The organism is Streptomyces sp. NPDC038200 (assembly GCF_055600785.1).
In genome coordinates this window covers 37,447-129,291 of the sequence record NZ_JBVJYH010000024.1, presented here as the reverse complement: position 1 = coordinate 129,291, position 91,845 = coordinate 37,447, and the positions used below count along the sequence as shown (strand labels likewise).

The following is a 91,845-nucleotide window of genomic DNA, read 5'->3' as shown; positions in this document are numbered from 1 at the left end:
ATGTACCCGGCCAAGCTCGCCGAGGGCTCCATCGTCCGCGAGGTCTACGACGGCAAGGAGTACGTCGAGGAGCGCCACCGCCACCGCTACGAGGTCAACAACGCCTACCGCGCGGAACTGGAGAAGAAGGCCGGCATCGTCTTCTCCGGCACCTCCCCCGACGGCAAGCTCGTCGAATACCTCGAATACCGGCGGGACGTCCACCCGTACCTGGTCGCCACGCAGGCGCACCCCGAGCTGCGCTCGCGCCCGACCCGCGCGAACCCGCTCTTCGCCGGTCTCGTGAAGGCGGCCGTCGCCTATGCCACGGCCGACCGCACCGCGCTGAGCGTGCCCTGACCCGCGCGGCCGACGGGCAGGGGCCCGTGTACCGCGCGGCCCGCCCGGTGCCCTCCGCCCGTGGGCGGGGCGGAGGGCGTTCCCGGCGGACCGCGGCGCCGGACCTCAGTTGGCGTTGGCGAACCGCTTGAAGGCGGCCTTGGTGCCGGAGCCGGCGATGCCGTCGACGGGACCGGTGTAGCCCCAGCTGTCCTTCAGGAGCCGCTGGAGCGCCTTGATCGTGCCCTTGCCGACGACGCCGTCGATCGGACCGGTGTAGCCCCAGTACTTCTTCAGGCAGCGCTGGAAGGACTTCCAGCTGGTGGTGCCGAGCTTGCCGTCGACGGCGCCGGAGTAGCCCCAGTACTTCTTCAGCCAGCGCTGGACCTTCTTCGCCTGGGTGGCGTTCAGGCCGAGGTTGTTCACCGCCTGCGGGGTGACCGCCTCGGTGACCGCCGCCGGGTGGGCCGCCCCGGGACGGACCGCCGCGGGTGCGGCGACAGCGGTGCCGGCGGCGAGGCTGCCCGCGGCCAGTGCCACCGTGGTCGCGGCGGCGAGGAACGTCCTGGTGAAGATGTTCGTCTGCATGTGTTTCCCCCTGGTTGACGAGTGCCTCCCGGCACGGCACACAAGCTACGTTCCGTGGCTTGTGCACGTCGTCGACCAGGGAGTTGACACCTGGCTCCACCGGCCGCGGTAGCACCGGGCCGGGCTACCACCTCCGCGGTAGACCGAGGGACGGACGGTCAGCCCCTGCCTCCGCTGAGGTTCCCCCACCGGGGTCCGATCTGCTTCCACTCCTCGTCCCATTCGGCCATCCGCCGGCGGATGAGCCGGCTGCGGCACACCCATCCCGCACCCCAGACCAGCGCACCGGCCGTGGGGGCGACGAGGGCGCCGGTGAGGGCGGACTGGAGGTCGGCCGCCGTACCGATGACGGGAGCGGGCACGACCCGGTCCGCCCGGTTCGCCCACACCGTCACCCGGGTCCCGGCGGCAGCGCCCGGGAGGACCTTCGCCCGGTCGGTGTGCACCGAACCGTCGGCGTCCGTCCAGCGCACGGCCGCCCACACCCGCCCGTCGTCGTAACCGCCGCCGGCGGGCGCGGTCTGCGCGGTGTCATCGGTGAGTACGGCGGACACGGAGCGCACCTGCGCCAGCCGCGCCGCGAACGCCGACTCGGAGATGTGGGCCGCCACCAGGCCCGCGAGGACACCGACGGCCAGCGCCAGCACCCAGGTCGCGAGAACGATCCACGCCTCGACGACATCGCTGTGCCGCCTGAGCGGGTTGCGCCGCCAGCGCCACAGCCGCACCCGGGTGGCCGTTGTGGGAGGTGTCCGTGTCATGGTCACCGCCTCCTCTCGCGCACCGGCGGCCCGAGACCGGGGCGGCAGCCCCCGCGGTGTCCCCGACCCGGTTCCGAGCAAGCGTCACGACTCCATCGTGCACCTCTCCACGCCCGTCGTCCGCCGCAGATCGGGAAGCGGACGGGAAGGGGGCGGGAAGTGGGCGGGAAGCCGACAGGCAGGACAGGGGGACGGGAGGGGGACGGATTCAGCGGATAGGAAGCGTCAGGCGGGATCAGAGGGGATCGGCAGGGGTCAGGGGGTCCGTGGGCATCAGGGGATCAGGAGGGGGTCAACGGGAGGTCGTCGGTGTAGGCGTTCACCGGCTGGGCGATCGGGGCGGCCTCCCTGACGTCCAGCGCGGCTTCCGCGGTCCGGGTGCCCAGGGCGCCCCGGGGGTGCCAGGTTCCGGTCACCGCCAGCCAGGTGTCGGCGGGCGGCGCCTCCGTGCCGTACACGCGCACCTTGACCGTCTGGGAGTCCGCCGCACAGCAGGTGAAGATGATGCGGGTCAGGTACCAGCCGTCGCCGTCGCCGTCCGGGGTGACGAAGCCGGTCAGCCGGACGGTGCGGCCCTCGATGGCCCGGCCGCGGTCCTGCTGGACGCGCTTGGTGAATTCCGTGAGGGTCAGCGGCAGGGGCGAGGTGGCGGGCAACGGGGCGAACCCCTTCTTCTGCACGGCGACCGCCTTGGTGTTCGCGCGGGCCGCGGTGTACGCCCCGAGCGCGGGCGGGGCGTGGAAGAGCAGGCTGAGGGCCGGGAGGAACAGCAGCCAGGCGACGCGTGGGGTGTGGGTGTGGTCGTGACCGTGGGCGTGCTCGTGGGTGTGACCTTGGCCGCCGTCGTGGTCGTAGCCCTGGCCATGGTCGTGCTCGTAACCGTCACCGTGATCGTGTTCGTCACCGTGATCGTCCGCCCGCCCGTGGTGGTCGCGGGCGGCGGCGGGTCGTCGCGCGCCGCGGGTGGCCGCTCCCGCCAGGCCGAGGAGCAGCAGGACCACTCCGGACACGATCAGCAGCGGGCGCAGTCCGGCCTTGACGTAGCGCAGGTAGGTGTCGGTGAAGAGGGCCACGTGCAGCAGGCCGATGCCGGTCAGCGCCAGCAGCAGGGTCTGGACAGGGCGTCTCACAGCAGCGCGCCTCCGATCAGGACGCTCGCGGCCACCGCCACGACGGTGGTCGTCGTGGAGAACCGCCAGGCGAAGGCACGGCCGAAGGTGCCGGCCTGAAGAGCGATCAGTTTCAGGTCGACCATCGGACCCACCACCAGGAACGCGAGCCGGGCGGTGGGCGAGAAGCCGGTGAGGGAGGCGGCGACGAACGCGTCGGCCTCCGAGCAGACGGCCAGCAGCACGGCGAGGCCCGCCAGGAACAGCACCGACAGCCAGGGCGAGCCGGAGAAGGTGTCGAGGACGGAACCGGGCACGGTGACGTTGAAGGTGGCGGCGGCCATGGCCCCGAGCACGAGGAAACCACCGGCGTGCAGGAAGTCGTGCTGGAAGCCGAGCCGGAACTCGGTCCAGCGACTGTGGCCGCTCCGGTGACCGGTGTGCCGGTGGCGGAGCAGGGGGCGCAGCCACTCCTCCTTGCCGAGCCAGAGCCAGAGCCAGCCCATCACCGCCGCCGTGGCGAGGGAGGCGAGCAGCCGGGCGGCGACCATCGCGGGGCTGCCCGGGAAGGCGACGGCGGTGGCCGTCAGCACGACGGGGTTGATCGCCGGCGCGGAGAGCAGGAAGGCGAAGGCGGCGGCCGGTGGTACGCCCCGGCGGATCAGGCTGCTCGCGACGGGGACGGAGGCGCACTCGCAGCCCGGCAGGACCGCGCCGGCGCAACCGGCGACCGGTACGGCGAGGGCCGGCCGCCTGGGCAGCACCCTGGCGAACAGGTCGGCCGGCACGAACGCGTTGATGGCGCCGGACAGGGCGGTGCCGAGGAGCAGGAAGGGGAGCGCCTGGACGGTGATGGCCAGGCAGACGGTGCGCCAGGCCTGGACGGCCGGATGGTCGAGCCACCGGGTGCCGGCCACGAGGAGGACGACCGTGGCGCCGGCCGTGAGCGCGAGGGCCGTGCCGAGCGGCCACGGCCGGATGCGGCGCAGGGGCGGTCCGACGGGTACGGCCGCCGCACCCTCCACCACACCAACCAGTTCATCCGTTTTTTCCATTATCACTCCGGATGTCGGCGTCTGGCCGACGATAAGCGAGGAGGGCGGCCCGGCGGCGCGTACACGCCGCCGCGGCAGCGACTCGGGCGGCACAAAGCGCCCCTTCGGTGGCTCTCGGTGGCTCTTCTCACAATCCGGGCCGAACGGGCCCGAAGGTGACGGGCGCCACATCGCCGGGCGGCCATGTTGTCTACGTTCGGGACCCATGTCGTCCCACCCCTCCCGCACAGCGCGGACCAAGGCCGGCGCCCTGGTGGCCTCGGCAGCGGCCCTCCTCTCCGCACCCCTCCTGCACCCGGCCCCGGCGATGGCCGCACCCGCCCCCGCCCCCGCCAAGGACACCCCGGCGCGCGCCACGGCGGCCGTGCTCGACCTGGACGGCACCGGCCGCACCCCCGTGGTCCACGGTGCGGACAGGGCGTACGACACGGCCAGCATCGTCAAGGTCGACATCCTCGCGTCCCTGCTGCTCCAGGCGCAGGACGCGGGACGGCACCTGACCGCGCGGGAGCGGAAGCTCGCCGAGCCGATGATCCAGCGCAGCGACAACGCGGCGGCCGACGCCCTGTGGCGGCAGATCGGCCGGGCCCCCGGGCTGGCGGCGGCCAACGAACGCCTGGGGCTGACCTCCACGACGGGCGGGCCGGGCGGCAAGTGGGGACTGACCCGGACGACCGCGAGCGACCAGATCCGGCTGCTGCGGGCCGTGTTCGACTCCGGCCGCGCGGCACACAAGGGCTCCGGCGGACTCGACACGAAGTCCCGAAGCTATCTGCGGAACCTGATGACTCACGTCGTACCCGAACAGAGCTGGGGTGTCTCCGCGGCCGGGGGCCCGAGGTCGCCACAGGCGCTGAAGAACGGCTGGCTCCAGCGCACCCGCACGGGCCTGTGGGACGTGAACAGCGTCGGCCGGGTCACCGTCGGCGGTCACCGGTACCTCGTCGCCGTCCTGTCCGACGGCAGCGCCTCCATGACCGACGGCGTGCGCCTGGTGGAGCGGACGGCGCGCGCGGCCGTGGCGTGAGGGGACCGGCGGGCGAGCCGGAGCCGGTGACCGAAACCGGTCCACCGGTGCCTGTGACACGTCTGTGACGGTGGGCGGACAGCTCCATGAAGTCCGGCGAGCACGGTGGTGGAACAAGGGCAAATCGTCCTAAACGGACAGCACCGAGCCGTTCCGCCGGAGGAATCACCATGAGCGCCACGCCTCTCGCCGCGTCGCCCGCCGAAGCCGCCGCCCCCACGCTGGCTCCGCGCGAGTGGGAGACGCTCCGGCACATCGCCGCCGGCCGCACCTATCTGCAGACCGCCCGCCACATGGGTCTGTCCACCCACACCGTGGACGCCTACCTGCGCCGCATCCGGGCCAAGCTCAACATCACCAACACCGCCGAACTGACCCGCGCGGCCATATCCATGGGCCTGTGAGCTTCCCTGTCCTGTGGCAGGTGGCACGTCCTTGCCGACGCCCCGCGCCGCACCGCTGGACGCGGGGGCCGAGCGGCCGGAGGCGATGGCAGGATGCGCGGATGGATCTGATCTTGCGCACGGCGGGCCGGCTGCTCGGGACCGAGCTGTCCGACCCGGTCGACCTGGGCGGCAGCCGCCGCAGCTCCGTGCTGCGCTGCCGGACCGCGACCGGTGGCACCGTCATCGTGAAGGCCTACGCCACAGGACCGGAGGCGCTGCGCTGCTTCTCCTCCGAGGCCGCCGCGCTGTCCCTCGGCTCGGCCGGCCCGGCCCTGCTGGGTGTGGATCCGGCGGTGCCGCTGGTGGTGATGGAGGACCTCGGCGAGGCGCCGTCGCTGGCGGACGTCCTGCTCGGCGACGACCCGAAGGCCGCCCGGGAGGGGCTGCTGGCCTGGGCCCGCGCCCTCGGCCGTCTGGCCGCCGGGTCCGTGGCGAGCCGGGCCGAGTTCGCCCGGCTGACGGCCCGCTTCGGCCGGGGCGGGCCGTCCTGGGCGGACGATCCCTGGCTCGACCGGAGCGCCGCCGCGCTGCCCCCGCTGCTCGCCGAATCGGGCGTCACCGCGCCGCCGGACCTGGCCGAGGAGCTGGCCCGCATCGGCACCGCGGGCGGTGACCGGTACACGGCGTTCACACCGGGCGACACCTGCCCCGACAACAACCTGCTCACCCCGGACGGTCTGCGCCTGATCGACTTCGAGGCGGCCACCTTCCAGTCGGTGTTCCTGACGGCCGCCTACTGCCGGATGCCCTTCTCCACCTGCTGGTGCGTCTTCCGGCTGCCCGCCGACCTGGCGGAGCGGATCGAGCAGACCTACCGCGCCGAGATCGTGCCCGTCCACCCGGCGCTCGCCGAGGACGCGGTGTGGCAGGCCGGGCTGCGCCGGGCGGTCGCCGGATGGACGGTCCACGCCACCGTGCGCCTGCTGCCCCGCGCGGCCGAGGACCGGCCGATGCACCGGACCCGGCGCCCGGTCCCCACGGTGCGCCAGCTGCTGCGGCACCGCTGGGAGGCGGCGAGCGGGCTCACGGAGTTCCCGGCGTTCGCCCGGACGATGGAGCTGCTGCTGCACGGCCCCGCCCGCCACTGGCGGGTCGCCCCGCTGCCGGAGTATCCGGCCTTCCGCGGCTGAGGACCGCGGGAGGGAGCCGATGGCCGGGGAGCAGGGCGCGGCCGGGGCTTTTCGACCGCCGCGGAAGGGGCACGCGGTCGGGGTACGCGACCGACACACGGTCGGGGCACGCGACCGGCACACGGTCGCGGCTCGCGACCTGCCGGAGGGGCGGTACCACGATGACCGAGTACGAACGTTCCCGCACCATGCCCGCACAGCCCGAGCACGTCTTCGACCAGGCGGCCAACGTCTCCCAGCTGGACGCCTGGCTCCCGGACGCCCTGCACGTGGACGTCGAGGACCCACCCGCCGTCACCGTGCACGAGGACCGCTCCGGTCAGGACACGCCCGCGCTGCTGCGCTCCCGGCCCGACCAGATGCGTCTGGAGTGGGGTACGCGCGAGCAGGGCGGCTACACCGGCTGGCTCCAGGTGGCGGGCATCGGCAGCGGGGCCAGCGAGGTGACCGTACACCTGTCCTTCTTCGACGCCGGTCATGACCCGGGCGAGCAGGCGGCCCGCGACGCCCTGGACGGCAGTCTGCGGCGCCTGGAGGAACAGGTGCGGATGCGGGTCGACAACCCGGGCGGCTGACACCTGCCGTGGCGCCCCGGCGAGGACCGCCGCCGAGCCGGACCGCGGCGCCGCCGAGCGGGCACCGCGGGGCCGGCCCGCACGTACCGGCCGCCGGTCAGGTCCCTGACCCCAGCCGCTGGGTCGAGTAGGCGCACTCCGTGTAGATGTAGCCGGACCTGAGCTTGGCGGTGTCCGAGGCCGGGGTCGCGGTGCTGCCGCCCTCGGGTTTGTGCACGAAGTACGTGGTGCCGACGGGGAGGCTGATGGTGCGCTGCGGGTAGTGCTTGCCGCTGTCGGAGCAGGGCTTGAAGCCGGAGATCAGCGTGTCGGCGAGCGTGTACGCCTTGCAGCCGCCGCAGCCCTTCAGCGTGAAGCTGCCGGTCACCGGGCCGGTGTAGAGGACGGTGATGTCGTCCGGGCTGTCGTTCTTGACCGTGACGGCGATCCCGCCGCCGGAGGCCGTGGTGGGCAGCTTCTTGCCGGCCGCGGGGACCGTCCGGGCGACCTCGGCGGCTATCGCGATCTTCTGGGCGCGGGCCCGGTTCTTGTCGTGTTTGTGGTCGGCGGCGAACTGCTGCATGGTCTTCTGCGCCGCGTCGAAGTCACCGTCCTTGTACTGGTCCACACCGCACTCGTAGGCGCCCGCGTCGCCGCTGCGGCCGGCTCGGCTCGCGATCTTCGCGAGTCCGCCGTCCGTGTCACCGGCCGAGCCCGCCAGGTCACCGATCTTGGTGTCGAGCGTGCTCAACCGCTCGACGGCCGCGCAGGGTTCGTCCCCGCCCACGGCCTTCTCCGCCGTCTTCACCGCCGAGTCGACGGCGGGCACCACCTTGGCGGCCGGCCCGGACCGCGGGAAGGTGTCGAGCAGGTCGCCGAAGCGGTTCACCCAGTCCGCCTCGCCGGCCGCGAGGCGCTCGGTGCCGCACTCGTACAGGGAGGTGGCGAGCCGGTCGTCGGGCCACCGGGCCAGCGAGCCGAGCCGTTCCTTCGGCATGGTGCGGGGCACGGTGCGGAGGTATTTCAGCGGCTCCACGGCGTCGCAGTACTCCTGGTGGCCGTAGGCGGCGCCGACCGTCGTGTAGTAGGTCCGCAGGCTGCCGGGGAGTTCGTGGGCCGCGCGGGAGCCGGAGTGGTGCACGGCGATGTCGCGGTAGACCTCCAGGGCCGTCCGGTAGTCCGACACGGCGGCGGTGAACGTCTGCCGGCCGCCCGCGACGACCAGGTCGTCGGCCCGCTCGAGGCGGCCGAGGAGCGCCTGTTCCACGGCTTCGTCGTGGGCGTCCTGGTACCAGAGGGCGCCGCCGGCCGGGACGGCGAGCAGCAGCACGCCCAGCAGCAGCGCGAGGGGGGCTCTGCCCGGCCATGCCAGCCGGGTGCGCAGGCCGGCGAGCCCGCCGTGGACGGCCGCCGCCAGCAGAAGTACGGCGTAGCCGGCGACCGCCGCTCCCGGGACGCCGTCGGCGTCCGCGGGGAGCGCGACGAGCAACAGGGCACCGGTCGCCACCCAGCAGAGGGCCGTCAGCACCCAGCGGCGCAGGAGCGCGTAACCGAGTCCGAGGCCGCTCAGGTTGAGCAGGGCGACCGCGGCGGCCCGCCCGGCGTCCGGCGGCGCGGGCGGCGGGCTCGCCGGCATGGGAGGCGGGCTCGGCGGCATGGGAGGCAGCGGTGGTCCGCCGTACCCCTGGTTCGGACCGTACGGACCTCCGGACATGATGGCTCCCCCCGGTCAACTGCCCCCGCGTGTCTGCGGATCCGCAGTGTACGGGTGCGGGAGCGGAGCCGACAGAGGATCGAACAACCGCCCGGACATACATAATCCTTATTTGCCCTATGCCCTATTTATCCGATTATCCTGGGCGGCTTTGCCGGCGACCGTGCTGTTCACGGAGCGTTCGCGACCGCGGTCCTGGTGGAGTTCCCGCCCGGCGAGCCCGTGGCCCGCCCGGTGCACTGCGGGCACCCCGAACCGTTTCTCGTGCGCGCCGGCCGGGTGCGGGCCCTGGCACCCGGCCGGCCCGGCGCTCCCCTCGGTCTCGGCGACCCGCTGGATGCGGCACCCGTCGCCCGGATCGTGCCGTTCGGTCCGGGCGACCGTCTGCCGCTGTACACGGACGGATTCATCCCTCACCACGGCGACGGGCTGCGGGCTGGGGCCTGCGTGTTCTCTTGCCGTCGATGGCTGACAGCAGCGCCGGCCGAGGCTTCCGCCCATGTGCTCCGAAATGTCCCGAAGAAGGCAGCCCCTCCCCTGTCCGGCCCAATCACGGTGCGCCGGAGGGGCGGGCCGGCGTGACGGGTGTGACCGTGAGGGGAGGGCACCGCACGTTCACGAGGGCGAGGAGAGGACATGGCGAACGGAGTCGGCGAGGGCTGCGCGCAGCTGAGTGCCGTGGCGGACGCCGTGTTGTACGAGGGATATCTGCTCTATCCCTATCGCCGGTCCTCGGCGAAGAACCGGGTCCGCTGGCAGTTCGGGGTGCTGCTGCCCCGCGACTGGGTGGAGCGGGACGGGCCGGTCGCACCGGGCCTCTCCGGCTCCGCCGACTCCTGGTACCAGCAGACCGAGTGCCTGCTCCGGATCCGGCGCGAGGACGCGGCCGTACGGGTGCGGGTGCGCTATCTCCAGTACCAGCACAAGCAGGTGGAGGCGGCCGACGGGAACGGCGGGCACCGGCCCGTGGAGTCGCTGCGGACAGCCGACGGAGCGACCCGGCTGTCGTTCGAGGAGGCCGTGGCCCGGGAGACGGAACTGGTGCTGCCGCTCGCGGAGCTGCTGCGAGGCGGCCGGACCGCCGCCGTGGGCGCACCCGCCGGGACGGAGTACGAGCCGCTGCCCTCCGGAGAGGGACGGACCGTGCGACGGCGCCTGGAGGTGCGGGCCCGGACCACGGTGACGGCCGAGCCGCTCGCGCCGGAGCTGTACCGGCTGCGGGTGCGCACCGAGAACACGGGCGACGCGGCGGACCCGCGGGCCCCTCGGGGTGCGGTACTGGCGCACGCCCTGCTCGCCACCCACACCCTCCTCGCCGGCGACGGCGGGGAGTTCGTGTCCCTCATCGACCCGCCCGCAGCCCTCGCGGAGCATGCGCGCGGCTGCCGCAACGCGTTCACGTTTCCCGTGCTCGGCGGGGCTCCGCCGGCGTCCGCGCACGACGACGGGGCGACGGACACGTATCTGCTCTCCGCGCCGATCATCCTCCCGGACCATCCGCAGGTGGCTCCGGAGAGCCCGGGCGACCTGCACGACGCGGCGGAGATCGACGAGATCCTCACGCTGCGCACGATGCTGCTGACCGACGAGGAGAAGGCCGAGGCGCGGGCCACCGATCCGCGGGCCGCGCGGATCCTCGACCGGGTGGACACCATGCCGCGGGAGGTCTTCTCCCGGCTGCACGGCACCATTCGTTCCCTGACGCCGGTGCCGGCTCCCGCCGCCGGGCGGCCCGCCTGGTGGCAGGAGGGCGGTGACGACGGGCTGTCCCCGGCGACGGACACCGTGCTGGTGGACGGGGTACCGGTGGGCGGCGGCAGCCGGGTGCGGCTGTGTCCGCGCGCCCGGGGCGCCGACGCCCAGGACATGTTCCTGGACGGGCGGACCGCGCAGGTCGCCGGCGTCTTCCACGACGTGGACGGCAGTGTCCGCCTGGCCGTCACGGTGGACGACGATCCCGCCGCCGAACTGCACGGCTGGTACGGCAGGTTCCACTACTTCCGGCCGGACGAGGTCGAGCCGCTCGGGGTCGCGGACGCGCCACCGGGCCCGGTCCCGCCGGCCCGGCCGCGGTCCCCACGGCCCGCGCGCCCGGCCGACCGCCCGGAGAAGGGGAGGTCCGATGCACGCGCTTGACGCGTGGGCGCGGCCACCGGACGGACGGCCCCGACGAAACCCCCGCACCGACCCTCGCGGCCCCGTCGGCCGCGGCCCAGTCCGATGTCCGTGACCGGCTGCAACGGAGGCCTCAGTCATGACCACACAGAGCGGTACCACCGAAGTCAGCGGCGAGCCCGGCAGGGCAGCGGCTCGGGACGGCTTCGACGAGATCACCATCCTCTGGATCTCGGAGGGCATGAGCTGCGACGGCGACACGGTGTCGCTGACCGCGGCGGGCCAGCCGTCCATCGAGGACGTGGTGCTCGGTCTCATCCCGGGCCTGCCGAAGGTGAACCTCGTCAACAAGGTCCTCTCGCCGAGCCTGGGCGGCGAGGACTTCCTCGCCCCCTACCGGGCGGCGGCACGCGGTGAGCTGGAGCCCTTCATCCTCGTCATCGAGGGGTCGATCCCGAACCAGAACATCATCGAGGGCGACGGCTACTGGACCTCCTTCGGCAACGACCCGGAGACCGGTCAGCCGCAGACGCTGAACGAGTGGATCGACCAACTGGCGCCCAGGGCCTGGGCGGTGGTCGCCGCGGGCACCTGCGCGACGTTCGGCGGCATCCACGCCATGGCCGGCAACCCGACCGGCTGCATGGGCCTCGCGGACTACCTGGGCTGGGAGTTCAAGGCACAGTCGGGGCTTCCGGTGGTCAACGTGCCCGGCTGCCCCATCCAGCCGGAGAACTTCATGGAGACCCTGATCTGGGTGCTCCAGCACGCGGCCGGTGCCGCTCCCCCGCCGCCGCTCGACCACATGCTGCGCCCGCAGTGGCTGTTCGGGAAGACCGTCCACGAGGGCTGCGACCGGGCCGCGTACTACGAGCAGGCCGACTTCGCGAAGGACTACAACTCCCCCAAGTGCCAGGTGAAGGTCGGCTGCTGGGGCCCGGTCGTCAACTGCAACGTGCCCAAGCGCGGCTGGATGTCCGGCATCGGCGGCTGCCCCAACGTCGGCGGCATCTGCATCGGCTGCACCATGCCCAGCTTCCCCGACGCCTTCATGCCGTTCATGGACGAACCCCCGGGCGGCACGCTGTCGTCGATGGTGATCCGGCCGTACGGGGCGGTCATCCGCCGGCTGCGCGGCCTGACCAACGACATGGTGAACCACGAGCCCAGGTGGCGCCACAACAAACGGAAGCTGACCAGCGGTTACGACCCGCACTGGCGCGCCTGACGCCGTCCGTCCCCCGCTCCGCAACCCATCCGCCCGACCGCACACCGAGGGGCAGTACCGCAGATGACCACCACCGAGTCCCGCTCCACCGAGCGCAAACCCGCGCAGATCGTCGACATGTCCTGGGATCCGATCACCCGGATCATCGGCAACCTGGGCATCTACACGAAGATCGACTTCGCCAATCGGGAAGTCGTGGAGTGCCACAGCACCTCGTCGCTCTTCCGCGGCTATTCGGTGTTCATGAAGGGCAAGGACCCGCGTGACGCCGGGTTCATCACCTCGCGGATCTGCGGCATCTGCGGCGACAACCACACCACCTGCTCCAACTACGCGCAGCAGATGGCCTACGGTGTGAAGCCGCCGAAGCTGGCCGAGCACATCACCAACCTCGGCGAGGCGGCGGAGTACATCTTCGACCACACGATCTTCCAGGACAACCTGGTCTTCGTGGACTTCTGCGAGGCGATGGTCAAGGCCACCAACCCCGGTGTCCTGGCCCGCGCCGAGCGCACCGCCGCGCCCCGCGGCGACATCCACGGCTACCGGACCATCGCCGACATCATGAAGGCCTTCAACCCCTTCGAGGGCGAGGTCTACAAGGAGGCGCTCAAGGTCAGCCGGATCACCCGGGAGATGTTCTGCCTCATGGAGGGACGGCACGTCCACCCCTCCACGCTGTACCCGGGCGGGGTCGGCACGATGCCGCAGCCGAACACCTTCACCGACTACCTCAGCCGCCTCATGCGCGTCATCGACTTCATCAAGAAGGCGGTGGCGATGAACGACGACGTCTTCGACTTCTTCTACGAGGCCCTGCCCGGCTACGAGGAGGTCGGCAAGCGCCGCATCATGCTGGGCTGCTGGGGGGCCTTCCAGAACCCGGACGTCGTCGACTACCGCTACGCGACGATGAACGAGTGGGGCAGGGCGATGTACGTCACCCCGGGCATCATCGTGGACGGGCAGCTCGTCACCAACAACCTCATCGACATCAACCTCGGCCTGCGCATCATGCTGGGCAGCTCGTTCTACGAGGACTGGGTGAACGAGGAGCCGTTCGTCACCCACGACCCGCTCGGCAACCCGGTCGACATGCGCCACCCGTGGAACCAGACCACCGTCCCGGTGCCGCAGAAACGGGACTTCGAGGGCAACTACAGCTGGGTGATGAGCCCCCGCTGGTACCACCCGGGGACCGGCGAGCACCTGGCCCTCGACACCGGCGGCGGCCCCCTGGCCCGGCTGTGGTCGACCGCGCTGAGCGGCCTGGTCGACACGCCGTACATCAAGACGACGGGCGGCAGCATCCGCATCACCCTGCCCAAGGGCGAGAAGCTGCCGGAGACCACGCTGGAGTGGCGCATCCCGAAGTGGAGCAACACCCTCGAACGCGACCGCGCCCGGCCGTACTTCATCGCCTACGCCGCCGCCATGGCCCTGCAGTTCCTGGACGAGGCGATGGGGATGCTGAGGAACGGCGACACGAAGGTGTACGAGAACTTCGAGGTGCCGGACGAGGCGATCGGCTGCGGCTTCCACGAGGCGGTGCGCGGTGTCCTCTCCCACCACCTGGTGATCCGGGACAAGAAGATCGCCAACTACCATCCGTACCCGCCGACCCCGTGGAACGCCAGCCCGCGGGACATCTACGGCACCCCGGGTCCGTACGAGGACGCCGTCCAGGGCCAGCCGATCTTCGAGGAGAACGGGCCCGACGACTTCAAGGGCGTCGACATCATGCGCACCGTCCGCAGCTTCGACCCCTGTCTGCCCTGCGGCGTCCACATGTACATGGGCAAGGGCAAGACCCTGACCACCGTGCACTCCCCCACCTACGGAGCCAACCATGGCTGACGCTGACGCCGCCGCGCGGCTCGCGGACCCGGCGGTCGAGGCACGGCTCGCCCGGCTCGACGAGGTGCTGGCCGGGCTGGAGGGCACGCCCGGCCCGGCGCTGGAGGCGGTGCGCCTGCTGACCGAGGTCTACGGCGAGGCACTCGCCCGGGTGCTCGACCAGGCGGAGGAACCGCTGTGGCAGCGGTTCGCCGACGACGAACTGCTCGGGCACCTGCTGGTCCTGCACGAGATCCACCCCGAGCCGTCCGAGCGCAGGGCCGCCCGCGCGGTCGAGAAGCTGCGCCCGGCGGTGCGTGAGCGGGGCGGTGACCTGGAGTGGGCCGGCGTCGACGGACAGGTGGCCCGGGTGCGGCTGAGCGGCGGCGGAGGGTGCGGTTCCGGGTGCGGTGGAGGGTCCGCCGACATCGTCGGGGCCGTGCAGGCCGCCGTCCTGGCGGTGGCCCCCGAGCTGGAGTCGGTCGAGGTGGTCACCGCGGAGCGCAGGGCGGCTCCGGCGTTCGTGCCACTGAGCACGATCAAGCGCCGGGCCGTACCCCAGGAGGCGCGGTGACCGTGGACGGGGCACTCGCCCGGGTGATCCGCTCCGCCGCCGGCCGCGCGGCGAGAGCCGAGGCCGAGGTGTGCGAGCTGTGCGCCACCCGGGTGGCCGACGACCACCCGCACCTGTACGACACCGGGGCCGCCGAGGTGCGATGCGTGTGCCGTCCCTGCTCGGTGCTGTTCGCCGACGACGGGGCGGGCGAGGGCCGCTACCGGCTCGTGCCCCGGCGCCGGCTGCGGCTGCCGCCGGTCGACACGGGGGTGCTGGGTGTCCCGGTGGGGCTGGTCTTCTTCGTGCCGCGCTCCGACGGCACGGTCACGGCCCAGGGGCCGAGCCCGGCCGGGGCCATGCGGTGGGAGGTGGACGCGGCGGCCTGGCAGCGGCTGGCCACCATGGTGCCGCAGCTCGCGGCCATGACACCCGATGTGGAGGCGCTGCTGGTGAACACCGTGCGTGGCCTCGACGAACACTGGATCGTGCCGGTCGACGACTGCTACCGGATGGTCGCCCTGGTCCGCGGCGAGTGGCAGGGCCTGTCCGGTGGCGGCCGGGTCTGGACGGTCGTAGAACAGTTTTTCAGGGAACTGACCGAGCGGTCGTGAGGATCCGGAAGGAGATTCGGACATGGGCAGCATCCGAGTGGGCCGTCCCCAGGCCAAGCCCGACACACCCTCCCATGTGCGCGGGCTGCACCAGGGCAACAGGGGCCCCTACAAGCACCAGACCGGACACCACAAGGACGGCAGCTCCGACGCGCGCCGCTCCACCGGTATCCACTGGAAACGGCATGACGCCCTGGTCGAGGGCATGCCGAACATCTCGCCGGGATGAGCCGGGATGAGCAAGCGATGAGAGAGCAGGGAGTGCCGCCATGGAGATGGCCATGAGAAGAAGAAGGCCCGTGCGAGCGGGGATGTCGGGACGCCGGCTGCTCGCGGCCCAGGCCGCGCTGGTCGGCGGCCTCGGCGTGGCCGCGCTCGTCAAGGAGTTCCCGGGCATCGTCCGGGAGCTGCGCATCTACCGGATGACCGGGGGCCTGCGCGCCCACCGCCGGTACCCGTGAGGCCGGTGTGCACGAGCTGTCGATCGCGACCGCGATCGTGGAGCAGGCCGGGGAGATCGCCCGGGCGGACGGCGCCGACCGTGTCACCTCGGTGACCGTCCGGGTCGGGGAGCTGGCGGGTGTGGTGCCGGACGCGCTGCACTTCGCGTTCGAGGTGGCGCGCGACGGTACGGCCCTGGCGGCGGCCCGGCTCCTGGTCGAGCAGGTGCCCGCCCATGCCTGGTGCGGGGAGTGCGCCGAGGAGTTCGCGGTGGGCATGCCCCCGTTCTTCTGGTGCCCGAGCTGCGACCGGCCGTCGCAGGAACTGCGCAGCGGACGCGAACTGGAGATCACCGGCGTCGGCACATGAGCGGCGCGCGCACGTGAGCGGCCCCGCCTTCCCGGCGGGGCCGCTCACGTCGCCGCGGTCCGCCCGCGTTCAGCAGATGCGCGGCAGCTGCTCGCCCAGCGGCAGGTCCAGCACCCGGGTGCCGCCCAGACCGGTGGCGACGACCACCATGCCCGGGTGGTCCGCCACGCACTCCCCGACGAGGGCGGCGCCGGTCCCCTGAGGGTGCGCGCGCATCGCCGCGAGGACGGCCTCGGCGGCCTCCGGGGGCACGAAGGCCACGAGCCGGCCCTCGTTCGCGACGTACAGCGGGTCCAGTCCGAGGAAGCCGCACGCGTTCGCGACCTCGTCCGGGACCGGGAGGGCACGCTCGCGCAGCCGTACGCCGGTGCCGGAGGCGCGGGCGATCTCGTTCAGGGAGGCGCCCAGGCCGCCCCGGGTGGGATCGCGCAGGACGTGGAGGTCGGGGGTGACCGCCAGCATGGCCGCCACCAGGTCCGCCAGGGGCGCGGTGTCGGAGGTGATCTCCACGCCGAACTCCAGGCCCTCCCGCACGCTCATGACGGCCACCCCGTGCAGCCCGATCGGGCCGCTGACGATGACGGCGTCACCCGGCCGGGCGCGCTGCGGGCGGATGTCGACTCCGGGCGGGACGAGACCGACGCCGGCGGTGGTCACGTACACGCCGTCGCCGTGCCCGGACTCCACCACCTTGGTGTCGCCGGTGGCCACGGTGACCCCGGCCGCCTCGGCCGCCGCGCCGACGGCGCGCGCCACGCGCTCCACGACGGCGAGTTCGACGCCCTCCTCCAGGATGAAGGCGGTGGACAGGAACGCGGGCCGGGCCCCGCTCATCGCCAGGTCGTTGACGGTGCCGTTGACGGCGAGGTCGCCGACGCTGCCGCCGGGGAAGAACAGCGGGCGCACGACGTAGGAGTCGGTGGAGAAGGCGAGCCGGGCGCCGCCGAGGTCGAGCACGGCCGAGTCGGTGAGCGCGGCGAGGGTGGGGTTGCCGTACGCGGGGGCGAAGACCTGCTCGATCAGTTCCGCCGAGAGGGCGCCGCCTCCGCCGTGTCCCATGACGACGACCGGCTGGTCGCGCAGGGGGGCGGGGCAGGTCCAGCCGGCGGGGTCCACGGGGGCCGCGTCGGTGGTGACGAGGTCAGCCAACGGGGTTCATCTCCTCCTGCGTGATGCGGGATCCCTGGGCTGCCGGGGTGTTCATCCGGCGGTACAGGTAGTAGGCCGCGCAGGCGCCCTCGCTGGAGACCATGGTGGCGCCGAGCGGGGTGCGCGGGGTGCAGGTCGTGCCGAAGGCCGCGCACTCGGTGGGCTTGATCAGCCCTTGCAGCACCTCGCCCGCCCGGCACACGGCGGGTTCCTCGGTGCGGATGCCGGTGACGTCGAAGCGGTGCTCGGCGTCGTAGGCGCGGAAGGCCTCGGCGAGCCGCCAGCCGCTGTCCGGGATGGGGCCGATGCCCCGCCAGTTGCGGTCCGTGACCTCGAAGACCTCCTCGATCATGCGGACGGCCGCCGGGTTGCCCCGGTCGCGTACGGCGCGGGGATAGGCGTTCTCCACCCGGTGCTCGCCGCGTTCCAGCTGGTGGACGGCGCGGCGGATGCCTTCGAGGATGTCGAGCGGTTCGAAGCCGGTGACGACGATCGGGACGCGATGCCTCTCGGCGAGGTCCGGGTACTCGTCGGTGCCCATCACGCTGCACACGTGCCCGGCCGCGAGGAAGCCCTGTACCCGGCAGGCGGGGGCGGTCATGATGGCGTCGATCGCCGGGGGGACCCGGACGTGGGAGACCAGCAGGCTGAAGTTGGCCAGGCCCAGGCGGCGGGCCTGGTGGACGGCCATGGCGTTGGCGGGGGCGGTCGTCTCGAAGCCGATGGCGAAGAACACGACCTGCCGGTCGGGGTGCTTGCGGGCCAGGTCGACGGCGTCCAGCGGCGAGTAGACGACGCGTACGTCACCGCCCTCGCCCTTGACCCGGAACAGGTCCCGGTCGCTGCCGGGCACCCGCAGCATGTCGCCGAAGGAACAGAAGATCACCTCGGGGCGGGCGGCGATGTCCAGGGCCTTGTCGATGACGTCGAGAGGTGTCACGCACACCGGGCAGCCCGGGCCGTGGATCAACTCGACCTCTTCGGGCAGGAGCTGGTCGATGCCGTGCCGGATGATGGAGTGGGTCTGCCCGCCGCAGACCTCCATCAGGGCCCAGGGACGGGTGACCGTCGCGCGGATCTCGTCCAGCAGCCGCCGGGCCAGATCAGGGTCGTTGAACTCGTCGATGTACTTCACCGGACCTCGCTCCCGCTCTCCTGCCGCGCCGCCTGCTCCCAGGCGTCGCCGAACTCCTCTTCCAGCAGTCCCAGTTGGCCGAACAGCTCCAGCGACGCACGGGCCGACGCCTCGTCCAGGCGCTGCAGCGCGAAGCCGACGTGCACGATGACGTACTCCCCCACCTGGATGTCGGGCAGGTACTCCAGACAGGCCTGTTTGCGTACGCCGCCGAAGTCGATCAGGCCGGTGAGCGGGTCGGCGTCGTGGTCGATGGACACGACCTTGCCGGGCACTGCCAGACACATGGGTCACTCCGTCTCGTGGTTGACTGCAGTTCCCGCGACCATCAGCTGGCCGAGCGCCAGACCGCCGTCGTTCGGGGGGACCTCACCGTGCCGGAGGACCGTGAAGCCGGCCGTGGCGAGCAGTGCGGCGGCTTCCTCCTCCAGCAGGGCGTTGGCGAAGACACCGCCGGTCAGGGCGACGGTGGTGAGGCCGGTCTCGGCGCGGGCCCGGCAGCAGACGTCCGCCACCGCCCGGGCGACGCCGCGGTGGAAGCGGGCGGCCAGGACGGGGACGGGGGTGTGGCGGGCCTGGTCGTCCAGCAGCGCGCGGAGCGCGGGGGCCGGATCGATCTCCCACCCGCCCGCGCGGTCCTGCCGGCCGGGCGGCCGACGGCCCGGGGCTCCGCGCGGGCCCCCGGGGAGCGGGGTGAGGCCGAACGGATAGGCGCCCGCGTCCGCGTCGCTCGCCCGCGTCGCCGCCGCCTCCAGCTCCATCGCCGCCTGTGCCTCGTACCCGGCCCGCTGGCACAGCCCCGCGAGGGAGGACACCGCGTCGAAGAGCCGCCCCATGCTGGAGGTCGGCACACAGGCCAGCTGCCGCGTCAACTGCCGCCGCAGGATGGCCAGTTCCGTCTCGGCGCAGGCCCGGACGCTCGGCAGTTCCGGTGTCCACGGCAGTCCCGCCGCCCACAGCCGGGCCAGTGCCAGCCGGCAGGGGTTGGCCACGCCGGCGTCGCCGCCGGGCAGCGGGGCGGGGCTCAGGCGGGCGAGACGACGGTAGCCGCCGTAGTCGGCGAGCAGGATCTCGCCGCCCCACACCGTGCCGTCGTCGCCGTATCCGGTGCCGTCGAAGGCGACGCCGATCACGGGCGTGCCGCCGTCCAGGCCGTGTTCGGCCATCGCGGCGGCGATGTGGGCGTGGTGGTGCTGGACCAGTACCGGTGCGGGCAGTCCGAGTCGCGTCGCCGTGCCATGGGCCCGGCGCGCGGAGTGGTAGCCGGGGTGGCGGTCGGCGGCCACCAGCCCCGGGGTGACTCCGGTGAGGCGGGTGAGGTGCCGTTCGGCCCGGTCGGCCGCGGCGAGGGTGGCCAGGTCCCCCATGTCGCCGATGTGCGGCCCGAACCATGCCTGCTCGGCGTCCCCGACGCACAGGACGTTCTTCAGGTCGCCGCCGGCGGCGAGCGTGGGCCGGACCGGCAGCGGGAGGCGCACGGGGCGGGGCACGTAGCCGCGGGAGCGCCGCAGGACCTGTTCGGTGCCGTCGGGGCGCACCCGGAGCAGGGAGTCGTCGCAGGGGCAGGCGATGGGACGGTCGTGGCCGAGCCAGGCGTCGGCGAGCCCGGCCAGTCGGGTCAGAGCCTCGGCGTCGTCGGTGACGATGGGCTCGCCGGAGCGGTTTCCGCTGGTCATGACGAGCAGCCGGGGGCCGGGCGGATCGCCGGGCAGCCCGAACAGCAGGGTGTGCACGGGGGTGTAGGGCAGCAGCACGCCGATGTGCGGGCTGCCCGGGCAGACCTGGCCGGCGAGGCGGGGGCCGTCCGTGCGCTCCCGTCGGCGCAGCAGGACGATGGGACGCCGGGCGCTGGTCAGCGCGTTCCGCTCGGCGGCGGACAGGAACGCGATCCGCTCCGCCGTGGGCAGGTCGGCACACATCACGGCGAAGGCCTTGCCGCCCCGTTCCTTGCGGCTGCGCAGGGTGGCGACGGCCCGGTCGTCGGTCGCGTCGCAGGCCAGGTGGTAGCCGCCGACGCCCTTGACGGCGACGATCCGCCCGGCGGCGAGCAGCGCCCGCGCCGTGGCGAGGGCCTCCGCGTCCCGGGCCGGGCGGACGCCGAGACCGGCGGCCGGGGTCAGGGTGAGGCGCGGGCCGCAGTGGGGGCAGGCGACGGGCTGGGCGTGGAACCGCCGGTCGGCCGGGTCGCCGTACTCGCGGGCACAGGCGGGGCACATCGGGAACCCGGCCATGGTGGTGGCCGGCCGGTCGTACGGCATCGCGGTGGCGATGGTGAACCGGGGGCCGCAGTGGGTGCAGGTGACGAAGGGGTGGCGGTGCCTGCGGTCGCCGGGGTCGGTCAGTTCGCGCAGACAGTCGGCGCAGGTGGCGGTGTCGGGTGGGAGCTGGGTGCGTCCGGGGGACCGCTCGGTGCGGCGGATGGCGAAGGGGCCGGTGGCACCGGTGGCGGGGAGGTCCTCGCAGGCGATCCCGGTCACGGTCGCCAGCGGGGGCGGCTGCTCGGTCAGCCGGCCGAGGAACCGGTCGACCTCGTCGGCGGGCCCCTCGACCTCGATGAGCACGCCGTCCGCGGTGTTGCCGACGAACCCGGCCAGCGCGTGCCCGGCGGCCAGGCGGTGCACGTACGGCCGGAAGCCCACGCCCTGCACCGTGCCGCGCACGGTGATCCGGCGGCGGACCGGGCCGGTGGCGGTGGGCGCGGTCACGTGACGGGGGCGGAGGCGTGGTGGTCGTGCCGGTGCGGGTGCGGGGCGAGCGGCGGGCGGTGCGGCGGGGCGCCCTCGCAGGCGGCGAGGACACGGTCGAGCAGGGTGCCGACGCCGGTGCCGGTGCGGGCGCACGACCGTACGATCTCGACGCCGGGGTTGACCTGGTGCACGTGCTCGTGGAACAGGCTCTCGTCGAAGCCGGCGGGCCCGGCGAGGTCGGTCTTGGTGATCACCACCAGGTGCGCGGAGCCGAACGCCGTCGGGTACTTCAGCGGCTTGTCCTCGCCCTCGGTGACCGCCATCAGCACGATCCGCAGGGTCTCCCCGAGGTCGTACGAGGCCGGGCAGACGAGGTTGCCGACGTTCTCCACGAAGAGCACGGAGGTGTCGGCCGGCAGCCAGTCCGTGAGCCGGGCGCGGATCTGGCGGGCCTCCAGATGGCACAGCCCGTCGGTGAGCACCTGCTGGACGGGGGCGCCGGACCGGGCCAGCCGGACGGCGTCGTTCTCGGTGGCCAGGTCCGCGGTGAGCGCGGCCACCGGCACGCCCCGCTCGCCCGCGCGGGCCAGCACCCGGGCGAGGAGTTCGGTCTTGCCGCTGCCCGGGCTGGACAGCAGGTTGACCAGGGTCATGCCCTGCCCGGCGAGCTCGTCGCGCAGGCTCGCGGCCAGGTCGTCGTTCTTCGCCAGGACGGCCTTTTTCACGTCGGACCGGCACATGGGCGCTGCTCCTCGGATGCGGTGGCAAAGCCCGGGCCGCAGCGCGTGCGGCCCGGGGTCTCACCGATCTTCGGCTCCGGCGGGCGCCGTACCGGGCAGCGCAGCCGAGTGGCGGGGCCCGGATTCCATCGGGCGGCCCAACGGGGGCAGGGGCGCGGCGGGGTCGGCGAGGAGAGCGGGGACGAGTGAGTGCAGCGCGTCCACGGCCCGGCCGACGGCTTCCCGCACCGGTGCGCTGAGTCCCGGCAGGAGGTCGTCGTCGCTCGGCAGCACGGCGGGCTCGCAGGCGAGGACGAGGACCCGGGGCAGCGGCTCGTCACCGAGGTGCGTGGCCAGGGCCAGCACCTTCGCCGGGTCCATGCCGTGGGCCTCGGGCGGGACGGTCCCGTCGGGGGGTTCGGCCTCGATCAGGGAGAGGGTGCCGGGGCGGTGCCCGCGCGGGGCCGCGTCGACCAGGACGGCGGTGGCGGGGCCGGACAGCAGGGCGTAGGCGAGGTCCAGGCCGCGGATGCCGTAGTCGTGCACCCGTACCCCGGGCGGCAGCGGGCGGTGTTCCAGGGCGCGGATCACCTCGGGGCCGAAGGCGTCGTCGGCGAGGAAGATGTTGCCGACGCCGGCCACCAGCAGTCGTGGCGTCAACGGAGACCTCCGGCGGCCGGGGCGAGGGGCCGGGGCGAGCCGCCCGGGGTCTTGCGGACGAAGGCCGCGCGCAGGGCGTGGTAGGGGGCCTCGGGGTCGAAGAAGATGGCGTGCATGCGGGCCAGTTCGGCCTCCCGGTGCTGGGCGAGGGGGCGTTCCCGCTCGTCGGCGGCGCGTGCGTCCGCCTTGGCGGCGATCCGCCGGTCCAGGTCCGCGGCGGTGGCGAGGCCGGCGGCCAGCCGCTCCACCTCGGCCGGGAACTCTCCGGGCGCCGCCGGTACCAGCCGGTCCACGAGGCCGAGCCGCTCGGCGGTCGCGGCGCTGACGGGCAGGGCCCGCGTGGTCAGCCGGTCGGCCTCCGCGCGGCCCACGCGGCGGGGCAGCGTGTACGTCCAGTACTCGGAGCCGTACAGGCCCATGCGCCGGTAGTGCGGGTTGAGGACGACGCCCGTGCGGCACCACACCTGGTCGGCGGCGAGGGCGAGCATGGCGCCGCCGGCCGCGGCGTTGCCGGCGAGCGCGGCGACCACCAGCCGGTCGGTGGTGCGCAGCACGGCCTCCACGAGGTCGTCCATGGCGTTGAGGTTGGCCCAGGACTCCTCGGCCGGGTCGGGGGCCGCTTCGACGACGTTGAGGTGGATGCCGTTGGAGAAGAAGTCGCGGGTGCCGCCGAGGACGAGGACACGGGTGGGGCGGGTGAGCGCCTCCTGGTAGGCGGCGAGCAGTCTGCGGCACTGGTCGGTGCTCATCGCGCCGCCCGGGAAGGAGAAGGACAGGAAGCCGACGTCGCCCCGCTGCCGGTACCGGATGTCGGTCCAGGTGCGCCGGCCGGGCGGCAGTTCGAGGGGGGCGGGGACCTCGGGGAGCACGAGACCGGGCTCGTACGAGGCGAGCACCGGGGCCGCCGGCCGGCGGAAGGGCGCGGGGTCGCCGGAGTTCTTGCGCGGGCGGAGTTCCGGGATCCAGACGGCGCCGTCCCGGGTGGCCCGGCAGACGGCGCCCGCGCGCTGGGCCAGCAGTGCGCCGGGACGGCCGCGCAACCGGTCCTCGGGGTGGCCGCCGTGCAGGAACACCTCGCGGCCGAAAAGTTCGTCCAGGACGCCCGGCTGCGAGTCGGCGCCGCGGAGACTCCGCAGGACCGTCTCGGTGTCGTCCCGCTCCCAGTCGATCCGCCGCCGTTCCTGCCGGAAGAAGTCGCGCCAGACGACGGTGACCGACTCGTCGGTCTGCGGGAGGGGCTTGTGGGAGCCTTCGGCGTAACGGCGTACGGCCGCCAGGACGGCGGTGACGGCGGCGTCGGACGCCTCGTTGCGGTAGAGGTCGCTCTTGCCGACGGGCGGCACGGGGAACGGCTCGGCCGCCCAGATCGCGCCCGCGTCCATCGCCGCCTCGGCCTGGAGCACGGTCACGCCCCACTGTTCCGCCCGCCCGGAGATGGCCCAGTCCAGCGAGGACGGGCCGCGGTCGCCCGGCGGGCCGGGGTGCACGACGAGGCAGGTGTGCTCCCGCCAGACGTCCTCGGGCAGGGCCGTCCGGAGCATCGGCGCGACGATCAGTTCCGGGCGCAGCTCGTGCACGGCGGTGCGGACCGGTTCGGGGCCGTGCGTGGCGAGCACGACGTCCACCTGGTGTCCGTGGTCGGACAGTTCGGCGTACAGGCGCTGGGAGAGGCTGTTGAACGCGCTGGCAACGAGCAAAATGTTCATGACACGGCATGGTCGTCGTTCGCCGGGGTGCCGTGAAGAACCGCCGCGGCGTTTCGCCGGCGTCGGTCAGGTCTCTTCCTCCATCCGGATCGCATGGCGCAGATCCTCGAACGCCTGACCCCGCTGGTCGCGGTGCGCCTCCAGCAGGGCGGCGGCGATCGCGTCGAGCTTGCGCTGGATGGCGTGCTCGGCCCGCATCTCGGCGTTCTTCAGCAGGGCGAGCAGCAGCAGGGTGACCGCCGTCATGGACTCGCCGGCGAGCAGCAGCAGTTCCAGCCGCAGATGGGCGACGTGGGCGGCGACGAAGAAACCGACGAGCAGTACGCAGAACAGGAAGAACAGCGGTGAGCTGGTGAAGTTCGAGGCGTACTCGGCGAACTGCTCGAACCGGCCGCGGCGCGGTCCGCCACGCTGGACGGGATTCTTGAAGGTCATGCCCGAGCCTTTCCCCGCGGCGGGGGGGCCACGACCGGGGGCCGACGCCCGGACGTCGTACGGATGCTCCGCGGCGTGCGCCGATCGGGTGTCAGGCGGCGAGGAAGCGCCCCGGGGTGAGGCGGTCGATGAGCTGGTCGAGGTGCAGCTCGGCCACGGGGGCCAGCAGATCGGGGTGGCGGAGCAGAGCCGCGGCGCGGCGGTCGCCCTCGTCGGGGACGAGCAGCCGGCGGAACTCGACCGGCGCGGCCGCGGTGTGCTCGCCCTCGGCGAGTGCGGCGACGGCCAGTCCGGCCAGCTCGTCGTCGGTGAGCAGCGCGGCGGCCCAGCTGGCCACGACCTCGTCCACCCAGGTGCGCCAGGCCCGTTCCTCGGCCGGGTGGTCGTCGGCCGGTTCCGCGCCGGTGATCCAGTCGAGGCGGGCCGCGCCGCCGGGGCCGGCCACGGTGACCAGGCCCGCGTCGATCTCGGTGGGGTAGCGCAGCCACGCGGCGACCGTCACCGCCTGCCGGGCCTGCGCCTCGCACAGCGCGGAGGCCAGCGCGCCGCCGCTCGGCGGGTAGGAGACCGTCAGCCAGCGCGTCGTCGCGGCGATCAGGGGGGACATGTCGGTGGGCAGATCAGTGGGCACAGGGCCGTCCGGGGCTGGGATGGGGTACAGGGGCTCCACGCCACGGTAGCCCGGCGCCCGGCACGGCCGGGAGAGGGATGCGAACCAGGTCATATGTGACCTGACCCACGCCCGGCGTGCCCGGCGCACGGCGGCTGTCCTGCGGGGACGAACGGCTTCACCGGGAAGGACCGTTGCCCCGGCAACCCCGGCCGCGACTCCCCGAGGGGGCGAACAGTGCTATCGCGAGGGACCGTTGCCCGGCGGTCCCGGCGGCCGGGCGGGACGGCTCGCGCTCCGGGCCTCCGCCATGGCCCGCAGCCGTCGCTTGTCGGGCTTGCCGGAGGCCGTCATCGGGATGCGGTCCACCCAGTGGACCACGGCGGGCCGGTGGGCCTCGGCGAGGGCGTCGACCACGAGCCGGCACGCTTCGGCGGCGACCCGGTCGCTGGGCTCCTGCCCCGCCGCGGGCCGGAGGAAGGCGTGGATCTCCTCACCGGTGACGGCGCTCTCCCGGCCCACCACCACGGCCTGGGCCACGGCCGGATGCCGGGCCAGGGCGTCCTCCACCGGCCCGCAGTAGATGTTGTCGCCCGCCACGATGATCATGTCCTTGATCCGGTCGACCAGATAGAGGTAGCCGTCCTCGTCGCGGCGGCCGATGTCACCGGTGCGCAGCCAGCCGTCCCGCAGCGCCCACGCGTCCAGGTCGGGGCGGTGCCAGTAGCCGGCCATCATCGCCGGGGAGCGCATCCACACCTCACCGGGCCGCCCGGGAGGCAGTTCCCGGCCGTCCTCGTCGCGGAGGGACAGCCGCACACCGGGCACCGGCCGCCCGGCGGAGGCCAGCAGACGGGGTTTCCCGCCGAGGGCGGCGGCGTGGTCCGCGGGGGTCAGCCGGCAGATCACCGCCGACTCGTTCGTTCCGTAGCCCTGCCGGAAATCGGTGCCGTACACACGCAGGGCTTCGCGAAGGCGCGCGGGGAGGATCCGCGAACTGCCGTACGACACGGACACCAGCCCGGGGATCCCTCCGGCGGTGGCCGGGTGGTCCAGGAGCCGGTACAGCATCGACGGCAGCAGATAGGTGGTCGCCGGGGCCAGGCGGGCGCAGGCCGCGGCGAACCCGGACGGGTCGAAGGAGTCCAGGATCTCCACCCGTCCGCCGCCGAGCAGGTGCTCCAGGCAGCGCCCGCCCGCGCGCTGGGCCAGGGAGGTCACCGAGACGAAGACCGGCTCGACGCCCTCGTGACGGCGCGTCCAGCCGGCACGCACGCGCAGGGCGGCGAAGGTGGACGCCACGCCCTTCGGAGGGCCGGTCGTGCCGCTGGTGTAGGTGACCCGGGCGATGTCCCCCTCCTGCGCCGCCACCGGCACCGGATCGGCCGGCCGGTCGCGAGCCGCTCGCAGCAGGTCGTCGAGGCCGACGCGGCGTGCTCCCGTCCCGGGCACCGGGGTGTCGGCCACCACCAGCGTCGGCCGGCAGTCGGCCAGGATGTGGGCCAGGTCGTGGGTGGCCGGCTCGATCACCACCTGGGTGAGCCGGGCCCCCAGCACATGTGCGGCCAGCCGGACGAGCAGCGTCTCGGGACGGTTGCCGGTGACACAGGCCAACCCGGCGGCGCGCTCGACGCCCAGTTCGCGCAGCGCCCGGGCGAGCCGCCACACCTCGTCCAGCGCGTGCCCGAAGGTCAGCACCCGGGTTCCGCAGCCGATCGCGGGGCGGTCGGCGTGACGGTGAAAGGCGTCGACGAGATCGGTGGCGTAGGCAGCGGGCACGGGAGACTCCATCGCGGTATCGGCCGGGGCGGCGGCTGCGCCCGGGCGGAACTCCCTCCGCCCCGCGCACACGGCACCCCGCCCCGGGCACCCGACACCCTGGGCCGCGCGCACCCGGTCGATCAAGCCGCTGACGGGGTGATCCGCCCGTCCCGCGCAGCCCGCGCGGGGCGGCTCCGGGGACGGGAGGCACCGGACGCGCGTCATGTCCGGGTGGCGGCCAGGTTGCCGTCCGCGGAGGCCGGGTCGGTGGCCGGGGCGGGCGAGGAGTTGCCCGCTGCGGCGTGAGGCGGTGCCGCAGCCGGACGGCTAGGACGGCACCGAGCCGTCGTCACCCCGGCAGGGGTCGCCCGCACGCGTCGCATCCGGGTCCCGTCGTCGGACCGCCTCGGCGGGCGGACGCTCCCGGAGGGCGCCGTAGCCGATGAAGTAGGCGGGCAGGCGGCGCAGCCAGGGCGAGCCCGCGGCCAGGCCCGCCACGCGCCGGGCCCGCTCCGCGCTGCCCAGGGGCGGCCGGCCCCGCAGGACGGGAGCGATGAAGCGGGCGTGGGCGGCCCGCTGGAGTGCCTGTGTGGCGACCGTGGTGGGGCGGCGGCGGCGCTGCACGGCGCGTACGTCGCGCAGCCGGACGGTCCCGCGGCGCAGCGGGCCGGTCAGATGACGGGCGGTGGCCACGGCGTCCTGCACGGCGAGGTTGATCCCGATGCCGAAGACCGGGGACATGGCGTGCGCGGCGTCGCCGATGCAGAGCAGTCCGGGGCGGTGCCAGCGGCGCAGGCGGTCGAGGTGTACGTCGAGGAGCTTCACGTCGTCCCAGGAGCGCAGGGCGCCGGTGCGGCCGGCGATCCAGGGGGCGGCGTCGGCGTAGGCGGCCAGGAAGCGGTCCAGACCGGCGGCGCGGCGCTCGGCGTCGGTGCCCTTGGGGATGAGCGCGGCGCACTGCCAGTAGTCGCCCCGGTCGATCATCGCGGTCAGGAAGCCCGCTCCGGCGCCGCCGACGAGTCCGCACGGGTCGCCTTCGTACCGCGGCAGGCGGAACCACCAGGCGTCCATCGGGCAGGGGAAGCGGCGCAGTCCCAGTTCCGGCCGGGAACGGGCGAGCGATCCGCGGCCGTCGCAGGCGACGGTGAGCACGGCGCGCAGCTCGCCGGTGCGGCCGTCGGAGGTGCGGTAGCGGACCCCGGTGACCCGCCCGGACTCGACCAGGAAGGAGGTCGCTTCCGTGTTCATCCGCAACTGGAAGGACGGCTCGCGCCGGGCCTCGTCGGCGAGCAGGTTCAGCAGGTCCCACTGGGGCACCATCGCCACGTAGTCGTGGGGGCCGGGGAGCACCGACAGATCCCCGACGGTGACCGTCGAGCGGCCGGGCCCCAGCGGCAGCCGGACGGTGCGGACCCGGCGCTGGGGCAGCCGGGCGAAGCGTTCGGCGAGGCCCAGGTCGTCGAGCAGGTCCAGGGTGGACGGGTGGACCGTGTCACCGCGGAAGTCCCGCAGGAAATCGGCGTGCTTCTCCAGCACGGTCACCGCGATCCCGGCCCGGGCCAGCAGCAGGGCGAGCACCATGCCCGCCGGTCCCCCGCCCACGACACAGCATGTGGTCTTCTCCATGACGGCCCGCCCTTCCGCGGAGCAGTGAGGCGTCAGCAGGAATTCATCAGCCGATGAATAGGATACTCCGATGCGGTGCGCAAAGGCGCGTGTCGCCTCCCCGCAGGGGGGAACTCGTTCCGCCCGTGACGGGGGTCGGACACGCACCGGAAGGCCGGAGAGGTTCCATGACCGCGGACGCCGCACACTACGACGACCAGGGCCGGGTACCGCTGGGCGGCTACGCCGTCCTCGCCTCCGGGTTCGCGACGGGCGTCGGCGCCTTCGCGCTGCTGGCGCGGCGCCGGGGCGTCCGGCTGCCCCGCCAGGTGCCGCCCTGGGACGTGGCGCTGCTCGGCACGGCGACCTACAAGGCGTCGAGGATGCTGACCAGGGACAAGGTCACCAGCTTCCTCCGGGCACCGTTCACCCGCCGCGCGGACGAGGGGGAAGCCGGGGAGGTCATCGACGAGTCCCGGGGCAGCGGGCTGCGGCGCGCCACCGGCGACCTGCTGACCTGCCCCTTCTGCACCGCCGCCTGGACCACCGGCGCCCTCGTGTGCTCCTATGCCGCGGCACCCCGGCTGACCCGGCTGGTGTGCGGCGGCCTCGGCGCGCTGACCGTGGCGGACTGGCTCCAGTACGCCTGGACGTGGACGCAGCGGACGGCCGAGGACTGACCCGCGCGAAGCCGGCACGAGTCGCGCGAACGCCGGCACGAGTCGCGCGAACGCCGGCACGAGCTGCGCGGACGCCGGCACGGGCCATGCGTCGTCGGCCGCCGCGCTCAGCTCGATGTCCAGCACACCGTCGCCCAGGAACAGCTCCGACGCCAGCCGCGGTGGCCGTGCCGGGGACCAGGCGGGCCGTGTTCAGCGGATAGCCCCCGCGACGGGCGGCCGACGCCACCGGGGTCCCGCCCCGTCGCCCGTGACCCGGAGCGGGAGCGGGGTACTCGGTGAGGGCCGCTACGCCCGGGGGGACGGGCGTACCGTCAGCACTTCCTGCGGAAGGGACCGGTCTCATGCGGCACGACGAGATGATCGGAAAGGTGCAGTCGCTGGCCCGGCTGCCCGACCGGGGGACGGCCGAGCGGGCCGCGCACGCGGTGGTGTGCACGCTGTCGGAACGGCTGCCGTCCGGGCTGGCCCGGCACGTGGCCGCCCAGCTGCCGCCGGACATGGCGGCGGTCATGCGGGAGGCGGCCGACACGGCCGCCGCCGCGGACTCCGGTACGGCGGGTGAGCGGTTCGGACTGACCGCGTTCGCCGGACGCATCGCCGCCCGGGCCGGCACCGACGAGGACACGGCCCTGCGGGACGCCGCCGCCGTACTGGAGGTGCTGGACGCCGCGCTGGCCCCGGAACTGACCGAGCGGATGGCGGGGGCGCTGCCGGCGGACATCCGCGAGCTGCTGCCGGTGGGCCGCGCGGACCAGGACATCCGGGGGGCCGGCTGACCACGGGACACGGGCGGACGGGCGCGGTACGCCGCACCGGGCGGCACAGCGTGACCGGGGTGCGCGATGCTGGTTCAATTCTTGAGCAAGCGCGCCCCACAGGGGCAGGCGTGGCGGACCCCCCACCCGGAAACGGTGTTCCATGGCCTTCTTCGCCCTGTCCCGGCAGCAGCCGCTGGTCCTGCTGTCGGTCACCGATCTCGTGTCGGAGTACGAGCGGCTCCAGGACGAGAACGGGCATCTCCAGCGCGCCGTGACCTCCCACGCCGTGATCGACCAAGCCGTCGGTGTCGTCGTCGCCCTCGGGCAGACGCCGCCGGAGGAGGCCTGGCGTGCGCTGCGCGACGTCTCCCAGCGCACGAACGTCAAACTGCGGACCGTCGCCGAGCACATCCTGGACTACGCGCAAGGTGGCACCCTCCCCGAGCCCGAGCGGATCGAGCTGGGGAAGGCGATCGCCCGCTACCGCCGGTGCGGGCGGACGTCGGCGGGGCTCACCGACGGCCCGTCCGCGTCCGCCGGCGGTGCCGCGGACGACGGGCCGTCGGAGTCCGCAGCACCCAGCGGTCCTCGACCCGGTCCAGCCCGTACAGCAGCACGCCGAGGACCGGCAGCAGCAGAACCGCGACGGTGATCACTGGGGGTTCCCCCCTCCCTGCCGGGGACACCGCGGCGAGTGCCCAGGGCCCGGCGGCTCCACCCCGCCGGGTTGTGAATGTCCAGTGAGCGCAGGGTGTCGCGACCGCAGGGCGCCGGGACCGCAGAGTGCCGGGAGCACAGAGTGCCGGGATCGCAGGAGGCGGGGATCGCAGGATGTCGTCGCGGCCCGCCGGCTGAGCGCGGCGGTCGAGCGGGAGGCGCGACCGGCCGCGGGCCGGCACGACGCGCGCCGGGACCCGGGCCCCGACCTGATGCCTCGGGTGCCTGATGCCGTGGATGTACGACGACGTGGGCGCCGCTCCCGGCACGGCCGTCACCCGTACGGTCCCCGCCGGCAGCGGCGGCTTCTCCCCCGCCGTGACCACCGCGACCGCCGCCCCCGCTGCCGGCGCCCGGACCGTCGTCGGCCGGTCGGTCCTCCTCGGGCGGTACCAGCAGTTCGGGCGGGCACAGGCGACGACGGGGTGCCGGGTGGCCGGCGCCCGTGCGGCACGGCGCTCCCACGGGCACGGCGGGGGAAGCCGCGCGCGGATGCGCTGGGCGCGCTGGTCGGACGCCGTGTGCTTACGGTGCTGTGGAGGTGACCGGTCGTCAGCCGGAGTGGCGGAGAGGAGGCGGCAGCGGTGGTGGGCGATGCGCGCCGACGGACGGCCAGGCGGGGCGGCGGGCGCCGGGCCGGGGGCGCGGTGCTGGGCAGCCGGCCGGCGTACACCGTGCGGCTGCCGGGTCCGCCCCGCCGGGAGCCTCCCGTGTCCGCGGCCGAGCGGACGGTGCCGTGGCTCCGGGTCGCGGCGGCCTACGCCTGGCGCCTCATCCTCGTCGGCATCGTCGTCTACGGCGTGTTCAGCGTCCTCGGCAGCTTCCAGCTCATCGCCGTCGCGCTGTTCCTCGCGCTGGTGGTGACGTCCGTGCTGCGTCCGCCGACCGATCTGCTCGACCGGTTCCTGCCCAGGCCGCTGAGCGTGGGGGTGGCCCTCGTGGGCAGCCTCCTGGTGCTGCTGGCCCTGCTCGCGCTGGTGGTCAGCTCGGTGGCGGGCGAATCGGCGCGGCTGACGGGCGAGTTCCGCGGCGGTGTCCACCGTATCGAGGAGTGGCTGCGACGCCCGCCGTTCCGGCTCGGACCGCACGCGCTCTCCGGCCTGCAGCGCGAGGTGACGCAGTATGTCTCCGCGCACCGGGCGTCACTGCTCACCAGCGCGGTCGACGAGCTGGGCCGGGTGGTGGAGCTGGTCACGGGCGGCGCGCTGGCGCTGTTCGCCTCGGTCTTCTTCCTGCATTCCGGCGAACGCCTGTGGGGCTGGGTGCGGGACCAGCTGCTGCCGAGCCGGGCCCGCACGGCGTGGGACCGGGCGGGGCGGGCGGCCTGGCGGACCTTCGCGGGATACACCCGCGGCATCATCATCGTGGCCGCCACCAACGCCGTGCTCGTGGGCGTGGCGCTGTCCGTGCTGCGGGTGCCGCTCGCGCTGCCGCTGACGTTGCTGGAGTTCTTCGCCGCGTTCGTGCCGCTGGTGGGCTCGCCGGTGGCGCTCGGCGTGGCCACGGTCGTCGCGCTCGCGGGGCGGGGTCCGCTGACGGCGGCGGCGGTGCTGGTGCTGATCGTGCTGATCGGCCAGTTGGAGGGGCATGTGCTGCATCCGCTGGTGATGAGCTGGGCGGTCCGGCTGCATCCGCTCGTCGTGGCCGTCTCGGTCATCGCGGGCAGCATCGTCGCGGGGGTGATCGGCGCCGTCGTGGCGGTGCCGCTGGTCTCGGTCGTCTGGGCGGTGCTGCGCGCCCTGCGCGCGCTGCCTCCATGACGGACCGGAGCGACCCGGACCCCTCTCAGCGCAGCGCGGCGGCGACGAGCCCGCGGATCTCCTCCTCCCGGACGCTCCCGCCGTGCACCAGCCGGTCGAAGACCAGCCCGTCCACGCAGGTCAGCAGGGTCACCGTGCGGCCCTCCGGGTCGGCCACCCCCTGCGCGGCGAGGAAGTCGCGCACCACCTGTCGCCCCTTGTTCTCGCGCGGCACGAGGATCTCGCGCAGTGCGGGGTGGTGGGCGCTCTCGACGGCACAGGCGTAGCGGGCGAGGGACCGCCTGCGGGCCTCTCCGGTGAGGCGCGATCGGACCAGCGCTGCGATGCCCGCCGTCAGTTCCCCGGCGGTCCGCGGCACCGGCACGCTCGCGGCCGTCTCCTCCAGCTCCGCCTGGTCGAGGACCACCAGACGCCGGACCAGGGCGGTGAGGAGGGCCTGCCGGGTGCGGTAGTACGCGGACGTGGTGCCCGGCGGCAGCTGGGCCGCCCGGTCCACGGCGCGATGCGTCAGCCCCCGCATGCCGGAGTCGGCGAGCACGGCGATCGCCGTGTCGGCGAGCAGAGTACGTCGGTCTGAGGCCACCCCCTCTTTCTACACCGCCTTCTACATCCGTAGAGGAACGCGGTACGGACACGGTACGGTGCGACGGTACTTCTACAGATGTAGAAGCACCGGGCGAGGGTGCGGAGGGGGCCGGTATGAGTGGTACGGCGGTGGTGGTCGGGGGCGGCATCGGCGGGCTGGCGGCGGCGCTGGGGCTGCGCCGGATCGGCTGGCGGGTCCGGGTGGTGGAGCGGGCCGCCGTCCTCGCCGACGCGGGCGCGGGCATCTCCCTGCACGCCAACGGGCTCCGCGCGCTGGACGCCGTGGGCATCGGCACGGCGGTCCGGGCGGCGGCTCGACCGCAGTACACCGGAGGCACCCGCACCCCCGCGGGCCGGTGGCTGGTACGGATGGACGGCACGCTGCTGGAACGCGCGCTGGGCTCGCCCGTCGTCGGCATCCCGCGCGCCGACCTGCATCGCCTGCTGCGCGCCGCGCTGCCCACGCGGTGCCTGCGCGTCGGCGCGGCCGTGGACACGCTCGACCTGTCCTCCCCGGACCGGGTGGGCGTGCCCGTCGGGGAGGACGTCCTGGCGGCCGACCTGGTCGTCGCGGCGGACGGCGTGCACAGCCGGCTGCGCGGGCTGCTGTTCCCGGACCACCCCGGCCCGGTGTACGGCGGCTCGACGGTGCTGCGGGCCATCACCAGGTGTCCGGTGGAGCTGCGCAGCGACTTCGAGCTGACCTGGGGCGCGGGGGCGGAGTTCGGGCACATCGCCTTCGCCGACGGCCGTGCCGAGTGGCACGCGGTGCTCACCGCGCCGCCCGGTGTCCGCCAGGCCGACCCGCTCGGCACCCTGCGCCACCGCTTCCGCGACTGGCACGACCCGGTTCCCTCGCTGCTGGCCGCCACCCGTCCCGAGGACGTGCTGCACCACGACATCCACGAGCTGGTCACGCCCCTTCCGTCGTTCGCGGTGGGACGGGTGGCGCTCCTCGGGGACGCGGCACACGCCATGACGCCGCATCTCGGCCAGGGCGCCTGCCAGGCCCTGGAGGACGCGGCCACGCTGGCCGCCGCGCTCGCCGGGGAAGCCTCGGTCGACGCGGCGCTGGCCCGGTACGACGCCGAGCGCCGCCCCCGGGCCCAGTCGGTCGCCCGAGCCGCCCGGCAGGCCGGCCGGCTGGGGCAGGGGCTGTCCCATCCGCTGGCCGTCGCGCTGCGCAACACCGGGCTCCGGATCGCTCCGTCCCGGGTGTCGACGCGGGCGATCCTACGGCACGCGGACTGGACGGCCCCCACCCTGGTCCGGCGCCCCTGAGGCGAGCGCCCGACCCGCGCACGAGGCTCGGCGCCCCCCGGGTCCCTCGGCCCGGCCGGCCTCCCGCCACGAGCCGTCGACCGGGGGGCATGGATCGCCGCCGGTGGTGGCACCCGGGACGCCGTGCGAAAGATACGACTGAGCCGGGAGGGAGTACGGCGTGAGCTGTCGGCCGCGGCGCACGCGGCACGCCAGGCCTGCGCGGTACCGGGTAGGGAGCGGGATCTGGCCGTCCAGGCGGTCAAGGCGGCGCTGGCCGCGTGGGTGGCCTGGGCGGTGGCGGGCTGGTGGCTGCGGGCGCCGGCCGCGTTCGTCGCGCCGTGGGTGGCGGTGGTGCTGGTGGAGTCGACCGTGTACCGGTCGATCGCACACGGTCTGCAACAGCTCGCGGCGATCGCGGCCGGCACCGTCACGGCCACCGCGGTGGGACTGCTGCTGCCCAGCCGGACGGCCGCGGTGGCGGTGGTCCTGCCCCTCGCGCTGCTGCTGGGCCAGTGGCGGCGCCTGGGCAGCCAGGGCATCTACGCCGCGACCGGCGCCCTGTTCGTCCTCACCAGCTCTTCCGTCAGCGTCGCCGGCTCCACGGCCCGGCTCGCAGAATCCCTGTTCGGAGCGGTGACCGGCATCGCCGTCAACGCGCTGGTCCGGCCGCCGCTGTATCTGCGCGACGCCCGCACCGTGCTGCGGGACGCGACCGAGGAGGCGCACGACATCCTCCGGGCGGTGGCCGACGGACTGGCCGAAGAACGCTGGGACGCCGACGAGGCCGGCACCTGGCACGAGCGCGCCCTGCGGCTGCAACGGCTGGTGGCACAGGCCCGCTCGGCGGTCGAGTGGAGCCGGGAGAGCCTGCGCGTCAATCCGCGCCGCCGTGCCGGTGCGCTGCCGCACCCCGGCCAGGGGTACGACGACGCGCTCGTGGTCCTGGACTACGCGGCCGTACACACCGCGGAGGTGACCCGCACGATGGTGGAGGCCGCCGCCGAGGACCGCGCGGCGACCCGACCGCACTCCGCGCTCGCCCGGCGGTACGCGGAGTTCCTGTGCCGCACCGCCCACGCGCTGCGGCTCTACAGCCACAGCCGGTTCGACGACGAGTGCGACGACGAACTGCGCGCGGCCGTGGCGGACCTGCGCGGCACGCTCACGGAGCTGCGCCGGGACCTGATCCGCTCCACGACGGACGATCCCGACGAGGTCGCCACCTACGGCGCGCTGCTCGCCCAGGCCCAGCGGCTGGCCGGACAGCTGCTCGCCGCGGGCACCTGAGCGGAGCCCCGCGCCCCGGTCAGCCGACCCTGGCGCTGCCGAGTACCGCCTCCACGTCCCGCGCGATCGCCGGATCGGCCGCGCCGGTGGCGAGCCCGAGCAGGAACGAGGTGCGCTCACCGTGGATCGTCACCACGGTCAGCCGCAGCCGTGCGATGCCGTGCTCGGTCTTGATCCGCAGCGCTGTCGTGTGCGCCGGCTGTCCGTCCACGACGGTGTCGTGCGACTCCTCCAGGCCGGCGGGCAGGTCGGGGAAGAAGAACTCGGCGTTGGAGCGGGCGGCCGAGTCCGTCGCCCGGGCCAGCTCCGCGCGGGGCACGGGCTTTCCGACGGGGCCCGCGAACACGGTGCCGCCGGTGGCGTCGTCCCCGGCGCCCGAGAACTCGCTGATCTGCGAGGAGAACGCGCCGATCAGCTTCTTGTCCGCGGCGGCGTCGTGCTTCCAGCCCTCGGGGAGGGCGTAGGAGAGGCCGGCGCGGCTGTCGTGCACCCGGGGACGGACCGCAAGCGGTCCCGCGTCGCCGCCGCCCACCCACCGGACGACCGCCGCCGCACCCGCCCCGACGAGCAGCAGCGCGACGAGCCCGGCCACCAGCCGTCGCCGGGACCGGGCCGGCGCGGGCTGCGGCGCCTGGCCGGGGCAGGAGTGGGGCGGGTACGTCAGCGGAGCGGGCGTCGGCGTTGTCATGCGCTCAGCTTTCCGGGCCTCCCGGGTGCGGCGCCTGAGTCGCCGTACTCATGTGCCGTGCGCCGAAGGCTCAGATGCGCGCACGCCGAACACGGCGGGACCCACGCTGAGGACGCCGTCGGTCAGCGGCCGACAGCGCACTCCCCCACCCCCACGCAGGGCGCGCTGGGCACCGGGCCCGAGGGTGGTGTCCATCCAGGCGCAGGGCCGGGCGGCGCTGCGGACCTCCAGCTCCACCGGGCCGGCGCCGCAGTCGAGGAAGACCGTCGCGCCGATGTAGGCGTCGATGTCGACCCCGCGCAGCAGGATGTTGCGCCGGGTCCGCAGCAGGTCGGCGGGGTACGGCCGGGGCAGCCGCTCGGCCGCCATGAGGGTGATCGAGGCGTTGCGGTGGGCGGGACGGTTGAAGTAGCGGTCCCCGACGATGCCGAGGCCCGCGCGCACCTCGGCCGTCGGCACCAGTTCGCCGGGCGGCAGGTCGGGCAGACCGTCGCCCGGCCGGCCGGCGAGCCGGTGCACCGGGGAGACCAGCAGCTGGAGAATGTCGACGTGCGGCACACGTCGAGCCTAAAGCGTGTCGAGCCTGAAGCGTGGCGCGGAATGCCCTCGGTCCGCGTCGCCGGTTCCCGGTGGCGGGTGGGAGAGGTCGTCCGAGCCCGGAAGGGGCGCCGGCCGGACTCGACGCGCACCAGGTCCGCCCCGGCGCGGGCTCCGGGACATCCGTCCGGGAGCCCCCCTCACCGCTGGTCACGCGCGGTCCGGTTGGAAGAACGCGAGCATTCTCCGGCCGGCGTCCGGCGACATCAGGACCTCCTGGATGCGTGCGGACTGCCGACCGGCGGCGCTGGTGCGTTCGAACATCTCCCGTTCGTATTCCTCGACGGCGGCGGGGAAGTCGTCCGCGTGCGCGGCCAGCGCGAGGCCGAGCAGGGCACCGTCGAGCAGCGCCATGTTGGCGCCCTGACCCACCGGCGGCATCAGGTGCGCGGCGTCGCCGAGCAGCGTGACGCCTGGCCTCGACGGCCAGGTCAGGCCGACCGGGAGCGTGCGGATCGACCGGGGCAGCACCGTGTCGTCGCAGGCGGCGATCAGCGCGGTGAACCGTGAGTCCCACCCGGTGAACAGGTCGATCAGCCGCGCCCGGGCGGCGGCCGGGTCGCCGAACGGGATTCCGCTGGTCCGCAACCAGTCCTCGGCGGTGCGGAAGCTGAGGTAGACGCGTACGCGGCCGTCGCCGTTGCGCTGCGCCGACAGGGACTGTCCGTTGCCGAGCACCCAGTAGTTGCCGCGTCCCACCATCGCCGCGAGCTCGGGATGCGTGCGGTCGACGTCGGGAATGCCGAGCTCGACGACGTTCTGGCCGGTGTGCGCCGGTCGGGCGTCGGTGAGCAGGGCGCGGACCCGGGAGTCCGCGCCGTCGGCACCGACCAACAGGTCGTACGTCGCGGTCTTGCCGTCGGCGAAGTGCAACAGGCCGTCATCGGCGTGCTCGAACGCGTGCCCCCAACGCACCGCGTGCTCCGGCAGCGAATCCAGCAGCAGGTTACGCAGATCGGCACGGTCGACCTCGGGTCGATCGAGCGGGGCGTCCTCGGGCGTGTCCTCCTGGAGCAGCAGAGTGCCGTCCGGCTCCAGGAGCCGCAGGTCCTGGCCTTCCCGACGGGCGATCGCGCGGAACTCGTCGATCAGGCCGGCCTCGCGCATCGCCCGTTGACCGGTCCCGGCGTGCAGGTCGAGCATGCCGCCCTGACCGCGCGCGTCGCGCGATGGTTCGCGTTCGTACACGACGGCGTCCAAGCCGTTCACGTGCAGCACCCGGGCAAGGGCCAGACCGCCCAAGCCGGCTCCGACGACGGCGATCGCCCCCGAGCCGCACACCTCGCCGGCGCCCTTCCCGGGCGTGGCCGGCCGGTTCACCGGCGGAGCCGGGGTGCGAGCACCGTACGCACGACCTCGGCCACCCTGCTCGCGGCTGGTCCGTCCCCTGCTTCGGGTTCCGGTTCCAGTACGCGCCGCATCTGCAGCAGCAGTTGGTTGGTCGACCGCCACAGCGGGACGAACATGCCGGCGACCGGTCCGACACCCCGGATCGGGCCGCCGGACAGCTCGGTGACCTTCTCGGCGATCGCGACCGTCGTCGGGTCTCGCAGGATCAGGTGCACCTCATCGTCGACCAGCCGGATCTCCATCTGGCGCGCGGCGGCTTCCTCCGGGTTCGCGTCCGTGGTCGTCTCCGGATCAAGTTCGTCGATCTTGGCGGCGACCGCGTCCGCGTCGACCCCGAGTTCGCGCAGCACCCGGGCCGCCATGCTGTTCTCGGCCCGCAGCATCGCTTCCAGCAGGTGATGGCTGCCGACCGGTGCGCCACCGGCCAGCGCGCCGGCGGCGGACACGGTGTCCTCGGTGGCGGGTGTGCCGGCCGGCCAGGGTCCGGCTGCGACGTCCTGCGCTCCCTCCGATGCGGCCATCACCGCGGCGCGGACCTTGCCGATCGGATCGATCCGCTCGGCGAGCACCTTCGCTCCGACGCCCTCGCCTTCCCTGACCAGGGCGAGCAGGATGTGTTCCGTACCGATGTGCTGGTGGTGCAGTTGCTGCGCCTCGCGCAGGGCGAGGTCCAACGTCTTCTTCGCGCTCGGCGCGAACGGGATATGGCCGGTCAGCTCCTCCGTGCCGGGCTCGACCCTCGCGGCGATGTCGGCCTGTGCCGTCTCCTTCCCGTAGCCGAGCCCGTGCAGCACTTTCGCCGCCGTGCTGTCCGGCGCGTCGAGCAGCCCCAACAGGAGGTGCTCCGTGCCGATGTGACGGTGCCTGAGCAGCCTCGCCTCCTCCTGAGCCGTGACGACCGCCTTGCGGGCTTTCACCGTGAACCGTTCGAAAGTCATGTCTCCATCGTCACAACCCTGTCAATACACTGTCATTGACAGGGTCACTGTGGTGAAAGGAGGGTGTGATGGAGACACCGTCGGCCTGGGAGGACCGGCTCGCGCGCTGGCAGAACGAGCTGGAGCTGTTCGAGCAGTTGGACGAGTCGCCCTGGGTCACGCTGGCCAAGGCGGAGGCCGAGACCGGCGTTTCCCGCTCCGCCCTGCGGTCCTGGTACCGCAACGGCGAGATCCGGTCCCGGTTGGTGGACGGCCCGAACGGTCCGCAGCGCCTGGTCCGGTTGGACGCGGTGATCGAGCGCGCCGCCGCGTCACCCCGCATTCAACGCAGGGCGGAACGCGAACTCAGCCTGGAAGCCCAAGTCGCCCTGCTGCGGCACCGGGTCGACCAGCTCGAACTGCGGCTGGCCGCGCTGGAGCGGGAAGGACCGGCGCGGAGGTGACCAGGGCGGTGCCCGGCGTCTTCTGGAACCTCCCCCGCCCTGCCCGCATCTAGCTGTGCGGTGAGGCAGGAGCGGTGGCATCGGGTCCCGCAGGGGTGTCTTCACCAGGGGGATTCTCATGGCGCGGCGGACACTGGCGGTCTCCGCTCTCGGCCTGGTGGTACTGCTGGGGGCCACGGCCTGCGGCACCGACCAGGGCTCGTCCGACGCTCGCCCCGTGGCATGCCGGACGGCCCAGTTGGGCTGGAAGATGACCCGTCTGCCCGGGAAGGAGCAGAACACGCCGGCGGCCACACTCAGCGCCGAGAACAAGGGAGCGAAGTCCTGTGCCTTCGACGGCTACCCGGACATCGACGTGTACGTCGGCAAAGGGGCGTCGGCCGAAGGGAAACCCAGGAAGGGGGCGACGCCGGTCCACCTGGAGCTGAATCCGGGTCACACCGTCGAGTTCCCGCTCTTCTACGAGGCTACGGCCGCTCCGGGTGACGTCTGCGAGGTCTCGGCCGAATACGACCCCAGCATCACCGTGGTGCCCCCGCACACCAAGGACGGTTCCCTCGTCAAGATGACGGATGCGAAGGGGCGTCCGGTGCGAGCGCAGGTGTGTGGCATCGGCATGGAGCTCGGCTCACCGCAACTGCGGTAAGAGCGTGCGCGTTGACGAGCGACACGTGAATTATCGTGTGCACACGTACGACGGCCGTGCGATCATGGCCGCCGCGACCGCTGACCACGGTCGATCGACAGCCGCCGCACGGCGGCACGGGGGAATTCACCTGCGGGTGCGCTGTGCCGCGCCGTGAGCGCGGCACAGGCCATCGGCGGAACATCACGCGTCGGAGTCCGCGACAGCGGTTTGCCGCCTGTCGCGTGGCGGTGGCCTGCCTCTGAACCCTCGTGCCGCCGTCCGGCCTGCCTCAGTAGGAGAAGACAGAAGTGCTCGATACACGCATACGTCTCGGAGCTGTCGCGGCGCTGAGCGCCGTGCTGCTGGGCAACGCCGCGACGGCCCAGGCCGGCACCGCGGCCCCCGCTCCGGGCAGACCGGCACCGAGCGCGTCGCCCCAGCCCACCGAGTCGGTGCCACCGCACAGCACCGGACCCACGCCGACGCTCCCGACCGGTCCCGCGGCCGAGCCCTCGGCCTCCGCCACCCCCTCCGCCACGCCGGTGCCGACCGCCGACGACGACTGGACGGCCCAGGACGCCATCCGCTTCTGGACGCCCGAGCGCATGGCCGCGGCCACCGACCCCTCGGGCCGCACCGCACCGCCGAAGAGCTCGGCGGCGGCCGGGAAGCAGGGGCCCGCCACCGGCATCACCGCCCAGCACTTCCAGGGCATCAAGTCCGTCGGCACGATCTTCAGCACCGGCGCGGGCCTGAAGGGCCACCGCTGTTCGGCCAGTGTCGTGCGCAGCGCGGGGCACAATCTGATCCTCACCGCCGGGCACTGTGTCGGCGCGAAGTCCATGTTCGTACCCAAGTACGACCACACCAAGAGCGCGGCCCAGCAGCCGAACGGCGTCTGGGCGGTCGACAAGTGGTTCCGAGACAAGCGGTACGCCTCGGACAAGAGCAAGAACTCCGACTTGGACTACGCCTTCGCGAGCCTGAAGCCCAACGGCCGCAAGAACGTCCAGGACGTCGTGGGCGCCAACACGCTCGCCCGTACGCCCGGCTATGCCAACAGGGTGACCGTCATCGGCTACCCGAAGATCGCGCACAACCCGCAGGACCAGGCGGTCCGCTGCCCCAACCTCTCCACGACCGCGCTGTCCGGCTACTACCAGATGCAGATCAACTGCGCGGGCATGTGGGGCGGGGTCTCCGGCGGGCCGTGGTTCTCCAAGCTCGACGCCTCCGGCGACACCGGCACGATCATCGGCAACGTGGGCGGCTTCATGCAAGGCGGCCCGGACGTGCCGCAGACCGACCACCGGTACAACGAGATCAGCTACAGCCCGCTGTACGGTGACCGCTTCTTCAAGCTCTACGCCGACGCCCAGAAGGGCCGCAACCCCGACTACGGCCCCTATCGGCAGCCGCGCCTGCCCTACACCATGGGAGCCGGTTCGATCTGGAAGCACGCCAAGCTGATGGCTTCGGGCGACTTCAACGGCAACGGCCACAGCGACATGATCGTGATCTGGAGCGACGGCGAGACCACGCTCTACAACAGTGACGGCAAGGGTCACTTCACCGGCGAGCGGCGGCTGCTCGGCAAGAACGACACCTGGAAGCACGCGGTGACGGTCACCGCGGGCGACTTCACCGGAGCCGACCGGTTCGACCTGCTGGTGCGCTGGACCGACGGTGAGGTGACGCTGTACGGCGACGTCGGCACCAAGGGCCTGAACCGGGCCGGGACCCAGATGATCAAGCCCAACGACCTCTGGAAGGACGCGACCCAGATCGCGGCGGGCCGCTTCGGCTCCTCCCCGTACGTCACCGACCTGATCGTGCGCTGGACCGACGGCGAGGTCACCCTCTACACCGACGTCAGCGCCGGCACCTTCGGCCAGGAGCACAAGCTGAAGGGCAGGAACGACACCTGGCGGGACGCCACCCTGCTCACCGCCGGCGAGTACTCCGGCAGCGCCAAGTGGGACCTCATGGTGCGCTGGGCCGACGGCGAGCTCGACACCTACGTGAACACCAGCACGTCGGGCCTGGGCAACGAACAGCGCATCCTGGACAAGAACGGCCTCTGGAAGCACGACACGGTCATGACGACCGGCGAGTTCACCGGCAACGGCCGTACCGACGACCTCGTCATCCGCTGGTCGGACGGCGAGACCACGATGTACTCGGACACCCGCGCCGCCCGTCTGGGCAGCGAGGGGACACTGGTCCACGCCGCCTGCTGCTGAACCAGGACCGGACACCCGACCCCCTCGGCACGCACAGCGTGCCGAGGGGGTCGCGCACACCGCACCACCGGGCCCGGTGTCCGGCCCGTTTCCGCCAGGTCCTTCCGGCACGCGACCAGTAAGCCGGGGCGCGCGGCGCACTTCGCGCGGGCACGAGCGCTCCACGTGAACTCCGCACGCTCTACCGGTTCCCACGGGCGGCGGAAATGATGAGCGCACCGCACATGGACCAAGCGATCCGCACCCCTGTGCCTCGGCCGGGCGGACATGCGGCGGAAGGAGCCCATGGTGTTACTTCTCATCTCCCCGGACAGCGTCGAGGAAGCCCTCGACTGCGCGAAGGCGGCGGAACACCTCGACATCGTCGACGTCAAGAAGCCCGACGAGGGCTCGCTCGGCGCGAACTTCCCGTGGGTCATCAGAGAGATCCGCGACGCCGTCCCGGGCGGCACACCGGTGTCCGCCACCGTGGGAGACGTCCCGTACAAGCCCGGCACGGTGGCTCAGGCCGCGCTCGGCGCGGTCGTCTCGGGTGCCACGTACATCAAGGTCGGCCTCTACGGATGCACGACGCCCGAGCAGGGCGTCGAGGTCATGCGCGCGGTCGTCCGGGCGGTGAAGGACCACCGCCCCGAAGCGCTCGTCGTCGCCTCGGGGTACGCCGACGCCCACCGGATCGGCTCCGTCAACCCGCTCGCCGTGCCCTACATCGCCGCCCGTTCCGGCGCCGACGCGGCCATGCTCGACACCGCCGTCAAGGACGGGACACGGCTGTTCGACCACGTTCCGCCGGACGTCTGTGCCGAGTTCGTCCGGCTGGCCCACGCGGCCGGCCTGCTCGCCGCCCTCGCGGGCAGTGTCACACAGGCGGACCTCGGTCCGCTGACCCGCATCGGCACGGACATCGTGGGCGTGCGCGGAGCGGTCTGCGAGGGCGGCGACCGCAATGCCGGACGGATTCAGCCGCATCTGGTGGCCGCCTTCCGGGCGGAGATGGACCGGCAGGCCCGGGAGTACGCGGCCGCCGTCCCCGCCGTGAACTGACCCCCGGCATGCCGACCTCCGAGCCCGACCGCGTCCCCGGACGCCGGGGCGCGCGCTTCGCCGTCGTCGACCCGGCCACCGGGGAGACCTTCGACGAGACCCCCGACCAGCAGCCCGACGAACTGGACGCCGTGGTCGACCGGGCCCACCGGGCCTGGCACGGCTGGCGTGCCGACCCCGCCGCCCGCACCTCCGCGCTGCGCGTGGCGGCCGACGCCGTGGAGAGGGCGGGTGACGGCCTCGCCCGCTTGCTCACCCGGGAACAGGGCAAGCCCCTGGCAGAGTCCTACGCGGAGATCGCCCGTACCGCGGCCCGCCTGCGCTACTTCGCCGACCTGACCCCCACTTCCCGGCGGATCACCGACGGCCGGCCCGTGCACAGCGAGATCCGCTGGCGCCCCCTCGGCCCCGTCGCCGCGATCGTGCCATGGAACTTCCCCCTCCAGCTCGCGGCGGCGAAGTTCGCGCCCGCGCTCGCGGCGGGCAACACCGTGGTCCTCAAACCGTCCCCGTTCACTCCCCTGGCCACCCGACTGCTCGGCTCCGTCCTCGCCACCGCCCTGCCCGAGGACGTACTGACCGTCGTCACCGGCCGCGAACCCCTCGGCGCCCGCCTCGCCTCCCACCCGGGCATCCGCCACGTCACCTTCACCGGCTCGGTACCCACCGGGCGGGCCGTCGCCGGAGCGGCGGCGGCCACACTCGCCCGGGTCACCCTGGAACTGGGCGGCAACGACGCCGCCGTCCTGCTGGACGACGTCGAGGTGGACCGGATCGCGGACCGGCTGTTCTGGGCCGCGTTCCGCAACTGCGGACAGGTCTGCATGGCGGTCAAACGCGTCTACGCCCCGGTGCGGCTCCACGCCGAGGTCGTCGAGGCCCTGGCCGAGCGTGCGAAGACCGTCACCGTCGGAGCGGGCCTCGACCCGGACACCCGGCTGGGCCCGGTCAACAACGCCCCCCAGCTGGCCCGGGTCGAGCAGGTCACGAAGCGGGCCCTGGCGGACGGCGCCCGGGCGGCTTCCGGCGGCCACCGGCCGCGCGGGCCCGGCTACTTCTTCGCTCCCACGATCCTCACCGATGTCCCGCCCGGCAGCCCGGTGGTGACCGAGGAACAGTTCGGACCGGTCCTGCCGGTGCTGCCGTACCGGAGCGTCGACGAAGCCGTCGACGCGGCCAACGGCACCGGCTTCGGACTGGGCGGCTCCGTATGGGGCACCGATCTCGACCGGGCCGAGGCGGTGGCCGACCGACTCGAATGCGGCACGGCCTGGATCAACCACCATGCCGAACTGTCCCTCGCCCAGCCCTTCGCAGGCGTCAAGAACAGCGGTGTCGGCGTCGCGGGCGGACCGTGGGGGCTCTACGGCAACCTCCGGCCATTCGTCGTCCACCGCCCGCAGGAGGCATGACGATGAAGTTCCAGGCGGCCGTACTGCGCTCGTACGAGGACCCGTTCACGGTCGAGGAGGTGTCCCTGCGCACGGAACCCGCCGACGGCGAGATCCTGGTCGAGATCGCGGGCTGCGGGATGTGCCGGACGGATCTCGCGGTCCGGCGCTCGGCCGGCCGCAGCCCGCTGCCGGCGGTGCTCGGCCACGAAGGGGCCGGGGTCGTGGTGCGGACGGGCGGCGGCCCGGACATCGCGATCGGCGTCGGTGACCACGTCGTGCTGAGCTTCGACTCCTGCGGACACTGCCGGAACTGCCGCGGCGCGGCCCCCGCCTACTGTGACTCCTTCGCCTCCCTCAACCTCTTCGGAGGACGCAAGGAGGACGTACCGCGGCTCACCGACGCCACCGGGGGAGCGCTGGCCCCCCGGTGGTTCGGCCAGTCCTCGTTCGCCGAGTACGCGCTCGTCCCGGCCCGCAACGCCGTCCGGGTCGACCCCGCACTGCCCGTCGAACTGCTCGGGCCGCTCGGCTGCGGCTTCCTCACCGGCGCCGGAGCCGTGCTGAACACCTTCGGCGCCGGACCGGGCGACACCTTCGCGGTCTTCGGCGCGGGAGCGGTGGGCCTGGCCGCGGTGCTGGCGGCCACCGCCGCCGGCGCGCTGACCGTGGCCGTCGACCGGCATCCCCGGCGGCTGGCCCTGGCGGAACGGTTCGGCGCGATCCCGCTGCCCGCGGGAACGGCCGGACTGCCCGAGCGGATCCGGCGGCTGACCGACGGCGGCGCGCAGTACGCGCTGGACACCACGGCCTCGCCCCCGCTCATCAACGACGCGCTCCGCGCACTGCGCCCCACCGGCAGCCTCGGCCTGGTGGCGCGGCTCCACACCACGCTGCCGCTCGCATCGGGCACGCTGGACCGAGGCCGCAGCATCCGCCACATCTGCGAAGGGGACGCCGTACCCGGACTGCTCATACCCCGGCTGACCGGGCTGTGGCAGGCCGGACGCTTCCCCTTCGACCAGTTGATCCGCACCTACCCGCTGGCCGACATCAACGAGGCCGAACGCGACTGCGACGCGGGCCGCGTGGTCAAACCCGTTCTGCTCCCGGAGGGAAGAAGCCGATGAGCGAGGCATGCGGCACCGCGGACTCACCGCATCCGGCAAGCAGGCACCTCACGGTCCCCACCCCCGCAGACGGAGGAATCATGGCCGGCACGGCGCCACCGCACACGGACGGGGAAGGCGTGGGCGCAGGCGTGGGTCTGACCGCCCTGCTGGTCGCCGCGGCACGTGCGATCGAGACCCACCGCCACGACAGCCTGGCCCAGGACGTCTACGCGGAACACTTCGTGCGCGCCGCCCCGCCGTGCGCGGACTGGCCGGTGCGCATCCAGCAGGTCCCGGACGGGGACGGCAACCCGCTGTGGGGACGCTTCGCCCGCTACTTCGGTCTGCGGACCAGGGTCCTCGACGACTTCCTCCTCCGGTCGGTCCGTACGAGCGCCCGCCAAGTGGTGTTGCTCGGCGCGGGGTTGGACACCCGCGCCTTCCGGCTGGACTGGCCGGCCGACTGCGTGGTCTTCGAGATCGACAGGGCGGGCGTGCTGGCGTTCAAGGACCAGGTGCTGACGGACCTGTCGGCCACCCCGAAGGCTGAGCGCGTGCCCGTTCCGGTCGACCTGCGCGCCGACTGGGCCACCGCACTGACCACCGCCGGTTTCGACCCGGCCGCACCGAGCGCCTGGCTGGCCGAGGGACTGCTCTTCTACCTGCCGAGCCCCGCCGAGACGTACCTCATCGGCACGGTGGACCGGCTGACCACCGAGGGCAGCGCCCTGGCCTACGAGGCCAAGCTGGAGAAGGACCTGCTGGAGTACCGTGACAGCGCGATCTACACGGCGACGCGCGAACACATCGGCATCGACCTGCTCCACCTCTTCGACAAGGGGCCACGGCCGGACTCCGCGGGCGACCTGATGGCCAAGGGCTGGTCCACCTCGGTACACACCCCCTTCGACTTCACCCACCGGCACGGACGCGGCCCTCTCCCCGAGCCGAACGACGCACTGGAGGGAAACCGGTGGGTGTTCGCCCACAAGCCCCGGGCATGACGTCCGCGGCACGCACGGCGACGTCCGCACAGGGCCCGGCATCCGGCGAACCCCCTGGGGGCGAGGTCCCCGCGGTGGAGTGTGTCCGTCGCATCCCTAGCCGGCTTCCGGTTCGGTGCAGGTGAAGTCGTACGGGGCCCAGTCGGCGACCCTGTGGAACCCGAGGCGCTGGTAGAGGGCATTGCTGGTGCGGTTGGCCGCGTTCGTGTACAGCACGACCTCCGTGGCGCCTGCGGCGAGCGCGGCCCTGCTCACCTCGGCGGTCACGGCGGCCGCGTAGCCGCGGCCGCGAAAGTGGGCCGGGGTGTAGACGGGGTCCACCCGGACCATCCCGGCGACCAGCGGATTCACGCCCGCCAGCGAGACGGCGGTGCCGTCCGGGGTCTCCCAGAAGGTGTACCGCTTCTCGGCGAAGCGGGTACCGGCCCAGGAGTCGGCGTCGATGGTGACGGTCTCCCCGAGCTCCGCGGCGAGTTCACGGCACCAGCACATGAGGTGCTCGTGGTCCTGCACGCCGACGATCCGGCCGCGCCCCTGCGGGTGCGGTGCGGGCGGGGTGAGCGCGCCGAGCCGGTAGAGGTGCATGCGGACGCGGAGCACGGGCGTCGCGCCGGTGTGCTTCCGCCAGGCCTCGGCGAAGGCGGTGGCGGTGTCGTGGTCCGCGGTGACGCCGGTGAAGGTGTGCCCGAGGCCGGTCAACCGGGCGGCGAGGGCGTCGGCCCGCTCGGGGGACAGAGGGGTCAGGGTCAGGCGGCGGGACGGGGGGCGGTAGAAGACCGCCTGGACCTCGCCCTCCGACTCCAGCCGGCCGAAGAGGACGGTTCCGGGGGTGTACGCGCCCGGGCTGGTCCTCCATTTCTCCAGTGTGGTGAGCGGAGTGTTGTGCAGGGCGGGGCGCGAACGGAGGAAGCCTCCGGCCCGGGCGAGGAAGTCGTCGATGTCTTCGGTGAGGTGCCAGGCATCCGAGCGCATGCCCCATGATCCCGCACTCACGCGACTCCGGGCAGCCGGTACCCGAGGACGAGTTCCTGGGCGCCGGGCCCGACGAGGCGGGGTCACCGCGGCACGGACAGGGACCCTCCAGGCGTTCACCCCCCGTTCCCCGGTCACCCGGTTCCGGGCGAAGAGGGCTACTTCTGCCGGTGGTTCTGCATGGTCCACTCCCACGTGCCCGTGATCCACTCTCCTGTGGCCGGGGGACGCCGGTCCCCCTCCCCTTCACCGGACCCATGCCACTCGGCGAAGGAGCATGCGCCTGCGCGGATTCAAGCGTGCCCTCACGGCAGTCGTGGCCTCGGCCGCCTTCGCGGGGGCGGGGATCGCGGCGGCTGAGGAGGAAGCCTTTCGGTCGTGACCGTCACGGCCATCGGCGAGGACGGGGGCCTCGTCCGCCCTCCTCTGCTTCTCGTACAGACCCGGATCAAAACGACGGAACAGGAGTCCGACCCCCATGACGTCCCATCGTCGCCCCAAGCAGCCGAGCCGCACGCGCGTGACCGTGCTGACCACCGCAGCAGCCGCCGCTGTCGCCCTGAGCGCGAACGCCGCGGACGCCACGCCCGCTCAGAAGCTCGGCAAGGGCGAGGTCAAGGCGAAGGTCGACACGCTCTACGAGCAGGCGGAGCAGGCCACGGAGAAGTACAACGGGGCCGACGAGAAGCAGCGGAAGCTGCAGAAGGAGATCTCCGCCGTCCAGGACAGCGTCGCCCGCGGCCAGCAGGAACTGAACGCGCTGCGCGACGGTCTGGGCTCGCTGGCCAGCGCCCAGTACCGCTCCGGAGGCATCGACCCTTCGGTGCAGCTCCTCCTCTCGTCGGCCCCGGACGACTTCCTCGCCAGGGCGTCCACCCTCGACCAGTTGAGCAGCCGGCAGGTCGACGCCCTGAGGAAGATCCAGAGCAAGCAGCGGGAACTCGCCCAGGAGCGCGCCGAAGCCACCGAGAAGCTCACGGATCTGGCCACCGCCCGCACCGAGCTGGGCAACAGGAAGAAGGAGATCCAGAGCAAGCTCGCCGAGGCACAGAAGCTGCTCAACACCCTGACCGCGAAGGAGAAGGCGGCCCTCGCCGCCGAGCAGCGGCGCGCCAGCCGCTCCTCCACCGAGCGGGTGCACCTCGGCCGCGACACTCCCGCGTCCGGCCGGGCCCGCGCCGCCTTCGCCGCCGCTCGGAGTCAGCTCGGCAAGCCCTATGTCCGCGGCGCCACCGGCCCCTCCTCGTACGACTGCTCGGGCCTGACCTCCTGGGCCTACGCCCAGGCCGACGTGTCCATACCCCGCACCTCCGAAGCCCAGTCGGGCATCGGGACGCGCCTCACGCGGAGTCAGCTCCAGGTGGGCGACCTGGTCTTCTTCTTCAACGACCTGCACCACGTGGGCCTGTACGCGGGCAACGGCCAGATCCTCCACGCCCCGCGCACGGGCACGGTCGTACGGTACGAGTCGATGGACACCATCGGCGGACCGTTCATGTTCGGTGTCCGCGTCTGACCTGACGAACCACCGGACAGGCCGCTTCGACATCGTCCTGTCCCGTCAAACCGCGCATCCCAGTGGCATGACCCGAGCAAGGTTTTCAGCGGGTGGATACGCTGAACTCGCCGGTGGCTCCCCGGACCAGGAAGTGGCCGCTTGCGCCGGCCGCCAGCAGACCGGCCACCATGACGATCAGGCTCAGTCCGGGCCCGGAGGACCAGTCGACGTGGGAGGCGCGGGCGGCCAGCACGACGGTCATGGCCAGGGCCGTACCGGGCAGGGACAGCAGGGCCGCGCGGGTGCGGTCGAGGTCGTCCTCGGCGAGGGAGCCGAGGACGCCCACGCCGAGGGCGAGGGCCCAGACGCCCAGGGCCTGCGCGTCCACGCGGCTGGTGTGCCAGGGGACGAAGTCGGCCCAGAAACCCGGCCGGACGAGCAGCCCGGTGCCGATGCCCAGCCAGGAGGAACCCAGCACCGCGAGCGGCGGCTTGGACCAGCCCGGCAGCGGGGTGGCGCGCGGCAGGGGCGGTCCGGGCCGGGTGAGGGCCTGTCCGGCCAGGCAGACGGCCGCCGCCACGCACAGCAGGCCGAGCGTGCACAGCCAGCCGAGGCTGAACAGCACGGAGACGATCGGGCCGCCGTCGGCGATGTACAGCCGGTGCGCGTTGAGCAGACTGACGGCGAACAGCCCCGCCAGCACGACGGCCAGCGGCAGGACGAGGGTGCGGGCCTGCTGCCAGGTGGCGGCACGGGCGAGCGCGAACAGTGCCGGAGCGGTGCCCAGCATGGCGGCACCGAGCAGTCCGGGGCTGAGCGGTTCCGGTGACGGCCAGGCCCCCAGGACGTGCCCGGTCAGCGCGACGGCCACGAGGACTCCCCCGACGAGCAGGTTGACGACCGCGACGGCGACGGCCAGCAGGGCCACACCGGGCGAGAGCGGCCGGCCCGGCGGGAGCACCGGCGGGACGGGCGGCGCCGTGGACGTCGGATCCGGTGCGGCGGCGGGGTCGGTGGGCTGGGCCATGACGGTTTCCGTTTCAGGGAGTTCGGCGATCGGGCGGCGGACGGTGCGGGGCCGGTCGCGGGCGTGCCGCGGACGCGCTCCGGGTGCCGGTCAGGGCACCGGGGTTGTCGTCGCGGCCACGGGCAGCCGGGCCGACTGGGCTCGTACGGCGACTTCACGGGCGTAGATCAGGCGCAGGCTGACCAGGACGGTGGCGCCGAAGGCCGTCATGCCGCAGCCGACGGCGACGCCCGCGGTCAGTGCGGTGAACCGGTCCAGCCCGAGGCTGTGTTCGCAGAGGAGGAGCGCGCCGGCGGAGAGCACGGGCGCCAGACAGAGGCCGACGAGATGGATCCGCCACTCCTCCCGCGCCCAGGGCCGGCCGGTGCGGCCCGCGCGCCGTGCGCCGAGTGCCATGACCGCGTAGGCCACGGCGTAGGGCAGCAGGTAGGCGACCAGCAGCCGCCGGCCGGCGGTGCCGTGGCCGGCGAGGGCACGCACGAGCCACGCCAGGGCGGCCGCGCCGGCCACCTGGGCCGCGGCGGTCACGGGCGGCGGAGCCCAGGAGCGGCCGAGGCCCTCGACCGTGTCCCGCCGGTCCCGGGCGCGGGAGGCGAGCAGGGCGCCGAACACGACGAGTGACCCGAGGTGCATGATCGCCACCCGGTTGATCTCCGTCATCGGCAGCCCCGGCAGCACCGCCGGCAGAGCGCCCCACTCCAGGCGCAGCAGCGGCGCGGTGAGGAGGTAGCCGTAGCAGAGGAGCAGCCAGCGCTGGTGGAGGTCGGAAAAGCCGCCCATCGCCGCGAGGATGCCGAGGGTGACGCTCAGGACGGTGCCGACGAGGATCGTGGCGAGGACGATCCAGAAGGCGGCCCCGCTGAAGGCGTCCCGGGGCGCGGTGCGGGCCAGGTAGAGACCGGCACCCGCCATGGAGGCGTAGACGGTGACCGCGAACAGGATGCCGAGGGCACGGTGCAGGCGTGCGCGGCGGCGCGCGGCCGTCAGCAGCTGCGCGGGGCCGAGCAGCATGAGCACTCCGCCGAGGACGGAGTGCACGATCATCGGGAGCAGGCTGTGGCGGTACGGGGCGACACGGGTCGCCAGCGCGTCGGCGACGTACCGCGGTGAGACGGTGTGCGCCAGCAGCCACCGGCCCGGCGCAGGGGCGCCGGGACGCGCGTACGACCACAGCTCCGTCATCGCGAAGGGCGCGTACCAGAGGCACACGACCGTCACGGTCACCATGGCGGCACGCCGCCAGGTGCTCGTCGTCCACGGACGCACGGCGCCCCCCTGTTCCCCGGCGGCTCGGCCCGCCCGCTGTCTCGGTCTCCCCCGCCATAGTCTCTTCTGGACTATCGGCGGGGTTACCGACGGTAGGGCCGGCCGCCGGTGAGGTCAACGGTCCGGTGCGCGTTCCTCCCGGCGACCGACCCACTCCCAGAACTCGGTCATCATCCGCTCGTACCGGATGCCGAACTCGAGCGCCTCCCGCTGCCCGGGGGCCAGCAACTCGCCGACGCCCTCCGCCAGTTCCTCGTACTCCCCCAAGGTGCGCCGGTGTTCGGCGAGTTGTGCGGGGACGAGCGCCTCGGGGCGGGCCCCGAACCACAGCTTCAGGATGCCGCGTTCCCGGGCCTCGACCGGGACGAACTCCGGGTCGGCGAGCCAGTCGTGCAGAGCGCGTCGGCCCGGGTCCGTCAGCGACAGCACCCGGCGGTTGCGCCCGCTCTCCTGCCGGACCTGGGCCAGCAGCCCGGCCGCGAGCAGCCGGTCGCACTGGGCGTAGACCTGCGCGTGCGGGACCGACCAGAACGGCGCGACGGTACGGCCCGCCTCCACTTTCACGTCGTACGGGCTGGCCTCCCCGAGCTTGTCGATGATGCCGAGGACCAGGAAGGACGAGGTGGTCAGCCGCACGTCAGCCATGGCGCCGACCGTACCGCCCCGCACGCGCTCCTGCGGGATCCGGGGGGAAGGCGGCTCGAGTCTCCGGCTGCCACTCGAACATCAGGATCGTGGCGTCGTCCCGCAGCCGGCTGTCCTGGGAGTCCAGCAGGGAGTGGATCAGGCGCCGGAGCGTCTCGGGGGCGATCTCGCCGGTGGCGCCGGCCCGGATGACGTAGTCCGCGAAGCGTTCGAGGCCGAGGAGTCTGCCGTCGGCCATCCGGGCCTCGGTGACACCGTCGGTGTGGAGCAGCACCCGGTCCCCGGGCCGGAGCCGTGTCTCGTGCACCCGGCGGTCCCGCGAGGAGAGCAGGGAGCGCAGGCCCATGGGCGGGTCGGCCTCGCGGGCCAGCGCGTCGGCGATCAGTTGCTGGTCGCGGATGAGGAGGGGCGCCGGGTGGCCGCAGTTGCTCCATTGCAGCAGGCCGGTGGCGAAGTCGAGCTGGGCGAGGATCCCGGTGCAGAACTGGTCCGGCAGCCACTGGGTGAGGGCCTGGTCCACTCCCTCCACCAGGGAGCGCGGATCGGCGTCCGTACGCCGGGCGTTGCGGCAGGCCGCCAGTGCGACCGCGCTGGTCAGCCCGGACAGCAGGTTGTGCCCCATGGCGTCCGGACGACGGCGTGCAGGGCACTCGTGGTCAGCGAGTGGTCGAAGGCGTCGCCGCCGATGTCGTAGGCGGGTCCCAGGACCGCCGTGGAGACGACCCGACCGTTGCCGATGGTGCGCGGCGGCAGGAAGGCCCGCAGCATCTCGGCGGGCAGGCGCATCGCCTCGGTACGGGTCCGCCGGACGAAGGAGTCCTGGCAGGACCGCTTCGAGGTGATCATCATCGCGAGCAGGGCGGCCATGGCCCGGCCCTGGCGCAGCGAGTCCGCGGTGAGGGACTGCGCGTGGACGGCGAGCACGCCGAGCCGTTCGGCGCCGTCGAGCAGCGGGAACCACGCCGTCATCCCGTGCCGGTCGGACTCCTCCACGCGCAGGGACCGGGTGCGGTAGCACCACCCGGCGAGCGAGGCGTCGATGGGCAGGCTCGCGGTCACGTCGGTCAGTGGTACGAGGTGCCGCTGCTACAGGTCGGCGAGGTAGACCACGGCGTGCCGCAGGCCCAGCGTCTTGGCGCAGGGGGCTACGGCGGTCGACAGGTCCAGCGTGCAGTGGGCGGGGTCGGCCAGGAATTCCTCCAGCGGCGCCCCGTTCGGTTCTGCCGTCACCACTCCCTCACCATCCAGGGTCCGGTCGTGTACCCAGCGGCCCCCTCCTCGCGCCCTGCACCGACAGGTCCGGGACGGACAGCTCCGCACCTGAGTATCCCGATGGGGCCGGTTGAGCACTCCCGCCCGTGTCCCGGCCTCCTCGAGGACCGGGCCCGTCGTGCCTTCGGAGCGGCTCGCCGACAGGCCGAGGAGACGACGGGCCGACGACGCGCCGGCGTTGCACCGACGCGCCGTGCCGGCGGTTTCCCGGCGACTCGCCGGAGCCTCTTCGACGGCCGTTCGACAGCCTTTCCGCCATGGCGGTGGCGAGGCCTCGCGTCCTGACCGCAGACGCTCGTCAGGCCGTGGTTACACGTGTAACGTCCTCGTCGCGCCGACGGTCCACGCACCGGCGGCCCCGCCCGGCCGACGACGGAAGGCCCCCGACATGACCTCCACAGCCCCCGCCCGGCTCGACACCGCCTGGCCGCCGCCCCCGTTCCTGGCCCCTCTCCCCGCCGTGACCGGCACCGACGGCGTGCGCCGCTTCCACGGGCTGAGCTACGCCACCTCGCCCGGCTACCGCCCGCGTCTGCTGGACGTCCACGTGCCGCCGGGCCGGGAGCGCGTACCGGCCGTCGTGTGGATCCACGGCGGCGGCTGGCTCGACGGCGACCGGCGCTATCCGCCGCCGACCGTGCCGGTGGAACTGCTGCACGGAGCCGTCCTCGGCGCCGGCCTGGCCCTGGTGAGCATCGACTACCGGCACAGCCTCGAAGCTCCCTTCCCCGCCCAGTTGCACGACGTCAAGGCCGCCATCCGGTACGTACGGCGGCACGCAGACGTCCTCGGCGTCGACGCCGGACGGATCGGCGCCTGGGGCGAGTCGGCCGGCGGCCATCTCGCCGCCCTCGCCGGTCTCGTCCGCGCCGGCGCCCACGGGTACGGACCCGAAGGGCTCGCAGGACTCGAGGGCCGGGAAGGCGTGCCCGACGGGGACAGCTCGGTGCGGGCCGTGGTCGACTGGTACGGCGTGTCCGACATCGAACCGCTGCTCGGACAGCCTCTGCCGGCGCTCGCCGCGCCGCCGGACGCGCCGCCGTATCCGCATCCGTTCGAGGCCCTGCTGGGCGGGCCCGCGGCCGAGCAGCGCGAACGGGCCCGCGCGGCCAGTCCCGTGACCTACGCGGCCGGCCCCACTCCGCCCCCGTTCCTCCTGGTCCACGGCCGCGAGGACGGGGTCGTCCCGTACCGCCAGAGCGAGGTGCTCGCCCGGGCGCTGGAGGAGGCGGGCGGGGACGTCGCACTGCGGCCCGTGGAGGGGGCCGACCACATCTTCCTCGGCTCGCCCGAGGTACCCGGCGTCGTCGCGGAGAGCGTCGACTTCCTACGCCGCAACCTGACCAGCCGGTGACCCCTTGCCCCCTTGACGGCCCGGTGCCCCTCGGCCCCCGGCGACCCCTCGACCGCTCCGATGGCCCTCTGTTCGATCGGCCGGCCCGACGCCCGCACAGGGACCACTCCCTGCACGCGGGCTGGATCGTCCCTGGCCGGAACGCGACGGCGTGCGGCCGCGCCCGAACGGCCCTGCCCCTTGCCGGACTTCGGCCCTGGGAGCGGGGACGGCCGTACGGGCGCCGGCCGCGTGAGGACGGCGGACCGGTCGGGCACTCAGCCGACGGCGAACTTCTTCAGCTGGTCCGTGGTGCCGTTGAAGCGGTCGTGGTCACCGACCGTCTTCCCCGTGGAGGTGTACTGCCACATCGTGTGGTACGACCAGCCCGCCGGCAGGGTGCCCACCGTCGAGGCGTAGCGCGCGACCCACAGCGGGTTGGTCGCCGCGAAGCCGGAGTAGTTGCCGGTGCACTGCGACCACCAGCTGGTGGCCGTGTAGATGACCGCGGCCCGGCCGGTGCGGGCCTTGTAGCGGTTCAGGAAGTCGCGGATCCAGCTGACCATGCCGCTCTTGGACTTGCCGTAGCAGGAGCCGCCGTAGGGGTTCCACTCGATGTCGAGGACGCCGGGGAGGGTCTTGGCGTCCTTCGACCAGCCGCCGCCGTGGTTCACGAAGTAGTCGGCCTGGGCGGCACCGCCGGCCGTGTCCGGGGTGGCGAAGTGGTACGAGCCGCGGATCATGCCGACGTCGTACGAGCCGTTGTACTGCTGGGTGAAGTAGGTGTTGGTGTAGTACGTCCCTTCGGTGGCCTTGGTGTACGCCCATCTGGTGCCGCTGCCCCACAGCGTCGACCAGGCGACGTTCCCCTGATGGCTGGCGACGTCCACGCCCTCGGTCTGGGAGGCGCGGGGCGCGGGAGGCGGTTCGCCCGTGGATCCGTCATGGGCGAGGACGCCGATGCCCATGTAGGCGCCGCCGCGCGTGAGTGAGCCCCCGGCCGGATTCGGCACGGCCAGGGGACTCGACAGGAACAGGAGCAGGCCGGTCAGAGTGCCGGTGAGGCACAGGCGGGACCGGCCGCGCATGGATATGGAGGTTCGCACGGGATCCATCTGACCCGGGGCCGGGTCGTTCCGCACCCCGGGTTCCGCCCAACGATGCCATCCGCGGCCGGTGTTAGCCCATGTGGGTGTCCGTCAGCCCTCGATCCGGTGCTGGGTCCAGAAGGAGGTCAGGTCCGTGCTCGTGGCGGCCTGGGCCGCCGCCTTGAACTCGGCCGTGGTGGACACGCCGTACCAGTGCGCGGTCGCGTAGTCCTTGAGCAGCTTGGCCATGGCGGTGTCGCCGAGGACGCGCCGCAGGTCGTGCAGGGCGCACTTGCCGTAGCCGTAGACGACGGTGGAGTAGCGCGAGGAGTGCGCGTCCCAGTAGGCCATCGAGTTGGTGATCTTCTCGGCGCTGGAGGCCCAGGACACGCTGCTCCAGCAGCCGCTGCCGGTCTTGCCGAGGGCGAGGTCGGTGGCGTAGTCGGTGAACGCCTCGTCCAGCCAGGGGTTGGTGTACTCGTCGTCGCCGACGATGCCGTACCACCACTGGTGGCCGATCTCGTGGGTGAGCGCGGTGGTGCTGACCAGGTCCAGGACGAAGCCGGGGTACTCCATGCCGCCGAACCAGTAGTTGTTGTCGATGACCGCGTCCAGCTCGCCGTACGGGTACGCGCCGAACCGGGCGGCGTGGGCGTCGACCGCGGTCCTGGCGGTGCTGAGCATCGACTGGGCGCTGGAGGAGCTGATCCCCGTGACGGAGTAGACGTTCACCGGGACGCCGCCGGACGAGGTGCCGGAGATCTTGGTGAAGGGACCGGCCGCCCAGGCGAAGTCACGGACCTTGCTCGCGGTGGCCGTGGTGACCGTGCGGCCGCTGGAGCCGGGCGTGTCCGTGGAGGTGCCGGTCGCCGGGACCAGCAGGCTGCTGGGATGGTCGAGGGTGACCTTGAAGTCGGCGGCCAGGGAGTAGAAGGACTCGCCGTTGTTGGTGTACGGGTCCAGGTGCCAGCCCGCGCTGTCGCGGACGGCGAGGACGGGCAGGGCGTTGCCGATGAAGCTGAACGCGCCGTCGTGGCCGAAGCGGTCGGCGCCGCTGGGCACGGTGATGCCCAGGTCGAAGCCGATGGTGGCGCTCTGGCCCTGGGCGAGCGGGCTCGGCAGGTCGATCTTCAGAGCGGTGCAGGCGACGGAGAGGGCGCCTGCGGTGCCGCCGGTGACGTTGCCGACCTTGATGGGTGGCGCGTCGCAGGTGCCGTGGTAGTTGTCCCACAGCCGCAGGTACACCTCACCGAGCGCGGCGGCGGAGGCGTTGGTGAACGTGACGCTCTCGTGGCCGGTCCAGACGGTGCCGCTCGCATCGCTGCTCAGGTTCACGGTGTAGCCGGGCGCGGCGGGGGTGCGGGTGGCGTCCGTGGTGGGCGGCGTGGTGCCGCCGGAGGTGTCGAGGGCGATGTCGTCCAGGACGAAGCTGGTCTGGAGACTGGAGTCCTCGCTTCCGGTGAAGGAGAGGTTCACGGTCTGGCCGGCGAACGCCGACACGTCGAGGGACTTCTGGACGTAGCCGGTGTTCTTGTCCAGGTTCGAGTAGGTGGCCAGGGTGGTGCTGCCGAGCTTGGCCGTGAGCTTGTCGTAGGCGACGGACGAGGTCGTCTCGGCCGTGTCGATGTGCAGCCAGAAGCTCAGGGTGGCGGTGCTGCATCCGGACGGGATGGTCACGCTCTGGGTGAGGGTGTCGGTGTGGGTGCCGCCGACGCCGTCCAGCCAGGCGTAGGAGCTGCCGCCGTGGGCGGTCTGTCCGGAGCGGCTGGTGATCACGGTGGACGAGGAGGCCGTCCACGGTGAAGTGCCGCTCTCGAAGCCGCCGTTGGTGACCGTCTGGGCCGGGGTGCAGGCGGCGGCGGGGGTGGTGGCGGGCTGGGCGGTGGCGAGGGTGCCGGGGAGGAAGAGGGCGCCCAGCGTGGCGACGGTGACCGCGCCTGCGCCGAGGGCCTTGTGGGGGGTCGATCTCACACGCTACTCCTTCTGCGGCGGCCGGGGTCCGGCCTGCTCGATGACCGCCCGGCCGGCTGGGGTGCGCCGGGGAGCGGTCCCGTACGGGGCTTGCGCGTTCGCTGTGCGGGAGGTGCGCCGCGTCCCTGTGGGTGGGGGCGCGGACTGCCGAAAGAGTGACAGATTTGTCCGGGGCATGCCAGACAGGGGGGTGCGGGGTGCGTGCCCGGCCGGTCCGGGGCCTCGCCCGCCGGGCCGGCGGGCGAGGCCCCGGGGTCAGGCGGAACGCAGCGTCACGAAGACGGCCCGCAGCCGGCTGTCGTCCGGGCCCGGCCAGCCGGTGGCGACATGACCGACGGCGCCCTGGGGCGGCAGCGGCGGGTTCTCGGCCACCGGGCCGAGGACGCGGTGGACCTCGAGGACCGTGCCGTCGGGCAGGGGCAGCCGCGTGCCGTTCTCGTCGTCGGCCGGCTCGGGGGTGAACCCCGCCGGGGCGAGCGGGGCACCGCGGTGGGAACGGGTCACCTCGTGGTCGGGCGTGTCGCTGACGCTCTGGGCCATCGCCTGCGCCCGGCCCTCGATCAGCGACAGCAACTCGGTCACCAGGACCGGGTCGTGGCAGCCGTCGTAGACCCAGCGCGTGCCCAGCACCCCGTGCTCCAGCGTGCCGACGAGCCCGTGCTCGGCGCCCTCCAGCGGCGCCCCGCGGTAGGTGAGGGGGGCCAGGTACGCCGTCCGCTCGGGGCCGGTGGTGTCGGTGACCACGATGAACTCGATGCCGACCTCGCCCTCGGGGTCGTCCAGCCGGAAGCCGCCGGACTTCTCCAGCACGGGAGCGGGGCCGCCGCGGTACCACGGGCGGGTCGGGAGCCAGTCGGTGAGCAGTTCGCTCTTCGTCGGCTTGAGGGTGGTGTGATGGATGACGGCCATGCCGGTCGGTGCCTCCCGTCGCACGGATGCGGAACGCCTCAGCCTTCCACACCGTCCCCGCCGGTCAGCGCCGGGGTCAACGTGTCCCAGGGGTTGGGCGGTTCGCCGGTCACCGGTCCGCACACCGCCGCGCCCCGCTCGTGCGCGGTGCGTACGGCGAGCGGGACGAGGGCCTCGGGGACGCCGTAGACCAGATGGCACAGCCGGTCGGGCGGATACCGTGCGGTCCAGGACGGCCGGGTGAACGCCGAGACGTAGGTGGTCCAGTGGCCCTCGAAGGTGACGGTCAGGTCGGCGAGGCGGGCGTAGCCGGGGGCCGGGTGGACCCCCGGGTTGAGGACGACGGTCCCGGCGCCGAGCCGGCGCAGCTCCCGGACCAGCCGGCGGCAGGCGGGCAGGCCCTCCGGGCCGGCGGTGACCTGGTCCAGGAAACAGCCGTCGGCCGCGTACCACGCCTGGTGCCGGCGCACCTCCTCGGCGATCCTCGCCCGGTCCCGGACGCCGTAGTCGGTGTCGACGTAGCCGAGCAGCCGGGCCCCGGCCGCACGCAGGGCCCGGGCCGCCGCGATGAACGCGGGGTCGGGGGCGGTGCCGGGGCCGCTCGCCGGGTTGAGGACGACGGCGTAGGTGCCGGACGCGGCCGCGATGAGCCGGTGCCAGGCGCCGGGGTCCTCGGCCGGGTGCACGTACAGCGGTACCAGCAGGCTCACGGCACCGGCTCCGTGGTGGCCGCCCACAGCGCGGCGAGAGCCTCGTCGAGGCTGTGCACCGGCCGCCAGCCCAGGGTCCGGGCCGCGGCGGAGATGTCCGAGCACTGCCAGGACACCGGCGCCGAGCGCGCCGAGCCGCCCGTCCTCTCCTCCAGCCTCCCGCGGAACCCCGCGTGCCGGGCCAGGCCGTACGCCACCTCCCGTACCGGGACGGCCGTGCCGCCGCTGATGTTGAGCACCGGGGGCAGCGGGTCGGGTGCGGTGACGGCGAACTCGACCGCCCGGGACACATCGCGCACGTCGACGAAGTCACGGTGGGCGGAGAGGTCCCCGAGGCGCAGCACCGCCTCGGGGTCCTGCCCGGCCGGACGGAGCAGCGCGGCGAGCCGACCGGGCAGGCCGGCGACCGGCGCCCCGGGGCCGACCGGGTTGCCGACCCGCAGTACCACCGCGTCCAGGGCGGCGGAGGTCACCGCGAGCGTGCCCGCCAGTTTGGTCGCGCCGTACGGTGTGACGGGGCAGGCGGGTGCCGACTCGCCGGCCGGCACGCCGGGGGTGCCCGGCCCGTACTCGGCGGCCGAGCCCAGGTGCACCAGGCGGGCCGTGGGAACCGCCTCGCACAGTGCCGCACAGAGCACGGCGGGGCCGCGGGCGTTGGCCTCGGCCAGGGTCACGGTGTCGCCCGCGGTGGCGCCCGCGCAGTTGACCACGGCGTCGGGGGCCGCCGCCGCCAGGGTGTCGGCGAGCCGCTCCGGCCGGTCGTGGGCGAGGTCGACGCCGAAGTCGGCGGTGGTACAGCGGCCGGCGGCGAGGACGTGCGCGCCCGGGAGGGCGCGCAGCCGCTCGGCCACATGGCGGCCCAGATACCCGGTGCCGCCCAGGACGAGAATGCGCATGTGGTACTCAGGCTCCCTTGAGCAGCAGGGACTTGCGGCTGGTGAACTCGGCGTTGGCCCGGTCGTAGTCGTCGGGGCGGCCGATGTCCAGCCAGTAGCCGTCGAACTCGTAGGCGTGCGGCGGGTTCCGTCTCTTCAGCAGGTCCAGGACGAGTTCGTCGAAGCCGAGCGGCAGGCCCGGCGTGTAGCCGTCCAGTGTCGCGCGGCTGAGGCCGTAGACGCCCATGGAGACCCGGTAGTCCATGCTGGGCTTCTCGGTGAACGCGACGACCTTGCTCGCGTCCGTGGTGAGCACACCGAAGTCGATGTGCACCTTGCGGGCGTAGGTGGCGATGGTGAGCGGCGCGCCCGACGCCTCGTGCCGGCGCAGCACGTCGGCGTAGTCCAGGTCGGTGAGGATGTCGCCGTTCATCACCAGGAACGTCTCGGGCAGCCGGTCTCTGAAGCCCAGCAGCGGGCCCATGGTGCCGAGCGGGCTCTCCTCGGTGGCGTAGTCGATGCTCATGCCCCACTGGGAACCGTCGCCGACGTAGGCGCGGATGATCTCGCCGAGGTGGCCTATCGCGATGGTGCAGCGGGTGAAGCCCGCGGTCGACAGCTGACGCAGCACGATCTCCAGGATGGCGTGCTGGTCGCCGATGGGGACGAGCGGCTTGGGCAGCGCGGTGGTGTAGGGCCGCAGCCGGACGCCCTTGCCTCCCGCCAGGATCACTGCGTGCATGGGGCTCCTCCTTCGTTGGGTGGGGGCCGTGCCGGACGGGTCAGATGTTGTAGATGCCGGTCTTGTAGCGGGCCAGATTCGCCGGGTCGCGGAAGAACTCCACCGTGTGGGCGAGCCCTTGCTCCAGGGTGTGCCCCGGCTGCCAGCCGGTGGCCGCGGTGAGCCGGGTGGCGTCGGCGACCAGCCGCATGACCTCCGAGGCAGCGGGCCGGATGCGCGCGGGGTCCTCGCGGACGTCGAGGGCGGTGTCCATGACCTTGCCGATCAGGGCGACGAGGTCGCCGACCGAGATCTCGCCGCCCGTGCCGGCGTTGAAGGTGCGGCCGACGACCTTCTCGGCGGGGGCGGATCCGACGGCGAGGAACGCCTGCGCGGTGTCCTTGACGAAGGTGAAGTCCCGGGTGGGACGCAGATCGCCGAGGGTGATGGTCCGCTCCCCCGCGGCCACCTGGCCGATGACGGTGGGGATGACCGCGCGCATCGACTGGCGCGGCCCGAAGGTGTTGAACGGGCGGAGGGTGACGACCGGCGTGCCGAAGCTGGCGTGGTAGCTGTCGGCGAGCCGGTCCCCGCCGGCCTTCGAGGCGGCGTACGGGGACTGGGTGTGGATGGGGTGGTCCTCGGTGATGGGCACGGTCCGCGCGGTGCCGTAGGTCTCGCTGGTGGAGGTGTGCACCAGCCGGGGCGTGCCCAGCGCCCTGACCGCCTCCAGGACGTTCAGGGTGCCGGTGACGTTGGTCTCCACGTAACTGTGCGGCGCCTGGTACGAGTACGGGATCGCGATCAGGGCGGCCAGGTGGTAGGCGACGTCGGCGCCGTCGAGCAGGCCGCGGACCGAGCCGGGGTCGCGGACGTCGCCGAGGACGATCTCCACGTGGTCCAGGACGTCCGGGGCGAGGGTCTCCAGCCAGCCGTAGGAGGAGAAGGAGTTGTACTGGGCCATGGCTCTGACCCGGTGCCCGGCGGCGACGAGGGCCTCGGTGAGGTGGGAGCCGATGAAGCCTTCGGCTCCGGTGACGGCGGCGAGCGGTACGGAGGTCAACTCGGGGGTCCTTCCGGTGGGTCGGTCGTGGTGGGTCGTGCGGGGACGGCGTCAGGCGTGCCGGGCGGGCCGGCCGAGCAGCCACAGCGTGTACGCCACCAGGCCCAGCACGGCGGCGCCGCAGCACAGCGGCAGGACGGCGGTGCCCGGCGGCAGCCGGAGCGGTGCGGTGGCGGCGATCGCGGCGGCGGCCAGGCAGATCACGGCCGGTGGCCAGGCGGCCCCGAACGCCTGGAGCAGCAGCGCGGTCCACAGGGTGGCCGCGAGCAGGAGGAGTGCGGCCGGTGCGGCTCCGGTGAGGTACGCGGCGGGCAGCAGCGGCAGCAGGTAGGCGAGCAGACAGCCGCCGAGGACGGCGGCGGAGCGCAGCAGGAACCCGGCGGGGGTGGCGGTGGCACGCAGCGCGGCCACGGACAGCCCCCGGTAGCGGTAGAGGAGCCACTCGGCGGGGCCCATGCTGACCGTCAGCACGATCACCGCGTACGGCTCGTGCCGCCCTTCGAGCAGGACCAGCACTCCGGCGGCCAGTCCGAACAGCCCGTACGGCAGGGACCACAGCAGCCGGGGGCGCTTGCCGTCGCCGCCGGCCGGGCCGGCGAGGCTCCCGCGCAGGGCGTGGCCGGTGGCCGCCACCGTGGCGAGCAGCGCCAGCAGTACCGTCCCGGTGCGCAGCGCGGTGCCGGGTGCCCACCAGGGCAGTACGGCGGCTCCCGCGATCAGCGGGGCGAGGGCGGCGAGCAGCAGCCGCTCGCGGGCCAGCACGAGCAGGACGCCGGCCGCCGCAAGGTACAGCGACTGGGCGGCCGCCGCCAGGAGCACCGGGGCGCTGCCGGCCAGCGGGGCGGAGACGGCCGTGGCGAGGGCCGCGCCCAGCGGCGCCCCGGTGAGCAGGGTGCGGCCGGCCTCCCGTCGGCCGGCCACCATCCGCAGGTGGGCGCGGTGGCCGAGTGCCTGGCCCCACGCCCAGGAGACGATCCCGGCGGCGATCAGCGCGGCGGCGTGCCGGCCGGGGTGCCACAGGGGGGCGGTGAGCAGGTAGGCGAGGCCCGGCAGGGCGAAGAGCACTCCGCGCAGCAGGCAGCGCACGGTGTCCGGGCGCCAGGGGTCGGCCGTCGGCGCCGGTTCCGGGAAGGTCCGGGGCACCTGTTCGTAGAGTGCGGCGGCCAGGGAGAACAGGTTCGGGTGGCCGTAGCGCTCCTTGATCTGTTCGGCGGTCAGGCCCTCGGCCTCCAGCAGGGCGGCCACCTCGTACGGATGGACGGCGGGACCGATGCGGTCGGCGAGGTCGGCGGCCAGCCGGCTCACCGCCTCGGGGTCGGGGCCGTGGCCGGGCAGCCGCAGGGCCAGCGTGTGGTCGTCACGGCGGGCGGGCGTCCCGGCGAGCCGCAGTGCGAGGGTGTCCTGTTCGGCGCCGCCCGGTTCGAGCGCCATGGGCCCGCTCATCCGGCCAGGCTCCCCGCGATGACCGGGAGGTCCTGCCCGTGCGTGGCCGGTGCGGTGAACGGCCGTGCGTGCGTGGGCAGTTCGAGGTATATGGCGCGGAAGGTGTCGATGGTCTGGCGCAGCGTGAACTGCTCGATGACGCGCAGTCGGGCCGCTTCTCCCATGCTCCTTCGCCGCTCGGCGTCGCCGAGCAGTTCCAGCGCCGCCGCCGCCATGCGGGCCGGGTCGCGCGGCGGGACCACGAGGCCGGTGTCGCCGACGGCCTCCCGGACACCGCCCACGTCGGTGGAGACGGTGGCCCGGCCGCAGGACATGGCCTCGATCAGGGTGAACGGGAAGCCCTCGCTGATGCTGGAGAGCATGACGACGTTCCCGGCCGCGTAGGCGTCCTTGATGTCCTCCACCCGGCCCTCGAAGGTGACGGCGTCCGCGTGCCCGAGTTCGGCGGCGAGGGCCTCGCAGCGTTCCCGGTAGGCCTCGCCGCCGCGGGGGGTGCCGCCGAAGAGCCGCAGCCGGGCCTCGGGGATCTCCTTGGCGACCAGGGCGAAGGCGCGGATCAGGGTCTCCAGGTCCTTGATGGGGTCGACGCGGCCGGCCCAGCTGAGGGTGGGCACGTCCGGTTCGGGGCCGGCGGGCGGGAAGGCGGCCGGGTCCACGCCGTTGTAGACGGTGCGGATGGCCGCCGGGTCGGCGCCGCCCTGCTCCTCCCAGAGCCGGTTGTAGCGGTTGCCCGGGGTGATCAGGGCCGCCCGGCGGTAGCTCTCCTCGGCCAGCAGCCGGAAGAAGCCGAGGACGACGGCCTTGACCGGCCAGCGGTACGGGGCGGTGCGGTAGCCGAGGTAACGTTCCCGCAGATAGACGCCGTGCTCGGTGAGCAGCAGCGGGACCTCGTAGCGCTCCAGTCCGGCGAGTCCGGGCAGCACGGCCACGCCGCCGCTGACCGCGTGGGCCACGCCGTGCCGGGGCGGGGGTGCGGCGAGCGGGCGCAGGGCGTGTTCCAGCAGAGCGGTGGCGGTGACCGCGTCGTGCAGGGTGGGCCTGGCCTCCCGGACGGCCAGTCCGGGGCGGTTCCACACCGAGGCGAGGATGGAGACGGCCTGGTCGCCGCGGAGGAACGGGCTGAGCGTGCCGTCGGCGGCGGCCCGGGCCATCGTGTACAGAGCGGGCGGGAAGTGCTGTTCGGCGTGCGGGTCGAGCAGCGCGGTCAGGAAGCGTTCGTAGGCGGCGGCGAGCCGGTTGCGGGCTCGGCCCCGGGGCGGGCGGCCCTCGGGGGGCGCTCCCCACATGGGCACGGAGAGCACGCTACGGACATGACCGGGCAGCTCCCACACGACGGGTTCGCGTCCGGTGCCGGTGACGGCGACGACGTCGAAGTCGAGGTCGGGCATGCCCTGGACGAGTTGGTCGCACCAGACGCTGACGCCGCCATGGCTGTGCGGGTAGGTGCCTTCGGTGAGCAGGGTGACGTGCGCCGCGCCGGAGGGGCGCGCGCCGTGCTGAACGTGCATCGATGGGGCTCCACGGCCGAGGTGTGGGGTGGTCGTGCGGGTCCCGGCCGCCGGTGGACGGCCGGGACCCGGGCCCGTACGGCCGGCTCCCGTCGCGAGGCGCGCGGAAGTCGCCGGACCGGCCCTGAGGTCGGTGCGTGGTTCAGCTGTCCGGGGTGTACGGAACCTGCTCGCTCACGCCCGCCGGGACCTTGGTGCGCGGAGCCGGGGCGGTGGCCGCGGTGGTGTGCGCGGTCGCGGCCGGTACGGCGGCGGATGCCGGCAGGGTGTAGGTGAGCGCGCTGCCGGTGGAGGCGGTCCAGCCGGAGAGGGCACCCGCGTAGGCGGTGCCGAAGGCGGAGCCGGCGCGGGTGGTGCCGGTGGGCAGGGTCGCCGGGACGGCGGTGCCGTTCGGTCCCTGCACGGTGACGGTGCCGCCGATGCGGTAGGCGGTGATCCGGCCGGCCTGCACGGCGGTCTTCCAGGCGGCGCGGCGCTGGAGTTCGGCGCCGATGTCCTTCATCCGCAGGTTCACCACCGGGGTGTCGTCCGCGAACAGGGCGGTGTAGCCGTCGAGGACGCCGTTCAGGACGGGGTAGGCGATGCGGTCCTCGGCGAGGTTGGACTGGTGGATGAAGTGCGGCTTGGGGTCGTTGGACAGCACATGGCCGAGGGCGATCCGGGTCTCCAGCGGCACGATGTAGCCGGTGTAGCCGGTGCCGGTGTCCAGGGGGGCGGACATGCAGGTGGTGGTCGCCGGGTTGTCCTCGCAGATGCCGCTGCCGCCCTGGGCGCGGCTGGTGTAGAGCCAGTTGTACTCGTCGACCTGTTCGGCGGCCCTGCCCGCGTTGTAGAAGACGTTCATCGGGTAGCGGGCGACCGTGGTGGCGGGGCCGACCTGGCGCTGCGCGGGGTCGCGGGAGTTGTCGGAGGCGAGCCAGGTGACGCCGTTGTCCGCGAGGGCGAGCGCCAGGTTGGGGTTGTCCGCGGGCTGCTGCGGCAGCAGCTTCAGGCCGGAGTGCTCGCCGGTGACCAGCTCGGCGTTGTCGAGCGGGAGTCCGGCGATCTGGCCCCAGACGCGGTTGGTGGCGATCTCGTAGTCGAGCGTGCTGCGGCTGACCCACTTGGTGCTGCCGTCGGCGTTGGTCTGGCACGTCCACGGCACGACGGTGACGTTCTGCTCGCAGCCGAGGAAGGCGTGCGTGTAGGTGTGGTTGACCCAGCGGAACCGGTTCCGGTCGGCGATCAGCTTGTCGGCGAGCTGGTCGACGCCGTCGTTGTCCTCGCGCTGGTCGACGCTGCCGGCACCGTTGTAGACCAGGTCGAGGGTGAAGTCGTGGCTGTTCTGCCAGGTGGTGGCGTAGTCGACGTCGGACGGGGTCATCCGGATGGGGTGGGGCGTGCCCGCGTCGCCCGAGCAGTCGACGTCGCCGGGGGTGCAGTTGAGCTGGGTGTCCCAGCGGTCGTCCGCGGCGAACACGTCGTCCACGTGGACGGCGAAGTAATTGCGGGAGGCGCCGAGGTGCACTCCGCCGGTCATCCATTCCACGATGCCGCGGGCCAGCAGCCGGAACTGCTGCTGGTACTGGTTGTAGACGAAGGTGACGACCAGTTCGCGCCGTCCGTCGTGACGGTACTCGCCGACCAGGGAGCCCTGCTGTGCGGTGCCGGGGATGGGTGCCTGCACGTACGGGGTGAAGTCCGCTCCCGGGGCGGGCGTCGACAGGTAGGCGTAACTCTCGCCGACGGTGGGCGAGTTGTCCTCGAACGGCACCGCGCCGTCGAGGTAGCCGAAGGGTCCGGCCTGACCGGCGGCGGTGACCTGGGCCTGGACGCCGTCGACGCTGCCCGAGTAGCCACCGGAGGTGGGGACCTGCAGGCCCGCCTGCGGGCGGGCGTAGGTGTAGGCGTCGACCTGCGGGATCGCGTACGTCTGTTCGTAGGCGGCGAGCGCGGTCATCTCGGCGCTGCCGGTCGCGAACGGGTTGTCGTTGGGCAGGACGACGGCCTGGAACTTGGCGCGGGGCCGGCCGTCGACGGTGTCGGCGAGGAAACCGGCATCGATGGTGGGGCGGTCGGAGCGCGTGAGGTCGACCTTCGTGTACGGCGTTCCGGCGGTGTCGAGTTCGGCGGCGATGGCGTCGGTGGCCGGACCACCGTCGCTCACCACCAGGACTCTGAGGTCGATGCGCGGTGCGGTGGCGTCGGCCTGTGCCGGCCCGGCCTGCAGGCCGAGCGCGGCGACGAGCGCCCCCACCGTGAGCGCGGTGGTGCGAATGGTCCGCTTCATGCGGTGAAGTCCCCTCCCCGGGCAGGGGTGAGCACGGCTCCCATGGAGCGGACGCACCCCCTCGCGCGACGCCGGCGTCCCCCTCAGAAGCCGGTCGTCGACGCTTCCGTCGCGTCACATGGTGATGGCTCTGTGTAGCTTTTGTGGTCGAGTTACGAAACCTGACGGAAAAGTGCAGGTGTCCAACCACATCCCGAAGCAACCTGATCGACTGTTTCACCGTCCGCGCCCTACGGGGGTCACGGCGGACGACCGGTTCCGCCGGCTGGTCCGGCCGCTGCACGACGCACCGGCGGGCCGTGGCGGCCCGCCGGGCGAGGTGTCGGGGTTCCGTTCCGTGCGGGAGCTGCGGCCGGCGGCTGATTCAAGTCATCCGCGCCACGGAACCGGGGAGTCCGTCAGGCGCAGAGCACCCGCGTCTCGGGCGTGTAGACGGGCCCGCCGTCGGTGTGCGAGCTGTCACTGAACTCGGCGTAGTAGTACGAGTAGAAGCCGATGTTGCCGTTGCAGCCGGAGTCGGCCGCGACCTGCAGCGTCAGCGTGACGGTGCGGCTCTGGCCGGGCGCGATGGTGGCGCCGTAGTTGCCGCCGAGGTTGCTCGGGCCGGTGCCGGAACAGGGGGTGCTGCCGCTCGCGGTGGCCAGGCTGCAGCCGGTGAAGCTGTACTTCAGGTCCGGACGCTGGGTCGTCAGCCAGGTCGGGTCGATCGTCTGGTACACGAACCAGATGTCGTAGGTCTTGTTGTTGGTGATCGTCATCGACAGCTTCACCGAGCCGCCGGGAGTGGTGGTGGCGCTGTCGGTGGCGAAGGACAGCGAGGCCGGCGCGGGGTCGGCGCTCGCGCTCGGGGCGAGACCGAACACGGCGAGGAGGAAGGCGAGGACGGCGGTGAGACCGAGGCGTCTCGGCAGAGGTGATCGCATGGCCCGGGAGGCTAGGCACGCGCCCGGCGCGGCGTCTGCCCCGCGGCACAGGGCACGATTACCGATCGGCCGAAAGTGATCGGCCTGTGAAGAAGCTGCGGACGGGTTGTGACGATGTGTCACGCATCGTATACGCGCACGCCGGACAGGGGTGAGGGACGGGGGCCGAGGGGCCTTCCGGAGGGAAGGTGTCCGAGTCGGCATTGGCGCGGACTGGATGTCCTCATGGCACTGGAACCAGGGCTACCGGTTGTGGCGGTGACTCCTTCTCGGCCAGCGAGCGGATTCCGGCCGGACTCCGGAAGGCGGGTGACACCGGGACAGGATGTCGCCGACAGGGGCCCGGAAGACCGGTGACGCCGGGAGAAGGCGGCGTCGCACGGGCGTCCGGAAGACCGGTGACGCCGGGACGGGGCGTCGGTCGGCCGTCCCGGCGTCGTCGGATGCGGTCAGCGGGGTGAGCGGACGTGTGCCCGCTCGAACGCGGCGAAGGCGGTCTCCTGACGCCATTCGAGGGCGGCCCTGGCGCTGTCCGCGAGCAGTCGCCGGCAGGCGGCGCCGCGCACGGGCAGGCCCGGGTGTTCGGCGCGGCAGGCCGCGACCGGGCGGTAGCCGGAGGCGGTGGGGTTGCCCTGCCACAGGCTCGCGCCCGGCAGGAACCCGTACTCCAGGGAGGCGCGGGCCAGGTCTTTCAGCTCCGGGTAGCCCAGCCCGTAGGTGGCGGAGGCGTAGCGGTACTCGTGGCCGATGTCGATGCGGGACACCCCGGGATCGTCGGTGGCCAGGACGATCGGGACGCCGTAGCGGCGGTAGGTGCCGAAGGGGTGGTCGCCGCCCTTGACGCCAAGGATCTGGGCGTTGCTGGAGAAGGGCACCTCCACGGCCACCTCGCGGTCCGCCATGGTGCGGGCGGTGCGCTGCCAGTCGTCCTCGTGGACGAGGTCGACGCCGTGCCCGACGCGCTCGGTGCGGGCGACGTCCACGGCCTCGCCGATGTGGAACGTCAGGTCCTCCGGCTTGACCAGTCCGGGCCACAGCTCGCCCGCGTGCAGGGTGACATGGGCCTTCGGGTACTGGGTGCGCAGATAGCCGACCATGCGCATCTGCAGACCGTAGTTGCGCAGGGAGCTGTCCCAGTCCTCGGGCTGGACGAGGTTCACCGCGACGAACCGGTGGTCGGCCCCGGCCAGCCGCATGCCCAGGGCGAGCTGGGTGAAGACCCGCTCCGGCGAACTGCCCCGGGACGCCTGGGAGATCCAGCGGACGGTGAGGCCACAGGCGGGCCGGGCCCGCTCGGTGCCGCAGTGCTCGGCGGCGCGGAACTCGGCGTCGCCCTCGTCGGCCTCCTTGCGGGCGTCGGCGACCAGCTTGTCCAGCTTGCCGTCCGCGAGCAGCTTGCGGTGCAGGGCGGCGAGGTCGTCGTCCCAGCCGACTTCGGCGGCGAGCTTCTTCGCGCCGTCGGAGGCGGGGGTGACCATCGTCTCCAGGTAGAACTGGTTGTTGCGTACGGCGGTGTCGGCGACCTCGGCGAGCAGCTTGCCCCGGTGCCGCCAGGTGACCTCGCCGAACCTGTCGAAGGTGGCGAAGAAATGGTCGTGCCCGTTCCGGTCGGGCGGGAAGCCCTCCATGGACCAGGCGCGGATCACCGCGTCGCGGAAGACCCGGTCGGTGCGCGCGTCGGCGGCCGGGCGGGTGCCGGCTCCGCAGGGCGCAGCGACGGCGGTGAGCGTCGCGGTGTCGATGCACAGCCCGTCCTCGGCGGCCAGCTCGATCAGGTACTCCGTGGACACCGCGCCGGAGAGGTGGTTGTGCAGGTCTCCGCCCTTGGGCAGCTGCCGGAAGAAGTCACGCAGGGCGGCGGGTCGGTCCCGCACGGACCGGAGATAGGCGTCCGTGCGCGCCTCCGCCGCCGTGCCCCGCCGGGGCGGCGGCGCGGCGGGCCGGTCGTCCCGGTGCGCGCTCTGGGCGGCGGCGGGCAGGGCGGACAGCAGGGACAGGACACTGAGGACGCCGAGCGCGGCCGGAACGACCCGGCGGCGCACGGCACTTCGACGATGCAGAGTCACAGGGGCATGATCACGGACGGATCACGACGACATGTACTGATCCAGCGGATATGGCCCAAGAGCACCCGACCGAGTGACATCCGCCCCTCACCGTGCCCCCTGCCACGAGACGGTCCGCGGCTCCTGGGGCTGCCGAGGCGTTGATGCGGTCACGGAAGCCTCGGGAGGCAGAGCACCTCCTCCATCGGCCGCACCGCGCGTGCTGCTCGTGGTCGATTCGGTGGCGGGGCGGCACTGACTCGGTCATGCCATCTCCCACAGCCCTTTGGCGAGCGCGGACAAACCACCGGCCAGGGCCAACGCGAAGATGAGCCGACGCACCCCGCGCTCTCGGACCGTGGGGGCAAGTGCCCTGCCGACGGCCGCGCCCACCACCATCGCCGCCACGGTCACCGCCCACAGGGACCCACTCAGTCGCGGGAAACCGTTGGCGGCCACGGAGAAGACGTTCACTGCGATGCCGTAAAATGGTGCATTCGGCACGAATTCATGGATCGGCCATCCCGCGTTCAAGGCGTACAGCGAGTAGGGCGACCCGCCGACACCAGCCGCGCAATTCGCGAGCACCACCCCCTGCGCCGGCCCCAGCACCAGAACGAGCACGGGGACCGCGATGAGCGCAAAGCCCATGCCCGTGAGCCACTGCACCGAAGCGGCCACCCTCATCGGGCGCCTCGGTTCGACGACCGACGGCGAGGTCGCGCCCGACGTCCGAAAGCCGGAGGTGATCTTCAGCCAGGATGCATTCGGCCTGCCCGCGCTTCGATCGCACTCAGGGCGACAGGGCGCACCGCATCACGGAAGAACTACGTGGCCGGCTCTGGGCGGTGCGAGGCGAGCGCGGTACGCATGAGGCGGCGGGCGCGGGGCGCCGCGCGTTCGTCGCCGAGGAGCTGGATCTCCTGGTTGGCGGCCATGGCGAGGCCGGTCAGAAGGGATACGAGGTCCTCGGGGTCGAGATCAGGGTCGAGGTCGCCGCTGGTTTGCGCATGTGTGATCTGCTCGGCCAGGAAGCCGCGCCAGCGGACAACCACGTCCTGGAGGCGGGTGCGCAACTCGCCCGGTTGTCCGTCGAGTTCGCAGGATGCCGCCGTGACGAAGCATCCGTTGGGGAACGGACTGTCGGCCAGGTAGGCGCACCATGCGTCGATCACGGCGTGCAGGCACTGCAGGCCCGGGCCGGTGGCGCGGGCGGGCGCCACCACCGCCGCCGTGAACATCTCCCCGATGCACTACGACGGTTTCCACTCCGACTTCTACAGCACGCAGCCCCATGAGCTCGCGCGCTTCCTCGACGCGACCGCCGGCGAGGCCTACGAGGTCCTCACCCCCGGCATCGGCGAGGAACTGACCCTCTGACCCACCGCCGCCCCCCGTTGTGCCCTCAGCGGTCCTGCACAAGGGGCTTGGTCTTCGGGCCCGGCATGGCCGGACGCCGACCGGCCCGATCGCGGGGGGGGAACCGCTCGCCCGGGACCCGGGCATGCGCCGCTCCTTCGAGGGTATGTGAGCTGCGACTTCGTACGTCGGCGATCGCCAAGGAGGCGGCACACATGCTCATGGCACACCCCGCGGTACTGAAGGACCTCATCGCCCAGTACGAGGCCCTCACTCTGCTCGGGGCCGAGGAGAGCACCCCCCAGGCCCGGCAGCGGCTCGCGGACGTGTCCTACACGCTGTGCGTGGCCACCGGCACCCGGGACGTCGACATGGCCCTGATCGCCGCCCGCCACCGCCTCTCGGGGGCCCGCCCGGAGGACGACTCCCTGCTGCAGACGCCCGCGGCGTACCTGCCCGCACCGCAGGCCGCCACCGCGCACGCCACCGCGGCACAGACCTCCGCGCTCCAGGCGTCCGCGCCGGTGGAGCAGGCGTCCGGGCTCTGACACCGGTCCCGCCCGCGGGGTGGTCGTCCGCCCCGTCCTCCTGAACTCGTCGCCTCCGGCTTCTGGCCGACGAGACCTACCGGACGGTATACAAGCCCCGTCCCACGCACGAGGACGGCTCTTCGGTGCCGTCACCGCGCGCCGCGATGGTCACAGGGGGAGGATCCATGACGTACGACACGTGTTCCGTGGGCGGGACGGGAGGCCGGCGGTGGCCCGCGGTGCTCGGAGCGGCGCTGGGCGGCTGTGCTCTCGTCGCCGCCGGAACGGCGCCGGCCGTGGCCCACTCCGCCGGACACGGCCGCGAGACCGCCTACGTGGCGCTCGGCGACTCCTACACCTCGGGCCCCGGCATCCCGCGCCAGGTGGACGCCGCCTGCGGGCGTTCGGACCACAACTATCCCTCGCTGGTGGCGGCACGGGAACGTGTTGCCGCATTCACCGACGTGAGCTGCGGCGGGGCAACGACGGCCGAGATGTGGCAGACGCAGGGCTCGCACCCGCCCCAGCTCGACGCCCTGGACCGGCACACGGATCTGGTGACCCTCCAGATCGGCGGCAACGACGTGGGGTTCGGCTCCGTCATCGGCACCTGCGCCCGCCTCGCCGCCCAGGACCCGGCGGGCAACCCCTGCGAGCGCTCCTACAAGGCGTCCGGCCTCGACCGGTTGGCCCTCGCCGTCGCACGGACCGCGCCCAAGGTCGACCGGGTGCTGCGGGCCGTGCGCGCCCGGGCACCGCACGCCCGGGTGGTCGTCGTCGGCTACCCGGATTTGCTGCCCGACGACGGCAGCGGCTGCTTCCCGCAAGCCCCGTTCGCGCGGAAGGACTTCCCCTACCTCCGGGACACCGAGAAGCGGCTGAACCTGATGCTGCGGCTGGTGGCGGGCGTGAACCGGGCCGAGTACGTGGACACCTACGGCCCCACGGTCGGCCGCGACATGTGCAAGGCACCCGGGGACCGCTGGATCGAGCCGTTGCAGCCCGCCTCCCCCGCGGCCCCGGCCCACCCCAACGCGCAGGGGGAAGCGGCGATGGCGCGAGCCGTGCTGGACCGGCTGGAGCGGGGACGGAACTGAGCCGGGCGGCCTCCGGGACGGAGGCCGCCCGGCGGTCCGGTCAGGCGCCGAGCGCGCCCAGCACCACCGCTTGGGCCTCCTCCTGCACCCGTGCGAGGTGGTCGGTGCCGAGGAAGGACTCGGCGTACACCTTGTAGACGTCCTCGGTGCCCGACGGCCGGGCGGCGAACCAGGCGTTCTCGGTGGTGACCTTGATGCCGCCGATCGCGGCGCCGTTGCCGGGCGCCTCGGTGAGCACGGCCGTGACCGCTTCCCCGGCCAGCGTGTCCGCGGTGACCTGGGCGGGTGACAACTTGGCCAGCAACGCCTTCTGTTCGCGCGTGGCGGGGGCGTCGATGCGGGCGTAGGAGGGGGCGCCGAAGCGGGCGGTCAGGTCGGCGTAGTGCTCCGAGGGGGTCTTGTCGGTGACGGCCGTGATCTCGGAGGCGAGCAGGGCGAGGATGATGCCGTCCTTGTCGGTGGTCCACACCGAGCCGTCCCGGCGCAGGAAGGACGCGCCGGCCGACTCCTCGCCGCCGAACCCGAGGTCGCCGCCGGCCAGTCCGTCCACGAACCACTTGAATCCGACCGGCACTTCGACCAGCCTGCGGCCGAGGTCGGCGGCGACCCGGTCGATCATCGTGGAGGAGACGAGGGTCTTGCCGATGCCCACCTCGGCCGGCCACCGGTCGCGGTGCCGGTACAGGTAGGAGATGGCGACCGCGAGGTAGTGGTTGGGGTTCATCAGGCCCGCGTCCGGGGTGACGATGCCGTGCCGGTCGGCGTCGGCGTCGTTGCCGGTGGCGATGCGGAAGCGGTCGCGCTGCTCGATCAGGGAGGCCATCGCGTACGGCGAGGAGCAGTCCATGCGGATCTGGCCGTCCCAGTCCAGCGTCATGAACCGCCAGGTGGGGTCGGTGTGCGGGTTGACCACGGTCAGGTCGATGCCGTGCTGTTCGGCGATCCGGCCCCAGTAGTCGACGGAGGCGCCGCCCAGCGGGTCGGCGCCGATGCGCACGCCGGCCGCGCGGATCGCGTCCAGGTCCAGCACGGCGGGCAGGTCGGTGACGTAGGTGCCGAGGAAGTCGTACCTCCGGGTGGTGTCCGCGGCGAGCGCGCGGTCGTACGGCAGCCGGCGCACGTCCTTCAGGCCGCCCGTGATGATCTGGTTGGCGCGGTCCTGGATCCAGGAGGTGGCGTCGGAGGCCGCCGGGCCGCCGCTCGGCGGGTTGTACTTGAAGCCGCCGTCGGCGGGCGGGTTGTGGGAAGGGGTGACGACCACGCCGTCCGCGAGGCCGGCGGTACGGCCCCGGTTGTACGTCAGGATGGCGTGCGACACGGCCGGGGTGGGCGTGTAGCCGTCCGCGCTGTCGATGAGCACGGTCACCTCGTTGGCGGCGAACACCTCCAGCGCGGTGGCCTTCGCCGGTTCCGACAGGGCATGGGTGTCGGCGCCCAGGAAGAGCGGGCCGTCGGTGCCCTGGGCAGCGCGGTATTCGCAGATGGCCTGGCTGGTGGCGGCGATGTGGTCCTCGTTGAAGGCGCTCGCCAGGGACGAACCGCGGTGTCCCGAGGTGCCGAATGCCACCCGCTGTCCCGGGTCGGCCGGGTCGGGGTGCAGCGTGTAGTACGCCGTGACCAGCCGGGCCACGTCGACAAGGTCCTCGGGACCGGCCGGCCGGCCGGCTCGCTCGTGCGGCATGAGTCCGTTCCTCCGCTTCGGTGGGATCGATCGCTCACCACCATCTTTCCTCGTCAGGGGCGTACCGTGCGAGTGCGCCCCTCGGGGCCGGACACAACCGGCCCCGCCGCCCTGCGATCCGGCCGGGCGACCCGGTGGCCGCCGCCCCGGCGCGGGGCGCGATCCGGCGGGCCACGGCACGGCAGGCAGACGGGCTGCGCCCCCTGCTTCCGGAGGCCGCGCCCGCCGGCCTGCCACGTGTCCGGCAGGGCCGGTGCGTCAGCCGATGTGGTAACTGTCCCCGTACACCTTCCAGTCCAGCGGGGTGTCGAGGTCGAGGTTGCCCTTGCGCAGGAAGACGCGCTGCTCGGTGTCGACGCGGCTGGTGTCGCTGTGTGCCTCCTCCTGCTTCATGGCCCAGACCCGGGCGTCCAGGAAGGCGTTGAGGTACGTCGTCTCGTTCCCGCCCTGGGCCGGCGGCTTGGCGCTGCGCAGCGCCCGTCGCCGGATGTTGCGGAAGCTGGTCGGGTCGTCGCCGTCGCCGTGCATCACGAGGGCGTCGTAGTAGAGGAACTGACCGAGGGCGCGCACCCCGTCGGTCTTGCCCTGGGCGACCGCGGGGTTGAAGTAGACGCGGTCGCGTTCGTCGTTCTGGGCCTGCTGGAACGCGGTGTCCTGGGCGGCCTTCCGCCAGTCGCCGGGGAAGTTCGGGTCCAGGCCGGAGTGCGAGTCGGTGCCGTTCACCTTGCGCAGGGCGGGCAGGTACTTGGCGAGGACGTTGCCGGGCTTGCGGTCGCTGTAGAGCTGGACCAGGTCGAGCATGTCGCCGGTGCCGGAGCAGAAGCCGATGATGCCGGCGGTGTAGCCGCGGCCGTCGCCGATGTCCTCGATGTACTTGTACTGGGCTTTCCAGTCGAGCGAGGAGTTCTCCGCGCTCGACACCAGCTTCATGGCGATCTCCTTCTTCGCGAGGTCGTCCAGGCCCGGCGCGGCGGCCCGGGCCGTGCCGACGGGCGCGACCCCGAGCAGGGCGCCGGAGGCGACGGCGCCCAGCGCGGCCACGACGGCCCGCCGGGAGAGGCGGGTGGAGGAAGCTGTCTCGCGATCTGCGTGCACCACGGGGACTCCAAGGGAGAGTGGGGGGTGGCGAGTTGGTCCGTACCGATACTGGTAGGAAAGTTTCCTATCAAATGCGGTGCGGACCGGTAACCCGGCATGCGGGAAGTTCGTAGGATCGAACAACCGCCGGACTCTCCCCGGGCCGGCTCACCCGTGCCGCGTCGTCTCGCGGTCCCGCGTGAAGGCGTACAACTCCTTGGAGGTGGAGACGAGTTCGCGCTGTTCCTCGCGCGAGCCGACCATCGGCCGCGAGCCCTTCAGCGGAACCTGGGCGCTCTCCGGCAGGAACCTGACGGTGAGCAGGCCGATGGCGCCGGCCACCATCAGGTAGTAGGCGGGCATGAGGTCGTCACCGCTGAGGTCGACCAGCGCGGCGGTGACCAGTGGGGTGGTGCCGCCGAACGCGGCGACGGCGAAGTTGAACCCGATACCCATGGCCGCGTAGCGGACGGCGGTCGGGAACAGGGCGGGCAGGGTGGCCGCGCTGGGCGCGGCGAAGCACGCCAGCAGCGTGGACAGGAGCAGCACCCCGAGGATCGGCGGCCAGGTGCCGTGCGCCTTGATCAGCAGGAAGGCCGGCACGGCGAGCACGATCATCGCCGCGGCGGCGACGGCGTAGAGCGGCCGACGCCCCACGCGGTCGCTGAGCCGGCCCAGGAAGGTGATCAGGACGACGATCCAGAGCATGCCGACGAGCACCAGGAGGTCCGCCGAGCCGCTGGAGCGATGCAGGGTCTCGGTCTGATAGGTCGGCAGATAGCCGGTGACCATGTAGTTGGTGACGTTGTAGAGCAGCACCAGGCCCATGCAGACCAGCAGGGGCCGCCAGTGGTTGCGGACGATGTCCTTGAACTCGCTGCCCGCCGATTCCTGCGCCAGGGTCTTCTCGTGGTCGTCCAACTGCTGCTGGAAGGCCGGGGACTCCTCCAGCTTCAGCCGCATGTAGAGGCCGATCACGCCGAGCGGTCCGGCGATCAGGAAGGGGACGCGCCAGCCCCAGGAGAGCATCTGGGCGTCGGTCAGGGCCAGGTTCAGCGCGGTCACCAGGGCCGAGCCGAGGGCGTAGCCGACGAAGGTGCCGAAGTCGAGCCAGCTGGAGAGGAAGCCGCGCCGCCGGTCCGGGGAGTACTCGGCGACGAAGGTGGTCGCCCCGCCGTACTCTCCGCCGGTGGAGAAGCCCTGGACCATCCGGGCCAGCAGGAGCAGCACCGGCGCGGCGATGCCGATCGTGGCGTACCCGGGGATGACCCCGATGGCGAAGGTGCCCGCCGCCATCAGGATCATGGTGGTGGCGAGCACCTTCTGCCGGCCGATCCGGTCGCCGAGCGGCCCGAAGACCAGGCCGCCGAGCGGCCGTACGACGAAGGCGGCGGCGAAGGTCGCGAACGAGGAGATGACCTGGGCGGCCGGGGACGCGCCCGGGAAGAACACCTTGCCGATGGTGGCGGCCAGGTAGCTGTAGACACCGAAGTCGAACCACTCCATGCAGTTGCCGAGCGCCGAGGCGCCGACGGCCCGCCGGAGCAGCGGACGCTCGACGACCTGGACGTCGTCCGCGCGGAAGGCCCGTCGGTTGCGCCGGAGCCGGCGGGTCAGCTCCTCCCGGACCTGGTGCGGCAGCCGCGCCACGGCCGCCGGCACCCGCGGCCCTCTCCGGGCATGCTGCTCCCCGCCGGCCGTCGCACCGCTCACGAGCGTCTCCCTCCGTTCACTCCCTTGATCACCGCCTGCCCCGCGTGCCGATTCAGAAACGGAACCGCTCAATCCCATCCGGGACGGCGGTTGGACTTGCCCGGCGCCAGGGAGCAGGGTGGACGGGCCCGTGCGCACACGCAGGGGCACCCCCTACGGCACCACCCGGAGAAGACCCGATGACGTACGTCGCGGACCCCGCTCGTTACGACGGCACCATGCGCTACCGGCGCACCGGCCGTTCCGGACTGGACCTCCCGGTCCTTTCCCTGGGCTACTGGCACAACTTCGGCGACGACCGCCCGTTCGAGACCCAGCGCGAGATCGCGCTGCGCGCCTTCGACCTCGGGATCACCCATCACGACCTGGCCAACAACTACGGGCCGCCGTACGGCGCGGCCGAGAGCAACTTCGGGCGGCTGCTCAGGCGGGACCTGGCGCCGTACCGGGACGAGCTGGTGATCTCCACCAAGGCGGGCTGGGACATGTGGCCCGGCCCTTACGGGCAGGGCGGCGGCTCCCGCAAGTACCTGCTGGCCTCGCTGGACCAGTCGCTCAGCCGGACCGGGCTGGACTACGTGGACATCTTCTACTCCCACCGGCTGGACGCCGCCACACCGCTGGAGGAGACCATGGGCGCGCTCGACACCGCCGTCCGCCAGGGCAAGGCGCTGTACGTGGGCATCTCCTCCTACGACACCGAGCGCACCCGGCAGGCCGTCGCGATCCTGCGCGACCTCGGCACCCCGCTGCTGATCCACCAGCCGTCGTACAGCATGCTCAACCGCTGGATCGAGACCGACGGACTGCTGGACGCGGCCGAGGAGGAGGGCTTCGGCGTCATCGGCTTCACGGCTCTCGCCCAGGGGCTGCTCACCGGCCGCTACCTCGACGGCGTGCCCCAGGACTCGCGGGCCGCACGGGGGACCTCGCTGGACGCCGCCTGGCTGACGGAGGACATGCGGAACCGGCTGCGGGCCCTGAACGACATCGCGGCCCGGCGCGGGCAGACCCTGGCCCAGCTGGCGCTGGCCTGGGCCCTGCGGGACGAGCGGGTGACCTCCCTCGTCATCGGCGCCTCGCGGGTCGAGCAGCTGGAGCAGAACGTCGCCGCGCTGGAGAACCTCGCCTTCAGCGACGAGGAGCTGGCCGAGATCGACAGGTACGCCACCGAGGGCGGCGTGGACCTGTGGCGCGATGCCCGGCTGGGCAACCTCGGCTGAGGAAGCGCGACGGGTCGGCCGGCGTGATCGATCGGCGAGGAGGATCGGTGAGGACGATCAGTGAGGAAAGAGGCCCCCGAAAAGGCACTCGGTGACACCCGTCACTGACATGGGGCATAAGTCGGACATAATGGAGGTTGTTCGGATCGCGTCCTCGCGCACTCCCCCTCCGCGACCGCAAGGAGCCGCTCACCGCATGGCGTACGGAGCCCCCCGCAGCCACCTCCTCCCTCCCCACCCCGACCTGGGGCTCGCCCGCGACTGCGAGCAGTGCCTCGGCTGGGGAACCGTCGTGACCCGCGACGGGGACCACGAGCTGTGCCACGTGTGCCAGCCCGACGCCGCGGACGAGGACCCTCTCGCCTCCGGCTCATAGCGCTCCGCCCCCTGGCCGGCCCCCCGGGCCCGGCCCCTCCCCTCGGCGCGATCACGCTTCGGGGTAGGGTTTGGATAAAAGTTTCACCAAGAAACATTCAAGCTGGGCAGGGGGGCAGCCATGAGCGCCGCACGTACGAGCAGGACGCCGTTGCCGGGGATCGGCGTCCGGTACGACCTCACGACACGCGAGCACCAGCACCTGTCGGTGGTGGCCCACCGGGACGGCTCGCGCACCCTGAGCACCTATCGGCGCGACGATCCCGATGCCTGCGGGCTGTCGGTCCGCCTCACCGGCCAGGAGGCCGAGGCGATGGTGGACGCCCTGAAGCCGACCCCTCACAGCCCCACTCTGCTCTCCACGACGGAACTGGGCCTGGTGGCCGAGCGGATCGAACTGAGCGCGGTCTCGTACTGGAACGGCCGACTGCTCGGCGACACCCGCATGCGCACCGAGACCGGTGTGTCGATCGTCGCCGTCCTGCGCCGCGCCGAGGCGATCCCCTCCCCCGGCCCCGGCTTCCGGCTCGCCGGCGGGGACACGCTGATCGTCATCGGCACCCGCGAGGGCGTCGACGCGGCCGCCGCGATACTCGGGCGGGAGTGATCCGGATGCATTCCTCCGCGGTCTTCCTGATCGAGTTCGGCGCGATCATCCTGGGTCTCGGACTGCTGGGCCGGCTCGCCGCCCGCCTCCGGTTCTCGCCGATACCGCTGTACCTCCTGGCCGGCCTGGCCTTCGGCGAGGGCGGGCTGCTGCCCCTGGGCACCAGTGAGGAGTTCGTGGCCATCGGCGCCGAGATCGGCGTGATCCTGCTGCTGCTCATGCTGGGCCTCGAATACACGGCGGGCGATCTGGTCTCCAACCTCAAGACCCAGTACCCGGCCGGGATCGTCGACGCCGCCCTGAACGCCCTGCCCGGCGCGGCCATGGCCCTGCTGCTGGGCTGGGGCCCCACCGCCGCCGTCGTCCTGGCCGGCATCACCTGGATCTCGTCCTCGGGAGTCATCGCCAAGGTCCTCGGCGACCTGGGCCGGATCGGCAACCGGGAGACGCCGGTGATCCTCAGCATCCTGGTGCTGGAGGACCTGTCCATGGCCGTCTACCTGCCCGTCGTCACCGCCCTGCTCGCCGGGACCGGCTTCGCCGCGGGCAGCGTCACGCTGGCCATCGCGCTCGGGGTCGCGGGCCTGGTTCTGCTGGTGGCGGTGCGCTACGGCCGGCACATCTCCCGCTTCGTCTCCACCGACGACCCCGAGAAGCTGCTGCTGGTGGTGCTCGGTCTGACGCTGGTGGTGGCCGGGGTCGCCCAGCAGCTGCAGGTCTCGGCGGCGGTCGGCGCGTTCCTGGTGGGCATCGCCCTGTCCGGGGAGGTCGCCGAGGGCGCCCACAACCTGCTGGCACCGCTGCGGGATCTGTTCGCGGCCGTGTTCTTCGTCTTCTTCGGCCTGCACACCGACCCGGCGAGCATCCCGCCCGTGCTGCTGCCCGCGCTCGCCCTCGCCGTCGTCACCACCCTCACGAAGATCGCGACGGGCTACTGGGCGGCACGCCGTGCCGGGATCTCGGCCAAGGGCCGATGGCGGGCCGGCGGCACCCTGGTGGCCCGCGGCGAGTTCTCCATCGTCATCGCCGGGCTCGCCGTCACCTCCGGCATCGACTCCGACCTCGGCCCGCTGGCCACCGCCTATGTGCTGATCCTGGTGGTCCTCGGTCCGCTCACCGCCCGGTACACCGAGCCGCTCGCCCTGCTGCTGACCGGACACCGGAACCGGCGCACGGCGGCCCGGGCCGAGACCGCCCCGGACGCCGTGGCCGAGGAACAGGCCCCGGCCACCCGCCCCTGACCGGCGAGGTCGAGCAGCCGCGGCGGTCGGGGCCGCGGCCGGACCGGGCGGGGCGCCGGTGGATCGCGTCCGTCGCACGGGAGCACACTGGAGAGGACCGGGCATCCTGAGGCATCGGTCCGGGGCTCCCCCGGTTCGGAGAAGTGCCGGGGGAGCCGCGAGTGTCCGGCTCCCGCCCCCGATTCCTCCCCTGGACGCCATCCGAAGCGCTCCTGGGTGTTACCTGTGGGTAATCCCGGATGGTTTGATGTGCGGCGCCACTCAGCCCCTTTCATCGACAGGGAGATCCAGTGACGCCCTTCGCACCGCGCCGCGCCCTCGCCGCGGCCGTGCTCGCCCTCGCCCTGCCCACGGCGGCGCTCGCCGCTCCGGCTCCGGCCGCGGCCGCCGAACCGGCACCGGCGCTTCGGGTCCTGACGTACAACGTCTTCCTCATGAGCAAGAACCTGTACCCCAACTGGGGTCAGGACCACCGGGCCGCGGAGATACCGAAGGCGTCCTTCTTCCAGGGCAACGACGTGGTGGTCCTGCAGGAGGCGTTCGACAACTCCGCGTCGGACGCGCTGAAGCGGGCGGCGGCGGACCGGTACCCGTACCAGACACCGGTGGTGGGGCGCGGGCGTGACGGCTGGGACGCGACCGGCGGAGCGTACTCCGCCACCACGCCCGAGGACGGGGGCGTCACCGTACTGAGCAAGTGGCCGATCCTGCGCGAGGAACAGTACGTCTACCAGGACGCGTGCGGCTCCGACTGGTGGTCGAACAAGGGCTTCGCGTACGTGGTGCTGGACGTCGGCGGGACCCGGGTGCACGTCGTCGGCACCCACACGCAGTCCACGGACTCCGGGTGCGGCGCGGGCGAGGCGGCGCGGGACCGCAGCCGGCAGTTCAGGGCGATCGACGCCTTCCTCGACGCGAAGAACATCCCCGCGGACGAGGAGGTCCTGGTCGCGGGCGACCTCAATGTGGACTCGCGCAGCGGCGAGTACGCCTCGATGCTCGCCGACGCGGACCTGGCCGGAGCCGACGTGCGCACCGGCCACCCGTACTCGTTCGACACGCAGGAGAACTCGATCGCCCACGACCGCTATCCGGACGACCCGCGCGAGGATCTGGACTACGTCCTCGCCCGTGCGGGTCACGCCCGGCCGGCGCGCTGGCACAACGAGGTCGTCAAGGAGCGGTCGGCCCCCTGGACGGTGAGCAGCTGGGGCACGTCGTACACGTACACCGACCTCTCCGACCACTATCCGCTGCGGGCCCACGCCGGCTAGCGCGGGGTGCGCGCGGGCCGGTCCTCGGTCGCCGGGGCCGGTTCGCGCGGCGGGGTGCCGTCGGCGGTGCGGTCGTGACCGCCTCGCAGCGCCGAGGCGAGCGCGGACACCAGGGCCATCGCGGCGGCTACCCCGAAGACGATGCTCAGCCCGTGGTGGAAGGGGCCGGAGACGAGTTCCGGGAAGAAGCGGTGCCCGGTCAGGGTGGCGCGCTGGGCCTCGGTCAGGTGGTCCGGCACGCCGCCGCCGAGCAGATGTCCGACGGGGTTGTCGCCGAGGAACGTGGCGAACAGGGTACTGACGGGCGGCAGGGAGGCGATCTCGTGGGCGGTCGGGGCGGGCACGCCGTGCGCCTGGAGTCCGCTGCCGAGGGCCGACGGCAGGGTGGAGGCCAGCCCGGAGACCATCAGGGAGAAGAAGACGCCGATCGACAGGGCCGTACCGGAGTTCTGGAAGGTGGAACGCATCCCGGAGGCGACGCCCCGGTACCGGGCGGGCACGCTGCCCATGACGGACGAGGTGTTGGGTGCGGAGAACATGCCCTGGCCCAGTCCGCTGAGCAGCAGCAGCGCGGCGAAGGCGGGGTAGTCGAAGTTCACGGGCAGCGCGAGCAGCCCGACGAAGGACGCGGCGACGACGAGCAGTCCGGCGGTGGCGAAGAGGCGGGCACCGAAGCGGTCGGACAGATAGCCGCAGACGGGCCCCGCGATCAGGAAGCCCAGGGTGAGCGGCAGCATGAAGACGCCGGCCCACAGCGGGGTGTCCTCGAACTCGTAGCCGTGCAGGGGCAGCCAGATGCCCTGGAGCCAGATGATGAGCATGAACTGCAGCCCGCCCCGGGCGATGGCGGTGAGCAGCGCGGCGAGATTGCCCGCGGCGAACGCCCGCACCTTGAACAGTGACAGCCGGAACATCGGCTCGGCGACCCGGCTCTCGACGACACAGAACGCCAGCAGCAGGAGGACGCCGCCGGACAGCCCGGTGAGCACCCAGGGGTTGGTCCAGCCGGTGGAGTGACCGCCGTAGGGCTGGATGCCGTAGGTGATGCCCGCGAGCAGGACGCCGGCACCGGAGGCGAAGGTGAGGTTGCCGAGCCAGTCGATCCGGCCGCGGGCGCCGGCCGAGGTCTCCCTGAGACTCAGGTACGACCAGATCGTGCCGGTGACGCTGACCGGGACGCTCACCCAGAACACCGCCCGCCAGTCGACGGCCGCGAGCAGGCCGCCGGCGAGCAGGCCGAGGAACTGCCCGGCGAGCGCGGTGATCTGGTTGATGCCGAGGGCCGTGCCGCGCTGGCGGGCCGGGAAGGCGTCGGTGAGGATGGCCGCCGAGTTGGCGGTGAGCATGGACCCGCCGAAGGCCTGCACGATGCGCCAGAGGATCAGCCAGAGCGCCCCCGCGCCGAACCGGAAGGGATCCAGGGACAGGGCCATGGAGGCGACCGCGAAGACGAGGAAGCCCAGGTTGTAGATGCGGACCCGGCCGAACATGTCGCCGAGCCGGCCGAGGACGACGACCAGCACGGCCGAGACCAGCAGATAGCCGAGCATCATCCACAGCAGGTAGCCGACGTTGCCGGGCGCGAGGGGGTCGAGGCCGATCCCGCGGAAGACGGCGGGCAGCGAGATGATCACGATGGAGGCGTCCATCGTGGCGATCAGCACGCCGAGCGTGGTGTTCGACAGGGCGACCCACTTGTAGCCGGGGCCCGGTGGTGTGTCGCTCGGCCGGCCCGAGCGGGCGAGCAGCCGGGCCCGTACGCCGTCGGCGGCCGGGTCCCGGGGTGCGTTGGTGTCCACGTCCGGCAACGGTAATTTCATCAGTCTGAACTGTTCAACCAAGACTGGGTAATGCCGGCCTCCGGGCACACGGCTGCGGGCCCCGGCCGTACGGCCGGGGCCCGCGGAGTCGAGCGAGGCGTGCCTACCAGCGGTACCAGCGGCCCCGCCGGCCTCCGGTCCCCGCCGGGCGGACGACGAAGCCCACCAGCCACACCACGAGTACGATCACCGCGATCCACCACAGCGCCTTCAGGGCGAAGCCCGCCCCGAAAAGAACCAGAGCCAGCAGAAGAACCAGAAGCAAAGGAACCATGTTTATCCACCTCCGCATCGGCGGGTTCCCGCAGAATCCGCGATCAGGCTCCGGAATTTCCGCCGGAAGCCGGATGTGGATTTCTGGTTTGCACGTCGGCTGAGCGGCAATCCGAAAGGCGACCAGAGTCCGCGTCGACGTTGGGATGTGACACGAGATGGCTGGCAGCAAGAAGGCCAAGGGCAAGGTCGAGCAGGCCAAGGGCAAGGCCAAGGAGGCCGTGGGCCGGGCCGTCGGAAACGAGCGCTTGGAGGCCGAGGGCCGTATGGAGGGTGCCCGCGGGGACGCCCAGCAGGCCAAGGAGAAGGCGAAGGACGTCTTCAAGCACTGAGCCAGGCACCGATTCGGACAGAACGGGTCCGGAAATCAGCGGAAGCTGATTTCCGGACCCGTTCCGCTGTGTGCCCGGGTGTTCGGATGCCCTCCGCCCCGGTTGCCATCGCTCGGCCCGTACCGCCTTCCAGCAGGCGTTCGTGCGCATCCGGAGGATTCCTCGCGAACGTCCCCTTGACCGACGGTCCAGCGGGTAGCCGGGCAGGGACGGAACGACCCCCCAGGGACGGAACGACCCCCTGTGCACAGGAACGGACCCTGACCCCGGAGAAAAGGGCAACGAGGTATGGACATCCCGCTCAGGACCCACGCGACGACGACGCGGGGACAGCCGACGCCCCTGCGCTACAGCCGCACCTGGGACACCGGTGTATCCAGCATCGCCGAGGCGAGAGACGCCGTCGCCGCCCTGCTCGCCCGAGCATGTCCGGCGCCCGGGCGGCGCCCGGTGCAGGATGCTCAGCTCGTCGTCAGCGAACTCGTCACCAATGCGGCGAAGCACGCGCCCGGCCCGTGCGCGCTGGGCCTGGAACTGCTGCCCGGCGCGACCGCGCTGCGCGTCACCGTCACGGACACCTCCCCGGAGCCGCCGCGCCGGTGCCCTCCCGACCCCCGGCGGGTCGGGGGACACGGCCTGAACCTCGTCAGGATGCTCGCCGGCAGCCTGGAGGTGACCTGGCTGTCGCACGGCAAGCGGGTCACGGCGACCGTTCCGCTCGCCCCCGCGGGCGCCGGCGGAACGACCGGACCGGTCAGGCGACCCTGATGCCGATGATGCAGGTGTCGTCGTCGGTGTCCGACCTGCTGTAGGTGAGCAGCCGGTCCAGTTGGTGGTCCAGGGTGCTGGGCGCGGCACGCGCCGTCTCCAGGAGATGGGACAGCGACTCCTCCACCGAGCGGTCCCGGCGCTCGATCAGACCGTCGGTGTACATCAGCAGGGTGTCCCCCGCGGCCAGCTGCACCTCCGTCTCCTCGTAGCGCGCCTCCGGCACGGCGCCCAGCAGCAGCCCCTTGACCGGGGGCAGCGCGGTGGCGTCCGGCTGCCGCACCAGCACCGGCGGCAGATGGCCGGCCCGCGCCCAGCGCAGGATCCGGCGCTCGCCGTCGTACAGGCCGCACACCGCGGTCGCGGTGACGGCACCCGTCAGATGGTGGGCGACGATGTTCAGCCAGGACAGCAGCTGTGCCGGGCCGGCCCCGGTCACCGCGAGGCCCCGCAGCGCGTTGCGCAGGACCACCATGCTGGTCGCGGCCTCTATGCCGTGCCCGGCGACGTCGCCGACACACAGCAGGATCAGGCCCGAGGGCAGGACGACGGCGTCGTACCAGTCGCCGCCGACCAGATGTTCCGTCTCCGCGGGCCGGTAGCGCACCGCCACCTGGAGGCCGGGCACCCGCAGCGGGGCCTGGGCCGGGGGCATGATGGCGTGCTGGAGCTGCAGGGCCAGCCGGTTGCGCTCCACGGCCTGCTGCTCCGTGTGGGCGAGCTGGTCGCGGGTGGCGGCGAGGGCGACCTCGGTCCAGTGCTGGGCGGAGATGTCCTGGTAGGCGCCCCGCAGGACGAAGAGCTGGCCGGCGGTGTCGAGGACCGGTTCGGCCACCACCCGCATGTGGCGGGTCACGCCGTCCGGACGCAGCAGCCGGAACGCGGCGGAGGCGGGCCTGCGATGGTGCAGCAGGGTGCGCAGGAAACGGCCGAGGGTGACGGCGTCGTCCGGGTGGGCGTGGGCCGGCAGGTCCTGGAGGGCGACCGGCGGGCTGCTGGGCGGCCGGCCGTACAGGCTGAACAGCTGGCCGTTCCAGGTGATCTCGCCGGTGAGCAGGTTCTCCTCGAACCCTCCGATGCGGCCGAGCCGCTGGGCGTGCTGGAGCAGGCTGGCCAGACGTGCCGTCTCGTCCTCGATACGCCAGATCAGCAGGACCGCGGTGCCGTGCCGGCTCACGCTGATGTCGGCGACGGCCGACAGCGGCACCTGGTCGACCAGGGCGGTCAGCCGCATCCGGTGGGCGCGGAACGGCTCACCGGTGGCATAGACCCGTTCCACACGCTGGAACAGCTCGCCGGTGCCGGCCGCCATCGGATAGGCCTCCAGCAGCAGGGCGCCCCCCACGACGGCCCGGGGCCGACCCGCGGGGTCCAGGAAACGGCTGTTGACGTGCTGGATGCGGAAGTCGACCAGCTGCCCGGCGTCGTCCAGGTGCGGCACGAGCACCAGGGCCGGATCGTGCAGGCCGTCGGCCAGGTCCATCAGCTCGACCACGTCGGGCAGCGGCCCTTGCTCGGGCCCGGTGCCGGGCGGCGGCGCGAAGGTCTCCAGGGTGTGCGCGCACAGCTCGGCGAGGGCCTCCACCTGCCGGACGACCGGGCGCGGCAGCGGCCCTTCCGGTGCGGCCCAGGCGATCTCCAGGACGCCGTGGATCCGGCCGCCGGTCCCGGACGGAACGGCGATGCGCGCGCCGTCGGCGTACTCGCGCCGGCCGATCGTGGGCAGTCCGGACTCGGCGAGCGAGGGCAGCCACTTGCCGTCGGGTTCGGTCAGTCCGCGCCGGGCCACCGTGACCACGTCGGGCGGGACATAGCGCCAGCGGGCCGCCTCGCCCGGCGGGAAGCCCGCGCTGCCCGCGAGGGTCAGCGAACCGTCCGGGCCCGCCGACCAGATGGCCACGGCGACCGCGCCCAGCGGGCGCAGGGCGTGCTCGAGCAGCGAGTCGGCCATCGCCTGCGTGTCGGGCGCGGCCAGGACGCCGCTCTCGGCCGCGCGCAACCGCACGGCGGCGGACTCCGCGACGGGCTCTGCCGGGTCCGCGGCGACGGACAGGAACGCCTCGGTGACCTCCGAGACGCGGTCCCGGGCCGCCTGGTTGATGACGTCCACCGCGAATTCCAGCGGCGTGACCTGTGCCTGCTCGGTCAGTTCGGCGAGCTGGCGGGCGGCCTGGGCGGGGCCGCACCCCAGGCGCTCGACCAGAATGCCCTTGGCCAGCTCGATCAGCGCCCGCCCCTCCGCCTCGGCCTGTGCCACCCGCACCTCGCGGCGCAGCCGCTCCACGGTGGCGGCGAGCCGCCCCACCGGGGTGGTGGCGGGCACCTCGGGCAGCATGACCTCGACGGGCGGGAGCAGTCCGGACAGGCCGGCCGGCTCGTCGAGCCCGGTCGGCTCGTCGAGGTCGGCCGGCGCGTCAGGGCCGGCGGGCGATTCCTGCGTGGTCACGGGGTCGGTACTCCTCGGCCTGCGGACGGACGGGCGCGCCGGGCCGGGCTCATGCGGGGAGCCAGCGTCGGACACAGGCGATGAGGTCATGGGTGTCCACCGGTTTCGTGACGTAGTCGCTGGCGCCGGAGGCGAGGCTCTTCTCCCGGTCGCCCTGCATGGCCTTGGCGGTCACGGCGATGACCGGCAGATGGGCGTACTGCGGCATCCTGCGGATCTCGGCCGTGGCCGTGTAGCCGTCCATCTCGGGCATCATCACGTCCATCAGGACGAGTTCGACGTCCGGGTTGTTCATCAGCGTCTCGATGCCCTTGCGGCCGTTCTCCGCGTGCAGGACGCGGAAGCCGTGCAGTTCGAGGATACCGCTGAGCGCGAACAGGTTCCGGGCGTCGTCGTCGACGACGAGGACGGTACGGCCGCGGGTCTCCTCGTCGATCAGGTGGGGTGCGGTGCGCGGGAGTTCGTCCCCGCGGACCAGGGTGAGCACCTCGCCGGGCTCCTCCGCCGACAGGTGCAGCGCGATCCGCTCGCGCAGCTCGTCCAGGCTGTACAGGTACTCCAGCGAGCCGCCCGCGGTGTCCTCGCCGAGTGACTCGGTGCGCTGCGAACTGTGCACCAGCACCGGGACGCTCGTCAGGGCCGAGTCACCGCGCAGGGCCTCCAGGAAGCGGGCCGACTCCCCCTCGGGCATGCCGAGTTCCACGACGACGCAGTGGCAGGGTTCGGCGGCGAGCGCCCCCGCCGCCTCCTGGGCGCCGACCGCGGTGATGATGTCGACGGGGGTGCCGCCGCCGTCGCCGCGGGCGTGCTCCAGATCCCGGACCACGCTCTCGGCGACCAGGGTCAGCAGCCCGCGCGGGCGCTCCTCGACCACGAGGAGACGGCGCGGGCGTTCGCGTTTGGCGGTGGCCGGCGACAGCTCCTGGGGCAGGCCGTGCCCGAGCGTGTCCTCGGCCCTCTCCCGTTCGGCCTTCGGGGCGGGGCGTCCGCCGCGCATGTGCTCCTCGAAGTCCGGCCGGGAGACGGGCAGGTAGAGGGTGAAGGTGCTGCCCTTGCCGGGGGTGCTGTCCACGGTGACGGCGCCGCCGAGCAGGTGGGCGATCTCCCGGGTGATGGACAGGCCGAGCCCGGTGCCGCCGTACTTGCGGCTCGTGGTGCCGTCGGCCTGCTGGAACGCGCCGAAGATGGTCTCCAGTTGCTGCTCGGGGATGCCGATTCCGGTGTCCATCACCCGGAACGCGACGATCGCGCCGCCCCGCACGACACCGTCGGGCACGTCGTCGTCGGCGGCGGGTTCGACACGCAGCTCGACGCTGCCCTGTTCGGTGAACTTCACCGCGTTGGACAGCAGGTTGCGCAGGACCTGCCGGAGCCGGGAGTCGTCGGTGAGCAGGTCGGCGGGGGCGCCGGCCGCCGTGGCGACGGTGAAGTCCAGGCTCTTCTGCGAGGTCATCGGCCGGAAGGTGGCCTCGACGTACTCGATCAGCTGCCGCAGCGGGACCCGTTCCGGCGTGACGTCCATCTTGCCTGCCTCGACCTTGGACAGGTCCAGGATGTCGTTGATGAGCTGGAGCAGGTCGGAGCCGGCCGAGTGGATGATGCCCGCGTACTCGACCTGCTTCGGGGTGAGGTTGCGGGAGGGGTTCTGGGCCAGCAGCTGGGCCAGGATGAGCAGGCTGTTGAGCGGGGTGCGCAGCTCGTGGCTCATGTTGGCGAGGAACTCGGACTTGTACTTGGAGGCGAGCGACAGCTGCTGGGCGCGCGCCTCCAGTTCCTGCCGGGCCTGCTCGATCTGCAGGTTCTTCGCCTCGATGTCCCGGTTCTGGTCGGCCAGCAGCGAGGCCTTCTCCTCCAGCTCCGCGTTGGACTGCTGCAGTTCCTCCTGCCGGGCCTGCAGCTCGGCCGAGCGGGACTGCAGTTCGCTGGTCAGGCGCTGCGACTCCTGGAGCAGTTCGTCGGTGCGGGCGTTGGCGACGATGGTGTTGACGTTCACGCCGATCGTGTCCACCAGCTGCTGGAGGAAGTCCCGCTGGATCGGGGTGAACAGGGTGACCGAGGCCAGTTCGATGACGCCGAGGACCTGGTCCTCGAAGACGATGGGCAGCAGCAACAGCGCGGTCGGTTCGACCCGTCCGAGCCCGGAGGAGATGGTGACGTACCCGGGCGGCAGCTGGTCGACGGCGATGGTGCGGCGGCTGCGCGCGGCCTGGCCGACCAGGGAACGGCCGAGGGGGATGCGGACGGGCCGGGTGTCCTCCTCGGGTCGGCCGTAGGAGCCGACGAGCCGCAGTTCGGGCCCGGACGCGCCGTCCTCGGCGAGGTAGAAGGCGCCGTACTGGGCGGACACCTGGGGCACCAGCTCGTCCATGATGAGTTCGGCGACGACGGGCAGGTCGCGGTGGCCCTGCATCAGGCCGGAGATCCGGGCGAGGTTGGTCTTGAGCCAGTCCTGTTCCTGGTTGGCCTGGGTGGTCTCGCGCAGGGACTCCACCATGGAGTTGATGTTGTCCTTGAGGTCGGCGACCTCGCCGGAGGCGTCGACGGTGATGGACCGGGTCAGATCGCCCTCGGCGACGGCGCTGGCCACGTCGGCGATGGCGCGAACCTGTCGGGTGAGGTTGCCGGCGAGTTCGTTGACGTTCTCGGTGAGCCGTTTCCAGGTGCCGGAGACGCCCTCGACCTCGGCCTGACCGCCGAGCCGGCCTTCGGTGCCCACCTCGCGGGCCACCCGGGTGACCTCGTCCGCGAACGCGGAGAGCTGGTCGACCATGGTGTTGATGGTCGTCTTCAGTTCGAGGATCTCGCCGCGGGCGTCGACGTCGATCTTCTTCGACAGGTCGCCCCTGGCCACGGCCGTGGTCACCAGCGCGATGTTGCGCACCTGGCCGGTGAGGTTGTTGGCCATGGAGTTGACGTTGTCGGTGAGGTCCTTCCAGGTGCCGGCCACGTTGGGCACGTGCGCCTGGCCGCCGAGCCGGCCCTCGGTGCCGACCTCGCGGGCCACCCGGGTCACCTCGTCGGCGAACGCCGAGAGGGTGTCGACCATGGTGTTGATCACGTCGGCGAGGGCGGCGACCTCGCCCTTGGCCTCGACGGTGATCTTCTGGGAGAGGTCGCCCTTGGCGACGGCGGTGGCGACCTGGGCGATGGAGCGGACCTGCCCGGTGAGGTTGGACGCCATCACGTTGACGTTGTCGGTGAGGTCCTTCCAGGTGCCGGCGACCCCGCGGACCTGCGCCTGGCCGCCCAGGCGGCCCTCGGTGCCCACCTCGCGGGCCACCCGGGTCACCTCGTCCGCGAAGCCCGAGAGCTGGTCGACCATCGTGTTGATGGTGCTCTTCAGCTCCAGGATCTCGCCCCGCGCGTCCACCGTGATCTTCTGCGACAGATCACCCTGCGCCACCGCGGTGGCCACCTGGGCGACATTGCGCACCTGCGCCGTCAGGTTCCCGGCCATGAAGTTCACCGAGTCCGTCAGGTCCCGCCAGGTGCCCTTCACGCCCTTGACGTCGGCCTGACCGCCGAGCCGGCCCTCGGTGCCCACCTCGCGGGCCACCCGGGTGACCTCGTCCGCGAACGCCGAGAGCTGGTCGACCATCGTGTTGATGGTGCTCTTCAGCTCCAGGATCTCGCCCCGCGCGTCCACCGTGATCTTCTGCGACAGATCACCCTGCG

General features: G+C 73.0%; 88 protein-coding genes. 39 read left to right on the top strand and 49 right to left on the bottom strand.

Annotated features, from left to right (window positions below):
- The coding region (locus tag ACZ7KF_RS35715) for a glutamine amidotransferase-related protein (protein ID WP_471084761.1) at positions 1-339 on the top strand (339 nt) is incomplete at its 5' end.
- Positions 340-444: 105 nt separating this feature from the next.
- Here the strand turns inward: ACZ7KF_RS35715 and ACZ7KF_RS35710 are convergent.
- The 4 genes from ACZ7KF_RS35710 to ACZ7KF_RS35695 all read right to left on the bottom strand — a co-directional run bounded on the left by ACZ7KF_RS35710 (position 445) and on the right by ACZ7KF_RS35695 (position 3,831).
- Entirely contained in the window at positions 445-906 is a 462-nt protein-coding gene (locus ACZ7KF_RS35710; RefSeq protein ID WP_471084758.1) for a peptidoglycan-binding domain-containing protein, read from the bottom strand.
- Between the two features lie 158 nt (positions 907-1,064).
- The gene (locus tag ACZ7KF_RS35705; protein WP_471084755.1) at positions 1,065-1,667 is read right to left on the bottom strand and encodes an Rv1733c family protein; all 603 of its coding nucleotides are present in this window, start codon (positions 1,665-1,667) and stop codon (positions 1,065-1,067) included.
- 281 nt (positions 1,668-1,948) lie between these two features.
- Positions 1,949-2,797, bottom strand: coding sequence for a TIGR03943 family putative permease subunit (locus ACZ7KF_RS35700; RefSeq protein ID WP_471084752.1), 849 nt, complete (start codon positions 2,795-2,797; stop codon positions 1,949-1,951).
- Entirely contained in the window at positions 2,794-3,831 is a 1,038-nt protein-coding gene (locus ACZ7KF_RS35695) for a permease (RefSeq protein ID WP_471084749.1), read from the bottom strand. Before ACZ7KF_RS35695 ends, ACZ7KF_RS35700 begins: the two co-directional genes overlap by 4 nt.
- Positions 3,832-4,036: 205 nt before the next feature.
- On the opposite strand from ACZ7KF_RS35695, the gene ACZ7KF_RS35690 reads away from it, so the two are divergent.
- The 4 genes from ACZ7KF_RS35690 to ACZ7KF_RS35675 all read left to right on the top strand — a co-directional run bounded on the left by ACZ7KF_RS35690 (position 4,037) and on the right by ACZ7KF_RS35675 (position 7,009).
- Complete coding sequence (locus ACZ7KF_RS35690) at positions 4,037-4,858, top strand: serine hydrolase (protein WP_471084746.1); 822 nt, start codon at positions 4,037-4,039, stop codon at positions 4,856-4,858.
- Positions 4,859-5,028: 170 nt separating this feature from the next.
- Entirely contained in the window at positions 5,029-5,262 is a 234-nt protein-coding gene (locus ACZ7KF_RS35685) for a response regulator transcription factor (RefSeq protein WP_471084743.1), read from the top strand.
- 101 nt (positions 5,263-5,363) lie between these two features.
- Positions 5,364-6,434: a hypothetical protein gene (locus ACZ7KF_RS35680; protein ID WP_471084741.1), complete on the top strand. Its 1,071-nt coding sequence runs from the start codon at positions 5,364-5,366 to the stop codon at positions 6,432-6,434.
- Positions 6,435-6,595: 161 nt separating this feature from the next.
- Positions 6,596-7,009 carry an SRPBCC family protein gene (locus tag ACZ7KF_RS35675; RefSeq protein WP_471084738.1) on the top strand — a complete coding sequence of 138 codons (414 nt, stop codon included), beginning with the start codon at positions 6,596-6,598 and terminating at the stop codon, positions 7,007-7,009.
- 97 nt (positions 7,010-7,106) lie between these two features.
- On the opposite strand, the gene ACZ7KF_RS35670 is transcribed toward ACZ7KF_RS35675, so the two are convergent.
- Positions 7,107-8,645, bottom strand: a complete 1,539-nt coding sequence (locus tag ACZ7KF_RS35670; protein WP_471084793.1) for a hypothetical protein — start codon at positions 8,643-8,645, stop codon at positions 7,107-7,109.
- A 255-nt stretch (positions 8,646-8,900) separates the two neighbouring features.
- On the opposite strand from ACZ7KF_RS35670, the gene ACZ7KF_RS35665 reads away from it, so the two are divergent.
- The 9 genes from ACZ7KF_RS35665 to hypA all read left to right on the top strand — a co-directional run bounded on the left by ACZ7KF_RS35665 (position 8,901) and on the right by hypA (position 15,858).
- The gene (locus tag ACZ7KF_RS35665) at positions 8,901-9,284 is read left to right on the top strand and encodes a SpoIIE family protein phosphatase (RefSeq protein ID WP_471084735.1); all 384 of its coding nucleotides are present in this window, start codon (positions 8,901-8,903) and stop codon (positions 9,282-9,284) included.
- Between the two features lie 54 nt (positions 9,285-9,338).
- On the top strand, positions 9,339-10,838 hold the full coding sequence (locus ACZ7KF_RS35660) for a hypothetical protein (protein ID WP_471084732.1): 1,500 nt from the start codon (positions 9,339-9,341) through the stop codon (positions 10,836-10,838).
- A 118-nt stretch (positions 10,839-10,956) separates the two neighbouring features.
- Positions 10,957-12,045, top strand: a complete 1,089-nt coding sequence (locus ACZ7KF_RS35655) for an NADH-quinone oxidoreductase subunit B family protein (RefSeq protein ID WP_471084729.1) — start codon at positions 10,957-10,959, stop codon at positions 12,043-12,045.
- 63 nt (positions 12,046-12,108) lie between these two features.
- Positions 12,109-13,902 carry a nickel-dependent hydrogenase large subunit gene (locus ACZ7KF_RS35650; protein ID WP_471084726.1) on the top strand — a complete coding sequence of 598 codons (1,794 nt, stop codon included), beginning with the start codon at positions 12,109-12,111 and terminating at the stop codon, positions 13,900-13,902.
- On the top strand, positions 13,895-14,455 hold the full coding sequence (locus ACZ7KF_RS35645) for a NifU family protein (protein ID WP_471084724.1): 561 nt from the start codon (positions 13,895-13,897) through the stop codon (positions 14,453-14,455). Before ACZ7KF_RS35650 ends, ACZ7KF_RS35645 begins: the two co-directional genes overlap by 8 nt.
- Positions 14,452-15,048 (top strand): DUF5947 family protein, encoded by a 597-nt coding sequence (locus ACZ7KF_RS35640; protein WP_471084721.1) that lies wholly within the window; start codon positions 14,452-14,454, stop codon positions 15,046-15,048. Before ACZ7KF_RS35645 ends, ACZ7KF_RS35640 begins: the two co-directional genes overlap by 4 nt.
- A 22-nt stretch (positions 15,049-15,070) precedes the next feature.
- Positions 15,071-15,277 carry a hypothetical protein gene (locus ACZ7KF_RS35635; protein WP_471084718.1) on the top strand — a complete coding sequence of 69 codons (207 nt, stop codon included), beginning with the start codon at positions 15,071-15,073 and terminating at the stop codon, positions 15,275-15,277.
- A 52-nt stretch (positions 15,278-15,329) separates the two neighbouring features.
- Positions 15,330-15,509, top strand: coding sequence for a hypothetical protein (locus ACZ7KF_RS35630; protein ID WP_471084715.1), 180 nt, complete (start codon positions 15,330-15,332; stop codon positions 15,507-15,509).
- A gap of 7 nt (positions 15,510-15,516) precedes the next feature.
- Positions 15,517-15,858 (top strand): hydrogenase maturation nickel metallochaperone HypA, encoded by a 342-nt coding sequence (gene hypA / locus ACZ7KF_RS35625; protein ID WP_471084712.1) that lies wholly within the window; start codon positions 15,517-15,519, stop codon positions 15,856-15,858.
- Positions 15,859-15,927: 69 nt separating this feature from the next.
- On the opposite strand, the gene hypE is transcribed toward hypA, so the two are convergent.
- From hypE to ACZ7KF_RS35570, 11 genes are all read right to left on the bottom strand, one after another.
- A complete protein-coding gene (gene hypE, locus ACZ7KF_RS35620) occupies positions 15,928-17,007 on the bottom strand; it encodes a hydrogenase expression/formation protein HypE (RefSeq protein ID WP_471084709.1) in 1,080 nt (359 codons plus the stop codon).
- On the bottom strand, positions 17,000-18,142 hold the full coding sequence (gene hypD, locus ACZ7KF_RS35615; protein WP_471084706.1) for a hydrogenase formation protein HypD: 1,143 nt from the start codon (positions 18,140-18,142) through the stop codon (positions 17,000-17,002). Before hypD ends, hypE begins: the two co-directional genes overlap by 8 nt.
- The gene (locus ACZ7KF_RS35610; RefSeq protein ID WP_471084703.1) at positions 18,139-18,429 is read right to left on the bottom strand and encodes a HypC/HybG/HupF family hydrogenase formation chaperone; all 291 of its coding nucleotides are present in this window, start codon (positions 18,427-18,429) and stop codon (positions 18,139-18,141) included. The genes hypD and ACZ7KF_RS35610 overlap by 4 nt, the downstream gene beginning before the upstream one ends.
- Positions 18,430-18,432: 3 nt before the next feature.
- Positions 18,433-20,847 carry a carbamoyltransferase HypF gene (gene hypF, locus ACZ7KF_RS35605; RefSeq protein ID WP_471084700.1) on the bottom strand — a complete coding sequence of 805 codons (2,415 nt, stop codon included), beginning with the start codon at positions 20,845-20,847 and terminating at the stop codon, positions 18,433-18,435.
- The gene (gene hypB / locus ACZ7KF_RS35600; protein WP_471084698.1) at positions 20,844-21,569 is read right to left on the bottom strand and encodes a hydrogenase nickel incorporation protein HypB; all 726 of its coding nucleotides are present in this window, start codon (positions 21,567-21,569) and stop codon (positions 20,844-20,846) included. The genes hypF and hypB overlap by 4 nt, the downstream gene beginning before the upstream one ends.
- A gap of 60 nt (positions 21,570-21,629) precedes the next feature.
- Positions 21,630-22,208, bottom strand: coding sequence for a hydrogenase maturation protease (locus ACZ7KF_RS35595; RefSeq protein WP_471084695.1), 579 nt, complete (start codon positions 22,206-22,208; stop codon positions 21,630-21,632).
- Positions 22,205-23,914 carry an enoyl-CoA hydratase-related protein gene (locus ACZ7KF_RS35590; protein ID WP_471084692.1) on the bottom strand — a complete coding sequence of 570 codons (1,710 nt, stop codon included), beginning with the start codon at positions 23,912-23,914 and terminating at the stop codon, positions 22,205-22,207. The genes ACZ7KF_RS35595 and ACZ7KF_RS35590 overlap by 4 nt, the downstream gene beginning before the upstream one ends.
- 66 nt (positions 23,915-23,980) lie before the next feature.
- Positions 23,981-24,349, bottom strand: coding sequence for a low affinity iron permease family protein (locus ACZ7KF_RS35585; RefSeq protein WP_471084690.1), 369 nt, complete (start codon positions 24,347-24,349; stop codon positions 23,981-23,983).
- Between the two features lie 91 nt (positions 24,350-24,440).
- Complete coding sequence (locus tag ACZ7KF_RS35580) at positions 24,441-24,968, bottom strand: hypothetical protein (protein WP_471084790.1); 528 nt, start codon at positions 24,966-24,968, stop codon at positions 24,441-24,443.
- A gap of 231 nt (positions 24,969-25,199) precedes the next feature.
- The gene (locus ACZ7KF_RS35575; RefSeq protein ID WP_471084687.1) at positions 25,200-26,738 is read right to left on the bottom strand and encodes an AMP-binding protein; all 1,539 of its coding nucleotides are present in this window, start codon (positions 26,736-26,738) and stop codon (positions 25,200-25,202) included.
- 309 nt (positions 26,739-27,047) lie between these two features.
- The gene (locus tag ACZ7KF_RS35570; protein WP_471084684.1) at positions 27,048-28,346 is read right to left on the bottom strand and encodes an FAD-dependent oxidoreductase; all 1,299 of its coding nucleotides are present in this window, start codon (positions 28,344-28,346) and stop codon (positions 27,048-27,050) included.
- A gap of 167 nt (positions 28,347-28,513) precedes the next feature.
- Here ACZ7KF_RS35570 and ACZ7KF_RS35565 point away from each other — a divergent pair, with 167 nt between their 5' ends.
- The 4 genes from ACZ7KF_RS35565 to ACZ7KF_RS35550 all read left to right on the top strand — a co-directional run bounded on the left by ACZ7KF_RS35565 (position 28,514) and on the right by ACZ7KF_RS35550 (position 32,243).
- The gene (locus ACZ7KF_RS35565; RefSeq protein ID WP_471084681.1) at positions 28,514-29,005 is read left to right on the top strand and encodes a DUF1360 domain-containing protein; all 492 of its coding nucleotides are present in this window, start codon (positions 28,514-28,516) and stop codon (positions 29,003-29,005) included.
- A gap of 344 nt (positions 29,006-29,349) precedes the next feature.
- Positions 29,350-29,784: a DUF2267 domain-containing protein gene (locus tag ACZ7KF_RS35560; RefSeq protein ID WP_471084678.1), complete on the top strand. Its 435-nt coding sequence runs from the start codon at positions 29,350-29,352 to the stop codon at positions 29,782-29,784.
- A gap of 142 nt (positions 29,785-29,926) precedes the next feature.
- Positions 29,927-30,418, top strand: coding sequence for an ANTAR domain-containing protein (locus tag ACZ7KF_RS35555; protein WP_471084675.1), 492 nt, complete (start codon positions 29,927-29,929; stop codon positions 30,416-30,418).
- A gap of 652 nt (positions 30,419-31,070) precedes the next feature.
- Positions 31,071-32,243 (top strand): AI-2E family transporter, encoded by a 1,173-nt coding sequence (locus ACZ7KF_RS35550; protein WP_471084787.1) that lies wholly within the window; start codon positions 31,071-31,073, stop codon positions 32,241-32,243.
- Between the two features lie 25 nt (positions 32,244-32,268).
- On the opposite strand, the gene ACZ7KF_RS35545 is transcribed toward ACZ7KF_RS35550, so the two are convergent.
- On the bottom strand, positions 32,269-32,826 hold the full coding sequence (locus ACZ7KF_RS35545) for a TetR/AcrR family transcriptional regulator (protein WP_471084672.1): 558 nt from the start codon (positions 32,824-32,826) through the stop codon (positions 32,269-32,271).
- A gap of 116 nt (positions 32,827-32,942) precedes the next feature.
- Between ACZ7KF_RS35545 and ACZ7KF_RS35540 the strand changes: the two genes are divergently transcribed.
- Positions 32,943-34,109 (top strand): FAD-dependent monooxygenase, encoded by a 1,167-nt coding sequence (locus tag ACZ7KF_RS35540; RefSeq protein WP_471084669.1) that lies wholly within the window; start codon positions 32,943-32,945, stop codon positions 34,107-34,109.
- A gap of 123 nt (positions 34,110-34,232) precedes the next feature.
- The gene (locus ACZ7KF_RS35535) at positions 34,233-35,378 is read left to right on the top strand and encodes an FUSC family protein (RefSeq protein ID WP_471084666.1); all 1,146 of its coding nucleotides are present in this window, start codon (positions 34,233-34,235) and stop codon (positions 35,376-35,378) included.
- A 19-nt stretch (positions 35,379-35,397) separates the two neighbouring features.
- Here ACZ7KF_RS35535 and ACZ7KF_RS35530 read toward each other — a convergent pair whose 3' ends face one another.
- From ACZ7KF_RS35530 to ACZ7KF_RS35515, 4 genes are all read right to left on the bottom strand, one after another.
- Positions 35,398-36,066 (bottom strand): hypothetical protein, encoded by a 669-nt coding sequence (locus tag ACZ7KF_RS35530; RefSeq protein ID WP_471084663.1) that lies wholly within the window; start codon positions 36,064-36,066, stop codon positions 35,398-35,400.
- 48 nt (positions 36,067-36,114) lie between these two features.
- Positions 36,115-36,624: a molybdenum cofactor biosysynthesis protein gene (locus tag ACZ7KF_RS35525; protein ID WP_471084660.1), complete on the bottom strand. Its 510-nt coding sequence runs from the start codon at positions 36,622-36,624 to the stop codon at positions 36,115-36,117.
- Between the two features lie 189 nt (positions 36,625-36,813).
- Complete coding sequence (locus ACZ7KF_RS35520) at positions 36,814-37,983, bottom strand: FAD-dependent oxidoreductase (RefSeq protein ID WP_471084657.1); 1,170 nt, start codon at positions 37,981-37,983, stop codon at positions 36,814-36,816.
- Positions 37,980-38,951, bottom strand: coding sequence for a Clp protease N-terminal domain-containing protein (locus tag ACZ7KF_RS35515; RefSeq protein WP_471084654.1), 972 nt, complete (start codon positions 38,949-38,951; stop codon positions 37,980-37,982). Before ACZ7KF_RS35515 ends, ACZ7KF_RS35520 begins: the two co-directional genes overlap by 4 nt.
- 68 nt (positions 38,952-39,019) lie before the next feature.
- Between ACZ7KF_RS35515 and ACZ7KF_RS35510 the strand changes: the two genes are divergently transcribed.
- From ACZ7KF_RS35510 to ACZ7KF_RS35480, 7 genes are all read left to right on the top strand, one after another.
- On the top strand, positions 39,020-39,394 hold the full coding sequence (locus ACZ7KF_RS35510) for an excisionase (RefSeq protein ID WP_471084651.1): 375 nt from the start codon (positions 39,020-39,022) through the stop codon (positions 39,392-39,394).
- Positions 39,395-39,512: 118 nt separating this feature from the next.
- Positions 39,513-40,040 carry a DUF4232 domain-containing protein gene (locus tag ACZ7KF_RS35505; protein ID WP_471084648.1) on the top strand — a complete coding sequence of 176 codons (528 nt, stop codon included), beginning with the start codon at positions 39,513-39,515 and terminating at the stop codon, positions 40,038-40,040.
- Positions 40,041-40,330: 290 nt separating this feature from the next.
- The gene (locus ACZ7KF_RS35500) at positions 40,331-42,265 is read left to right on the top strand and encodes a trypsin-like serine protease (RefSeq protein WP_471084645.1); all 1,935 of its coding nucleotides are present in this window, start codon (positions 40,331-40,333) and stop codon (positions 42,263-42,265) included.
- Positions 42,266-42,553: 288 nt separating this feature from the next.
- A complete protein-coding gene (locus ACZ7KF_RS35495) occupies positions 42,554-43,309 on the top strand; it encodes a (5-formylfuran-3-yl)methyl phosphate synthase (RefSeq protein WP_471084784.1) in 756 nt (251 codons plus the stop codon).
- A gap of 8 nt (positions 43,310-43,317) precedes the next feature.
- Positions 43,318-44,721 carry an aldehyde dehydrogenase family protein gene (locus ACZ7KF_RS35490; protein WP_471084642.1) on the top strand — a complete coding sequence of 468 codons (1,404 nt, stop codon included), beginning with the start codon at positions 43,318-43,320 and terminating at the stop codon, positions 44,719-44,721.
- Between the two features lie 2 nt (positions 44,722-44,723).
- Entirely contained in the window at positions 44,724-45,830 is a 1,107-nt protein-coding gene (locus ACZ7KF_RS35485; protein ID WP_471084781.1) for an NAD(P)-dependent alcohol dehydrogenase, read from the top strand.
- 80 nt (positions 45,831-45,910) lie between these two features.
- On the top strand, positions 45,911-46,816 hold the full coding sequence (locus ACZ7KF_RS35480; protein WP_471084639.1) for a class I SAM-dependent methyltransferase: 906 nt from the start codon (positions 45,911-45,913) through the stop codon (positions 46,814-46,816).
- 96 nt (positions 46,817-46,912) lie between these two features.
- Here the strand turns inward: ACZ7KF_RS35480 and ACZ7KF_RS35475 are convergent, their stop codons facing one another.
- Positions 46,913-47,788: a GNAT family N-acetyltransferase gene (locus ACZ7KF_RS35475; protein ID WP_471084636.1), complete on the bottom strand. Its 876-nt coding sequence runs from the start codon at positions 47,786-47,788 to the stop codon at positions 46,913-46,915.
- Positions 47,789-48,266: 478 nt separating this feature from the next.
- Between ACZ7KF_RS35475 and ACZ7KF_RS35470 the strand changes: the two genes are divergently transcribed.
- On the top strand, positions 48,267-49,304 hold the full coding sequence (locus ACZ7KF_RS35470; RefSeq protein WP_471084633.1) for a C40 family peptidase: 1,038 nt from the start codon (positions 48,267-48,269) through the stop codon (positions 49,302-49,304).
- 85 nt (positions 49,305-49,389) lie between these two features.
- On the opposite strand, the gene ACZ7KF_RS35465 is transcribed toward ACZ7KF_RS35470, so the two are convergent.
- From ACZ7KF_RS35465 to ACZ7KF_RS35440, 6 genes are all read right to left on the bottom strand, one after another.
- Positions 49,390-50,313, bottom strand: coding sequence for a hypothetical protein (locus tag ACZ7KF_RS35465; RefSeq protein ID WP_471084630.1), 924 nt, complete (start codon positions 50,311-50,313; stop codon positions 49,390-49,392).
- Between the two features lie 90 nt (positions 50,314-50,403).
- On the bottom strand, positions 50,404-51,579 hold the full coding sequence (locus ACZ7KF_RS35460; protein WP_471084627.1) for a DUF2306 domain-containing protein: 1,176 nt from the start codon (positions 51,577-51,579) through the stop codon (positions 50,404-50,406).
- Between the two features lie 114 nt (positions 51,580-51,693).
- On the bottom strand, positions 51,694-52,224 hold the full coding sequence (locus ACZ7KF_RS35455) for a PadR family transcriptional regulator (RefSeq protein ID WP_471084624.1): 531 nt from the start codon (positions 52,222-52,224) through the stop codon (positions 51,694-51,696).
- Positions 52,217-52,846: a PP2C family protein-serine/threonine phosphatase gene (locus ACZ7KF_RS35450; protein WP_471084621.1), complete on the bottom strand. Its 630-nt coding sequence runs from the start codon at positions 52,844-52,846 to the stop codon at positions 52,217-52,219. Before ACZ7KF_RS35450 ends, ACZ7KF_RS35455 begins: the two co-directional genes overlap by 8 nt.
- Entirely contained in the window at positions 52,819-53,283 is a 465-nt protein-coding gene (locus ACZ7KF_RS35445; protein WP_471084618.1) for a hypothetical protein, read from the bottom strand. Before ACZ7KF_RS35445 ends, ACZ7KF_RS35450 begins: the two co-directional genes overlap by 28 nt.
- Positions 53,284-53,310: 27 nt before the next feature.
- Entirely contained in the window at positions 53,311-53,454 is a 144-nt protein-coding gene (locus ACZ7KF_RS35440) for a hypothetical protein (RefSeq protein WP_471084615.1), read from the bottom strand.
- A 430-nt stretch (positions 53,455-53,884) separates the two neighbouring features.
- Between ACZ7KF_RS35440 and ACZ7KF_RS35435 the strand changes: the two genes are divergently transcribed.
- The gene (locus ACZ7KF_RS35435) at positions 53,885-54,850 is read left to right on the top strand and encodes an alpha/beta hydrolase fold domain-containing protein (RefSeq protein WP_471084612.1); all 966 of its coding nucleotides are present in this window, start codon (positions 53,885-53,887) and stop codon (positions 54,848-54,850) included.
- A 257-nt stretch (positions 54,851-55,107) separates the two neighbouring features.
- On the opposite strand, the gene ACZ7KF_RS35430 is transcribed toward ACZ7KF_RS35435, so the two are convergent.
- From ACZ7KF_RS35430 to ACZ7KF_RS35365, 14 genes are all read right to left on the bottom strand, one after another.
- A complete protein-coding gene (locus tag ACZ7KF_RS35430) occupies positions 55,108-55,944 on the bottom strand; it encodes a lysozyme (RefSeq protein WP_471084609.1) in 837 nt (278 codons plus the stop codon).
- Between the two features lie 84 nt (positions 55,945-56,028).
- Positions 56,029-57,888, bottom strand: a complete 1,860-nt coding sequence (locus tag ACZ7KF_RS35425; protein ID WP_471084606.1) for a M1 family metallopeptidase — start codon at positions 57,886-57,888, stop codon at positions 56,029-56,031.
- Between the two features lie 255 nt (positions 57,889-58,143).
- Positions 58,144-58,797 (bottom strand): maltokinase N-terminal cap-like domain-containing protein, encoded by a 654-nt coding sequence (locus ACZ7KF_RS35420; RefSeq protein ID WP_471084603.1) that lies wholly within the window; start codon positions 58,795-58,797, stop codon positions 58,144-58,146.
- Between the two features lie 38 nt (positions 58,798-58,835).
- A complete protein-coding gene (locus ACZ7KF_RS35415) occupies positions 58,836-59,507 on the bottom strand; it encodes a spherulation-specific family 4 protein (RefSeq protein WP_471084600.1) in 672 nt (223 codons plus the stop codon).
- Positions 59,504-60,403, bottom strand: a complete 900-nt coding sequence (locus tag ACZ7KF_RS35410; protein ID WP_471084597.1) for an NAD-dependent epimerase/dehydratase family protein — start codon at positions 60,401-60,403, stop codon at positions 59,504-59,506. The genes ACZ7KF_RS35415 and ACZ7KF_RS35410 overlap by 4 nt, the downstream gene beginning before the upstream one ends.
- Positions 60,404-60,410: 7 nt before the next feature.
- Positions 60,411-61,124, bottom strand: a complete 714-nt coding sequence (locus ACZ7KF_RS35405) for a nucleotidyltransferase family protein (protein WP_471084594.1) — start codon at positions 61,122-61,124, stop codon at positions 60,411-60,413.
- 40 nt (positions 61,125-61,164) lie between these two features.
- Positions 61,165-62,166, bottom strand: a complete 1,002-nt coding sequence (locus ACZ7KF_RS35400; protein WP_471084591.1) for a GDP-mannose 4,6-dehydratase — start codon at positions 62,164-62,166, stop codon at positions 61,165-61,167.
- Positions 62,167-62,217: 51 nt separating this feature from the next.
- Positions 62,218-63,609, bottom strand: a complete 1,392-nt coding sequence (locus ACZ7KF_RS35395) for a hypothetical protein (RefSeq protein WP_471084588.1) — start codon at positions 63,607-63,609, stop codon at positions 62,218-62,220.
- Positions 63,606-65,117 carry a GT4 family glycosyltransferase PelF gene (pelF, locus tag ACZ7KF_RS35390; protein WP_471084585.1) on the bottom strand — a complete coding sequence of 504 codons (1,512 nt, stop codon included), beginning with the start codon at positions 65,115-65,117 and terminating at the stop codon, positions 63,606-63,608. Before pelF ends, ACZ7KF_RS35395 begins: the two co-directional genes overlap by 4 nt.
- Before the next feature lie 142 nt (positions 65,118-65,259).
- Positions 65,260-67,386, bottom strand: a complete 2,127-nt coding sequence (locus tag ACZ7KF_RS35385; protein ID WP_471084582.1) for a hypothetical protein — start codon at positions 67,384-67,386, stop codon at positions 65,260-65,262.
- Positions 67,387-67,784: 398 nt separating this feature from the next.
- Positions 67,785-68,309: a hypothetical protein gene (locus ACZ7KF_RS35380; RefSeq protein WP_471084580.1), complete on the bottom strand. Its 525-nt coding sequence runs from the start codon at positions 68,307-68,309 to the stop codon at positions 67,785-67,787.
- A 449-nt stretch (positions 68,310-68,758) separates the two neighbouring features.
- The gene (locus tag ACZ7KF_RS35375; protein WP_471084577.1) at positions 68,759-70,375 is read right to left on the bottom strand and encodes an adenosine deaminase family protein; all 1,617 of its coding nucleotides are present in this window, start codon (positions 70,373-70,375) and stop codon (positions 68,759-68,761) included.
- 243 nt (positions 70,376-70,618) lie between these two features.
- The gene (locus ACZ7KF_RS35370; RefSeq protein WP_471084778.1) at positions 70,619-71,005 is read right to left on the bottom strand and encodes a hypothetical protein; all 387 of its coding nucleotides are present in this window, start codon (positions 71,003-71,005) and stop codon (positions 70,619-70,621) included.
- A 176-nt stretch (positions 71,006-71,181) separates the two neighbouring features.
- Positions 71,182-71,595: a TetR family transcriptional regulator C-terminal domain-containing protein gene (locus ACZ7KF_RS35365; RefSeq protein ID WP_471084574.1), complete on the bottom strand. Its 414-nt coding sequence runs from the start codon at positions 71,593-71,595 to the stop codon at positions 71,182-71,184.
- Here ACZ7KF_RS35365 and ACZ7KF_RS35360 point away from each other — a divergent pair.
- From ACZ7KF_RS35360 to ACZ7KF_RS35350, 3 genes are all read left to right on the top strand, one after another.
- Positions 71,588-71,734, top strand: coding sequence for a hypothetical protein (locus tag ACZ7KF_RS35360; RefSeq protein WP_471084571.1), 147 nt, complete (start codon positions 71,588-71,590; stop codon positions 71,732-71,734). The two genes, ACZ7KF_RS35365 and ACZ7KF_RS35360, sit on opposite strands and share 8 nt — an antisense overlap.
- Before the next feature lie 194 nt (positions 71,735-71,928).
- On the top strand, positions 71,929-72,261 hold the full coding sequence (locus ACZ7KF_RS35355; protein WP_471084568.1) for a DUF5133 domain-containing protein: 333 nt from the start codon (positions 71,929-71,931) through the stop codon (positions 72,259-72,261).
- Between the two features lie 167 nt (positions 72,262-72,428).
- Positions 72,429-73,340 carry an SGNH/GDSL hydrolase family protein gene (locus tag ACZ7KF_RS35350; RefSeq protein WP_471084565.1) on the top strand — a complete coding sequence of 304 codons (912 nt, stop codon included), beginning with the start codon at positions 72,429-72,431 and terminating at the stop codon, positions 73,338-73,340.
- Positions 73,341-73,380: 40 nt separating this feature from the next.
- Here the strand turns inward: ACZ7KF_RS35350 and pgm are convergent, their stop codons facing one another.
- From pgm to ACZ7KF_RS35335, 3 genes are all read right to left on the bottom strand, one after another.
- The gene (pgm, locus tag ACZ7KF_RS35345) at positions 73,381-75,021 is read right to left on the bottom strand and encodes a phosphoglucomutase (alpha-D-glucose-1,6-bisphosphate-dependent) (protein WP_471084562.1); all 1,641 of its coding nucleotides are present in this window, start codon (positions 75,019-75,021) and stop codon (positions 73,381-73,383) included.
- Between the two features lie 258 nt (positions 75,022-75,279).
- Positions 75,280-76,119 carry a chitosanase gene (locus ACZ7KF_RS35340; RefSeq protein WP_471084559.1) on the bottom strand — a complete coding sequence of 280 codons (840 nt, stop codon included), beginning with the start codon at positions 76,117-76,119 and terminating at the stop codon, positions 75,280-75,282.
- A 147-nt stretch (positions 76,120-76,266) separates the two neighbouring features.
- Complete coding sequence (locus tag ACZ7KF_RS35335; protein ID WP_471084775.1) at positions 76,267-77,760, bottom strand: MFS transporter; 1,494 nt, start codon at positions 77,758-77,760, stop codon at positions 76,267-76,269.
- Between the two features lie 230 nt (positions 77,761-77,990).
- On the opposite strand from ACZ7KF_RS35335, the gene mgrA reads away from it, so the two are divergent.
- The 5 genes from mgrA (at position 77,991) to sph (ending at position 82,531) form a co-directional block, all read left to right on the top strand.
- Positions 77,991-79,034, top strand: coding sequence for an L-glyceraldehyde 3-phosphate reductase (gene mgrA / locus ACZ7KF_RS35330; protein WP_471084556.1), 1,044 nt, complete (start codon positions 77,991-77,993; stop codon positions 79,032-79,034).
- Between the two features lie 196 nt (positions 79,035-79,230).
- Positions 79,231-79,410, top strand: coding sequence for a hypothetical protein (locus tag ACZ7KF_RS35325; RefSeq protein WP_471084554.1), 180 nt, complete (start codon positions 79,231-79,233; stop codon positions 79,408-79,410).
- 120 nt (positions 79,411-79,530) lie between these two features.
- Positions 79,531-80,016 (top strand): cation:proton antiporter regulatory subunit, encoded by a 486-nt coding sequence (locus ACZ7KF_RS35320; protein ID WP_471084551.1) that lies wholly within the window; start codon positions 79,531-79,533, stop codon positions 80,014-80,016.
- Between the two features lie 5 nt (positions 80,017-80,021).
- On the top strand, positions 80,022-81,257 hold the full coding sequence (locus ACZ7KF_RS35315; RefSeq protein ID WP_471084549.1) for a cation:proton antiporter: 1,236 nt from the start codon (positions 80,022-80,024) through the stop codon (positions 81,255-81,257).
- Positions 81,258-81,547: 290 nt separating this feature from the next.
- On the top strand, positions 81,548-82,531 hold the full coding sequence (gene sph / locus ACZ7KF_RS35310; protein WP_471084547.1) for a sphingomyelin phosphodiesterase: 984 nt from the start codon (positions 81,548-81,550) through the stop codon (positions 82,529-82,531).
- Here the strand turns inward: sph and ACZ7KF_RS35305 are convergent.
- Entirely contained in the window at positions 82,528-84,351 is a 1,824-nt protein-coding gene (locus ACZ7KF_RS35305) for an MFS transporter (protein WP_471084545.1), read from the bottom strand. The genes sph and ACZ7KF_RS35305 overlap by 4 nt on opposite strands.
- Positions 84,352-84,454: 103 nt before the next feature.
- Positions 84,455-84,625, bottom strand: coding sequence for a hydrophobic protein (locus ACZ7KF_RS35300; protein WP_471084543.1), 171 nt, complete (start codon positions 84,623-84,625; stop codon positions 84,455-84,457).
- A 157-nt stretch (positions 84,626-84,782) separates the two neighbouring features.
- Here ACZ7KF_RS35300 and ACZ7KF_RS35295 point away from each other — a divergent pair, with 157 nt between their 5' ends.
- Both ACZ7KF_RS35295 and ACZ7KF_RS35290 read left to right on the top strand, forming a co-directional pair.
- Positions 84,783-84,956, top strand: a complete 174-nt coding sequence (locus ACZ7KF_RS35295) for a CsbD family protein (protein ID WP_471084541.1) — start codon at positions 84,783-84,785, stop codon at positions 84,954-84,956.
- 288 nt (positions 84,957-85,244) lie between these two features.
- Positions 85,245-85,724 carry an ATP-binding protein gene (locus ACZ7KF_RS35290; RefSeq protein ID WP_471084539.1) on the top strand — a complete coding sequence of 160 codons (480 nt, stop codon included), beginning with the start codon at positions 85,245-85,247 and terminating at the stop codon, positions 85,722-85,724.
- Here the strand turns inward: ACZ7KF_RS35290 and ACZ7KF_RS35285 are convergent.
- A complete protein-coding gene (locus ACZ7KF_RS35285) occupies positions 85,711-88,059 on the bottom strand; it encodes a SpoIIE family protein phosphatase (RefSeq protein ID WP_471084773.1) in 2,349 nt (782 codons plus the stop codon). The genes ACZ7KF_RS35290 and ACZ7KF_RS35285 overlap by 14 nt on opposite strands.
- Positions 88,060-88,219: 160 nt before the next feature.
- A partial coding sequence (locus ACZ7KF_RS35280) for a HAMP domain-containing protein (RefSeq protein WP_471084537.1) occupies positions 88,220-91,845 on the bottom strand: 3,626 nt, incomplete at its 5' end.

Excerpts from the sequence above, each read along its gene's own strand:
- ACZ7KF_RS35710 (WP_471084758.1), bottom strand. The coding sequence starts at position 906 with ATGCAGACGAACATCTTCACCAGGACGTTCCTCGCCGCCGCGACCACG.
- ACZ7KF_RS35705 (WP_471084755.1), bottom strand. The coding sequence starts at position 1,667 with ATGACACGGACACCTCCCACAACGGCCACCCGGGTGCGGCTGTGGCGC.
- ACZ7KF_RS35695 (WP_471084749.1), bottom strand. The coding sequence starts at position 3,831 with ATGGAAAAAACGGATGAACTGGTTGGTGTGGTGGAGGGTGCGGCGGCC.
- ACZ7KF_RS35690 (WP_471084746.1), top strand. The coding sequence starts at position 4,037 with ATGTCGTCCCACCCCTCCCGCACAGCGCGGACCAAGGCCGGCGCCCTG.
- ACZ7KF_RS35685 (WP_471084743.1), top strand. The coding sequence starts at position 5,029 with ATGAGCGCCACGCCTCTCGCCGCGTCGCCCGCCGAAGCCGCCGCCCCC.
- ACZ7KF_RS35680 (WP_471084741.1), top strand. The coding sequence starts at position 5,364 with ATGGATCTGATCTTGCGCACGGCGGGCCGGCTGCTCGGGACCGAGCTG.
- ACZ7KF_RS35675 (WP_471084738.1), top strand. The coding sequence starts at position 6,596 with ATGACCGAGTACGAACGTTCCCGCACCATGCCCGCACAGCCCGAGCAC.
- ACZ7KF_RS35670 (WP_471084793.1), bottom strand. The coding sequence starts at position 8,645 with ATGCCGCCGAGCCCGCCTCCCATGCCGGCGAGCCCGCCGCCCGCGCCG.
- ACZ7KF_RS35660 (WP_471084732.1), top strand. The coding sequence starts at position 9,339 with ATGGCGAACGGAGTCGGCGAGGGCTGCGCGCAGCTGAGTGCCGTGGCG.
- ACZ7KF_RS35655 (WP_471084729.1), top strand. The coding sequence starts at position 10,957 with ATGACCACACAGAGCGGTACCACCGAAGTCAGCGGCGAGCCCGGCAGG.
- ACZ7KF_RS35650 (WP_471084726.1), top strand. The coding sequence starts at position 12,109 with ATGACCACCACCGAGTCCCGCTCCACCGAGCGCAAACCCGCGCAGATC.
- ACZ7KF_RS35645 (WP_471084724.1), top strand. The coding sequence starts at position 13,895 with ATGGCTGACGCTGACGCCGCCGCGCGGCTCGCGGACCCGGCGGTCGAG.
- ACZ7KF_RS35635 (WP_471084718.1), top strand. The coding sequence starts at position 15,071 with ATGGGCAGCATCCGAGTGGGCCGTCCCCAGGCCAAGCCCGACACACCC.
- ACZ7KF_RS35630 (WP_471084715.1), top strand. The coding sequence starts at position 15,330 with ATGAGAAGAAGAAGGCCCGTGCGAGCGGGGATGTCGGGACGCCGGCTG.
- ACZ7KF_RS35610 (WP_471084703.1), bottom strand. The coding sequence starts at position 18,429 with ATGTGTCTGGCAGTGCCCGGCAAGGTCGTGTCCATCGACCACGACGCC.
- hypB (WP_471084698.1), bottom strand. The coding sequence starts at position 21,569 with ATGTGCCGGTCCGACGTGAAAAAGGCCGTCCTGGCGAAGAACGACGAC.
- ACZ7KF_RS35590 (WP_471084692.1), bottom strand. The coding sequence starts at position 23,914 with ATGAACATTTTGCTCGTTGCCAGCGCGTTCAACAGCCTCTCCCAGCGC.
- ACZ7KF_RS35585 (WP_471084690.1), bottom strand. The coding sequence starts at position 24,349 with ATGACCTTCAAGAATCCCGTCCAGCGTGGCGGACCGCGCCGCGGCCGG.
- ACZ7KF_RS35570 (WP_471084684.1), bottom strand. The coding sequence starts at position 28,346 with ATGGAGAAGACCACATGCTGTGTCGTGGGCGGGGGACCGGCGGGCATG.
- ACZ7KF_RS35565 (WP_471084681.1), top strand. The coding sequence starts at position 28,514 with ATGACCGCGGACGCCGCACACTACGACGACCAGGGCCGGGTACCGCTG.
- ACZ7KF_RS35560 (WP_471084678.1), top strand. The coding sequence starts at position 29,350 with ATGCGGCACGACGAGATGATCGGAAAGGTGCAGTCGCTGGCCCGGCTG.
- ACZ7KF_RS35555 (WP_471084675.1), top strand. The coding sequence starts at position 29,927 with ATGGCCTTCTTCGCCCTGTCCCGGCAGCAGCCGCTGGTCCTGCTGTCG.
- ACZ7KF_RS35540 (WP_471084669.1), top strand. The coding sequence starts at position 32,943 with ATGAGTGGTACGGCGGTGGTGGTCGGGGGCGGCATCGGCGGGCTGGCG.
- ACZ7KF_RS35530 (WP_471084663.1), bottom strand. The coding sequence starts at position 36,066 with ATGACAACGCCGACGCCCGCTCCGCTGACGTACCCGCCCCACTCCTGC.
- ACZ7KF_RS35515 (WP_471084654.1), bottom strand. The coding sequence starts at position 38,951 with ATGACTTTCGAACGGTTCACGGTGAAAGCCCGCAAGGCGGTCGTCACG.
- ACZ7KF_RS35510 (WP_471084651.1), top strand. The coding sequence starts at position 39,020 with ATGGAGACACCGTCGGCCTGGGAGGACCGGCTCGCGCGCTGGCAGAAC.
- ACZ7KF_RS35505 (WP_471084648.1), top strand. The coding sequence starts at position 39,513 with ATGGCGCGGCGGACACTGGCGGTCTCCGCTCTCGGCCTGGTGGTACTG.
- ACZ7KF_RS35490 (WP_471084642.1), top strand. The coding sequence starts at position 43,318 with ATGCCGACCTCCGAGCCCGACCGCGTCCCCGGACGCCGGGGCGCGCGC.
- ACZ7KF_RS35485 (WP_471084781.1), top strand. The coding sequence starts at position 44,724 with ATGAAGTTCCAGGCGGCCGTACTGCGCTCGTACGAGGACCCGTTCACG.
- ACZ7KF_RS35480 (WP_471084639.1), top strand. The coding sequence starts at position 45,911 with ATGGCCGGCACGGCGCCACCGCACACGGACGGGGAAGGCGTGGGCGCA.
- ACZ7KF_RS35475 (WP_471084636.1), bottom strand. The coding sequence starts at position 47,788 with ATGCGCTCGGATGCCTGGCACCTCACCGAAGACATCGACGACTTCCTC.
- ACZ7KF_RS35470 (WP_471084633.1), top strand. The coding sequence starts at position 48,267 with ATGACGTCCCATCGTCGCCCCAAGCAGCCGAGCCGCACGCGCGTGACC.
- ACZ7KF_RS35465 (WP_471084630.1), bottom strand. The coding sequence starts at position 50,313 with ATGGCCCAGCCCACCGACCCCGCCGCCGCACCGGATCCGACGTCCACG.
- ACZ7KF_RS35455 (WP_471084624.1), bottom strand. The coding sequence starts at position 52,224 with ATGGCTGACGTGCGGCTGACCACCTCGTCCTTCCTGGTCCTCGGCATC.
- ACZ7KF_RS35450 (WP_471084621.1), bottom strand. The coding sequence starts at position 52,846 with ATGGGGCACAACCTGCTGTCCGGGCTGACCAGCGCGGTCGCACTGGCG.
- ACZ7KF_RS35435 (WP_471084612.1), top strand. The coding sequence starts at position 53,885 with ATGACCTCCACAGCCCCCGCCCGGCTCGACACCGCCTGGCCGCCGCCC.
- ACZ7KF_RS35430 (WP_471084609.1), bottom strand. The coding sequence starts at position 55,944 with ATGGATCCCGTGCGAACCTCCATATCCATGCGCGGCCGGTCCCGCCTG.
- ACZ7KF_RS35420 (WP_471084603.1), bottom strand. The coding sequence starts at position 58,797 with ATGGCCGTCATCCATCACACCACCCTCAAGCCGACGAAGAGCGAACTG.
- ACZ7KF_RS35410 (WP_471084597.1), bottom strand. The coding sequence starts at position 60,403 with ATGCGCATTCTCGTCCTGGGCGGCACCGGGTATCTGGGCCGCCATGTG.
- ACZ7KF_RS35405 (WP_471084594.1), bottom strand. The coding sequence starts at position 61,124 with ATGCACGCAGTGATCCTGGCGGGAGGCAAGGGCGTCCGGCTGCGGCCC.
- ACZ7KF_RS35395 (WP_471084588.1), bottom strand. The coding sequence starts at position 63,609 with ATGAGCGGGCCCATGGCGCTCGAACCGGGCGGCGCCGAACAGGACACC.
- pelF (WP_471084585.1), bottom strand. The coding sequence starts at position 65,117 with ATGCACGTTCAGCACGGCGCGCGCCCCTCCGGCGCGGCGCACGTCACC.
- ACZ7KF_RS35385 (WP_471084582.1), bottom strand. The coding sequence starts at position 67,386 with ATGAAGCGGACCATTCGCACCACCGCGCTCACGGTGGGGGCGCTCGTC.
- ACZ7KF_RS35380 (WP_471084580.1), bottom strand. The coding sequence starts at position 68,309 with ATGCGATCACCTCTGCCGAGACGCCTCGGTCTCACCGCCGTCCTCGCC.
- ACZ7KF_RS35370 (WP_471084778.1), bottom strand. The coding sequence starts at position 71,005 with ATGGGCTTTGCGCTCATCGCGGTCCCCGTGCTCGTTCTGGTGCTGGGG.
- ACZ7KF_RS35365 (WP_471084574.1), bottom strand. The coding sequence starts at position 71,595 with ATGTTCACGGCGGCGGTGGTGGCGCCCGCCCGCGCCACCGGCCCGGGC.
- ACZ7KF_RS35355 (WP_471084568.1), top strand. The coding sequence starts at position 71,929 with ATGCTCATGGCACACCCCGCGGTACTGAAGGACCTCATCGCCCAGTAC.
- ACZ7KF_RS35350 (WP_471084565.1), top strand. The coding sequence starts at position 72,429 with ATGACGTACGACACGTGTTCCGTGGGCGGGACGGGAGGCCGGCGGTGG.
- pgm (WP_471084562.1), bottom strand. The coding sequence starts at position 75,021 with ATGCCGCACGAGCGAGCCGGCCGGCCGGCCGGTCCCGAGGACCTTGTC.
- mgrA (WP_471084556.1), top strand. The coding sequence starts at position 77,991 with ATGACGTACGTCGCGGACCCCGCTCGTTACGACGGCACCATGCGCTAC.
- ACZ7KF_RS35325 (WP_471084554.1), top strand. The coding sequence starts at position 79,231 with ATGGCGTACGGAGCCCCCCGCAGCCACCTCCTCCCTCCCCACCCCGAC.
- ACZ7KF_RS35320 (WP_471084551.1), top strand. The coding sequence starts at position 79,531 with ATGAGCGCCGCACGTACGAGCAGGACGCCGTTGCCGGGGATCGGCGTC.
- ACZ7KF_RS35315 (WP_471084549.1), top strand. The coding sequence starts at position 80,022 with ATGCATTCCTCCGCGGTCTTCCTGATCGAGTTCGGCGCGATCATCCTG.
- ACZ7KF_RS35305 (WP_471084545.1), bottom strand. The coding sequence starts at position 84,351 with ATGAAATTACCGTTGCCGGACGTGGACACCAACGCACCCCGGGACCCG.
- ACZ7KF_RS35300 (WP_471084543.1), bottom strand. The coding sequence starts at position 84,625 with ATGGTTCCTTTGCTTCTGGTTCTTCTGCTGGCTCTGGTTCTTTTCGGG.
- ACZ7KF_RS35295 (WP_471084541.1), top strand. The coding sequence starts at position 84,783 with ATGGCTGGCAGCAAGAAGGCCAAGGGCAAGGTCGAGCAGGCCAAGGGC.
- ACZ7KF_RS35290 (WP_471084539.1), top strand. The coding sequence starts at position 85,245 with ATGGACATCCCGCTCAGGACCCACGCGACGACGACGCGGGGACAGCCG.
- ACZ7KF_RS35285 (WP_471084773.1), bottom strand. The coding sequence starts at position 88,059 with ATGCTGCCCGAGGTGCCCGCCACCACCCCGGTGGGGCGGCTCGCCGCC.